96 protein-coding genes (2 of these 96 only partly in view) are annotated in these 115,343 nt (G+C 54.1%); 48 read left to right on the forward strand and 48 right to left on the reverse strand.

Annotated features, from left to right (window positions below):
* Nucleotides 1–426: the 3' portion of a GNAT family N-acetyltransferase gene (locus DK507_RS10730; RefSeq protein WP_109356404.1), read on the forward strand. It extends 174 nt beyond the left edge of the window; only the last 426 of its 600 coding nucleotides appear in the window; its start codon lies off the left edge, out of view; its stop codon occupies nucleotides 424–426.
* Between the two features lie 21 nt (nucleotides 427–447).
* Here the strand turns inward: DK507_RS10730 and DK507_RS10735 are convergent, their stop codons facing one another.
* The 4 genes from DK507_RS10735 to DK507_RS10750 form a co-directional block, all read right to left on the reverse strand.
* A complete protein-coding gene (locus DK507_RS10735) occupies nucleotides 448–1,365 on the reverse strand; it encodes a DMT family transporter (protein ID WP_109356405.1) in 918 nt (305 codons plus the stop codon).
* The gene (locus DK507_RS10740; protein ID WP_109356406.1) at nucleotides 1,362–1,853 is read right to left on the reverse strand and encodes a hypothetical protein; all 492 of its coding nucleotides are present in this window, start codon (nucleotides 1,851–1,853) and stop codon (nucleotides 1,362–1,364) included. The genes DK507_RS10735 and DK507_RS10740 overlap by 4 nt, the downstream gene beginning before the upstream one ends.
* Nucleotides 1,854–2,078: 225 nt before the next feature.
* On the reverse strand, nucleotides 2,079–3,602 hold the full coding sequence (locus DK507_RS10745) for a fumarate hydratase (RefSeq protein WP_109356407.1): 1,524 nt from the start codon (nucleotides 3,600–3,602) through the stop codon (nucleotides 2,079–2,081).
* Nucleotides 3,603–3,706: 104 nt separating this feature from the next.
* Nucleotides 3,707–4,741: a rod shape-determining protein gene (locus tag DK507_RS10750; RefSeq protein ID WP_109357623.1), complete on the reverse strand. Its 1,035-nt coding sequence runs from the start codon at nucleotides 4,739–4,741 to the stop codon at nucleotides 3,707–3,709.
* 198 nt (nucleotides 4,742–4,939) lie between these two features.
* Between DK507_RS10750 and DK507_RS10755 the strand changes: the two genes are divergently transcribed.
* The 4 genes from DK507_RS10755 to DK507_RS10770 all read left to right on the forward strand — a co-directional run bounded on the left by DK507_RS10755 (nucleotide 4,940) and on the right by DK507_RS10770 (nucleotide 10,623).
* Nucleotides 4,940–5,896, forward strand: coding sequence for an NAD(P)-dependent oxidoreductase (locus DK507_RS10755; protein ID WP_109356408.1), 957 nt, complete (start codon nucleotides 4,940–4,942; stop codon nucleotides 5,894–5,896).
* A 581-nt stretch (nucleotides 5,897–6,477) separates the two neighbouring features.
* Nucleotides 6,478–8,568, forward strand: a complete 2,091-nt coding sequence (locus DK507_RS10760; RefSeq protein WP_254054346.1) for a ribonucleoside-diphosphate reductase subunit alpha — start codon at nucleotides 6,478–6,480, stop codon at nucleotides 8,566–8,568.
* A 167-nt stretch (nucleotides 8,569–8,735) separates the two neighbouring features.
* Nucleotides 8,736–9,794, forward strand: a complete 1,059-nt coding sequence (locus DK507_RS10765; RefSeq protein WP_109356409.1) for a ribonucleotide-diphosphate reductase subunit beta — start codon at nucleotides 8,736–8,738, stop codon at nucleotides 9,792–9,794.
* Nucleotides 9,795–9,831: 37 nt separating this feature from the next.
* Nucleotides 9,832–10,623 (forward strand): hypothetical protein, encoded by a 792-nt coding sequence (locus tag DK507_RS10770; protein ID WP_109356410.1) that lies wholly within the window; start codon nucleotides 9,832–9,834, stop codon nucleotides 10,621–10,623.
* Between the two features lie 309 nt (nucleotides 10,624–10,932).
* On the opposite strand, the gene DK507_RS10775 is transcribed toward DK507_RS10770, so the two are convergent.
* Nucleotides 10,933–11,238 carry a GIY-YIG nuclease family protein gene (locus DK507_RS10775; RefSeq protein WP_109356411.1) on the reverse strand — a complete coding sequence of 102 codons (306 nt, stop codon included), beginning with the start codon at nucleotides 11,236–11,238 and terminating at the stop codon, nucleotides 10,933–10,935.
* Nucleotides 11,239–11,475: 237 nt separating this feature from the next.
* Between DK507_RS10775 and DK507_RS10780 the strand changes: the two genes are divergently transcribed.
* From DK507_RS10780 to DK507_RS10805, 6 genes are all read left to right on the forward strand, one after another.
* Nucleotides 11,476–12,006: a hypothetical protein gene (locus DK507_RS10780; RefSeq protein WP_109356412.1), complete on the forward strand. Its 531-nt coding sequence runs from the start codon at nucleotides 11,476–11,478 to the stop codon at nucleotides 12,004–12,006.
* The gene (locus tag DK507_RS10785; RefSeq protein WP_216822382.1) at nucleotides 12,003–12,419 is read left to right on the forward strand and encodes a hypothetical protein; all 417 of its coding nucleotides are present in this window, start codon (nucleotides 12,003–12,005) and stop codon (nucleotides 12,417–12,419) included. The genes DK507_RS10780 and DK507_RS10785 overlap by 4 nt, the downstream gene beginning before the upstream one ends.
* Before the next feature lie 150 nt (nucleotides 12,420–12,569).
* Complete coding sequence (locus DK507_RS10790) at nucleotides 12,570–13,625, forward strand: VacJ family lipoprotein (protein ID WP_254054347.1); 1,056 nt, start codon at nucleotides 12,570–12,572, stop codon at nucleotides 13,623–13,625.
* Nucleotides 13,626–13,998: 373 nt separating this feature from the next.
* On the forward strand, nucleotides 13,999–14,613 hold the full coding sequence (locus DK507_RS10795; protein ID WP_109356413.1) for a hypothetical protein: 615 nt from the start codon (nucleotides 13,999–14,001) through the stop codon (nucleotides 14,611–14,613).
* A 232-nt stretch (nucleotides 14,614–14,845) separates the two neighbouring features.
* Entirely contained in the window at nucleotides 14,846–15,424 is a 579-nt protein-coding gene (locus DK507_RS10800; protein WP_109356414.1) for a hypothetical protein, read from the forward strand.
* A gap of 124 nt (nucleotides 15,425–15,548) precedes the next feature.
* Nucleotides 15,549–15,941, forward strand: coding sequence for a glycine zipper 2TM domain-containing protein (locus DK507_RS10805; protein WP_109356415.1), 393 nt, complete (start codon nucleotides 15,549–15,551; stop codon nucleotides 15,939–15,941).
* 413 nt (nucleotides 15,942–16,354) lie between these two features.
* Here DK507_RS10805 and DK507_RS10810 read toward each other — a convergent pair whose 3' ends face one another.
* Together DK507_RS10810 and DK507_RS10815 are read right to left on the reverse strand one after the other, a co-directional pair.
* Nucleotides 16,355–16,603, reverse strand: coding sequence for a hypothetical protein (locus DK507_RS10810; RefSeq protein ID WP_162559012.1), 249 nt, complete (start codon nucleotides 16,601–16,603; stop codon nucleotides 16,355–16,357).
* A gap of 224 nt (nucleotides 16,604–16,827) precedes the next feature.
* Nucleotides 16,828–17,604: an SDR family NAD(P)-dependent oxidoreductase gene (locus DK507_RS10815; RefSeq protein ID WP_109356417.1), complete on the reverse strand. Its 777-nt coding sequence runs from the start codon at nucleotides 17,602–17,604 to the stop codon at nucleotides 16,828–16,830.
* A gap of 260 nt (nucleotides 17,605–17,864) precedes the next feature.
* Here DK507_RS10815 and DK507_RS10820 point away from each other — a divergent pair, with 260 nt between their 5' ends.
* A complete protein-coding gene (locus DK507_RS10820) occupies nucleotides 17,865–18,293 on the forward strand; it encodes a glycine zipper 2TM domain-containing protein (RefSeq protein WP_109356418.1) in 429 nt (142 codons plus the stop codon).
* A gap of 144 nt (nucleotides 18,294–18,437) precedes the next feature.
* On the opposite strand, the gene DK507_RS10825 is transcribed toward DK507_RS10820, so the two are convergent.
* The 18 genes from DK507_RS10825 to DK507_RS10910 form a co-directional block, all read right to left on the reverse strand.
* Nucleotides 18,438–22,565: a hypothetical protein gene (locus tag DK507_RS10825; protein ID WP_109356419.1), complete on the reverse strand. Its 4,128-nt coding sequence runs from the start codon at nucleotides 22,563–22,565 to the stop codon at nucleotides 18,438–18,440.
* A 1-nt stretch (nucleotide 22,566) separates the two neighbouring features.
* Complete coding sequence (locus DK507_RS10830; RefSeq protein ID WP_216822383.1) at nucleotides 22,567–24,675, reverse strand: hypothetical protein; 2,109 nt, start codon at nucleotides 24,673–24,675, stop codon at nucleotides 22,567–22,569.
* A 5-nt stretch (nucleotides 24,676–24,680) separates the two neighbouring features.
* Complete coding sequence (locus DK507_RS10835; protein WP_109356420.1) at nucleotides 24,681–26,681, reverse strand: heme-binding protein; 2,001 nt, start codon at nucleotides 26,679–26,681, stop codon at nucleotides 24,681–24,683.
* Complete coding sequence (locus DK507_RS10840; protein ID WP_109357627.1) at nucleotides 26,681–28,081, reverse strand: multiheme c-type cytochrome; 1,401 nt, start codon at nucleotides 28,079–28,081, stop codon at nucleotides 26,681–26,683. Before DK507_RS10840 ends, DK507_RS10835 begins: the two co-directional genes overlap by 1 nt.
* A 258-nt stretch (nucleotides 28,082–28,339) precedes the next feature.
* Nucleotides 28,340–29,776, reverse strand: coding sequence for an aldehyde dehydrogenase family protein (locus DK507_RS10845; protein ID WP_109356421.1), 1,437 nt, complete (start codon nucleotides 29,774–29,776; stop codon nucleotides 28,340–28,342).
* Nucleotides 29,777–29,787: 11 nt separating this feature from the next.
* On the reverse strand, nucleotides 29,788–31,434 hold the full coding sequence (locus DK507_RS10850) for an acetolactate synthase large subunit (protein WP_109356422.1): 1,647 nt from the start codon (nucleotides 31,432–31,434) through the stop codon (nucleotides 29,788–29,790).
* A 167-nt stretch (nucleotides 31,435–31,601) separates the two neighbouring features.
* Nucleotides 31,602–32,564: a D-2-hydroxyacid dehydrogenase gene (locus DK507_RS10855; protein ID WP_109356423.1), complete on the reverse strand. Its 963-nt coding sequence runs from the start codon at nucleotides 32,562–32,564 to the stop codon at nucleotides 31,602–31,604.
* Nucleotides 32,561–34,024, reverse strand: coding sequence for a cysteine--tRNA ligase (gene cysS / locus DK507_RS10860; protein ID WP_109356424.1), 1,464 nt, complete (start codon nucleotides 34,022–34,024; stop codon nucleotides 32,561–32,563). Before cysS ends, DK507_RS10855 begins: the two co-directional genes overlap by 4 nt.
* A gap of 45 nt (nucleotides 34,025–34,069) precedes the next feature.
* The gene (locus tag DK507_RS10865; RefSeq protein ID WP_162559013.1) at nucleotides 34,070–42,307 is read right to left on the reverse strand and encodes a hypothetical protein; all 8,238 of its coding nucleotides are present in this window, start codon (nucleotides 42,305–42,307) and stop codon (nucleotides 34,070–34,072) included.
* Between the two features lie 79 nt (nucleotides 42,308–42,386).
* Complete coding sequence (locus DK507_RS10870; protein ID WP_109356426.1) at nucleotides 42,387–44,177, reverse strand: ShlB/FhaC/HecB family hemolysin secretion/activation protein; 1,791 nt, start codon at nucleotides 44,175–44,177, stop codon at nucleotides 42,387–42,389.
* A gap of 104 nt (nucleotides 44,178–44,281) precedes the next feature.
* Nucleotides 44,282–45,085: a hypothetical protein gene (locus tag DK507_RS10875; RefSeq protein WP_109356427.1), complete on the reverse strand. Its 804-nt coding sequence runs from the start codon at nucleotides 45,083–45,085 to the stop codon at nucleotides 44,282–44,284.
* Nucleotides 45,072–47,126, reverse strand: a complete 2,055-nt coding sequence (locus DK507_RS10880) for an adenylate/guanylate cyclase domain-containing protein (RefSeq protein ID WP_109356428.1) — start codon at nucleotides 47,124–47,126, stop codon at nucleotides 45,072–45,074. Before DK507_RS10880 ends, DK507_RS10875 begins: the two co-directional genes overlap by 14 nt.
* Nucleotides 47,126–50,251 carry a CHAT domain-containing protein gene (locus tag DK507_RS10885; protein ID WP_109356429.1) on the reverse strand — a complete coding sequence of 1,042 codons (3,126 nt, stop codon included), beginning with the start codon at nucleotides 50,249–50,251 and terminating at the stop codon, nucleotides 47,126–47,128. Before DK507_RS10885 ends, DK507_RS10880 begins: the two co-directional genes overlap by 1 nt.
* 206 nt (nucleotides 50,252–50,457) lie before the next feature.
* On the reverse strand, nucleotides 50,458–51,129 hold the full coding sequence (locus DK507_RS10890) for a nitroreductase (protein WP_109356430.1): 672 nt from the start codon (nucleotides 51,127–51,129) through the stop codon (nucleotides 50,458–50,460).
* Nucleotides 51,126–52,955, reverse strand: coding sequence for a cobaltochelatase subunit CobT (gene cobT, locus DK507_RS10895; RefSeq protein WP_109356431.1), 1,830 nt, complete (start codon nucleotides 52,953–52,955; stop codon nucleotides 51,126–51,128). The genes DK507_RS10890 and cobT overlap by 4 nt, the downstream gene beginning before the upstream one ends.
* Nucleotides 52,956–53,036: 81 nt before the next feature.
* Nucleotides 53,037–55,157 (reverse strand): transglycosylase domain-containing protein, encoded by a 2,121-nt coding sequence (locus DK507_RS10900; RefSeq protein ID WP_109356432.1) that lies wholly within the window; start codon nucleotides 55,155–55,157, stop codon nucleotides 53,037–53,039.
* A gap of 127 nt (nucleotides 55,158–55,284) precedes the next feature.
* Nucleotides 55,285–56,274: a cobaltochelatase subunit CobS gene (gene cobS / locus DK507_RS10905; RefSeq protein ID WP_108810773.1), complete on the reverse strand. Its 990-nt coding sequence runs from the start codon at nucleotides 56,272–56,274 to the stop codon at nucleotides 55,285–55,287.
* Between the two features lie 53 nt (nucleotides 56,275–56,327).
* Entirely contained in the window at nucleotides 56,328–56,930 is a 603-nt protein-coding gene (locus DK507_RS10910; protein WP_254054348.1) for a J domain-containing protein, read from the reverse strand.
* 67 nt (nucleotides 56,931–56,997) lie between these two features.
* On the opposite strand from DK507_RS10910, the gene DK507_RS10915 reads away from it, so the two are divergent.
* Together DK507_RS10915 and DK507_RS10920 are read left to right on the forward strand one after the other, a co-directional pair.
* Nucleotides 56,998–57,282, forward strand: coding sequence for a BolA family transcriptional regulator (locus tag DK507_RS10915; RefSeq protein ID WP_109356433.1), 285 nt, complete (start codon nucleotides 56,998–57,000; stop codon nucleotides 57,280–57,282).
* Nucleotides 57,279–57,659: a cupin domain-containing protein gene (locus DK507_RS10920; protein ID WP_109356434.1), complete on the forward strand. Its 381-nt coding sequence runs from the start codon at nucleotides 57,279–57,281 to the stop codon at nucleotides 57,657–57,659. The genes DK507_RS10915 and DK507_RS10920 overlap by 4 nt, the downstream gene beginning before the upstream one ends.
* 20 nt (nucleotides 57,660–57,679) lie before the next feature.
* Here the strand turns inward: DK507_RS10920 and DK507_RS10925 are convergent, their stop codons facing one another.
* Nucleotides 57,680–58,735 (reverse strand): DUF2332 domain-containing protein, encoded by a 1,056-nt coding sequence (locus tag DK507_RS10925; protein ID WP_109356435.1) that lies wholly within the window; start codon nucleotides 58,733–58,735, stop codon nucleotides 57,680–57,682.
* 40 nt (nucleotides 58,736–58,775) lie between these two features.
* Between DK507_RS10925 and hisG the strand changes: the two genes are divergently transcribed.
* From hisG to DK507_RS10965, 8 genes are all read left to right on the forward strand, one after another.
* A complete protein-coding gene (gene hisG / locus DK507_RS10930; RefSeq protein WP_109356436.1) occupies nucleotides 58,776–59,426 on the forward strand; it encodes an ATP phosphoribosyltransferase in 651 nt (216 codons plus the stop codon).
* Complete coding sequence (hisD, locus tag DK507_RS10935; protein WP_109356437.1) at nucleotides 59,426–60,724, forward strand: histidinol dehydrogenase; 1,299 nt, start codon at nucleotides 59,426–59,428, stop codon at nucleotides 60,722–60,724. The genes hisG and hisD overlap by 1 nt, the downstream gene beginning before the upstream one ends.
* Before the next feature lie 20 nt (nucleotides 60,725–60,744).
* On the forward strand, nucleotides 60,745–61,272 hold the full coding sequence (locus tag DK507_RS10940) for a DUF1993 family protein (RefSeq protein ID WP_109356438.1): 528 nt from the start codon (nucleotides 60,745–60,747) through the stop codon (nucleotides 61,270–61,272).
* On the forward strand, nucleotides 61,269–61,718 hold the full coding sequence (nusB, locus tag DK507_RS10945) for a transcription antitermination factor NusB (RefSeq protein ID WP_109356439.1): 450 nt from the start codon (nucleotides 61,269–61,271) through the stop codon (nucleotides 61,716–61,718). The genes DK507_RS10940 and nusB overlap by 4 nt, the downstream gene beginning before the upstream one ends.
* Nucleotides 61,719–61,809: 91 nt before the next feature.
* Nucleotides 61,810–62,745: a thiamine-phosphate kinase gene (gene thiL / locus DK507_RS10950; RefSeq protein WP_109356440.1), complete on the forward strand. Its 936-nt coding sequence runs from the start codon at nucleotides 61,810–61,812 to the stop codon at nucleotides 62,743–62,745.
* 159 nt (nucleotides 62,746–62,904) lie between these two features.
* Nucleotides 62,905–65,022 carry a sodium-translocating pyrophosphatase gene (locus tag DK507_RS10955; RefSeq protein ID WP_109356441.1) on the forward strand — a complete coding sequence of 706 codons (2,118 nt, stop codon included), beginning with the start codon at nucleotides 62,905–62,907 and terminating at the stop codon, nucleotides 65,020–65,022.
* A gap of 170 nt (nucleotides 65,023–65,192) precedes the next feature.
* Nucleotides 65,193–66,410, forward strand: coding sequence for a GNAT family N-acetyltransferase (locus tag DK507_RS10960; protein WP_109356442.1), 1,218 nt, complete (start codon nucleotides 65,193–65,195; stop codon nucleotides 66,408–66,410).
* Complete coding sequence (locus DK507_RS10965) at nucleotides 66,407–67,282, forward strand: cupin-like domain-containing protein (protein ID WP_174209038.1); 876 nt, start codon at nucleotides 66,407–66,409, stop codon at nucleotides 67,280–67,282. The genes DK507_RS10960 and DK507_RS10965 overlap by 4 nt, the downstream gene beginning before the upstream one ends.
* 547 nt (nucleotides 67,283–67,829) lie before the next feature.
* Here the strand turns inward: DK507_RS10965 and DK507_RS10975 are convergent.
* From DK507_RS10975 to DK507_RS10985, 3 genes are all read right to left on the reverse strand, one after another.
* On the reverse strand, nucleotides 67,830–68,273 hold the full coding sequence (locus DK507_RS10975) for a hypothetical protein (RefSeq protein WP_109356444.1): 444 nt from the start codon (nucleotides 68,271–68,273) through the stop codon (nucleotides 67,830–67,832).
* 124 nt (nucleotides 68,274–68,397) lie between these two features.
* The gene (locus tag DK507_RS10980; protein ID WP_162559014.1) at nucleotides 68,398–70,860 is read right to left on the reverse strand and encodes a hypothetical protein; all 2,463 of its coding nucleotides are present in this window, start codon (nucleotides 70,858–70,860) and stop codon (nucleotides 68,398–68,400) included.
* A 147-nt stretch (nucleotides 70,861–71,007) separates the two neighbouring features.
* Nucleotides 71,008–73,554, reverse strand: a complete 2,547-nt coding sequence (locus DK507_RS10985) for a TonB-dependent receptor plug domain-containing protein (RefSeq protein ID WP_109356446.1) — start codon at nucleotides 73,552–73,554, stop codon at nucleotides 71,008–71,010.
* Between the two features lie 220 nt (nucleotides 73,555–73,774).
* Here DK507_RS10985 and infA point away from each other — a divergent pair, with 220 nt between their 5' ends.
* The 6 genes from infA to DK507_RS11015 are packed head-to-tail and all read left to right on the forward strand — an operon-like array spanning nucleotide 73,775 to nucleotide 78,871.
* Nucleotides 73,775–73,993, forward strand: coding sequence for a translation initiation factor IF-1 (gene infA / locus DK507_RS10990; protein WP_108810762.1), 219 nt, complete (start codon nucleotides 73,775–73,777; stop codon nucleotides 73,991–73,993).
* 32 nt (nucleotides 73,994–74,025) lie between these two features.
* Complete coding sequence (locus DK507_RS10995) at nucleotides 74,026–74,607, forward strand: nucleoside triphosphate pyrophosphatase (RefSeq protein WP_109356447.1); 582 nt, start codon at nucleotides 74,026–74,028, stop codon at nucleotides 74,605–74,607.
* Nucleotides 74,597–75,610, forward strand: coding sequence for a ribonuclease E/G (locus DK507_RS11000; protein ID WP_109356448.1), 1,014 nt, complete (start codon nucleotides 74,597–74,599; stop codon nucleotides 75,608–75,610). Before DK507_RS10995 ends, DK507_RS11000 begins: the two co-directional genes overlap by 11 nt.
* Nucleotides 75,611–75,656: 46 nt before the next feature.
* A complete protein-coding gene (maiA, locus tag DK507_RS11005) occupies nucleotides 75,657–76,289 on the forward strand; it encodes a maleylacetoacetate isomerase (RefSeq protein ID WP_109356449.1) in 633 nt (210 codons plus the stop codon).
* On the forward strand, nucleotides 76,289–78,418 hold the full coding sequence (locus DK507_RS11010; RefSeq protein ID WP_174209039.1) for a TonB-dependent receptor: 2,130 nt from the start codon (nucleotides 76,289–76,291) through the stop codon (nucleotides 78,416–78,418). The genes maiA and DK507_RS11010 overlap by 1 nt, the downstream gene beginning before the upstream one ends.
* 9 nt (nucleotides 78,419–78,427) lie before the next feature.
* Nucleotides 78,428–78,871, forward strand: coding sequence for a MarR family winged helix-turn-helix transcriptional regulator (locus DK507_RS11015; protein WP_109356450.1), 444 nt, complete (start codon nucleotides 78,428–78,430; stop codon nucleotides 78,869–78,871).
* 83 nt (nucleotides 78,872–78,954) lie between these two features.
* On the opposite strand, the gene DK507_RS11020 is transcribed toward DK507_RS11015, so the two are convergent.
* From DK507_RS11020 to DK507_RS11050, 7 genes are all read right to left on the reverse strand, one after another.
* A complete protein-coding gene (locus DK507_RS11020) occupies nucleotides 78,955–79,941 on the reverse strand; it encodes a type II secretion system F family protein (protein ID WP_109356451.1) in 987 nt (328 codons plus the stop codon).
* Nucleotides 79,942–79,958: 17 nt separating this feature from the next.
* A complete protein-coding gene (locus DK507_RS11025; RefSeq protein WP_109356452.1) occupies nucleotides 79,959–80,930 on the reverse strand; it encodes a type II secretion system F family protein in 972 nt (323 codons plus the stop codon).
* Between the two features lie 40 nt (nucleotides 80,931–80,970).
* A complete protein-coding gene (locus DK507_RS11030; RefSeq protein ID WP_109356453.1) occupies nucleotides 80,971–82,260 on the reverse strand; it encodes a pilus assembly protein CpaE in 1,290 nt (429 codons plus the stop codon).
* Nucleotides 82,260–82,868 (reverse strand): CpaD family pilus assembly protein, encoded by a 609-nt coding sequence (locus DK507_RS11035; protein ID WP_109356454.1) that lies wholly within the window; start codon nucleotides 82,866–82,868, stop codon nucleotides 82,260–82,262. The genes DK507_RS11030 and DK507_RS11035 overlap by 1 nt, the downstream gene beginning before the upstream one ends.
* A 21-nt stretch (nucleotides 82,869–82,889) precedes the next feature.
* The gene (locus DK507_RS11040; RefSeq protein WP_109356455.1) at nucleotides 82,890–84,530 is read right to left on the reverse strand and encodes a type II and III secretion system protein family protein; all 1,641 of its coding nucleotides are present in this window, start codon (nucleotides 84,528–84,530) and stop codon (nucleotides 82,890–82,892) included.
* Nucleotides 84,530–85,489 carry a Flp pilus assembly protein CpaB gene (gene cpaB, locus DK507_RS11045; protein ID WP_109356456.1) on the reverse strand — a complete coding sequence of 320 codons (960 nt, stop codon included), beginning with the start codon at nucleotides 85,487–85,489 and terminating at the stop codon, nucleotides 84,530–84,532. Before cpaB ends, DK507_RS11040 begins: the two co-directional genes overlap by 1 nt.
* A 73-nt stretch (nucleotides 85,490–85,562) precedes the next feature.
* On the reverse strand, nucleotides 85,563–85,997 hold the full coding sequence (locus tag DK507_RS11050; RefSeq protein ID WP_254054349.1) for a prepilin peptidase: 435 nt from the start codon (nucleotides 85,995–85,997) through the stop codon (nucleotides 85,563–85,565).
* A gap of 100 nt (nucleotides 85,998–86,097) precedes the next feature.
* Between DK507_RS11050 and DK507_RS11055 the strand changes: the two genes are divergently transcribed.
* From DK507_RS11055 to DK507_RS11065, 3 genes are all read left to right on the forward strand, one after another.
* Nucleotides 86,098–87,060 carry an alpha/beta hydrolase gene (locus tag DK507_RS11055; RefSeq protein ID WP_254054350.1) on the forward strand — a complete coding sequence of 321 codons (963 nt, stop codon included), beginning with the start codon at nucleotides 86,098–86,100 and terminating at the stop codon, nucleotides 87,058–87,060.
* A gap of 12 nt (nucleotides 87,061–87,072) precedes the next feature.
* Nucleotides 87,073–88,200 (forward strand): FAD-binding oxidoreductase, encoded by a 1,128-nt coding sequence (locus DK507_RS11060; protein WP_109356458.1) that lies wholly within the window; start codon nucleotides 87,073–87,075, stop codon nucleotides 88,198–88,200.
* Nucleotides 88,201–88,299: 99 nt separating this feature from the next.
* Nucleotides 88,300–88,476: a DUF1508 domain-containing protein gene (locus DK507_RS11065; RefSeq protein WP_109356459.1), complete on the forward strand. Its 177-nt coding sequence runs from the start codon at nucleotides 88,300–88,302 to the stop codon at nucleotides 88,474–88,476.
* A gap of 58 nt (nucleotides 88,477–88,534) precedes the next feature.
* Here DK507_RS11065 and rnhA read toward each other — a convergent pair whose 3' ends face one another.
* Genes rnhA through ispH form a run of 3 tightly spaced genes read right to left on the reverse strand, consistent with a single transcriptional unit; the run spans nucleotide 88,535 to nucleotide 90,902 of the window.
* Nucleotides 88,535–88,987, reverse strand: a complete 453-nt coding sequence (gene rnhA / locus DK507_RS11070; RefSeq protein ID WP_109356460.1) for a ribonuclease HI — start codon at nucleotides 88,985–88,987, stop codon at nucleotides 88,535–88,537.
* A complete protein-coding gene (gene thrB / locus DK507_RS11075) occupies nucleotides 88,984–89,943 on the reverse strand; it encodes a homoserine kinase (RefSeq protein WP_109356461.1) in 960 nt (319 codons plus the stop codon). The genes rnhA and thrB overlap by 4 nt, the downstream gene beginning before the upstream one ends.
* The gene (gene ispH, locus DK507_RS11080; RefSeq protein WP_109356462.1) at nucleotides 89,943–90,902 is read right to left on the reverse strand and encodes a 4-hydroxy-3-methylbut-2-enyl diphosphate reductase; all 960 of its coding nucleotides are present in this window, start codon (nucleotides 90,900–90,902) and stop codon (nucleotides 89,943–89,945) included. The genes thrB and ispH overlap by 1 nt, the downstream gene beginning before the upstream one ends.
* A 157-nt stretch (nucleotides 90,903–91,059) precedes the next feature.
* Between ispH and DK507_RS11085 the strand changes: the two genes are divergently transcribed.
* The 9 genes from DK507_RS11085 to tatC all read left to right on the forward strand — a co-directional run bounded on the left by DK507_RS11085 (nucleotide 91,060) and on the right by tatC (nucleotide 98,335).
* Nucleotides 91,060–91,719 carry a hypothetical protein gene (locus DK507_RS11085; RefSeq protein ID WP_109357631.1) on the forward strand — a complete coding sequence of 220 codons (660 nt, stop codon included), beginning with the start codon at nucleotides 91,060–91,062 and terminating at the stop codon, nucleotides 91,717–91,719.
* A gap of 104 nt (nucleotides 91,720–91,823) precedes the next feature.
* Nucleotides 91,824–93,548 carry an arginine--tRNA ligase gene (argS, locus tag DK507_RS11090; protein WP_109356463.1) on the forward strand — a complete coding sequence of 575 codons (1,725 nt, stop codon included), beginning with the start codon at nucleotides 91,824–91,826 and terminating at the stop codon, nucleotides 93,546–93,548.
* Nucleotides 93,549–93,578: 30 nt separating this feature from the next.
* Complete coding sequence (locus DK507_RS11095; protein WP_109356464.1) at nucleotides 93,579–94,217, forward strand: SPOR domain-containing protein; 639 nt, start codon at nucleotides 93,579–93,581, stop codon at nucleotides 94,215–94,217.
* Nucleotides 94,218–94,381: 164 nt separating this feature from the next.
* A complete protein-coding gene (gene nagZ, locus DK507_RS11100; RefSeq protein WP_109356465.1) occupies nucleotides 94,382–95,389 on the forward strand; it encodes a beta-N-acetylhexosaminidase in 1,008 nt (335 codons plus the stop codon).
* Nucleotides 95,389–96,189 carry a ScpA family protein gene (locus tag DK507_RS11105; RefSeq protein WP_109356466.1) on the forward strand — a complete coding sequence of 267 codons (801 nt, stop codon included), beginning with the start codon at nucleotides 95,389–95,391 and terminating at the stop codon, nucleotides 96,187–96,189. The genes nagZ and DK507_RS11105 overlap by 1 nt, the downstream gene beginning before the upstream one ends.
* Before the next feature lie 34 nt (nucleotides 96,190–96,223).
* Nucleotides 96,224–96,889 (forward strand): SMC-Scp complex subunit ScpB, encoded by a 666-nt coding sequence (gene scpB, locus DK507_RS11110; RefSeq protein WP_109357632.1) that lies wholly within the window; start codon nucleotides 96,224–96,226, stop codon nucleotides 96,887–96,889.
* A gap of 28 nt (nucleotides 96,890–96,917) precedes the next feature.
* The gene (locus DK507_RS11115) at nucleotides 96,918–97,145 is read left to right on the forward strand and encodes a twin-arginine translocase TatA/TatE family subunit (RefSeq protein ID WP_109356467.1); all 228 of its coding nucleotides are present in this window, start codon (nucleotides 96,918–96,920) and stop codon (nucleotides 97,143–97,145) included.
* Nucleotides 97,146–97,187: 42 nt separating this feature from the next.
* On the forward strand, nucleotides 97,188–97,559 hold the full coding sequence (gene tatB, locus DK507_RS11120; protein WP_109356468.1) for a Sec-independent protein translocase protein TatB: 372 nt from the start codon (nucleotides 97,188–97,190) through the stop codon (nucleotides 97,557–97,559).
* Nucleotides 97,556–98,335 carry a twin-arginine translocase subunit TatC gene (tatC, locus tag DK507_RS11125; RefSeq protein ID WP_109356469.1) on the forward strand — a complete coding sequence of 260 codons (780 nt, stop codon included), beginning with the start codon at nucleotides 97,556–97,558 and terminating at the stop codon, nucleotides 98,333–98,335. Before tatB ends, tatC begins: the two co-directional genes overlap by 4 nt.
* A 1-nt stretch (nucleotide 98,336) precedes the next feature.
* On the opposite strand, the gene DK507_RS11130 is transcribed toward tatC, so the two are convergent.
* From DK507_RS11130 to DK507_RS11140, 3 genes are read right to left on the reverse strand one after another with little or no spacing between them, the layout of a single operon-like run.
* Nucleotides 98,337–98,462 (reverse strand): entericidin A/B family lipoprotein, encoded by a 126-nt coding sequence (locus DK507_RS11130; protein WP_109356470.1) that lies wholly within the window; start codon nucleotides 98,460–98,462, stop codon nucleotides 98,337–98,339.
* 23 nt (nucleotides 98,463–98,485) lie between these two features.
* Complete coding sequence (locus DK507_RS11135; RefSeq protein ID WP_109356471.1) at nucleotides 98,486–98,611, reverse strand: entericidin A/B family lipoprotein; 126 nt, start codon at nucleotides 98,609–98,611, stop codon at nucleotides 98,486–98,488.
* A gap of 55 nt (nucleotides 98,612–98,666) precedes the next feature.
* Nucleotides 98,667–100,799, reverse strand: a complete 2,133-nt coding sequence (locus tag DK507_RS11140) for a TonB-dependent receptor (RefSeq protein ID WP_109356472.1) — start codon at nucleotides 100,797–100,799, stop codon at nucleotides 98,667–98,669.
* Between the two features lie 138 nt (nucleotides 100,800–100,937).
* Between DK507_RS11140 and DK507_RS11145 the strand changes: the two genes are divergently transcribed.
* From DK507_RS11145 to DK507_RS11175, 7 genes are all read left to right on the forward strand, one after another.
* The gene (locus DK507_RS11145) at nucleotides 100,938–101,399 is read left to right on the forward strand and encodes a VOC family protein (protein ID WP_109356473.1); all 462 of its coding nucleotides are present in this window, start codon (nucleotides 100,938–100,940) and stop codon (nucleotides 101,397–101,399) included.
* Nucleotides 101,400–101,452: 53 nt separating this feature from the next.
* Nucleotides 101,453–102,637, forward strand: coding sequence for a formate-dependent phosphoribosylglycinamide formyltransferase (gene purT / locus DK507_RS11150; protein WP_109356474.1), 1,185 nt, complete (start codon nucleotides 101,453–101,455; stop codon nucleotides 102,635–102,637).
* Nucleotides 102,638–102,731: 94 nt separating this feature from the next.
* Entirely contained in the window at nucleotides 102,732–103,433 is a 702-nt protein-coding gene (locus DK507_RS11155) for a glutathione S-transferase family protein (protein WP_109356475.1), read from the forward strand.
* Between the two features lie 175 nt (nucleotides 103,434–103,608).
* Complete coding sequence (locus DK507_RS11160) at nucleotides 103,609–105,852, forward strand: M3 family metallopeptidase (protein WP_254054351.1); 2,244 nt, start codon at nucleotides 103,609–103,611, stop codon at nucleotides 105,850–105,852.
* Between the two features lie 148 nt (nucleotides 105,853–106,000).
* The gene (locus DK507_RS11165; protein WP_109356476.1) at nucleotides 106,001–106,909 is read left to right on the forward strand and encodes a haloalkane dehalogenase; all 909 of its coding nucleotides are present in this window, start codon (nucleotides 106,001–106,003) and stop codon (nucleotides 106,907–106,909) included.
* Nucleotides 106,910–106,967: 58 nt separating this feature from the next.
* Nucleotides 106,968–107,651 (forward strand): LytTR family DNA-binding domain-containing protein, encoded by a 684-nt coding sequence (locus DK507_RS11170; RefSeq protein WP_109356477.1) that lies wholly within the window; start codon nucleotides 106,968–106,970, stop codon nucleotides 107,649–107,651.
* Nucleotides 107,652–107,754: 103 nt separating this feature from the next.
* Nucleotides 107,755–108,864 carry a S9 family peptidase gene (locus DK507_RS11175; protein ID WP_109356478.1) on the forward strand — a complete coding sequence of 370 codons (1,110 nt, stop codon included), beginning with the start codon at nucleotides 107,755–107,757 and terminating at the stop codon, nucleotides 108,862–108,864.
* A gap of 13 nt (nucleotides 108,865–108,877) precedes the next feature.
* Here DK507_RS11175 and DK507_RS18090 read toward each other — a convergent pair whose 3' ends face one another.
* The 3 genes from DK507_RS18090 to DK507_RS11190 form a co-directional block, all read right to left on the reverse strand.
* Nucleotides 108,878–109,159, reverse strand: coding sequence for a hypothetical protein (locus DK507_RS18090; protein ID WP_254054352.1), 282 nt, complete (start codon nucleotides 109,157–109,159; stop codon nucleotides 108,878–108,880).
* A gap of 259 nt (nucleotides 109,160–109,418) precedes the next feature.
* On the reverse strand, nucleotides 109,419–110,312 hold the full coding sequence (locus DK507_RS11185; RefSeq protein ID WP_254054353.1) for a S1/P1 nuclease: 894 nt from the start codon (nucleotides 110,310–110,312) through the stop codon (nucleotides 109,419–109,421).
* A 14-nt stretch (nucleotides 110,313–110,326) separates the two neighbouring features.
* Nucleotides 110,327–111,049: a hypothetical protein gene (locus DK507_RS11190; protein WP_254054354.1), complete on the reverse strand. Its 723-nt coding sequence runs from the start codon at nucleotides 111,047–111,049 to the stop codon at nucleotides 110,327–110,329.
* Between the two features lie 193 nt (nucleotides 111,050–111,242).
* Between DK507_RS11190 and DK507_RS11195 the strand changes: the two genes are divergently transcribed.
* Complete coding sequence (locus tag DK507_RS11195) at nucleotides 111,243–112,313, forward strand: hypothetical protein (protein ID WP_109356479.1); 1,071 nt, start codon at nucleotides 111,243–111,245, stop codon at nucleotides 112,311–112,313.
* Nucleotides 112,314–112,324: 11 nt separating this feature from the next.
* On the opposite strand, the gene DK507_RS11200 is transcribed toward DK507_RS11195, so the two are convergent.
* The 3 genes in view from DK507_RS11200 to DK507_RS11210 are tightly spaced (at most 40 nt apart) and all read right to left on the reverse strand, a layout consistent with a single transcriptional unit that may run on beyond the window.
* On the reverse strand, nucleotides 112,325–113,911 hold the full coding sequence (locus DK507_RS11200) for a GMC family oxidoreductase (RefSeq protein ID WP_109356480.1): 1,587 nt from the start codon (nucleotides 113,909–113,911) through the stop codon (nucleotides 112,325–112,327).
* A gap of 23 nt (nucleotides 113,912–113,934) precedes the next feature.
* On the reverse strand, nucleotides 113,935–114,876 hold the full coding sequence (locus DK507_RS11205; RefSeq protein ID WP_109356481.1) for a sterol desaturase family protein: 942 nt from the start codon (nucleotides 114,874–114,876) through the stop codon (nucleotides 113,935–113,937).
* A 40-nt stretch (nucleotides 114,877–114,916) separates the two neighbouring features.
* Nucleotides 114,917–115,343, reverse strand: the 3' portion of a protein-coding gene (locus DK507_RS11210) for a TIGR01244 family sulfur transferase (RefSeq protein WP_109357636.1). 5 nt of this gene lie beyond the right edge of the window; the window shows 427 of its 432 coding nt (coding positions 6–432); the start codon falls outside the window, past its right edge; the stop codon is at nucleotides 114,917–114,919.

The raw sequence follows: 115,343 nt of genomic DNA on the forward strand, positions 1-115,343 counted from the left end.
AATGGATTTTGCCACCTTGCGGGTAATGAGGGGGCAACCATGTGGCTTGCGCCGGATCAATCGGGGAATATGGGCATGCTCGCAATGGTCCGTTTTGCGGTTGGGCAGTTGATTCACGGCAGCGCCGGCGGCCTCAAACGGGCCATGGCAGCGGGCGACATCATGGACAAGCATCATCCCCGCGAGCCCCATTGTTACCTGTTCACTATCGGAACACGAAAAACGGCGCGCGGTACCGGGCTAGGCAAAGCTTTATTGGCGCCGGTTCTCCAGGCTTGCGATGCCCAAGCCATTCCTTGCTATCTGGAAAACAGCAACCCGGACAATCATGGTTTCTACTCCCATCATGGATTTGAGCGGCGAGAGATTTTTGCCTGTGGGGAGGGCGGTCCGCCGCTTGAAGCCATGTGGCGGGAGCCAAGATAAACGGAACAGTCGGGCAGATGCCTAAAGGGTTGAAGCCAGCGCCATGGTGACGCCGATCCCGACAAGCAAAATGCCGGTAAGTTCGCGCCTGCTCAGGGGTTCCTTCAAATAGAAACGTCCAAAGCCGAGCGTATATAATATCTGCGTCTGGCCAACGATCCCGACCAGTGCAACAGGCGCATGGGCATAGGCGATGAACCAGCCTGCTGACGCGGTGGCGGCGAGCACACCCACTTGTGCCGTCACACGCCAGCGTTTCAGCATTGCGCGGAACTGGTCCGGTTCGCGGATGATAACATAGAGTCCTTGCATCAATGCCTGAAAGCCAAGCACGGCAGTGAGAACGATCAGGCCGGCATAGGTGCGCTCGACATCGGGGACTGCGTTGGCTGATTGTTTGATGAAAATGGCGGTCAGCGCGAATAGGAACCCCGCGCTCAGACCAGTGAGTGCCGCCGGTTGCTTAAGACCGCGGAGCCATTGCAGCAGGCCGCGCGCTCCGCCCTCGACGGAGACGGACAAGATACCCAGAAACGCGATGCCGATGCCCAGCCAGGCCAGCGGTGCCAATGTTTCGCCAAGGATCAGCCACCCGAGAAAGGCCACGATCAGGGTTTCGACCTTCATATAGGCGGTGCCGCTGACCAGATTACGGAAGCCAAAGGACATGATGATCAGGTTGGTCGCCAGCATCTGGGCAAAGCCGGCTGCCCATGCGAACCACCAGAAGGACGTGTCCAGCGGGGGCAGGGCGCTACGACCTGTCGCGGCCATATAGCTGGTGAGCATGGCGCAGGCGATCGGCCAGCCAAAGAAGAAGCGCGACAGCGCCGCCGCATTGACCGACATTTCCGCGCGAATGCGCTGCTGCACCGCCATTCGCCACGCGAGAAACAGGGCGGCCAGCAGGGCCGCAGGTATCCAGATAGGAAAGGTCAAAGGGGCCGCGCGTCCACGGTTTCGGCAAGAAAATCCAGTATATTCTGGGGCGTGCCGGGGTCTTCCGGCGGATCATTGCGGGTCTTGTAGGCGGCGGTCAGGCCAATAGCGAGCATCACCGCCGGTATGCCCGAAAAGATCAGATTAAAAAATATCGGTGCATCATCGACGAACCATAAAAAGAGCGAGAACAGAAAAAATAAGCCGACAAAGCCATTCCAGAACAGGAAGAAAGGCATGGCCTTGCCCTGACGCATCGTGCCTTCAATCAAAGTGCCGCCGTCATGTTCACGCATCTTGGCCTTTAAATAAGGCTCCCCTCCATTTTTGAATCCCGGACGCCGATAGGTAAGGAACATCTTGCGCTCGGTTCCGCCGCCAAAGACATGATGGTCCTTGCGCTTCTTTCGCTTCTTCATTTCCGCCTTCAGCTCCTTGGCGAGCGGAATTGGCTTCATGGGAGAATAGAGTTTGATATCTTCTTTCATTATAGGGAGTAATCGTTGTGGCTTATTTTCTCATTTTTGACCGTGGGACGCTTCTTATGGCGATACCTGTTTGCGCAAGGAGAGAGACCATTGTTTTCTGATGAGCTGATCTTTGGACGGAACCATTTCTCTCTGATTGCTCTGCTCTTATAGGACATTTTACGTCTCCAAAATTAGTGGAGCCACCTATTGAGAGCATGGTTTGGGAGACTACAATCTTGGTTTCTAGACCCCTTCCAACAACCCCTCTTTCTTGATCTTTTCCTGCCAGACCAAAGGCGCGAGATGGTGAACGCTTTGCCCCTCCGCATCGACGGCAACCGTCACCGGCATATCCTGCACCTCAAACTCGTAAATCGCTTCCATGCCCAGGTCTTCAAAGCCGACGACTTTTGATCCCTTGATCGCGCGGCTGACGAGATAGGCGCTGCCGCCCACGGCCATCAGATAGGCGCTTTTATGTTTCTTGATCGAGCCGATTGTATCCAGTCCGCGTTCGGCCTTGCCGACCATCGCGAGCAGGCCCTGTTCCAGCATCATGTCGGTAAACTTGTCCATGCGCGTCGCGGTGGTGGGGCCTGCGGGGCCGACCACTTCCTCGCCAACCGGATCAACGGGACCGACATAATATATGACGCGCCCCTTGAACTCGACCGGCAGCTCTTCGCCCTTGTCGAGCATGTCCTTGATCCGTTTGTGCGCCGCGTCGCGGCCGGTGAGCATCTTGCCGTTGAGCAGCAGACGGTCGCCATGTTTCCAGCTGGCCACTTCCGCTTCGTCGAGCTGGTCGAGATGAACGCGCTTCGCTTCTGACGACGGCGCCCAGTTGACGTCCGGCCATTCATCCAGCTTGGGTGCTTCCAGATAAGCTGGCCCACTGCCGTCCAGTGTGAAATGCGCATGGCGGGTTGCGGCGCAATTGGGGATCATCGCCACCGGTTTACCCGCCGCATGGCAGGGCCAGTCATTGATCTTGACGTCGAGGATCGTGGACAGTCCGCCCAAGCCTTGCGCACCGATTCCAAGTGCGTTGACCTTGTCGAATATCGTGATGCGCAGTTCTTCGATGTCATTGCGCGGCCCGCGTTCTTTCAGCTGTCCCATGTCAATCGGGTCCATCAGTGATTGTTTGGCGAGCAGCACCGCGCGCTCTGCCGTCCCGCCGATGCCGATGCCGAGCATGCCCGGTGGGCACCAGCCCGCGCCCATTTGCGGCACCATGTCGAGAACCCAGTCGACGATATTGTCGCTCGGGTTCATCATCTTGAATTTCGACTTATTTTCTGACCCGCCACCTTTGGCAGCGACATCAACGCTAACCTTGTCGCCGGGCACCATTTCTACATGGAGCACGGACGGCGTATTATCCTTGGTATTGCGCCGCGTGAAAGCGGGGTCGGTCAGGATCGAAGCGCGCAGCTTGTTTTCCGGATGGAGATAGGCCTTGCGCACACCTTCATCGACAATTTCCTGCATTGATTGCGATGTCTCGTCGAGACGGCAGTCCATGCCCCATTTGACGAAGACGTTTACAATGCCGGTATCCTGACAAATTGGCCGGTGACCCTCGGCGCACATGCGTGAATTTGTGAGAATCTGCGCAATCGCGTCCTTCGCTGCGGGCGATTTCTCTGCCTTATAGGCTTCGCCCAGCGCCCGGATATAATCCATCGGGTGGTAGTAAGAGATGAACTGCAGCGCGTCGGCAACGCTTTCAATCAAGTCGGCGGTTTTTATCGTGACGGTCATCAGGGCTCCGGAATTGGTCTAAAGATGCGATCCGGATGCCTTTTGGCGGATATGTTGAAAGTCGGCAAGTTTTGTATGTGTTACGAGTATGTTGTCCGGTGTCTTTATGCAGATATCAGCACGCCGCGATACAAGGGATCTTCAAACGCCTGGCCAGCGCCTTTGGCAACACAGGTCAGCGGATCATCAGCAATCGTCACGGCCAGACCCGTCTGCTCGGCAATATGTTCATCAATGCGTCCGAGCAGTGCGCCGCCGCCGGTCAGGACAATGCCTTGATCGACAATATCGGCGGCCAGTTCTGGCGCGGTGTTTTCAAGGGCGTTGCGGACGCTGTCGGTTATCTGGCCGACTGGCTCTGCAATCGCATAAGCAATTTCGGCTTCGGTAATGATGATCTTTCGCGGCATGCCCCTGACCAGATCACGACCTTTTATGTGCATCGTGCGTCCGTTATCGACAGGGCTGACGGCGCTTGCCATTTCATGCTTGATTGTTTCCGCCGTCGTTTCACCAATCGCCAGATTGTGTTTGCGGCGGATATGCGAGGCTATGGCATCGTCAATCTTGTCACCACCCATGCGGCCGGACGTACTATAGGCAAGCCCCTGCAGAGATAGTACGGCGACTTCGGTCGTGCCGCCGCCAATATCGACCACCATCGCGCCAATGGGTTCCGCCACGGGTATTCCGGCACCAATGGCCGCCGCCATCGGTTCTTCGACAAAGAAGATGCGCGATCCGCCGGCGTTGGACGCAGCGTCGCGAATGGCCCGGCGCTGCACATTGGTTGAACCGGACGGGATACACACGGCGATATCGAAGCGCCTGAGCAGTCCGGTTTTTTTGTCATGCACTTTATGGATGAAATGCTTGATCATCTGTTCCGCCACATCAAGATCGGCGATCACGCCATCTTTCAGTGGGCGAATGACCTTAATATTGTCAGGCGTCTTGCCCATCATCAGCTTGGCATCAGCGCCCACGGCCCGCACTTTGGCGACGCCGTCATTGGTTTCCAGCGCGACCACCGACGGTTCATTGAGCACGATTCCCTGATCACGCAGGTAGACCAGTGTATTGGCAGTGCCGAGGTCGATCGCAATATCATGCGACTGAAGTTTGAAGAAACTACGCATATATAATAGGTTACTTTTGAAAAGGGGGATCACATCTAATGATGTGACATATTCGTCGACCGAATAGTGGCTTGGCGCGAATGAACCTATGCTGTCTAGTCGAGCTGTGCCGAAAATAGGTTTGTTCCTGGCCATCTGCTAATGGGTGAGACCGGTTCGCAAAAAAAGCGAGCGGCATAATGATGTGGGAGAGGACATATGCGTATCTTTATTACCGGCGCATCCGGTTTTGTCGGTGGGGCGGCCACCAAGGCATTCGTTGAGGCCGGGCATCGGGTCACCGCCATGTCACGCAGCGGGGCATCAGATGCAGTGATCCGCGACCTGGGAGCTCAGCCGGTGCGCTGCGATCTGGAAACGATCACTGCTGAACATATTGGCGATGCCGAGATTGTACTGCACAGCGCCGCCTTTGTCGAAGCCTGGGGCCCAAAGGATGCCTGGCATAAATATAATGTGCTCGGAACGCAGGCGATGCTGGATGCGGCGCAAGCTGCCGGTGTGCAGCGGTTCGTCCATATCGGGACAGAGGCGGGCATCTGTCATGGCCAGCATGTGCGCAATGCGGATGAGACGGTTCCGCTGGCTCCGGATTCGCCCTATCCCTATTGCGCAACGAAGGCGCAGGCAGAACAGCGCGTCCGCGATGCCAATCGCGATGGGGCGTTTGAAACCATTATTTTGCGACCGCGTTTCATCTGGGGGCCGGGTGACACAACTTTGCTTCCCATGGTCGAAGCCATGGCCAGGAGCGGCAAGTGGATGTGGATCAATGATGGCAAGGCAATGACATCAACCACCCATATCGATAATCTGGTTCACGCCATAAATCTTGCTCTCACCAAAGGCGGTGGCGGAGAGGCTTATTTCATATTGGATGACGGGACCGTCAGCATGAAGGATATGATCGAAGGGATGGCGCAGGCAAGACAGCTGACATTGGCGGACAAGTCCATTTCATCGGGCATGGCTGATTTTGCCGGAAGCGCATCGGAAAAAATATGGCGGCTATTGGGTTTGAAAAGCGACCCACCGTTGACCGCTCATGCCGCGATGGTCATGTCGCGCGATTGTACATTGGATGGGTCAAAGGCGCAGGCTGATCTCGGCTATCATCCCGTCACGACCCGGGCGGAAGGATTAGCCGCTTTGTGACAGAGCTGTCCGATTCAAAATCGGAAGCTTTGAAATAAAATTTCCGTCCGCTGAATCATTCAAACACCATATCTGGTGTCACAAATGAGTCATTCACACCTGTGCATGAACTGTGGATATTTTTTTTGTAAAATTTGACCCACCCTATTGCGTTCCGGTCAAGGCTTAGAAGGTCCACGCGTCGCTGCGCTGCAGCATGAATCGGCCGTCGACGAAGCGATTCATTTATACGACGAACAGAGTCGTTAAAATGTCATTTACCCTCTTGCATATAATTCTGATTCAGCCACTATAGGTTGTGGTTAAGCCAAGGGGGCACACCAACGTATAGTATTACTCGCCAGTAACGCCGACTCGGTGGATGGCTCCCTTTGGCCTGAATCGCAAGCGATTTATTCGGGTTTTTGGGCAAAAATAAATGCCCGCCCAGGCTGTAAAAATGTTATGTTAAACGGCTCGGCCGCAAGAGATTGTCCGAGTCGAACAATACAGGAACAAATGGCCCGGTATTAAACCCACCTTAAGGCTGGTCAAAGAGCCAGCGAGACGATTGGTTTGGTAGTTTGATTAAGGGGGCTTTGATGGATTTTAGAGATAACCGGGAAGATGCCGGGAATAGTGGTAGAGATATGAGTGAGAGTGACATGGGCGCCGAAGTTTTAGACACGCCAAAAGACAAATCCGAAGACAAAGCAGAAAGCACAGCCAAGAAAGCACCGGTGAAAGAACCGGAGATCAGCAAAAAGGCGGAAGCCGAAGCGGCGGCGACAAAGAAAAATGACGAGAAAGAACTGAAGGCTGAACGGGACAGCCATAGCGTCGAAAAACGCCGGTTCAAAATCGTGCAGGATGACGCGCGCGATGATTTGCTGACCGATTTTGGCAAAGAGACGCTGAAAGACCGTTACCTGCTTCCGGACGAGAGTTTCCAGGACCTCTTTTCCCGCGTGGCCGATGCCTATGCGGATGATCAGGATCATGCCCAGCGGCTCTATGACTATATTTCCAAGCTCTGGTTCATGCCGGCAACGCCTGTGCTGTCCAATGGCGGCACCGGTCGCGGCCTGCCGATCTCCTGTTATCTCAACAGCGTTGACGACAGCCTCGGCGGGATCGTCAACACCTGGAACGAGAATGTCTGGCTGGCCTCAAAGGGCGGCGGCATTGGCACCTATTGGGGCAGTGTCCGCGGCATTGGGGAGCCGGTTGGCCTGAATGGCAAGACGTCCGGCATCATTCCGTTCGTGCGGGTGATGGACAGCTTGACGCTTGCCATTTCACAGGGATCATTGCGGCGTGGTTCGGCGGCTTGCTATCTTGATATCAACCATCCGGAAATTGAAGAATTTCTTGAAATCAGAAAGCCTTCCGGTGACTTTAACCGGAAAGCTCTCAACCTCCACCACGGCGTATTGCTGACCGACGAATTCATGGAAGCGGTTCGCGACGGCACCGAGATGGATCTGAAATCACCCAAGACCGGCGAAGTGCGCGGCACAGTTGATGCGCGCTCGCTGTTCCAGAAACTGGTCGAGACGCGTCTCGCCACGGGTGAGCCCTATATCATCTTCAACGACACGGTGAACCGGATGATGCCAAAACATCACCGCGATCTGGGCCTGAAAGTGTCCACGTCCAATCTGTGTTCCGAAATTACACTGCCGACGGGTCGTGATCATTTGGGTGAGGACAGGACGGCAGTGTGTTGCCTGTCTTCACTCAACCTTGAAAAATGGGACGAATGGTCAGTCGACAAGGACTTTATCGAGGACGTGATGCGCTTCCTCGACAATGTGCTTCAGGATTATATTGACCGTGCGCCCGATGAAATGGCGCGCGCCAAATATAGCGCCAGCCGCGAACGCAGTGTTGGTCTGGGCGTCATGGGCTTCCACAGCTTCTTGCAGGCCCGCGGCCTCGGCTTTGAAAGCGCGCTGGCAAAATCGTGGAATATGAAGATCTTCAAGCATGTTTCGGCCAAGGCGTCCGAAGCCAGCATGATGCTTGCCAAGGAACGCGGTCCATGTCCCGATGCAGCCGATCAGGGCGTGATGGAGCGTTTCTCCTGCAAGATGGCAATCGCACCAACCGCGTCCATCTCGATCATCTGCGGCGGAGCATCAGCCTGTATCGAACCGATCCCGGCGAATATCTACACGCATAAAACGCTGTCCGGCAGCTTCGTGGTCAAGAACCCGCATCTCGAAAAGCTGCTCGCTGAGAAATCCAAAGACAGCACCAATGTCTGGAATTCGATCCTTGAGCAGGGCGGCAGCGTCCAGCATCTCGACTTCCTCTCGGCGGAAGAGAAAGACGCGTATAAAACCAGCTTCGAGATTGACCAGCGCTGGCTGCTTGAACTCGCGGCCGACCGCACGCCCTATATTGATCAGGCGCAGTCGCTGAACCTGTTCATTCCGGCGGATGTCGACAAATGGGATCTGCTGATGCTGCACTTCCGCGCATGGGAGCTGGGCATCAAGTCGCTCTATTATCTGCGTTCGAAATCGATCCAGCGCGCTGGCTTTGCCGGACAGGAAGAAGCGTCCGACAGCAAAGGTGCCAATGTCGGCGGGGGCGTAGAGGCGGACAATACGCTCGATCCGAAAAAGGTCGAGCTGATGACCACGCAAGGCAGCACCGATTATGACGAGTGTCTCGCCTGCCAATGATCAGGCGCCAATAATAGGCAGTTTGCCCACTGCCCCCTCCCGTTTGCTCCTTTAGGGAGGGGGCTGTTTTCTTCAAGACTATAAAGGACGCGCGGCCTATGGTGGCCAGATGATGTACGCCCATATGATAATATGATGAAAAGTACGAAAGCGGAGTAACGGAAAAAATGTCACTTTTGGAAGCACGTAAAACCTACAAGCCCTTTGAATATCCATGGGCCTATGACTTCTGGAAGCGGCAGCAGCAGATTCACTGGATGCCGGAAGAAGTGCCATTGGGCGAGGATTGCCGCGACTGGGCGCAGAAGCTGACCGACCATGAGCGCAACCTGCTGACGCAGATTTTCCGCTTCTTCACGCAGGCCGATGTCGAGGTGCAGGATTGCTATCACGATAAATATGGGCGCGTCTTTAAACCGACCGAAGTCAAGATGATGCTCACGGCGTTCAGCAATATGGAAACCGTCCACATCGCCGCTTATTCCCACTTGCTCGACACCATTGGTATGCCTGAATCCGAGTACAGCATGTTCCTCGAATATGAGGAGATGAAGGACAAGCATGACTATCTCGGCACATTCGGCGTCGACACGGATGAAGATATTGCCAAGACGCTGGCGATGTTCGGCGGCTTTACCGAAGGCCTGCAGCTGTTCGCCAGCTTCGCGATGCTGATGAACTTCCCGCGCTTCAACAAGATGAAGGGCATGGGGCAGATTGTGAGCTGGTCGGTGCGCGATGAATCGCTCCACTGCGAAGGCATTGTCAAAATGTTCCACACGTTTGTGAACGAGCGCGACTGCCTGACCAAGCAGGTCAAGGAAGATATTATCGACTGCTGCCAAAAGACAGTCCGCCTGGAAGATGCGTTTATCGATCTGGCGTTCAGCGACGGTCCGGTGACCGGCATGACCGCGAAAGAGATTAAGCGCTATATCCGCTACATTGCCGACTGGCGTCTGGGCCAGCTGGGCTTTGATCCCATTTACATGATCGAAGACCACCCGCTGCCATGGCTCGCGCCATTGCTCAACGGTGTCGAGCACGCCAATTTCTTCGAAACCCGCGCCACCGAATATTCCAAAGGCGCCACCCGCGGCAATTGGAACGAAGTGTGGGATTCATTCGACCAGCGCAAAGGCGGCAAGATTATCGGTATCGAAGAAACCGATAATGATGATGATGGCGAAGATATGTTTGAGCAGGCGGGAGTTGCTGCGGAGTAGGGCATATCATTTAGTTTGTTTGCTGAGATGATATAGAATGACAGGCGTTACCCTAGATAAATTGAAAGATTTATCGATATTGATTCCAGCCATTCATATTGTGATGTGCTTCAGCTATTTGCTTTTTTATTATATGAGTTTTGGATACGGGATTCACATTTTCTCTAGTCCCGTAGATGTTTTTGCCATTTCTCTTGGCGAATTGCTGCCCATTTACATATTTTTGGCTCTGGGAAGCGTAATTGGAATTGGGCAAGGCAAGTTATTTATCTCATTCGCAAGAGATCTTACGGATGATGAAATTGAGTCTATCGGCGAGAGTAAGTTGTCGCGATTTCTCGCAGTTTCAAAAGGCAACCCACATATGTTTATCGCATTGGTTGGGGGTTCAGTATTCGTATTACTTGCTCTACTTTCTGTGATAATTTTTTATGCAAGAACAGGTTTCCTGCACTTCACTTTTGCCAATATAGTTTTGATCTTCGGATGGGTGGTCATAGACCAATTTTTTGTGCGTCGCAGCGGACTAAATAAAATACAGCGTGAGCTGATATTTTACGGTGGATTTGCTCTTATTATGACTGTGAGCGCGGGGCTTCACCAAGGGCAAATGGATCGCCATCTGGCATATAGTCAACTTGAAAGCAATAATCCCAAATGTGAAGAATTGATTGTTCTGCGATCACTGTCCGATAGGTTTCTGGCGGTGGACAAAGATAATACCCGATTAATTATCGATGAGGAATGCAAACCTGTTTTTACATTGTTTGACAGTTCCGGTTTTCAAAAGTTTCCAGCTATATCAGTTTATGATCTTATTCGTACATAACAAGTTCGGATTACGGCGAGGATTACGGTGACAGTTTACTAAATACACTTATTAGCAAACCGCTACCGGACCCAATTCACCGCCAATAATCATCTCACTCCGCTCCATCATGGCGACTGGAGCGTACGAGATACCGAAACAAGTTCGGTATGAAGAATGGTTGGGGCGGTGGGAGAGGACGATGTTTCGCTTTCCTGTTCCTCTCTTTCGTCATCCTGAACTTGTTTCAGGATCTCTTGCGGTTTTGTGCTTCCTTGATGAGATGCTGAAACGAGTTCAGCATGACGAACTGGGATGAAGAGGTCTTTTTTACCTTAATGGCTCGAATCCCAGATCCTCGGCGAGGTCGCGCCAGTCGGGGTTGGTGGCTTCGATCAAGTTGATCTTCCACGGGCGGTGCCAGTTTTTCAGCTGTTTTTCGCGGGCGATGGCTAGCTCCATGGTGCCGAATTGCTCGAAATGGACCAGCCGTTTGAGGCGGTATTTTTGGGTGAAACCGGGCACGATGCCTTCGCGGTGTTGGTGGATGCGCTGGATCAGGTTTGATGTGACACCGATATAGGGCAGGCCGCGGGCTTTGTTGGTGACGATATAGGTAGCGGGTTGGAAGGGCATGTTTTGAAGGTTGCGTTATTTGGATCCTGAAACAAGTTCAGGATGACGATTGGGGTTTGACAGTTTTGGACTCTCATTTCGTTATCCCGAACTACCCTATCATTTTGTCATCCTGAACTATCCCTTCATCTCGTCATCCCGGACTTGTTTCGGGATCTCATGCGGCAAAGATCAGGTTCAACAGCCTCCCAAAAAACCGCTTTCCTACACGCCCCCATCCATGGCTTAATCCGCGCCATGAAAAACCAACGCTCAACCTCCCCCAAACCCGACCCGCGCAGTGCGGCTGTGCAGAATCGCCGTATCTCGCGCATTCCCGCCTTTACGCCTGTGGAGCTGCGCGGACGGCATGACGGGTGGTCGCCGGTGCGGCAGGCGGAGTTTATTGGCTATCTGGCCGAAACGCGCTGCGTTAAACAGGCGGCGGCGCGGGTGGGGATGAGCCGGGAGAGCGCTTATCGCCTGCGCCGCAAGCCGGGGGCGAAGGGTTTTGCCGCCGCGTGGGATTTTATCCTCGAAGGACCGGAGACTTCGGACGGGCACGGCGGACGAAAACCAAAGGTCACACTAGAAAAGCTGTTTCAGCGTATCCGGGTAGGCCGCTATCGCCCGATGATGCGCGCCGGGCGCTATGTCGGGACATTGCAAAAGCCTGATGTTTCAGCGCTTCTGGCCGCTATATCGCGTCTTGACATGGTCGCGCCGCAGGAGGATCACTGGGATGATTTCCCGGCGGACCATGTCAACAAAAAGGGGGCTTCACTGTGAACTTGACCAGCGTGAACCTGAACGGCAAATCCATCGCCCGCATCCTCTTCGCGCTCGCTGCGCTTTATGGCATTCCGGTGCTGTTGCTCGGCCTGTTCGGGGAGGCACGGTTTAACGCCGCAACGCCGCCGGCGATCACCCATCCGGAATTCTACTATGGCTTTCATGGGCTCGCGCTGGTGTTCCAGCTGATCTTTGTCCTGATCGCCATCGACCCGTTACGCTATCGCCCGTTGATGCTGGTGGCGGTGCTGGAAAAGCTCGCCTTTTTCGGACCCGGGCTATGGCTCTATTCCAGCGGCCGCCTGGCCGAGGGCGGGGCGTTTTACGGCGCGATGATCGACGGTATCTGGGCGCTGCTGTTTCTGCTGGCATGGGCGTTGACCCGCCCGAAAGGCGGTGCAGGTACCTGACAGCGCTTCTGGCGCTCCCTGTTTTTGAACCGGTTGCCGACAGACCGTCTTGCCCCCGGGGCTCTCCTTCTGTACGCTCAGATTTTCGGGGCTAGACTGATGAAGGGTTTTCTGATCCGGAGACGGATCGCACAAAGATAGGTTATTGGATTGAGCTTTTCCGAAATTATGCTTGCCCTGGCGTTGACCCACGCACCGGCAACCCCCATACCCCCACCAACCATTGCGGATCACTCCTTTGATATAGACAGGATCGAAGTGCAGGATCTGCGCGCGCCGGCTGCATCGGCGTCGCTGTCACCGGCATCGTTATCGGCACAGGCGCAGCTATTCGGCGCGCTGGCCATCGCGCCGGGAGAAGCGGAGCCGTCAACCCAGCCCGGCCAGGTGCCATGGCCCGTGCCGCTGGAGCCGGCACCATTGGAGCCAGCGCCGCTGGAAACAGCGCCGCCTCCACCGGTGCTGGACGAACCGCTCTTGCCTGTCGATCCTTTAAGCCCCGATGCCGATCTTGCGGCTGACCCGGCCGATGGCAATGAAATCGTCGTCACGGCCCGTCCGCGCGCGCCAAAGATCGACCCGCTGCAGGAGCTGAATGCCGACAGTTTCGAAATCATTCAGGATGTTGACGATGCCGTGGTCGGCCCCGTCGCGCTGGCTTATGAAGATACCGTGCCGAGCCCGGTGCGCAGCGGCATCTCCAATTTTCTCAGCAATCTGGGCGAGCCGATTGTTTTCCTGAACTATCTGCTGCAGCTCAAACCCGGCAAGGCGATGGAAACACTGGGCCGCTTCACCATCAACTCGACCATCGGGATTGGCGGGCTGGTGGATGTTGCTAAAAAACCGCCGTTCAACCTGCCCAAGCGTAATAACGGCTTTGCCAATACGCTGGGCTATTATGGTGTGGAGCCGGGGCCGTTTCTTTTTCTGCCGCTGATCGGGCCGACGACGGTTCGCGATCTGTTTGGGCGTGTGGTCGATCTGTCGGTCCTGCCGGTCGGGGTCGGAAAGCCGTTTAACGAGCTGGTCTATACTCTCCCGGCGGGGATTATCACCTCGCTCGATACGCGCGCCGAGCAGGACGAGCAGTTCAGGAAGCTGCGCGAAGCCGACGATCCCTATATCGCGACAAGAGAGCTTTACCTGAAACAGCGGCAGGCCGAAATTGACGCGCTGCGCGGGAAAGAACCCGAAGACAAATAGGACGCCGATGGCCGGATCCTGCTGCGGGTCCGGCCGCTTTCCGAACAGTCTCCCGCCCGATATTTGACCTGGATCAAAGCGATCCCGGTGCGTCGCTGCCACCATGCTGTCCGACATGGAAGGAGATGCGATATGTCGGAGCATATGATGCAGTGGCCGGTGCTGCTATTCATCGGGATGGTGGCCTTTTTCGGTCTGGGTCTGATCTACGGGACCATCGCCGAAACGCTGAATGAACGAAGAGAATAGAAAACGGCCCCTGTCGAAATGGGGCTTTTTGAAATCGGTCAGGATGGGGCTTGTTCAAGCCAGCCTCCGGTAATTCGCGCCACGGCCCATTTACTTTTCACAAAACCGTCATGAAACTGTCTTGATGTTTACACTGAGACATGAACTGGCGATCTACACCGCTGCCGGGCTTGGGATCCTGGCGCTGGCCGCCGTGTCAGTGGACTTTCGTCACGGGCCCTTTTTCAAGGAGGATGGCGTTGTCGAAATGACGGCGGCGCTGCTGTTTCTGGCAGCCTTGGTGATCGGTGTTCATCGCCGACTGTTTCGCACCTGGATGGGGCTTGCCTTTTGCGCGCTCGCCTTGCTCGCCTGTTTGAGCGAGATCAGTTTCGGCGCCCGTTTTCTCGACTTCACCATGCCCGCAATGGCGGGCGGCGGCGAGCTGGACGGGGCGCAGGATCTGGTGATGCTCGCCTATCGGGCAGCCGCCGGGGAAGGTTTCCTGCTGCTGGCCGCGGGGCTGGCTGTGATCCTGTCGGTGCTGGTTTTGATACTGGCCTGGCGCAGCGGACATCTGGCGCAGGTAGTAGCATGGTTCAATGCTGATGATGGCCGGTCCACGCTGGCTATTGGCCTGGCTGTTATTGGTCTGGCGGTGATCCTCGATGTGATGGAGGCCGTTCGCTTCGCAGAAGAAACGCTGGAGCTTTTTGGTGCCGCACTGTTTGTCACAGCGGCTTTGCGTCTCGACCGATAATGTAATCAGGGTCTCGCCCTTACCAAACAGAAAAACAGAAATAGAACCAATATGAGTCTATTTCGGTTCGTCTTACAATCGGGTGTCGGCGCAAAACTGCCATTTGATCGGACTATAGCGATAGGGCCGTTCGTGCTTGCCAAACCAGACTTCTTGATCTTACGTGAATTTACCCCATTATGAGTCATTCCGGGGTTAACAAGGGGCAATCCACAATGCTAAATTATTGGTTATGTTAGAAAAATATTCTCGCTTCGTCACTCTGGCCACCGCAGTGCTGGCCATGACCGTCTCACCAGTTTTTGCACAGGCAACCAATCCGCCATCGGCAAAAGAAGAGCTCGTTCGACCGGATATTCCATCGCGCGAGCACTATCCCGATGCGGGGCAGGCTTTCGGGATGACCTGGTATTATAACAATGATTACGACAGCCCGTTTGTTGCCTTTCAGGTTCCGGAAACCGACAATCAGCTATGGACAATGTCTTGCCGCAAGCAAAAAGACGGAAGCGTGCGCATTGCCAATATGATTATCGCCACGCCGAAAGAGCTGGTCGCAGAAGATCGTTTTGGGTTCACGATCAGGGTTGATGATCGTCGGTCGATCGGCGTGCTGGCACGGATGTTGCCGGCCAATATTGAGGGCGAAGATTATCACATGCCGCAATTTTATCTGCCAGCCAGTCATGCGCTTTTTCCAGCGCTAGCCAAGGGCAATCGGGCCTATGTAAATCTGAATGGCAACAAGTTCAGCTTGCACCTTAATGGATCCGGTGATGCGCTGACCAAATTTCTAAAGGCGTGCCAATAATCAACCATTGGTCGCAGCTGAAAAACCGGCTGGCGACAATTGTAGAGGATGAATAGTCCTGTTGGGTTTTGTTCATATTTCTCCCGTTATTTCTGACAATCAGACATAACGAAGGGAGTTTGACATGAAAAAAACGATTCTAAGCCTAACCGCCGCGGCGCTGTTTTTGCCTGTTACACCAGCACTAGCTGATGCGGGTGGCTATACTGATCATGGTGGCCCTGTCGCCGGTTTCTATCGGGTCAGTGATGATGACTGGGACGATGATGATGACGATCGCTATTACAAGCCCCGCCGGTTGAAACGCGGGGATCGCTACTGGCGTGGCCGTGACGGGCGCTATTATTGCAAGCGCAAGGACGGCACGACAGGACTGATTATTGGTGGCGCCGTCGGGGCGCTACTTGGCCGGGAAATTGATGGTGGTCGGGACCGGACGGTTGGAACTGTGCTTGGTGCTGCCGGTGGTGCGCTTCTGGGCCGGGAGATTGATCGCGGAAAATTGCGCTGCCGTTAAATGATCGGGCTGTGGCATTTGCTTGAGCCCGTACATGAAATGAAGAACCCGGTCCTGATGGTCTTCAGGGCTGGGCTTTCATTTGGGGGAAAGGGAAGGGGGATTTAGATGATCAGGGATGCGGCATTTTGTGTGGCGGGGACAATGCTGGCGCCAACAAAAAGAGCAGAAGAGATGAGGGCGGCGATGGCGGCTGTGATTTGGGCAGTGAAATTACGGGGCATGATGAAGTCCTTTGGGGTTTGAGAGCCGGTCGCCTGATCAGATAATCAGGGACGTGGCATTTTGGGCGGCTGGACCGACGCTGGCGCTCATCATTACTGCTGCAGAGAATAGAGCGGCAAAGGCGGCGAGAACCTGGTTTTGAACGTTGGTGGTCATGATGAATTTTCCTTTTGAATTCCGGTTAGAGATTAAGCGATGAATGAAGCGGTGTTTTGAACGGCTGGGCCAACGCTGGCGCTGATCAGGACAGCTGCGGAGAACAGAGCGGCGAAAGCGGCAACAACTTGGTTTTGTATATTTACGTTCGACATTTTAAATTCCTTCTGGGCTAAATTTGGTTTTTCGCGGTTGTGTTTGCGAAGATGTCCATAGCATTGCATAGGGCGTGCCAGTTTTGATAAACTTATATAATACAATAGGTTATGCTTATTTTTCATTATTAAGAGTTTTCTTGAAAACCAATAAATGGGAAAATAAGCCAATAAATGGTTTTCTCTTTTGGGAAATGTCACCAATCAGCCTGTTCAGGATCTTGCTGTTGTTGCAAGCACAGGAACGGTCCGGATTTACTCGTGTAAAACCGGAGGATATTCCCACAGGATGGGTTTAAGGCAGTTTGCAGGTTTCGCCTGGCGGCTGGTGCTATGAAACTGCGATTGCTTTAGTAGGGCGCTGTTCCGCCGTCGACGCTCAGTGCTGCACCGGTAATCCCGGCACCAGCATCAGAGGCAAGCAGCAATGCCATCGCAGCGACTTCCTCCACCGTGTTCGGTCGTTTAAGCGCGCTTTCTTGAGAAAACATGTCGATCATTTCCTCGAATGTCATGCCGAGGCCTTCGGCAGTGGTCGGCCCGTTATCGAGAATGAGATCGGTCAGTACCAGGCCAGGACAGATAGAATTGACGGTAATGCCCATTGTGCCCACTTCCTGGGCCACCGCCTTGGTCATGCCGTTTATGCCGTGCTTGGCGATCGTATATGGCGCGAAAGTTGGCTTGCCCATCTTGCCTTCGGTCGAACTGATATTGATGACGCGACCGGATTGCTGAGCGATCATGGGCTTTAGCGCCCGGCGGGTTGCCCAGAATGTCGCGTAGATATTCCACTTCATCGCTTCATCAAAGGCCTCATCGGTCAGATCGACGAGCGGAGCAAGATCACCAGCACCGCCGGCATTGTTGACGAGAATATCGACCGTACCGAAATTTGCGACCGTCTGGTCCACAAAATCCTCAACTGACTCTTGCTGCATGACATCGCCAGCGATGAAAATGGCGCGATCACCGACGTTCAGTTCTTCGATAACCTTTGCGCCCTTTTCAGGATTACGGGCAAATAACGCGACATTTGCGCCCTCCGCCAGAAAGACCTCCGCTATGCCGCGTCCTATACCCGCAGTGCCGCCCGTAATAGCGGCAGTTTTGCCTTTCAGTTGCATGACCTTCTCCCAAAATTTCTTGCCATCTAGTTATCGGTGGAAGGCGGTAGCAGCAATCATTCAAAAGGTTAGGAGCGAAAAATAGGACACTCAAGACATTGGTAGATAAGCGAAACTTTTAATATGTTCATAAAAATCGCGTTGAATATGAACCTCAGATAAAACCAACATTCAGCAAGCGGTCAATCCACTTCACCTAGAACCAATCTCGTCGGGCATCAAACGAGTCGGATCACGACAATCCTTTTGGAGTAGAAGCAATGATCAACAAGGTTTTAGGAACACTCGCCATCACCACCGCTGCTATTTCGGCGATGGCCTTTGCAACGCCCGCTGAAGCGCGTGGTGGTTATTATCAAGGCTATAACGACGGCTATTATCAGCATGTTGGTGATGACCGCCGCTATTATCGTCGTGGCGATTATTACCGGGATGACCGTTATTATGACCGCCGGGATCGTCGTGCTTATCGTGAAAAGCGTCGTTATTATCGCGACAAGCGTCGTTATCGCAATGATCGTCGTCGTTATCGCGGATGTGATCGCGGCACGGGCGGCACCATAATCGGTGCTATTGCTGGCGGACTGCTGGGCAATGAAGTGGCTGGCCGCGGTAGCAAGACCGAAGGCACGATCATTGGCGGTGCAGTTGGTGCGCTTGCCGGTCGGGCGATTGATCGCAACTGCTGATGGGATCGCATGGAGATTGAAGATAAGCCCTCTGTATTCTGTCTTTGAATACAGAGGGCCTATATTCCTCGCGTCGCGTATCGAGGAAAGGGGACCGTGGTCGTAAGCTCCGGTCCCCGTTTCTTTGTCAGTCTATCCGATGTATCACCGGCGCGCCAGCATTGGCGGTACAGGGCCGATCCAGTCCGATAAATCAACCTCGTCCTTCACGAAATAGGGCTTGCCCTTGCTGTTGAGATAAAAGCGCTGCATTTCACTGCGGGTAAATGGCCGGGAGCCTAGCCGACCAAACACGGCCATCTGTCCACCGGTTTCATCCACTGCCCGGTCACGATCCAGTCCTTTGGACAAGGCCAATGCGGGTTTGGGGGTACGGGCAAAGGCAATTAGTTCCGGCATCGGCGGCGGTGAAAAACCATAATAGTTCGGCTGGCTGTCTGGAGAAGTCAGCTGAATGACTTTCAGACCATTGCGGCCGTCGGCGACATAGGCAAACAGAGTGGCATTGGTGGAACCGACAATGACGTCTTCTGCGTCATTCATCTGGCCGCCAAATGTTTCCTTGCGATAGATAACTGGTGCTTCCGGTTTGGTGATATTGGCAATCACCAAACCTTCGTCTTTTGCCGCGATGTAAGCATAGGTGCGGGCCAGATAGAGACGGCGTGCATTGTTGAGTGGGATTGTCCCGGACTCTACCGGAACCGGCTTTTCCATATCTGTCACATTGAACAGCTTCACACCATCAGCATCGGTTACCCAAAGATAGCGGAACTGCAAGGCTGACGCCCGGGCATCTGTCATCGGCATGGTGATGACATGGCGGGGTTTCAACGGATCGTTGAGGTCAATGACAACCAGCCCACTCGCGGCGGTGATGTAGACATAATGACCGGCCAATGTGATATGCTTGGCGCCGTTCAAGACCCCGTCCGCATTCCAGGTAACGGCGCGCTTGAAGAAATTGTTGCGGAACTCGCCGTCGGCCAGCGTATTGATGTCCACGAGAATTAAACCTTCTTCGCTGTCGGTAACAACGGCATAATTATAAATCGGATGGAACGCCTGTTCCTCATTAATCTCGCGGAGCTCGGCCGTGTTGCGTTCCGGTGCAACTGGCTGGTTGGTCGACAATGCCATGCAGGTCGCGTTTTTCGTGTCGACATGGGTGTCATGACCCAGGGAAGAGAAGGGGGCCTTGACGATCCGTTCGGAAAAACCCTTGTTGCCGATCGAGGCAACGTCATAGGCGCGGAACCCGCCTTTACCCTCTGCGACAAACATATATTCACCGCGCAGCTGCAAGCAGCGGACGCTGTCCCCGGTGCCCTGAACCACATTGGCAAATTCTTCCAGAGCTTTGGTCTCGCCAGACAGATTGGCATCGAGCCGCTCGCCGCGCACCCAGTTGATGAGTTCGCGCCCATTATCTTCCACATGCATCCGCCAATAATCGGGATACGCATATTTTTGCAGATAGGAACCGATGACTGCTTGGGGTTCATCCCATTCTGTCACACGTACCGCTTCAAAGCCCTTGTCCATGCCTACCCAGGCATGCAGGCCAACAAAGTTCACGAAGTTTGTACCCTGCAAAAGCAGCTGAGACATGATGGCATTATTGTCATTGGCTTCGCTCAAGTGACAATCGGAACATTGCTTGGTCTCGGTCTTGCGAACGGTGTGCGGGAAGTGTGGTGCAAAGGCTTGGCTGGAGAAACCGATGGCCGATATGGGCGGCTGCTGCACATAGATGCGTTCACGGTTGATATTGGTTGAGGAGAGCACCAGCGCCGAGGTTGACCGTACCGGTGCGATAATGCTCCCCTTGGTCGTCTGGTGACGGCCAAGCTGGAACATCTGATCACGGGCGACCTGCGGGTTATAGGTGGCGTAGTTACGTGTGGTGCCGCCTTCATATTTGTGGCTTTCCGTTTGCCAGTTGGCTTCAATCGGCAAATGGCAGCCGCCACAACTGGTCGTCCAGCTCAAGTGACAGGTGAAGCACACCATATTTTCATCTTTATGGGCCCGATCAGCAGCGGGTACGCCAGTACCAAAACTGTATTTCCCTGTCTCGGCGCCGGTCCTGGACATCAGCTTGGCGCGTGCCGATTTCAGGTTAAAGTCAGGATGCGAACGGTCAACGCTGTCTTTGACCAGACTGACCCGCCAGCTGAGGTCTGGGTCCACGATGGAACGCTGGATCAACACACGCTTGCCATTGGCATCCTGCATCCATTCAAAGCGGCGCTGACCATCCGCATTGCGCAGCAGGTTCAAGTTCTTGCCCTTCGGCCGCGCCGCCAGATTGGATGTCATCAATGTCGGATATTCATCGGCCGTACCATGGCAGTCTTTGCAGTTTATCTCCACCGCATTGGCGACCTCGCCATAGATCAGACCATTGCCATGGCTGTCCTGGGCGAAATGACAATCCGCGCATTGCATGCCGACTTCGGCATGGATACTCATCATGTGGACGGACTTGCCAGGGTTGATCCCGGGTTCGACGAATTTTTCTTCGTCCTCGCGGCGGAATTTTTCAGGATCATCATTGTCGACAATATCGCCATCTTCGTCGAGCAGATTGCCATCGCGATCGCGTTTCAATATGGCGCGGAAATTCCAGCCATGACCGTGATAGTCAGCAAATTGTGTGTCCTTGGCTTCGCTGTTGAGATCATAGACATTGCGCAGGAAATCAAGCTCGCCCCAAAGACCTTTGGGTGAAGCGGCTTCTGGATTGCGGTCGAGGATCTTGCGCACTTCTTCGGCATCAGGATATTTCTGCTGTTTATAAGTTTTCTGATATTCCTCATCACTCATGCCCTCGGGCCGCGGCGTGGTATTGTTCGGACCGGGCCACATCAGCGGGGCATCGGACTCATAGTCCCACATCGTATAGCCGAGGAAGCTGTTCAGGAAGATATTGGGCTGGTGCATGTGACAGTTCATGCACTGGGCAGTTGGAATGGCGCGGGTGAAGGCATGCTGGATAGGATGTCCTTTTTCCCGTTTCGCCGGGTCTATGTCGGTGCTGTGATCATTGCCATGTCCGTCATCATGGCCGCCCTTCTTGCTATAGGAAGCGTCATAGGTCCCAAATTTGCCGACGCGGTGCTCACCCTCTTTCAGGTTACGGATCGTTGGATCTTTGGTTTGCGTCTGTCCGTCGCGGCCATATTTGGCCCAGATCAGGCTGTGGCGCGGCTCGCGGTCATTGGCATAGACCACATGGCAACTGGCGCAGCCGGACTGGCGATAGTCACCGGGCTGGTCATTAGTGCCCATGAACCACGTGAACGGATCGTTCAGCCGGGTCTTGTGAATATTCAGAGCCGGAATGGCAACGCGCAGCCCTGTGCCGGGACCGCGGTTGGATTGTTTCAGGTCCGGACGGCCCGGTTCCTCCAGTCGCTGAATGATTCCGCCAATGTTTGGCAAGCCGATTTCAGGGAATTGCGTATTGATATTGCGTCCGCCGCGTTCAAACACGCGGAAAACATCACCGGGCGGTATCGTGTGCCAAGTGGGCAGGGGATAGAGAATGGGCAACGCGCCACGTTTCTTCTGTTCGTCCGTTACCGTGCCATGTGGATTTCCTGGGGACTTGATCGTCGCGGGCAGGCCTTTGCGGGTATAGGCTTCACCGAAGACATAATTTTTAAACGGCACGATACCGTTATTATAAGCCGCGCCGCCCCAGAGCATAGCTCCGGTTGCCATCAGGGATCGCTCAGACGCTTCGATAATTTCCATATGGCAAGCACCACAGGATTCCCGCGCGACGCGGTAATCTGACGGGTTGACGAAGCGGACAAATTCAGGGGATTCCTTATTCAGCAATGTGTAGCTGCGCTTCGGATTGGCGGACGAAGGCCAGTGCCAGCTCTCGGGATATTTGGGGAGGACATGCGCTTTTTTCAGCGCATGCATATATTGCGGGCTTTTCTTGCCCCATGCATTGTCGCCGGTAACGCTAGCGTCGCCGCCGTGACAGTCGACGCAGCCGAGCACCACAGCAGGCGTCTCGTGCATCGTTTTCTGGTCGCTGTCGGTATGGCAGGAAACACAGCCGGTGCTTTTTGTGTTTGCAGCATCCCATGTCTGGTTCTGCGGCGCTGGTGGTGTGAACGTATAGTCAATCTTCTGAGGTTTCTCTTTTCCTGCGGCAAGTAGCGCTGGTGTTCCTGCAACGCTCAGTCCAGCGATGCCGAGTCCAGCGATGAAGAAACGCTTATATCGGGAGAGAAGATTGAGAGACCGCATATCAGAAAGCCAGTATCGCGTTGAAGAGAATGGAATAATGGAAATCGCGCTTATCGGTTTGATCGAACAAGTCTTCAAAGCCTTTGCCGGGGAGCAGCGCCGCACCCGATAAGCGGAAAACTAAGTTCTGGTTGGCGTTGGGACGATAAATGGCTGCCGCTGACAAATCCCAGCCGATATCTTTAGGTATCGAGCCCTCGACACGCAGCGCTTCAAGGCTTTCCGTCTTGTGGAACCAAAGATGATTGGCATTGGCCGACAAACGAAAATCCGGCGTCAGGTCGGCATCAACGCCAACGCCCGCCAAAATCGTACCGGGGTTGTTGAAATTGCTCTGCCCCTGCTCCTTGGAAGACCGCAAGGAATTGAGGATACCGTTCCGGCCATTGATGCTGATTGCACGCCCGCCGCCTGCAAACGGGATGGTCTGCCGGATCCAGTAACTGGTATCAGCACCGGCAAAAATCGGGTTTTCAAAAATGGCATCAAACCCGGCTTCCGTATTATTATAGGGATTGCCGTCTCCACTGGCGAACAGGCCGGATGCCCGAAAGCGTAGGAAGTCGACATCATAGCTTGCTTCCGCCGCCGCGAAATAGGCAGCGATTTTGGCCGGTTCGCTGGTGAATATGCTGTTGCGATCTTCGCCGAAAGCACCATAAATCTGCCCGGTCACGTTAATTCGTCCGATCCGGCCATCCACCGCATAGCCGGGATAAACAACATCGTAGGCGCGGCCGCGCAAGTCGCCGATCAGGGCAGGGCGAACCGGAAAACCATTGTCGTCAATCTCGATATCGTTCTTTTCGCGGTTCATATTATAGGTGACGCTGAACTGGCTGGTCAGGCCGACAAAAGGTAAATCCTGACGATAGAGATTGGCGAAGAAAATATAGCTTTCGCGCGGCGTTTGGGTGATATCATTGAGGCCGCTGTTCGTGTCTTTTTCCAGCTGCACGAAGGCGCCAAGATTATATTGGATGCGGTTATTGTCACGCGTGCCGAACAGGCGGAAACCGAGTTGATTATCCTGAAACAGGAAGCCGCGGAAATCGGCCTGCATCGGCTGGATACCGATACGGAAGCTGTCAAAGTCATAACGCGCGGAAGTGTTACGGATATGATAGTCGAAAAACGCTTCCTGCACGCCGACAAACCAGTCGGTGCGGTTGGAGGTTTTTGAAGGTTCGACAAACAGCACGCGGCGTTCGGGAACATTCACATGGTTGATCTGCGTAGCAAGCGTCAGGCGGTACTCCACATCAGGTGGTTTGTAGGCAGTTGAGCCTTTGATCAGCGCGAAACCAGTGATGAAGGTTTGGGCGTAGACTTCGGAACCGGAGCGGCCGAAAACATCAATGCTATTGTCCCGCTCGGTTGTTTGCACACCGACCGGGATTGGGAAGCTGCGCGGCTCGATGACGGTGTCCGATATCGCGTTGACGACAAAGAACCAGTCATCGCCCTTCAGAAAGGACGGCTTTTTGTCCGCCGGGATCGGCTTGTCGCCTTTCAATACATTTTGCGCATATGGGTTGGACGTATTGCTGCAATTATTCTTCAGTGCGCCGAATACTTTATAGATCGACTGATCACCGCCTTTTTGCGGGCATAGGGTTTGCAATATCCGCCAGCGGTCGGGGACGGGAAATTCATCGGTCGGAAATGCTTCTGGCGGCGGCGCACTAACTGCGCCGGGATTATTCTGGGTAATGCGGTCTGGCAGTTCCTTGGGCACGCCGGGACGACGGCGACCATCGATTAACGCCTCATCGGCTTCCAAGCCGTCAAAATCCATTTCCAATTGTTCTGGCTGGGCGGCCTCGGGTTCTACGATTGCGGGATCTGTAGCTGGTGGTTCAGCCGTTTCGGCTGCGGCTTCTTCTTCGGGATCGGGTCCGCCGACGGCCATCAAGCCAGCGCCTGCATCTATTTCAGCAAGGTCAAAATCCGAATTCTCGACACGTATCCAATCAAACTGCTCGCTTGCCAGCAAAGCTGTGAGCGAGCTTTCCATTTCTTCAATGGAGAGGCGCTGAGCTTCCATCTGTTCGGCTTGACCCGACATCACCGTCATAATCGGCAGGAAAGAGGAGGATAATGCAGGCACTTTCTTTACAGTCCCTCGCAGACATTTTGGTCATCGGTGTCGAGAAACGGCGCAAACGGACAGTTTACATAGCGTAAACGGACCTGTGCATCGCCAAGATCAACCACGACATTGTCGGCGCGAATGGCTTTTGGCGCATTGCCAATGCCACCTACCCGCAGCCCGGCATTGTGCAGGCCAAGAAAGCTGATCATATCATCCTGGTCGATGCCATCTCCGGATACGCCGAGGCCGCCGACAAGCTGGTCACCACGATAGATCGGAACGCTGCCCGGGAAAATCTGGATGCCATTTTCAAGACGGTTCTGCCCTGCCGCGGCATCCGGCGTGTTGGTGCAGCGTTCCCCTGTGTCGGTTGCCGAAACGCCGGAAATGAAATTGAGATGGCCAGCAATATTACCGATGGTGAGCGCGACTTGCAGTCCGGTTGCAAATGGATTGAACTGGTCAATCGGTCGCGACAAGGGGCCATTGGGCCGCCCCAACTCGCCATCAGGGAAATAGGGGCGGGCCAGGTTGCCGCCGGACCGGTCGGCAAAGGCCACGGTTCCGGTGAGGGCGTTAGGATCATTTAAAAACGTACGCACGCGTCCAACAAAGGCAGCGACATCACCATCCGGATTACCCAAAAGGTCGGCCGCAGCAACACTGTTCGAAAAGAAGGACGCCGTTCGCGCTTTTTGTAACGATACATCGGTGCCGAAAATCGGTGCGTCGGGAGAACGGACAATGCCCAAAATCTCGCCATGAGTATCAACAATGGAAATTGAAACTTGTGCGCGGCTGTCCAATGGTTGCCGGATTTGCGCGCGAGCACGGCTCATGACGATAAAGGACTCTTCCAAAATTGCCCGGGTTTCTGCGGCCGTGAGCGGGGTTGCAACACTGGCACCGTCGGTTCCGGCTCGAATTGGAAAGCGATTGGTGCCGGTGCCGTCGGTCAAAACAAAGGCATCGCGGTTCTGAAACTCTGCGGCCGTTGATGCGCGGATGCCGGAACTTTCTGTGCCATAAGCCGAACCAGCGACGATGGTTCCATCGCTATAGCCAGTCACCGGGACCAGATTACCAGATGTACCGTTAATTGCGGCAAAATTACTTTGCAGCGGTGAGAGATCATCAACCACCATGTCACTGAAACGCAGCGACGTTCCGTCAACGGATATCCGGTTTGCAGTTATCGAAGCGGAGGGAGCAAAGCCCTGTATACCGGCCAGTGCTATTGCCTCTTCATCGTCGACATCGGTGTCGAGAATATTTGGGTCAAAGCCATAATCGCCATCGCCCATCACACCAATGGCACCGACCACGACACCGTTTTTGTAAAGTGGCAGGCCGCCCGGGTCCGCGGCAAGACCGATAGGAGAGCGTTTCGGGCCAATCAGCGCGCTGACTCCTCCGCCCGCACTGAAGCGCTGGTTCAGGTCGGAGCAGGGAAGTTGGCTGAATTGAACGCCAAACAACGGGCCACTTTCAAGGCCTGCGGTCGTTGGTGCTGGCGGAAAATGTTCCTGTACAATCTGGCTTGCTGTTCGGGTAGAAAAGGCATTTCCGGAACTCGACAGATAAGCGCCCGTGACGGCCTTGGCAATGGCCGCGGCTTCGGCCGGGAAAACCACACCCTGTGCGTCCATAGGTGTGGGATTGGGGCCTGTGGACGTCGATATGCTGGTAGTAGCCGTTGCGGCCGCGCCGTTCATACGAAAAACGGCCAGTACGTTGCCGACCCGATCGGTAACGGCGATAACCGAAGGCAGGTTGCGCGCAGTTGCTTCTCCGACGGCTTGCGCAATGATGGTTTGCACATCCGTAACGCTAAGCGATTCTTGGGCAGGAGGCGTAAATGCTCCACCGTTGCCATCAATTGGTGTTGGCGTTGGCGTGGGGGCAGGAGCTGGTGCAGGGGCTGGGTCTCCGCCAAAATCATTGCTGCCACCACCGCCACCGCAAGAGGTCAGGATCAAGGCAGCTGCCGAAATTGCAGTAGTGAAACGGATGTTCCGCATTATCGTAATGCCCTTATCGTTCTCACCGCACTGCCGAGCGCACGGCGGAATTGCAGCGGTTTATAGCTATTGGGATCATCGACAGCCTTATAGGCCACGTTGATCTGGCCGCGCAGGCTGGAGGCAGCAGACTCGCTGACCTGACCACCGTTCACCAATCCATTGAGCAACGTATCGATTGCCATCACGGCTTGTACGCTGCCTTCATAATCGGTGAAGCGCGGCGAGATTGCCTGTCCGGCGATGGTTTCCATGATCTGGAAGGTCTGATTTCGGCCAAAGCTGGCGCGAGAGAAGCGATCCGCCAAAGCCCGCGCGGTCTGACGCAGTCTGGCAGCAGCCTGGACAGCCGGTCCGCGGCCTTGGGTCATCGCCGCGTGGAAAGCCTTGGATCGGGATTCGAACTGCTCCGCCATATCCGGAGCTGCGACTTTAATGGCCGCACTCAGCATGATCATGTTTTCATCATTATAAGGCGGCATGCCCTCTGGAATGGGGCGACCGGGATTGTTGACGGACGTCGGACGTGCCGATGCTTCGTCATAGATGCGGCGGTGGCAGCTGTGACAATCGTAGAAATAGAATTCGGGGAAAATGCCTTCTTGTGCCAAGGCAGGTTTTGAAAAGAGGCTCAGTGAACGTTCTAATGCCATCGATTGTCCGACGGCCCAAAAACGCACTGCGTTAGTCTTTCCCTTGCGCCGGATGTAATCGACATCTTCGTCATGATGCTGCTGCAGGGTGGAGAAGAGGTCGAGTTCAAAGGAAATGCGGGGATGCCCCGCGGCCATGATCCGGTGATCGACAAACTGACCGCTTTTTGCGCTGCCAAAGTGACAATCAAGGCAATTGTCAGCGCGAACTTTGGGGTTGTCCAGCGGTTTCAATCCGAGCGAAACATTGCGGGCATGGTTGGCGCCAACGGCATAATGGGCCGAAAGCCAGCCGGAAGATGGGCCATGGCAGGCTTCACAGCCAACACCGTCGCTAAGCTGGAAGCGGGGGCCTTTTTTTGCTGCTGGTGTACTGTGACATCCAAGGCATTGCCGGGACGAGGATGCATCTTTTATCCCAAGCCGCTTGGCCATCGCAATGCTGCGGGGTTCGCGTAGCACACGAAAGGCGCGGCTATGGGCACCGCCCGGGGTGGACTCTTCCTGCCAGCGCATCAATTCGTCCTGCCGCACCACTTCGCCATCGGCTTCCTGGCGCCCATGGCATGTTGTGCCGCCGCAAGATGCGACACCCATGTGGGTCCCGCTCGCCAAATCCTGGGCAGCTTCAACCGGTGCCGGTGTTGCGATAGAAGATATGAACAGAGCTGCGCCAGCAAGCGCAAAACAGAATAGACTAGCGGCCAGCACGGACCAGCTACGTCTCCACGACAGATTCTTCCCCATTTGCATCGTTGCTTTTCCTGATCCGGAGATCAGGCCCCTCTGTAAGCTCGACGCGACCCAAGTCGTTAACTATGTAATACGCCCTCTATTATGCTTCATTGAAACCTCAATGCAACGGTAAAAAGCCTCGAATATGGCGGTATTTCTATGACTTGCATCACTTTTTTTGCTTTACCCACCATACAAACGTTGCCGATTTACCACTTTTGGTACTTTGATTGCCAGCCCGTCAATTCTGCTGCGATCTGATTCGATAGACTAGACTTTCCGCCGGATGACCAGATTGCGAATTTCCGTCATGTCCTCCATTGCGAACCTGATACCTTCCCGTCCAAGCCCGCTATCCTTGACACCGCCATAAGGCATATTGTCGACGCGATAGGATGATACGTCATTGATCACCACACCACCGACATCAAGCCGGTCCCAGGCATCTAGAGTCTTGAACAGATCACGGGTAAAGATACCTGCCTGCAGCCCGAATTTGCTGTCGTTCACTTCGTCCAGTGCTGCATTGAAATCGCTGAATTTTGAGAGCAGTGCCAATGGTCCAAAAGCTTCTTCGCGATTGGCCGCAGCATTGCGATCTACATTTTCCAGCAGAGTTGCCTCTAGCATATTGCCGGTTCGGTTGCCGCCGCAAAGTAACGTAGCACCGCCAGCAATGGCTTCATCAATCCAGCCGTGCAAACGTTTGGCTTCGCCTTCGGAAATCATCGGACCGATGAAGGTGTCACGGTCTTTGGGATCACCGGCAATAAGGGTTTTGGTTCTAGCGACAAGCATGTCCTTGAAAGTGTTGTAGACAGATTCATGGATTATGATCCGCTGCACACCGATGCAGCTTTGACCCGACTGATAGAACGCGCCGAAAATGATCCGCTCAAGGGCATCATCTAAGTCAGCATCATGATCGACAATGACCGCAGCATTGCCGCCCAGTTCTAGGATGACGGGTTTCTTGCCCGCCTTAGCTTTGAGATCCCAGCCCACACCAGGAGAGCCGGTAAAGGACAGCAGCTTCAGGCGTTCATCCACTGTGAACAGGTCTGCGCCGTCACGGCTAGCCGGCAAGATCGAAAAAGCGCCTTTGGGTAAATCGGTCTCGGCGAGAACCTCACCCATGATGATGGCACCCAGCGGCGTTTTTGATGCCGGCTTCATGACAAAAGGGCAGCCCACAGCAATAGCTGGTGCAATTTTATGTGCCGCCAAATTCAGCGGAAAGTTAAAAGGTGAAATAAAGCTGCACGGTCCAATCGGCACGCGCTTCCACATACCTTGATAGCCTTTGGCGCGCTCGGAAATGTCCAGCGGCTGGACTTCCCCATAGTTACGGACCGCCTCCTCGGCGGCTATCCGGAATGTATCGATCAGCCGACCGACTTCCCCTTCGGCATCCTTGATGGGTTTGCCTGCTTCAACACAAAGCGAATAAGCAAGTTCATCAAACCGTTCCTGAAAACGGGTGACGCAGTGCTGCAGCACATTTTGCCGTTCATAGCTCGCCATGCGCGCCATGGGTTCGGCGGCTTTGACTGCTCCGGCAATGGCTTCTTCAATAACATCCGGTGTCGCCAGCGCTGTCCGGAAAGCGACCTCGTTGGTAAACTTGTCCGTGACTTCCAGATCGGTATTCGGCTGGGCGGCTACGTTATTGAGATAAAGCGGATAAACGTCTTTGAGTTTTGTCATGGGCTATCCTCTTAAATCTTCGCGCTGAGTTCCTTGATCTCATTGTTGAGGATACGGTCATTATCCGAATAGTCCACCGGACAATCGATCAGATGCACGCCTTCGCTGTTCAGGCATTTGTCGATCGTTTCCTGCAAATTTTTCGCGCTGGTGATCCGGTGACCATGGGCGCCATAGCTTTCGGCATATTTAACAAAATCCGGATTGTCATAGGTCAGGCCCCAATCCTTGAAGCCCATATTGGCCTGCTTCCAGCGAATCATACCATAGCTGCTGTCATTCAGAATCAGCACGGTGATATTGAGCTTCAGCCGAACCGCTGTTTCCATCTCCTGACTGTTCATCATAAAGCCGCCATCGCCGCAAATTGCCATTACTTTGCGATCAGGATAGACCATCGCCGATGCCATGGCCGACGGCAGGCCGGCGCCCATGGTTGCCAGAGCGTTATCAAGCAACACGGTGTTCGCCTGACGAGCTTTGTAGTTGCGCGCAAACCAGATTTTATAAACGCCATTGTCGAGGCAGATTATACCATCGGCAGGCATTTGTTCGCGAATGACCTTCACAAGATGCGGTGGATAAATCGGGCAACGCATGTCGTCGTCCATCGTTGCCGTATGCTCTTCTTCAGCCGCCCGTGCTTTGTACATGTGATCAAAATTCCAAGAGCCGGAAGGAACAATATCTTCCTTCATCTGCCAAATGGCGTTGCCAATGTCGCCAATAACTTCGATTTGTGGGAAATAGACCGGGTCAACTTCCGCTGTGTTCATTGAGACGTGAATAACTTCGGTGCCGCCGTCTTTCATGAAGAAAGGCGGTTTCTCGATTACGTCATGGCCAACATTGATGATCAGGTCGGCGGATTCAATCGCGCTATGCACGAAATCATTTGCGGACAAAGCGGCACAGCCCATAAATTCCTTATTTGTTTCATCGACCACGCCTTTACCCAATTGCGTTGTGACAAAGGGAATGCCGGTTTTCTCGATAAACTGGGTCAGCATCCGGCCGGTGGTGGTGCGGTTGGCTCCGCCGCCAATAACGAGGATGGGAGACTTAGCGCTCTCAATCTTTTTGGTTGCTGCGCGCACCGCTTTGGCTTCGGCAATCGGACGGCGCGAGAGGCTGGGTTTGATCGGAACCGAATCGGTCTGCTCGTCCGCGACATCTTCTGGAAACTCGATATGGGACGCGCCGGGTTTTTCTTCCTCGGCCAAACGGATCGCTTCACGCACACGGCTAGGGATATTGTCGGCCGAGGCAAGTTGATGTGTGAACTTTGTAATCGGCCCCATCATGTCGACGACATCGAGAATCTGGAAACGGCCTTGCTTGGATTTCTTGATCGGTTTCTGGCCGGTTACCATCAGGATCGGCATGCCGCCAAGCTGTGCATAGGCGGCTGCGGTAACCAGATTGGTCGCACCGGGGCCGAGAGTTGCCATGCAAACCCCGGTTTTACCTGTATGCCGAGCATAGGTAGCAGCCATGAAGCCAGCGCCTTGTTCATGCCGGGTCAGGATCAATTCAATTTTCTTGGAGCGGGACAGGCTGTCCAGCATGTCGAGATTTTCTTCGCCGGGAACGCCGAAAAGATATTCTACGCCTTCATTTTCAAGACATTGGACGAATAAATCAGATGCTTTGGTCATGTGGGTCCTTCCCTGATCGGCATGATCAGTATTTGCTCAAGATTATGGCAACGACCCCGGAATGATTTTCCCCCTCCAGAAAAAGACTCATTCCTACCCCTATGCTGTTGGTTGATAAGTCAAATTTTTATGTAAGTCACGTATCAATCGAAAATTTAATAAACAGCTCAATAACCGCGATCAAGATCGGCCACTGCGATCATATCATCGCCCTCCCGATAGCGTACCAGATTTTCGACAAAACGGGCGGCAGCGCGTTGAAACATGCGGGTTTGGGCGACACCGGAAACGTGCATCGTGATGAAGCAGTTATCTGCTGTCCACAACGGATCACCTTTCGGCAGCGGTTCAGGATCGGTGACATCCAGCATCGCGCCACCGATGACCTTGTCGTTCAGCGCCTCTACCAGCGCCGGTTGATCTACCAGTGACCCGCGTGCGACATTGATTAGCCAGGCTGACGGTTTCATCGCGGCAAATTCATCCGCGCCTAGCAGTTTCTGCGTTTCTGTGGTCGCAGGCGCGGAGACGATTACCCAGTCAAACTCCCCGAGCCGAGCCTGCCAGTCACCGGTGCCGATAACTTCTGTTCCCAATCCGGCGGGATCATCACTGGCGGTTCTTCGGACGGCGGTGACATCCATTTCGAAACCAGACAGTTTTTTCGCAACCTGCTGGCCGATACCGCCATAACCGATGATCAGGGCTTTGCCGTCCGTCAGTTCAGCGGTGCCCGGTGCCTGTTCGGGCCATTCCTGCTGATCCTGAAGTTCCAGCAATTTGTCGGTCCGTTTGGCCGCGGACAACATGCCCATGACCACAAATTCGGCGATGGGGGAGCTGTTCAATCCTGCCCCGTTGGTAACAACCGTGCCCTGCTGTTTGAGTTGATCGAGCGGAAAATGCTCAACCCCGGCATAGATGCTGTTGAGCCATTTCAAGTTGGTCGCCGCACCTAGTACCTGCGCCATCTTTTCCTTGTCATACATGTCGAACCAGCCGATTTCGGCATGCGGTGCAATCTCCATGGCTTCCTCGGTACTGGTGAACCAGGTAACATCAAGATCACCACAATGAGGTTCGACCAGGGGACGAACGAGAGACGCCATAGCAGCTATTGGTTTGCTCATATCGAAATGCTCCATTCCCAGCGTAGCGGATCGCCATCCATCAGTTCCACACCCTGCGCCGTCAGTTCATCGCGGATTGCATCGGCTGCTGCAAAATCCTTTTCCGCCTTGGCCTGTTGTCGCAGGTCCAGTTGCCGTTCTATCTCTTCTTCAGAAATTGCCACCTGTTCCGGTTTAACACGCAAATTTTCTCGCGTTAGCGTTTCTAGTTGCAGACCAAATATAGCATCCATCTCTTTCAGCAGCTCAAACCGCTGGTGGGCGTTGATTTTTTTCAATCCCAAAAGTTCCTCGAGCAACGGAATAGCTTTGGCGCTGTTCAAATCATCTGCCATTGCAGCCCATAGTTGGTCACGCAGTTCCGTAACTTTTGGGTGCTCACGATCATTGGCGGCTGAGGCATCAGTTTTTTCAAGGCGAGTTTTTAGGTTCTCGACACCGATGATCATGCGTTTCAACCTTGTCAGTGCCGCAACCAGATTGTCCCAGGTAAATTCCAGCTCGCTACGATAATGGGCCTGCAAACACATCAAACGGTAGGCGAGGGGATGAATACCCTTGTCGATCAGGACCTGCAGTCGCAAGAAGTCGCCGCTTGATTTCGACATTTTCCCGGCACGGTCGATCAGGAAGTTGTTGTGCATCCAGATATTTGCGCCACTATGTTCGGAACAGTTGTGGGCCTGGTTCTGGGCAATTTCATTGGGATGGTGAATTTCACGGTGATCAATACCGCCGGTATGAATGTCAAAAGTCTCACCCAGATATTTCATGCTCATCTGCGAACATTCCAGATGCCATCCCGGAGCACCTTTGCCCCATGGACTATCCCATTCCATCTGACGGGTTTCTCCGGCGGGTGTCTTGCGCCAAATTGCAAAATCCTGTGGATGCCGTTTGCCTTCAACCGTTTCGATGCGACCTTCTACATCGTCGCTTTGAGTGCCCGCTAACCGACCATAGTCCGGCACAGTGCTGGTATCAAAATACAGACCGCTTTCCAGTTCGTAGCAGTGTTTGTCGGCAATGCCTTTTGCAAAGTCGATCATCTCTTCCACATGATCGGTGGCAATGGACCATTTAGCCGGCTGGCGAATGTTTAACCGTTCAATGTCCCACCAGTAAGCATCGGTGTAATATTTGGCGATATCCCATGCTGATTTTCCTGATGATGCAGCCGCCTTTTCCATCTTGTCATCACCGACATCAGCGTCGGAGGTCAAATGACCGACATCGGTGATGTTGATGATATGCGTCAGTTTTAGGCCGGTGGCGCTTAAGGTTCGGCCCAATAGATCCGCAAAAATATAGGCACGCATATTTCCGATATGCTGATAGTTGTAGACTGTCGGCCCACAGGTATAGACGCGGGCTTCGCCTTCATGAACCGGCGTAAACGGTTCGAGCTCGCGGGTGAGGCTGTTGAACAGCTTCAAGGTATGGTTGGTAGTGTCATTCATATCCACCGCCTAGTGGTTTGGGATATAAAAGGTCAACCGGTCAATTCACTCGGCAGGTTCAAGCGCGTTTTCTTCCTCCGGACCGCCCTGACCACAATTTTCATCACCTTCAGCGCATTCGGTATTTTCTTCTTCCCCGGCCGCTCCGTCGGTAACCCACAGATCGTCGTTGCCCGCTCCGGTTACCGGCTCATCAATCAACGGATCATCGATATATTCTTCATTTTCCTTGATCTCGATGAGATTGGTCTCAAACGGATCGCTGACAACCGAACCATCTTCCATTGGCGTTACCTCTTCTTCGATCACATCCCTTACAGGATCATCAATTTCTGGCTCTGGTGTTGGGGTCGGAGTAGGTGTGGGTGTCGGAGGTGGAGGGGCACCACAGCTAGCTGGATCAAGGATGACACAGCCATTTATGGTCGAAAAGTCATCAAAGGTGACGGCGACATCTGTCTCCAACAATCCGTCTATCCCGGTTCGTCCACTAACAATGCCATTGATCACGATATTGGCGTTACTCCCGGCGCTGAGGCCATTGATGGTGAGTGTATCCACCGTGAAACCACGGCGTTCATCAAAAGACACGCCAGGAACGGTATTTTGTATGAACAGGTCACCATCGACAACAAATTCTGCAATACCTCCACGGATCAGCCCGTCGTTGATGTTCAGGCCATCACTATTCTCCAGCCTCAGATCGACGGCACTAACATCCAGCCCGGCGATATCGGCAAAGGCCTGATCTGTCATGGCGTAGATATTCTGGGCGGTCAGGGTCATCAACCCGATCCCGCCGAAGCCACCATTGGCGTCGGTAATCTGAATCAGTCCGCCATTGGCGTTGATTCTCAGATCGTCCAACGACGTCATGTTCAGGGTTGTACCAGCGGATGCGTTGGTGACGTTGAGATTGCCATCAACCCGCGTCGATTGACCGGAATCAATGGTTAGCGTTCCGGAGAAACCGATATTGGCGTTCTGCGGCCCACTCACATTGCTACCGGTTTGGACGGTCAGATCCTGAATGATGAGATCGGGCGTCGTGTTGCCGGTTGCTCCGACAAAGATCGTCAGATCCTGATTGGACTGAATACGAGAGAATTCGAAATTATCGAGTGTGTAGCCGCCAAGATCGGTTGCGCCGCCCAAAAGCACTTGATTGATACCATTGCTCTCAATGAAAATATCATTGGTCTGTTCAAACTCACCCAATTGACCGGTGGAACCGATATTAATATCCGCGGACGAGACGTCGATTGTCGTCCCGGTGGCGAGAGCCTGAATGTCCACCAGATTGCCTGCGGTGATCGTCAGGGCGTTGGCAGCATTGACAGTATCATTAATCGCAACGTCGATGGCTGCCGTGATATCAATATTACCATTGGCACTAACAACCGCCTGACTACTGATCCCGGCAGGCGACGTTCCAGCACCGCTGGGGATGATGATTAACTCGTTCAATTCCGCACTACCCGCCAGGCTGGTGAGCAGAATGTTACCTGTTGCATTGGCATCATCGACTACGAGATTGCCTCTGGCAACAATGTCTATGTTCCCGGCATTAGCGGTAGCAATGACTCTCATCGCCCCGTCGGACCGGAGGAACACATTATTGCCGCTTGCTCTCAGAGTATTGTCAACCAGCGCGTTGTTTCGAACAGCAACATCGCCGTCGGAAGACAGCAGCACGGCCGAACCACCGATCAGCTCTCCAATTTCAACGCCCAAATCAGCATCAAAATTGCTGTTAAAGGCTTCTGCGCGTGTGACATCGATAAGCCCATCAACAAATACCCGGAGTGAACTGGCAGCGACGGTTTCAGCCGTAAAGTTACCATCGGCCCGGACACTGATAAAGGAATCGGATGTTACATTGCCAAACATAACGGAACCGAGCGCCCGCAAGTCCAGTCCAGAAGGTATTTTGCTGGTCACATCAACATCACCGAAAATGATGTCGCCCGAGGCGAAGAAATCCCCGGTGCGCGAAATATCCAGATCGCCGCCGATATTGATGTCGCCGTCCAGAGCGCGGATACGCAAACCTTCGGTAAACCGGATGTCACCATTGTCGCCCGTATCAGCACCGCCCAATGTAACCGAATTGCCCTCCAGGAATGTTTCGTTGCCCGAAATAACATTGCCAATAGATAGACTACCTGTGCCTACAACTCTGACGGTTGTACCGGCGGCCAGCACATCACCGGTAATATCGCTGCCGCTGAGATCGAGCATGTTACCGGCATCCACTGATCCGAAGTCAATGAAATCGCCAGAAGATAGTGTTATGTCGACACCAGCATCGATGTTTCCGACGGTTATATCGCCGCCATTGATATCAATATTCTGTGCACCAGATGTGGATCCCAGGAAGATCGATCCCGGCGCGTCCAAAATTATGTTGCTGTCAGGAACATTGATCTGATCAAAGCTGAAATCACCACCGGCGTCATAATTCACGTCACCGGCGCCGACAGTCAATATGCCAACATTCATGCTATCAGGAACGGAGTAAAACCCTTCCAGGACATCGCCGCGGTCCTCGACCGTGGTCAGTTCACCACCCGTGTCGATGGCGGCCGCCGAGATGCTGCCGCCGACAGTAATGCCAATATCGTTGCCGCTGTTAAGTGAACCCGAACCAAGCAGGCTACCTGCCGCATCAATGCCCAGAAAATCGCTGGTCAGTTCGGCATCGCGCAGGTCCACATCACCTTCGGTGCTGTTCACAAATATTACATCACTGGCAATGAAACGTGACGGAACGCCGTTGGCACCCATCACAATATCACGGCGGGTAGATACGAGTATGCTGTTGGCGATAATATCACCATTCTCGATGATCGCCTGGATTGGAACGCCAGCCTGACCGATTTGAACGATATTGTCAGCTGCCAGAGCGCCAAGGCATAAATTGCCCTCCACGCAGCCCGCGCTCAGCAGGCCATTATCATCAGACTGGCCATTAATGGCTATCATAGCGTTGGAAGGCGCATTGTTGATGTCAGCGCTGATCGAGCCTGCGGAAATCGTGCCGCCCAAGCCATCTATGGCATTTGCCGTCATCACAACTGCAAAATCATTGGCATTGATGTTACCGGCGGCAATGATCGAAGCAATCGGGGTTTGCGGTGTACTCAGCAGAGGAATTCCCATGCCAATATCACCAGCCAGCAATAGCAGGTTATTTTCGCTCAAAAACGGGATAGAGGGGTCCACCGTTTCCACAGGATCGTTGGCTGCGGCGATACTTGCACCGGATTGAACGATTATGTCGTCCCCGGTACGCACCAAAAGAAGATTGTCGGAAACAAGATTTGTGCCGGTCTGGAAGACTGCATTGCCCCCCGATTCAATCCGAACGGCACCGGATGACGAAATGTCTCCTGCGAATGTTGCGTTAAAGAGCGGATCAAATTGCGGGAAGCTTGGATCTTCGTTGCTTCCGGCCCGGACATAAATGCCATTCGAGACCAATATACCGGTACTGAAAACAGAAGTCTCTGCCGGCCCGGTTACAGAGGCATTGTTAAGCATAACATTTTGCCCGGCGGAAAGATCAATATTGTCGAAAGCCCTTAGGTCGGCGGCCGACGCATTGGCCTCTGCGCGAATGGTGATCGCTGCATCCGAATTAATAATGGACCCCGTCATGGCATCAAAGTCGCTTTGCGCCCGCGCGTCAAAGCTGTCGGCAACGTCAATAGATGTTGTTGCGGGCACTGTGTTATTTGTGTGGGAAACGAGAATGGACGCGCCGCTCAGAACATCCATCAAGCCGCCAACCACCAGTTGGCCGCTCCCATCATAAGCAAATTCAGCATTTCCGGCCACGTCGACAAAGACGTCACCTGTGACTGTGATTGGCCCGCTATTTCCAGACATGAAGAACCCACTGGCTGGGGCTGCTCCCGCCAGCGCTTCAGCGGTCAGGGACGCAAGGGTGATCAAACCGGCTGGATCGGTTGACGTGTCTATGATTTCAATACGGCCGCCAATACCACTTGGGAAGCCACTGTCACCGGAGTTAAACCCGTTTGCGACCATGTTGACATTGCCCAGAGTTATAATGCCCGGGCTGCCTTCTTGTACTTCTATTGCTGATGTACCGCCTGCACCCATACCGCCAATACCGGCTGCACCACCTGTACCGTTGAAAGTACCGCCGGCTGCACCGGCGTCGCCGCCAAAGCCAGCTGCGGTAATAGTAACGTCATTACCGGTCAGTGAGCCGCCTTGAGCGAGCAAGCGCGCAGTCCCGCCGGTTCCCTGGCCAGCATCACCACCATCTCCTGAAGCAGCGCTATAGGAGTAGCCACCAGTCCCGCCCTGTCCACCGGTCCCGGTGCTGGATAGCGTGAAGGGCGCACCGCCGTTGACCTCATAGTTGGCGCCGGTACGAACGGCAATTTCGACCGTGCCACCTGTGGCCGAGCCGCCGTTCCCACCATCGCCGCCATCGGCGAGAAATTCGTCAAAGCCGCCGCCTCCGGTGCCGCCGAAAGCATCGCTATTGGTGACTGGTGATCCGCCGATAGTGGTCAACATTCCGCCAGCGCCAACGATTTCCAACCGAGCGACGCCGCCTTGGGCATCGCCGCCATTTCCGCCATTTCCGCCAATACCGTCGCTTCTGCCGCCGGTTCCACCGGTTCCGTTGGACAAGATTGTCGGTTGGTTGAGCTGCACCGCCACATTATTGATATTCAGCGTGGAAACACCGCCGATACCATCGCCCGCGTTACCGCCGGTCAGACCTTCACCGCCATCACCACCTGTTCCGCTGCTGTCGATTATATAAACCGGATTGGTGGCGTCATCCTGATTCAGGTTTATGGTTGCAAGGCCACCGGTACCTGTACCGCCATCGCCGCCGCTTGCGGCTGCCTCTCCAACGGTAACTCCTCTGCTATCGCCGCCATCGCTGCCGATACCCAGCGACTGAACGGTCAACTGGTTGAAGCTGATGGTGCCGGTCGTGTTGTTGAATGTTGCGCTACCGCCTGTCCCGCTGCCGCCATTTCCGCCAGCACCGCCAGGGATATCCATTCCGTTAATGTTATCTGAGTCAGCCGAGCCGCCTTCGCCGCCATAGCCGTCGGTGCTGACAAGCACTTCCTGGGCATTGACGACTGAAGTGCCGTCCAGGTTGAAAGTTGCTGTCCCGCCGATGCCGGCACCGCCGTCGCCGCCGCCTGTGCCACGACCCCTGCCGCCATCGCCCCTGATCGACGTGAAGGAGGTGAAGCGAACCGCATTACCTAATGCATCCACCCTGATCTGGTTGACGTTCAGTGTTCCTGATGTGGCATTGAAGGTAGCATTGCCACCGATACCCATTCCGCCATTGCCGCCATTATTGCCATTGTCGCTATCGCCAAAGCCGCCGTCTCCGCCGAGCCCGCTTGCGGTAATCGTCAAGCTATTAACGGTGGCATTGCTGCCATCGAGGTTGACGATGACATCGCCACCCGTTCCGGTGCCACCTGATCCGGCAGTACTGCCGACATTGTCGCCACCCGGTCCGCCAGAGCCGTCGCTGCTGACTGAAATGTCATCGGCGACAAATGTACCGTTTAAAAGATCGATCGTTGTTGTTCCGCCTATACCGGAGCCACCATCGCCTTTGGGAAATCCTCCAAATCCCGCCTCCTCATCAAAAAAAACCCTGCCGTCAGTGCTGAATGAAAGATCAGTCAGTGTCATGGAGGCCGCATCACCGTCCACCAACAGTCTGATCGTTCCGCCAATTCCGTTTCCAAGATCTGCGTCGCCCAGACCATTTGCCGATGCGCTAAGGCGTCCAGTGAAGTTGATCGACGAATTATCTGCAGAGATCAGTATGTTGCCGCCGCGTCCGTTTACAGCAGTTGGCGAGGCGGGGCCAGAAAAGTCAAATATTTGGGCATTTGCAAAAAGGTCTCCATTTCGACCGGTCAGAACGCCGCTATTGCGAGAAATAACATTGATGTTCCCGCCGGACAGGGTTGTGCCGTCATCAAAGCTGCTCGTGGCGAATAACTGCAGGGTATCAAAACTGACCGTGCTGCCATCGGCAATCAGATCAATCGAGCCTTCAATATCGGCAAAGATTCCTCCAGCGACCAGCAGTCCGGTACCTGCACCCGTACCAGTGCCGACCGCCGATATGGTGGAAGAGGGGGTAGCAGCATCACCAACCTGTTTGTCGCTGGTGCCGGTGCTCAGGTTTATATTGTTATTAATCGTCAAAGACGTGCCGGCACCGCTGACCGAAATATTGGCCATTGGCCGATTGGCGATTCCATTTACAATTTCACCGGCCGCATTAACGGATTCCCTGCTTTCCGCAGAGGATGTGGAAGACAGCGAATTAAATGTGTGATCTCCCCCGGTGATGGCAATATTTACATTACCTGCAATGCCGTCATTACTCTGGCTTACGGTTCCGTCACTGCCACTCGTGGCGCGCGCGTCGGTATTGATGGAGATGTCGCCGGCAGCCATCGTCCCGCCTTGCAGATTGAGGGAAAAGTTACCCGCAATACCGTCGTTGCCGACGCTGCCCACGCCATTACCACCCATTTTTCCGCTGCCGGTACTTCTGGCTTCTGTATCGAATGTGACAGCACCTAAAAGGCTTATACTGCTGGTGTTATCAGCAAGATTCACGGTGATATTGCCGCCTTGGGAAAGACCGTTAAATTCTTCCCCTTTGCCGCCCTGTGCGTCGGTTAAGAACTCCGATGAACCGCCAACCTGTAAACGGCCACCGTTTGATACGTTGACGGAGATGTCGCCGCCAATCGCGTCCTCACCAATTCCGGTTCCTCCGTTGTTACGGACCGTAAAGAAATCGTCGGCCCCCATTGCACCTGTATCGACGATAAGATTTCCGCCTATATCAATCTCGCCGATACCGTCGGGGCTTGTCGGATCGTTAATGGCAACAAGGTTTATTGCCCCACCATTCGCCGCAGAACCGGCGCGCAGATTCGCATTGCCGGCAACACGGAAAACACCGCCTTCATCAGCCCCGATGTTAATTTCCGTGCCCGCAGTAAGATCGAGATCATAACGGTCACCGGATGCGGCGCTTTGAATATCGATGCCGGTACTTGTCGATATTCCATTAATGGCACCGCTTGCGGTCGCGGACACGTCTGCCGAAAAATCACCGCCTGTAAACTCTATATTGCCCGCTAAATTAGTGACCGGGTTGTCGGCGACCACCACTTGTGCGTTGCTGGTGGGCCCTTGCACAGAAACATCATATCCGGCGCTCAGGACGACCTGGCCATTGATTATACTCGCCGTTGCTGCGGGTCGATATCCGACTTGCCCGCCGACCAGCATTGTAATTGCGGCATTTTTGGGCACAGCAACCATGTAGATGGCCTGCGCATCACGGTTTGCCTCATTGACAAACATTGTGGTTGGATCGTCGTCTATGGGTATGGAGGAATCGCCGGTGGTCGTTCCTGTGTGAACAATACCGTTGCCATTGGTGGTCCCCACCGTGACGGTGATATCGAATAACCCATTGTTGATCGTCAGATCGGCTTGCTCGGCAGCGACATAGGCGGCTGAGCCAGCGACGTCGACAGTGCCGCCCTGAACGACACGAGGTGCGACAAGGGCCACATAGTCGCTAACATTTGAAAATGCGGTATTGGCATTGATGGTCGCTGAATCGGCGATGCTGACGACCGAGGAACTATTCGCGACTCCGTTGAAGCGGATTTCACCCGTGGGACCGAACAGACCGCCGGTGGTATCGATATCATTGGCGGTCAGAACCAGACTACCGACGTTAAAGGCGGATCCGGCACCAGCGATAATGCCGCCGGGGCTATAGAACCATGCACTGCCACCCTGAGTGCCGTTCACGCGAGTATTTACTGTGCCGTTAAACTGGATCGGACGAAATTCGCCTGCCAAGCTGGGTGTCGGCAAGATGCGGTTCAGGACCGTAAAATCTGTTGCATTGTTGAACGTAATGGACCTCATCGACGGGAGAATGTCGATTGGCGTGTTGGTCGTGTCCAACGTGGCGGTATCGAGAGGTGCCCAATTGATAATCGCTTCAGAGCCGGAAATAAAAACATTGTCGGTATTGGGCCCAGGTGACCAGCTGTCGCCAGGGTTAAAGGTGGGTGTGGCCTGAAAGGAACGATTGGGATCAAGGGCCTGAGCCTGGGCCGTTTGTCCCAAAGTTGCCAGGGCCACAGCGGCGGCGGTGAAAGATCCGCCAGCGAGCAGTTTGAGCTTGCTGATCGCGGATCTGTTTTTATCCATAGCGTTGCCGGTTTTCCGACTGTTTTTTGTCGTCTCTGTCATCATCTTGCCTCTGGTCATCATTCGCCGCCTCTATTGCCTATCGCGACCACGGTGCGAGCTGCACCGTCAGCGTCATCAACGCCCGGGCGCTGTCCCGCCGGGTTTCGAAAGGTCCGCTTTTCAGTGGCACCACGGCCATCACGTCCAGACTGGCCTGCCGACCAATGGTTGCGCGAATACCGCCGCCAGCGGAGTAAATTTTTTGGGGATCACCCGGGAGGTTTTTGTTCCACACTCCCATGAGATCGAAATAGACATAGGGTTGCCAGGCAATGCCATCCGGAGAATCGGGGATGAGCGAGCCATAGCTGACCTCCGTCTGCAGACCGTAACCGCTGTCGCCGATAATCGTTCCCGGATCATAGCCACGACCGGTTGTGTAATTGCCGCCCGAAATTTCTTCATAAGAAAACAGCGCATCGGGTGAATATTGGAACCGCGGCTTCAGCGTGAATGCCAATAACGGGGTAGGGCGATAATCCAGTTTTACCTGTCCTCTGACAACAAAAGCGGTTGGATCGCCATCAGCACGGGTGGGAATTACGGTTTCTCCGATACAACGAACAAAGGCTGGTCCGCAGCCCTTGCTGGCACCCAATATGCCAAGACCCTGGCGCAGCTCCAGAGAACCAGCCATGCCCCATTTGGGTTCAAAGGCCGAATAACCGCCGCGACCGGACAAGCTGCCGGGCTCAATCGCATTATAGTCCAGACGGGCATAAGCGATGCTCAGGTCATCTTCATTCGTTCGCGTACCCAGAATATCCGTCTTCTGGTCAATATGTTCAAAACCCACGGTCCCGAACAAATTATGGGATTGTTTGCGGATGAAGGGATAGGTCGCATAAATGCCAGCGACCAAAGTTTCCGATTCAATATCGAAATTGCCCGCCAGTTCCGGGTCCGTCCAAGCATAGGTGAAATTACCGCCAAAACGCAGACCTTCACCGCCGACACGAAATTCATGACCCACTTGCAGGACTTGCTGTTCACTGAAATCAGCGGTTGAAAAAGCGCTGATCGTTGTTTCATCGCCGAGTCCGGTAATCCCGTTAAACCGTGCGCGCAGCAATCCGCCAAACCGGCCGACCTGTTTCGATCCGAAATTCTGGATATTCGCATCCACATAAACCGGTGTGCGAACCACATTAAACTCGCCAATCACGTCTCCGGGGCGCCCGTCGGTGGCGGACGTTACCGGCCGTAAGGAAAGCCGCACATCCAGTCCCGGAATATCGCGCGCGAGCAGGAGATAGCGTTCCGCAACATCAATATTGAAAACCGGTTCGTTGGTCAGCCGGTCAATATATTGTTTCAGCAGTTTCTCTGAAGATCCGGCATCGCCGCGCACCTGCACTGATGTCATCCGTGCAAGCAGAACGTCAAATTTGACGGTGCCGCTTTCGATGGTCTGGGGAGGAACCTGTACAGCTGCTAGATAGCCGGCGCCGCGCAATATGGTTGCGGCCCGATCACGGATTTCACAGACCACGGCAACCGGTACTTCCTGACCTATATAGCCCGAATAAGCTGACTTCAATATTGAGCTATCGACAACGCCAAGGCCGTCAAATTCGACCGCCTGCAAGGAGAATTTGACATCGGCAAATTCAGGATTGGCAAGCGGACAGGCGGATCGCTCGACACCGCCTTCGACGGTCAGAGCTTGTGCCTGGCCTTTTTCGGCTTCTCCCAGCAGTCCACGCTGGATTTCTTCCCTTGTGGGCGCTGCGACTGCCGATTGCGCCCAGGCAGCACCATGGGTCGACAGAATTGCCGGTATTGAGATCAGCAAAGTCAGTTTTTTTGAAGCGCGCGCTCGCGACATATTTTTCCCCGTTTTTCAGTATTTCCTGCGCGACCCCCTTGGAAATACCGTATTTTCACCTCACGCCCTGACCCTCACCTCGGGGCGTAAGATGTTCTTCCCTGTTAACTTGCGTCCTGATTGTCCGAAGAACCGTCATCAAGTGTTTCGACCAGCAGATCGAGCTGGCTCTGACAACCATTGGCAATCAATGCCGCGGCCGCGTCGTCCAGATTTTGTGGTGCCTCGTTCAGCATCACAAAATTAACCTCAACCGATTTGTCGACATTGGACCCAATCAACCTGTAGCTGGCACCATTTTCCAGCGGCGCCTTGGCTCTTGGCCATCGTTTCAGCGGATTGCCCTTACGCCATGCCACTTCGGTCACCGTACCATTGGCTGGTTCAACAATGCTGGCAGTGGCGGACCCGGTATAGTCCGGGCGCCATAACACCAATGCTTCGGCATCGGCTACGCAAAATTTGCCGCCTTTGGTAACGTCCAGAAACCACAGATTCGGGTTTTTCGGTGCAACACTGGTTACACCGACGCCCGCGCTGCGGACCGCTCCGGTTCTGGCCCGGCTGCTTCCGCGATTATTGATGAAGCTGGCAAGGCGCGTCGAGCTGCTGGACTGCGTACGCGCCCTGTTGCCGAGCGAAAATGTTCCAGGGCCTTTCAGCACCCGGGTGCCGCCCTTGCCAAGTATGGTGACTCTATCCAGATCCTTCAGTGTGACTTTTGTACCGTTGGCAAGTTTTTTACCGGCGGGATAGGATTTGGCAGATGGCCCGGTTGAACGAACAACCATATTTTGTGCCACTGCAGCGCCGCTGACACCGACGAGCAATATTGCTCCCAATGCCGCCTTGCCCATGTTGCGTACGAGTTTGCCAGATTTAGCTGTTTTACATTCAACCGAGTGCATAGCTCTCTCCATTTTTCGTTTTTTCCAGTCGTTTCAGCAAATTGGCCAAGCCTAAATCTTCGCCATATCGCTTCATCATAGCATCAAGTGCCTGAATATAAGCATTATCACCTTTTTGATGGGCTCCTATGACGGCTGTCACTGCCGCCCGGTCTTTTTCTTCCCAATCGGGAACGGGTTCAAACACTTCTACGGGGGTGGACCGTCCGCGCAGGGTTATCTTGCCCATCGGCCGGTACCAGTCGAGCCCCGTGCGTTCCATCGCTTCCTTGCTGACCAGCACTTTGGTTTCCAGGGGCTTGTTGGCCGCTTCCAAACGTGCGGCGGTATTCATTGCATCGCCAAGTGCGGTGTACTGGATCCTGCCTTCACCGCCGAAATTTCCGACAATCGCATCGCCATAATGCATTCCGACGCGCGTACGGCCAATTGGAGGCACCCCCTCGGGCACGTTTTTCCTGAATTCTTCGCCGGCTTGATAAAGAGCATAGGCGGCCTTGGCAGCGCGCTCCCCATCGTCGGGCAGAGCAAGCGGTGCGCCCCAGAAACATACCAGCGCATCTCCGACAAACTTGTCGATCGTACCGCCATATTCCAGGGCGACATCGCTGAGCCGGTCGAGATAGTCATTCAGCAGCGTGGCGACCATTTCAGGCTCGATGGCGTGGCTGAGTTTGGTAAAACCTTCCAGATCCGTGAAAACCGCAAATATCTGACGTTTCTCACCATGAAGAGCCAGCTTCTCGGGATCGCGTAATATTTCTCCGGCGATCGATTTGGGCAGATACTTACCCAGCGCACTTTGCGCAAAAGCACGCTGTTTGGAATTGATCGTTCGCGCTGCCGCGCTGACGGAAGCATAGCCGAACAGCCAACCCAAACCCCAGCCAAAGGCCGGCAGGCTGAGCGTATCGACACCGATATTCTGCAGGACAAAAGGAAAAATCAGGAAGAACGCAAACTGGCCGATCAATATACCGGCAACTTTTCCCGCATTGCCCATGATCAGCGCAGAAAGCCCGCCACAGATCGCGACAATCAGGGCTGCCACCCACAGTGTCCAGGCCGGTATCGGGGCCGGGATATCGTCATTCAGCAGCTGTGCGAGCATATGAGCATGGACTTCCAGTCCGATCATTTTGCCATCCTCGCTTTGCAGATCCGTGATTGAACCAATTGGCGTTTCGAACCGATCACGATCAACAAAGTCACCACCGATCAACACATGTTTGCCCGCAATGAAAGATTGCAGCATTTCTGCCGTTGCCGGATCGGCAAAACTTTCTATCGGGAATTTGTCGAACACCGGCATGTCCGGACTTGCCGGAACAAGATAACGGATAGCCCCTTCATTCGCGGCAAATTTGGGATTTGGCCCGGTCAGAGCCATGGCCATAAACGGCGGGGCGTCGGCTTTCTGGGGTGTCCAGCGTCTCTGGACGCCGTCGCTGTCGGTGTTCAGCCGGATGCTGGTCGGTTTCAGGTTATCACCTTCGACCTCGCTCAGGAATGATTTGAGGAATTCATGTTCTGCAAAGCCAATTTCGGGATTATATTTGGGATCGGCATAAGCCAGAAATGTCGGGGTCCGGATTTGCTTGAACGTCGAGACTAGCAACGGGTCGTCATCCTGCGGCATGGTGAACAGAATATCGATGCCGATGGATTTGGGGTTGGCTGCGTCAATCGCTTCCAATGACTGTGCAAGAATTGTCCGGTCGACCGGGGAGCGCTGGCCCGTGAGTTTCAGGGTGTCCTCGTTGTACACGATCATTACGACCCGGTCTTCTTTCTCCACCTCTGGAGCGAAGACGGAAACCCGCATGTCATAGAGTGCGCGTTCGGCGTCCTGGATCAGCGGTGTCGTCCAGCTGAAGCGTGCCATCAAGAGGGCGAGTATCAGGAACAGGATCGTCGAGCCAAGGCGGATCGGACCCAGCTGGTCAAACAGGCGCCGTAACGATTGTAAAATCCCCCGGGCCTCTGCCTTGACATCGCGGTTGTTTGACACCGGGTCGTTATGGCTATCGGAACCCGTCATTATTTCAAGATGGAAGCCGATGATGTTGTGGTTGCTGCATTTGCGGTCTGATTATCCGGCAAAAACGGCCTTGATCCGTCACCGATAATGGCAAAGCCGGACCAGTAATAAGGATGCGACGTTATCGGATCATCCATGAGTTTTTTTTGTGAAACACGCAGTGCCGTCGCGATCGATTGTCCTTTGCCGTCCTCGAACAAGCCGCCAATCAGGCGCTCGGTTGCCTTGAAATCGTCAGGCGCGGGCCAATGACTGGCCAACACCGAACGGCTACCGGCACCAATGAATGACCGGACCAGACCATCCAGCGCGGTGCCTCCGCCACTGCTGACACCTGCTTCGCGTGTGGCGCGGATGCTGGCCTTGCCGGCTGTGTCGCAGGCTGAAAGAATGACAATGTCAGCATCCAGCTTCAGATCGAATATCTCGTCAAAAGCCAAGAGCCCGTCAGATCCCTTGCCACCAAAAGATGTCAGCAAAGCCGGTTTTGCCGGGCAAGATGGCCGCGGAGCGGTGACCAACCCGTGGGTAGCGAAGTGAAGAATGCGATATTCGGAAATATCGGGTTTTGCCAAAATTTGGTCATCGGAAAAAGCTGTGCCGGTAAGTACTTCGGAGCCATTCTGACCAATTATCGAGCGTGCCTGGTAAAGTTCCGCGTCCGAAATGGGCTTGTTCCATTCATCGAGAGCCCAGTTGCAACTGGCATCAAGGCCTTTAGCTGACGCTCGAACGCCGCCTATTCGGGTATTGGCCAGAACCGGCTGATTGCTGCCGAGGCCAAGATACTGCCGGGATGCACCGGAAATTGGGGCCTTGCGTGCTTCGGTAAAACCGCGTGCGGAAACCGCAGTGCTGACATTGATATCGCCGCCCAGCCACCGAACGCCGGTATAGTCGAACGGATCGCCATCTGGCTGCTCGATCCGCTCCAGATATTGTGAGACGGAATTGTCATCAGCGACCAGCAAATTGATCGGCAGGCGCAGCATCGCTCCATCTGGTTCAAAGATCAGATGACTTTTTGATGCCAGTCGCTGTGCCATGGGATCCAAAAGTGCTTTGTAGAGTTTTCGGGACGTTTCTATGTCAAATGGATAAGTGACATATTGTCCATTTTCAAAAACGGAGATGGAGGCACGCAAAAGGTCTACTTGCTGATCCAGTGCACTGGCACTCAAGGCCGATTTATAGGCGGTGGCAAACTCTTGATCTGCGTAGAGCATGAATATGTCATCGCCGACAATCGCCATGCGTAGATAGGCTTCAGAAGGTGTCATAGATGCCCGCAAATCGGTGAGGCTGATAGAGCTTCCCGCAACAGCACGATATTGTGGAAATTGCGACAGGCTGACAATGGTGAGCTGCTGGCTTCGCTCCAGTTCCTCTATCTCAGCAGCCAGATCGGCACGGCGTCGCCGTGTTCCTGCATTTTGTTCCACCTTGCCCAAAGCGGTGAAGCGCATGCGCAGTCTTTCGATGCTGCGGTCAAGATTGTTGGATTGCCGAAACAGACGCGCTGCTTCGTCGGTGCCGCCGCTAAGCTCTCGGGATAACGCCGCCTGAGTTTCGGCAACACCAGGCCGGACCAGAACCTGAGCGGCTTTGAAGAACTCTGCTGCAGAATCCGGATCATCGCTCATCAGCTTGAAATAGGGGCCAAGCTGATTGGCAATACCCGTGATCGCGCTGCGCTTGCCCAGCGAACTGTCGACGACTTCGCGATATAATTGCCGTGCTTCATCTTGTTTGTTGCGGCGCAATAAATAGCTGGCCAGCTTTGCTTTGGCGGCATTGACGGCGCGGGTCTCGGGATACTGCAGTTCCACCAGCTCCAGAGCATTGCGCAGAAGCTGCTCCGCATTGCCAAATTCGCCCTCTGCTTCGGAGATCAGGGCCAGTTCCGACAATATCTGTGTCCGCAGCCGCGTGATGGAGGTGACCCGTCCGTCGCGAACCGCAACGGCCCGGTTATAGGCGGTGGTCAGCGAACGCTGAGCGGTATCGGCATCTCCCTTGATGCGCTGGGCCGTGCCAATCAACTGCAGGGCCTGCGCATCAATAATCTCCGCGCGCTCCTGCTGGGTCAGTTTCAGATCATCATTGAAACCGAGTAAACTGGATGCCTTGCTGTCACTGTTCAACCGGGTTGCGATGGGCGCCGTGATGGTGAGGTTGGAAATCAGTGCATCTTGCTGCGTTTCCAACGCTTTGACGGGCAGATTTATGCGATCGACTGCCTCTTCATAACGCCCCTGATTCAGCAGATGTATACCTTCAAAATTACGCAGTAATTTCTGGTTCACGACATTGTCCGATATCACTGATCGGGCTTGTTCAAACAATTCGTCTGCTTCTGCAAATTCGCCAAGGTTCGATTTTTGCAGGGCGCGATTGATATAATATTCTTCGGGATTGATATCCTGATCATCCAAACCGGCGGTGCGCTGTTGCAAGGTCTCAAAAAACGCCGCAGCTTCGGCATAATTGCCGCTCAGATTACGGCGATAACCCTCTGCCAGGGCCAGTTCGGGCTTTAGTGTTAGCGCCTGTACCCTTGCAAACGCGAAAGGATCTTCGATAGAAGTCGATGCAACGTCGATCCGGCCTTTGATAATCTTGTCCGCCATGACAGATTTTAGCGTCAAAAGCGTTGCGCTGTCATAAACCGTCAGGCCCTCTGCGACATAAGTAACATTACCGCGCTCTTCCCGGAATATTGAATAGCTGACCGGTTCGTCGGAAAGTTTGCAGATATTCCGGCTGATGCCGTCGACGCTATCTTGCGCTGCGTCCTGGCCGCAGGTGATCGAATCTTTGCGAGATTTGGCGAGGCGGGTAAGGACATTGTCTTCCGGTGCACGAAAAGCATAGACGTTACCGACCGGACGCGCGGAATCGCGGCAGACGACCGCCCAAGTGCGGTCAAAAATGCTTCGCTTTGCTTTATTTTCAAGGCTTCTGTCCTGAACTTGGCAAAGTGTCCCGTCGCCTGAACCAATAGGGAAACTGTCGCGCAGTGCCACGGGCATGCCTTGCGCGTGAGCAACGGATGATGTTGCAGCCAGTGTCAATGCCGGAAGCAATGCCAGTATAGGCAAGCGAAAATCTCTCGGACGGATCATATATTCCCCACAATACCCCAAGAAGGCTTATCCATGAAGGCTAAGCTATTCTATTGCGACCCGAAAATTCCCTCATGAATATCCATAAGCGAATTTTCCGATTCTGGTATAGTAATTTATCGACACAGCCGGTCAGAAAGGGTGACGATCGTCACTTTCTGAGACAGTTTAGAAAATAATCTTTTTTATTCAGATGTTTAGATATTTTAAAATCCAACAAATTTTACATTTTCGGACAGGGGAACCCGCGGTACGTCGAAATTGTTAATGGGCGCATCCGGATCACGATATCCGATGGCCATTCCACAAAAGAAAATGTGGTCATCGTCAATGCCGAGCAGCTCGCGCATATAAGTTCCATACATCGCCCAGATTTCCTGCGGGCAACTGTCCAGACCTTCTTCGCGAAGGAGCAGCATCACGGTTTGCAGCCACATGCCCATATCTGACCATTGCGGCGGCCCCATATATTTGCGGGTATAGGTGAACAGCTGCACTGGTGCGCCAAAACTGTCCCAGTTGGCCATCATCTGCTTGATCCGCGCGCCACCATCTTCGCGGGGAATTTTCAGAGAGTCGAACATCGCCTTGCCGATGCCCTTGCGCTGATCTTCGTAGCGCCCTTCCAGATCTTTGGGGTAGATGTCATATTCCATATTCTCACCGGCTGGCGCCGTCGGAACTTTGGCCTTGATGGCATCTGCAATCCGCGTCAGCTCATCGCCACCGACAACAATGGCATTCCATGGCTGGGTGTTGCCGCCTGATGGTGAGCGGGCTGCGGTTTCCAGGATTTTCTGGAGTGTTTTCTGATCAACGGGCTTGTCGAGAAACTGGCGGACGGAACGGCGGGATTTAACAGCTTCGGTTACGTTCATTTTGTTTCCTCGTCAAAAAGTCCGGCCAGTTGTTCGACCATAGTGCCGCCCAGCTGCTCCGCATCCATGATGGTGACAGCGCGCTTGTAATAGCGGGTCACGTCGTGGCCGATGCCGATCGCAACTAGCTGCACCGGCGAGCGGCTCTCAATCCAGTCGATGACTTTGCGAAGATGATTTTCCAGATAGGCACCATGGTTCACTGAAAGGGTTGAATCATCCACCGGCGCGCCATCGGAAATGACCATCAATATCCGACGTTCTTCGGGCCGTCCGATCAGGCGATTATGCGCCCAGAGCAATGCCTCGCCGTCGATATTTTCTTTGAGTAACCCTTCGCGCATCATCAGGCCAAGATTTTTGCGGGCCCGCCGCCACGGTTCATCTGCCTGTTTGTAGATGATGTGGCGCAGGTCGTTGAGCCTACCGGGATTGGCCGGACGATCCGCCGCCAGCCAGCTTTCGCGGCACTGACCGCCTTTCCATGCACGAGTGGTGAAGCCGAGAATCTCGGTTTTGACTCCGCAACGTTCGAGTGTGCGGGCCATGATATCGGCGCTAATCGCGGCGATGCTGATCGGCCGGCCGCGCATCGAACCGCTATTGTCGATCAGCAGCGTGACGACGGTATCGCGGAAATCGGTCTCGCGTTCGACCTTGTAGGACAGGCTGTGCGCCGGATTGCTGACCACGCGGGCGAGGCGGGCGGCATCCAGCATGCCTTCTTCCTGATCAAAATCCCAGCTGCGGTTCTGCTGCGCCATCAGACGGCGTTGCAAGCGATTGGCAAGCTTGGTGACCGCGCCCTGTAAATTGGTCAGTTGCTGGTCAAGAAACGCGCGCAGTCGGGTAAGCTCTTCTTCATCGCACAATTCGGTTGCGCTGATGATCTCGTCATATTTTTCGGTCCACGGCGCATAGTCAAAGCCGGGCGGCAGGTCGGACATCGGGCGATTGGGGCGGACCGGCATCATGCCATCATCACCGGCATCGCCCATTTCCTCTTCCGAGCCTTCTTCCATTTCTTCGGCGTTTAGCTCGCTTTCGCTATCCTGCGCATCATCCTCGGACTGTTCGGAGCGCATGTCCTGCTGCCCCTGATCGCCAGTGGCTTCATCATCGGCGCCATCATCGTCCTGATCATCGCTGTCTTCATCAGAATCGTCGTCATTGTCGTCGGCGTCTGAAGTTTCATCGTCGCTGTTGATGAGGTCGAGATGTTCCAGTAACTGCGTGGAAAGTTTGGCAAAGCTCTCCTGATCATCGAGCGTGAGATTTAGACCATCGAGATCGGCACCTGCGCCTTCCTCAATCCACTCGCGCAGCATCTCGACACCCTTCAACGTCGATTCCGGCGGCGCTTCGCCGGTCAGCTTTTCGCGGGCAAGCAAGGCGAGTGCCGTCGAGATCGGCACTTCATCGCGATTCTGCGCGCGGGAGATCGGATCCGAGCGCATGCGCATTTCCAGCGCCGCATCAAGGTTCCCGTTCACGCCCTTCATATTACGCGATCCCAGCGCATCGGTCCGCACCTGTTCCAGAGCATCAAAACATGCCCGGGCAACGGCCTCTTGCGGCGCATTTTTGCGGTGACGGCCTTCGTCATGATAGCGCAGTTTCAGCGCGAAGCTGTCGGCAAAACCGCGTGCCTGGGCGACCTGATCGGGTGGAAGATCGCGTGCCGGCATCGGCACCTTGAGATGTTGCCCGGATTGCGAAGGTGCTTCTGCGGTGTAAGCCAACTCCACTTCCGGTTCATGCGACATGGCGCGCGCAGCACCGCCGAGCACGTCTTTCAGATCATCAAGTTTGGAACGGTCAGCCATAGAAGACAACAGCCATAAGCGGAAACTTAAGGGGAATCAAAGGTCTAAATTCCACCTTTTTGGTAGGGATAGCGTTGCTTCTTAACGATCCGTAGCGGCAGGTGTCTCTTCGCGCCGACTTTCGATGGCCATACCATCATTATCAAGACGCAGATCAAGGGGAATACCGCCAACCTCGGTGGAGATTGAAACGCCGTCTTCACCGTTGATCCGGATTTCGGAGTCGCCAAGATCGATCGGCACATCCTGCAAATCGTCAATATCTGGCAAATCCAATGGTTTGATCGGTCCATCAGGATCCGGTTTGCGGACCGGTTTCGGATATCTCGCCGGACCAACGCCTTGTACTGCCTGGCGCATGAAGTCACGCCAGATGCGTGCGGGAACACCGCCGCCGCTTACGCCTTTAAGCGGGGTATTGTCGTCATTGCCAACCCACACGCCGACGACCAGATCGCCTGCATAACCGACAAACAGGGCATCGCGATTTTTCTGACTGGTACCGGTTTTGCCGTAATTGGGAATGGACAGCTGGGCATTGCGGCCTGTGCCTTCGTTGACCGCCGTGCGCAACATGTCTTCCATCCGCTCATGGGTGTTATTGCCATAACGCCCCGGCCAGTCGAACAGCCATTCTGCCCAGCTTTGTTCCTTCTTTTCGAAGGCATAAGGTTTGATCGGCCAACTGTTGCTGGCCACGCCGGCATATGCGGCGGTCAACTCCAAAAGCGTCATCGTTGATGTGCCGAGCGCCAGACTGGGATCATCCTCCGCCAGTTTTGACGTGACGCCGAGATTTCTGGCTTCGCGAATAACCGCTTTGTCGCCAACTTGGCCGAATAGGCGCACCGCCGCGACATTGCTGGACTTGGCAAACGCCTCTTTCAGCGTAATTTCGCCGCGATATTTATCTCCGGCATTTTTTGGCAAATAGCCGCCTTTAGTGATCGGACTGTCATCGACCATGTCATCTGGCCGTATATCGGCGCGCAATGCCGCAAGCCAGACGAACAGCTTGAAGGTCGACCCCGGCTGGCGTTTCGCCTGTGTCACCCGGTTAAAGGCGGATTCCTTATAGTCACGCCCACCAATCATCGCTACCACCTCACCGTCTGGCCGCATCGCCACCAGCGCAACCTGCGCTTTGCCGAGCGGCGCGCGGCTAACGACATTGTTGGCAATTTTCTGCAGCCGGGAGTCCAGCGTCGTGGTCAGCGTCAGCTTGCTATAGCTCATTTCCGACAGTGCTCTGGCCCGTGGCATCGCCCAGTCGGCAAAATAAGTGCCCGTGGGAACGGTGTTTTTGGCCCGCACATCCAGCACCGGATTGGGTAGGCTATCGGCCTCTTTCTGGTGCAGAAAACCGGCCGCCACCATCGCTGATTTAACCAGCTTCGCCCGCTTGGCAGCAAGGTCGGGGTTGCGGGTCGGCGCAAGGCGGGAAGGGGCCTGCACCAGCCCGGCCAGCATGATCGCCTGTTCCGGTTTCAGGTTTTCCGGCTTGCGATAATAGTAATGCAGCGAAGCGGCGCGCAGACCGTAGACATTGTCACCAAAATAGACGTTGGACAGATAACGCTCAAGGATTTCATCTTTCGACAAGCGTGCTTCCATCCAGAAAGCGATCAGCATTTCGCGAGCCTTGCGGGTCAGGCTGCGCTCTGGTGTGAGGAAGGTAAGCTTGGCGAGCTGCTGCGTAATCGTGCTGCCGCCCTGTGTCATGCCGCTGCCAGTGGCATTGCTCCATGCCGCACGCGCAAGGCCGCGCGGGTCGACGCCCCAATGAGAATAGAACCGCCGGTCTTCGATCGCGAGAAAGGCATTGACGACATGATCGGGCAGTTCTGCGACCTGTACCGGCTCATCTACAATGGCGCCGTTGCGCGCAATCGGCTGGCCATCAGAGGTGAGCAGGGTAATCTGCGGCGGTGCGATCGGTTGCAGGGATTTTGACAATGGTGCCGTAATCGCTAGCCAGGCAATCAGCAATATGAAGAGAAACAGAACCGCCGCCAGCCCGCGACTGAACCACCACCATTTGCCGCGCGGTTTTTTAAGCGGGGCAAGCGGTTCGTCCTGCAAATGCGGGGGCAGGGCATCGCCATAAGGTTCGTAAAAGACGGTTTCCACGGCCGCTTTGCGGCCAAAAGGCCAATACCATCGCCGGCGTGGCGCATCAGGGTGGGATGTCTTATCCAGCATTACTTACTGTATTACACTAGTAACACACAAAATGCGAGAAACAATTTCGGACAACCATGATCAGCCCTCCTCGTGAACCGAAGAGACCTATATGTTCATCAGTGAGTGAACCCGAAATGAAGCGGATTTACGCTCCAACCACACTTTCCGGCAGATCTTCACCAAAGACGCGCTGATAATATTCCGCGACCAGCATCCGTTCTGCTTCGTCGCATTTGTTGAGGAAGCTCAGGCGGAAGGCGAAGCCGACATTGTTGAATATCGCCGCATTCTGGGCCCAGCTGATCACGGTCCGCGGGCTCATCACGGTGGATATATCTCCGTTGACGAAACCCTGACGCGACAGGTCGGCGACCTTGATCATATTCTCAACGGTTTTGTCATCCGTGTCGGGAACCTTGGACAGGATGACCTGCGCCTCGGTCGCGGCTGGCAGATAGTTGAGCGTCACAACAATGTTCCAGCGGTCCATCTGACCCTGGTTGATCTGCTGCGTGCCATGATAAAGCCCGCTGGTATCGCCGAGACCTACCGTGTTGGCCGTGGCGAACAGGCGGAAATTCGGGTTCGGGCGAATGACACGGTTCTGATCGAGCAGGGTCAATTTACCCTCGGCCTCCAGCACGCGCTGGATCACGAACATCACGTCGGGACGACCGGCATCATATTCGTCAAAAACCAGAGCGGTTGGCGTCTGCAACGCCCATGGCAGCAGACCTTCACGGAATTCGGTAACCTGCTGACCATCTTTCAGAACAATCGCGTCACGGCCGACAAGATCGATACGGCTGATATGCGCGTCGAGGTTGATGCGGATACACGGCCAGTTGAGCCGCGCTGCGACCTGTTCAATATGCGTCGATTTACCCGTGCCGTGGAAACCCTGAACCATCACCCGGCGGTTAAAGGCAAAGCCAGCGAGGATCGCGGCAGTTGTGTCCTGATCAAACACATAGGATGGATCAAGGTCAGGAACGCGCTCGTCCTTTTCGCTAAAGGCCGGGATTTGCATGTCCAGATCAATGCCAAACATCTCCCGTGCATCAACGGTCTGATCCGGAGCCGCCAAAACAGTTTCGCCGCTGCCGCTGGGATGGGTATTTGGTATATCAGTCATGTCTGTCCTTTGAAAACTCGGGCCTCAATATGAAATGCAAAAAGCCAGAGCCACTATCTAAAATCCGGTGATTCCTTAAGCTGCGTATAGGCCGCGATCACATTTGCCAACTGTTTCTCATGACTTCTGTTGCCGCCATTGCGGTCGGGATGATATTTGCGGACCAGCTCCGAATAGCGTCTGCGAATTTCGCCGCGCTCTGCATCCTCGCCAAGCCCTAGCGTCTTTAGTGCCTTGCGGTCGCCAGCGCTGATCGCGCGTCCTGGTGTTTGGGGCCTTGAAACACTGGCAGCAAATCTTGCACCAATTGCATCCAGTGGATCGGTAAAATCACTCCATGCCGGTGCATCGCTTGGTCCGGTTTGATAGATTCGCCGGCTGCTATCCCAACCGCGGATCGGATGCTGCGCCTCAAAAATCTGTTCCTGATCCATGCCATCGAAATAATCATAGCCCTGATTAAATTCACGGACATGATCAAGGCACAGCCAGCGATATTCGCCGGGGCCGTCATAACTGTGCCGGGCGCCGTAAACAGAGGGTGCACGAAACTCGCCATCTTCTTCACACCCTTCAATCGCGCAGGTCCGCCCTTCGCTTTCCACACGACCATGAAAACGATTGGGTTTCTTTTTTTGAGGATCGGAGGAAGGCAAAAGGTTATCCGGTTGTTGAGGCGAGAAGGCGGTTCGCAAATGCTGGTAAGCCTTCTATATAGGCACGATGGAAACAGAATCAAAAGGGCCAGTGGCCGCAGAAATTGAAAAGCGGCTGATGGAAGCGCTTGCGCCCACTTCGCTGAATGTCATCAACGACAGCGCGATCCACCGCGGTCACGCCGGTGATGACGGCAGCGGAGAGTCGCATTTCACGGTGGAAATCACTTGCGAGGCCTTTGAAGGGCAGTCGCGGCTCAACCGGCAGCGGATGGTGAACAAGGCGCTGGGCGATCTGATGCACGACAAGGTGCATGCCATGGCGATCAAGGCAAAGGCGCCGGGCGAGTGAGTGACAAAGCCACTCCGAGCAAGGTTAATCTGAAAAAAGCTTTTGCAAGTTTCTCCGATCACTGGTCGCCGAAGATCGCCGGCGATATCAACGACGCGCAAGTGAAACTGGCAAAGTTTGAAGGCAAGTTTGACTGGCATCATCATGACAATGAAGACGAGCTGTTTCTCGTCATCGCCGGAACCATGCGCATGGGCTTGCGCACCGGCGATGTCGATGTCGGGCCGGGTGAGTTCATCATCATCCCGCGCGGGGTGGAGCATCGTCCCGAGGGTCTGGATGGCGAATGCCATGTGTTATTGCTCGAACCCAAGACGATAGTGAATACGGGCAACGTCGTGACCGAGAAGACCGTGACAGAGTTGGATCGGTTATAGGCAGCGGAAATGGTCGGATTCTAAGAGGCTCCCAACCATTTGACCCATGCGCCATGCGCATGGGCTTCCCCAAGCTTGACCGGCTCGCTGCCATCAGGCCAGTGCCGAACGATTAATTCATGGCGATAGGTTTCGCGATTGGCTTCCAATGACAGCCAGGCCAGCGGTCGCTCTGCGGTGGCTCGGGTTCCGGCTTCTTCCATCGCCTGCTTGATCCGATCACGCCCTGCTTTGGGGATATATTGCCAGACGATGGAATGGACCAGCACCCGCGTAACGCCCGCTGTCTGCGGTCTGGCCAGCTGTTCGATCATCCAGTCGTCGGCGCTTGCGCCTTCCAGGTTGGGTGGCCGATCGTTGACCATCTCTATGGCGGTCTTCATCCGTTCGAAGCGCACGGTATGTTCGGGCCAGATATAGGCCGTAAGCCGGCGGGCTTGCGCCGGATCAGCGAGATCAACCGGGGCAATGTCACAGCCGCGAAGCGACTCAAAGGTAAAGGGTGCGTCGGGTGGCGGCGCTCCTTCCCAATCGGGCATAAAGGAAAGGGATGCATCCTCAGGACCAACAGAAACCCCACCTAGTGTATAGTGATAGCGATCGATCATCAGATTGAGGCCGGCACTGGACCCTATTTCCAGCAGTTCATAGCGCGGGGGCAATCCTTGATCGGTCAGCCAAAGCAGGCCGGCGATGTAAGAGGAAGACCGCCCCGCCTCATTGGTCTGTGGGGGAGAGTCGAGCCACGGCAGCAAGGCCGCCTCGTCTGTCTCTATCGTGGCGGCAATGATCTGCTCGGCATCCTTGGCGGCTTGTTCGGCGCCCTCGTAAATGGCGGAGAGCTGGCCATGCTGACCTGCCAGATGCAGTGCGTGAAAGCCGCCAGCGACCCGCAAGGGCAGGGCGTCGGCCAGCGGATTGCCTTCCCATCCAAGCACTTGGCGGCCCAATTCGGTGCTTTCGTCCAGAGCCCCGATAATCGCCTCTACCATGCGGCCGGTAATCGGTGCGCCATTGGAACGGCAATATTCAATCTGGTTTGTGAAGGCGTCCTGTATCTTTTGCTGGTTAGACATATTGCCCTTTCCGGTATGAGGCCCTAATGCGTCGGCTTCTATGACCACACCCCTTATCTTTGCAATCCCCAAGGGACGAATTCTCGACGAGGCCTTGCCGATGCTGGCCAAGGTCGGCATCGAACCTGCACCGGAATTTTTCGACAAGGCTAACCGCAGCCTGATGTTCGGCACCAATCAGGCGCATGTCTCGATCATCCGGGTGCGCGCCTTTGATGTGGCGACTTTTGTCGCCCATGGCGCGGCGCAAATCGGTATTGTCGGATCGGATGTGGTTGAGGAATTCAACTATAGCGAGCTTTATGCGCCGGTTGATCTCGGCATTGGTCGCTGCCGCCTCTCGGTAGCGCAACCGAAGGACGATGCCGATCAGATCGGCAATATCTCGCATATCCGGGTCGCCACCAAATATCCGAATCTGACCAGCCGCCATTTTGAGGCGCAGGGCATTCAGGCGGAATGCGTCAAGCTGAACGGGGCGATGGAATTGGCGCCATCGCTTGGCCTGTCGCGACATATTGTCGATCTGGTCGAATCCGGTAGCACTCTGAAAGCCAATAATCTTGTCGAGACCGACAGGATTATTGATATCTCTGCGCGGTTGGTGGTCAATCGAGCCGCTTTCAAGATGCGCAGCGAAGAGTTGACAGGACTGGTCCAGAAATTCCGCGAGCTGGTGGGGCAGGTCTGATGGCTTTGCGGCTTTCGACATCCGATAGCGGCTTTGCTGAAGCGTTTGACGCACTCGTTAATGCCCGGCGTGAAGCAGATGCTGATGTGTCAGCGGACGTCGTTGCGATCATCAAAGACGTGCGGGCCCATGGCGACGAAGCGCTATCCCGGCTGACACAGAAATTTGACGGGCATGACTTGGACTTTACTGGCTGGCAAATATCTCAGCTGGAATGTGAAGCAGCGCTGGAAGGTCTTGATCCCAACTTGCGGATCGCACTGGAACTGGCCGCCATACGGATCCGTGATTATCACGAGGGGCAAAAGCCCGATAACCGCGACTATCGCGATGATGCCGGAGTCCGCATCGGTGCGCGCTGGAATGCCGTTGAGCGGGCGGGTATCTATATCCCCGGCGGTCGAGCGGCCTATCCGTCTTCGGTTTTGATGAACGCCATACCGGCCAAGGTGGCCGGCGCGGATCGCGTCATCATGGTTACGCCAACGCCGGGTGGTGAGATAAATCCACTGGTTCTAGCCGCCGCCCAAATTGCCGGCGTCGATGAGATATGGAGAATCGGCGGCGCGCAGGCGGTTGCGGCGTTGGCCTTTGGTACCGACAAGATCGCTCCTGTCGATGTCATCACCGGTCCCGGCAATGCGTGGGTCGCAGAGGCTAAACGTCAGGTCTATGGCGTGGTTGGCATTGATATGGTCGCGGGGCCATCGGAAATCTTAGTGGTGGCCGATGGTAAGAACGACCCGGACTGGATTGCGGCTGACTTGCTGTCACAGGCAGAGCATGATCCAACCAGCCAATCGATCTTGTTTACCGATGATGCTGCGTTTGCCGATGCCGTTGCCGCGCGTATCGATGCGCAGCTAACAGAACTGGCGACAAGCAAAACAGCGACACAAAGCTGGGCTGATAATGGCGCGATCATCCTGGTCGATCGGTTGGAGAAAGCCATGCCGCTGGTTGATCGTCTCGCTGCCGAGCATCTCGAGCTGGCGTGCGATGATCCGCAGGCGCTATTCAACAAGGTCCGTCATGCGGGTTCCGTATTCTTGGGCCGCCATACACCGGAAGCGGTTGGCGACTATGTTGCCGGTCCCAACCATGTGCTACCAACCGGACGACGTGCGCGTTTCTCATCCGGGCTGTCCGTGACCGATTTCATGAAACGGACCAGCTTTCTGGAATGCGATGAGGCGGCGCTTGGAAAAATTGGCCCGGCGGCCGTTGCCCTCGCCGAAGCAGAAGGTTTGCCTGCCCATGCCGCCAGCGTGCAAAAGCGGCTGGACAGGCGTCGATAATCAACAGAAAGACCGAGCCTATGAACATTTCATTATATGACGCCGTTATTCCGTCACAGCTTCAGATTATTGCGGCCGTTCGCGGGCTGGTCGATAAGGCAAAAGCACATTGTGAAGAGGGCGGTACTGCTGCCGAAGACATTATCGGTGCCCGGCTGATTGAAGACATGCAGCCCTTTTCCTATCAGGTGAAATGTTGTCGCGAGCATTCGCTAGGCGCAATAGAGGCCGCGCGGGAAGGCGTGTTTACACCGAGCTTGGCGCCACCGCCGGACAGCTGGGAGGGGCTTTACGAAAAGCTCGATGAAGCGAAGGCCGGGCTTGAAAAGGTTGACGAAGCAGAGATGGCCGGTTTTGTTGGGCAACCAATGGAATTTCGTTTCAGGGAAACCGTCATGCCATTCACTGTCGAAAATTTCCTGCTCAGTTTCGCGCAGCCCAATTTTTACTTCCACGCAACCACGGCCTATGATCTACTCCGTGAACGTGGCTTCAAGATTGGCAAAATGGATTTCGTGGGTATGCCGCGAATGAAGCGGCCAGCATGACCGCAAAATCAAACACCCGATCCACTGCCCGCCTTGCTGCGGTCCAGGCTTTGTTCCAGCATGAAATGGAAAAGACACCCGTACCGCGCCTGCTGAAAGAATTTCATGATCACCGGCTTGGCGCTGAAATTGAGGATGCCCAATATCGCCCGGTAGAGGTCGATTTTTTTGATGATCTCGTCGTTGGAGTGTCCGAAAAACGCGATGAAATTGATGCGCTCATCGCTGAAAAACTGGCATCCGGCTGGTCTATGGGGCGGCTCGACAAAACTATGTTGCAAATTCTGCGCGCCGGGGCCTTTGAATTGATGGCACGGGACGATGTCCCGACGGGGACGGTAATCAGTGAATATGTGGACGTCGCACATGCCTTTTTTGACAAAAAGGACAGCGGGTTCATCAATGGATTGCTGGACGCAATAGCGAAGCAGGTTCGGGGCGGCTGAGGGGCTGACATCAACGCGATTCTGCTTGGCAGGGGAGTGTGAGTGTTGGTAATAGATGTGGGGCACATCTTCTTTTTGAAGGGGGCCTCGATTGACCGAATTAGATTTTATTGACCAGTTGAAAGCACTGGCGACCCATCCCGCGGCTCGCGGTCTGGCTGATGATGCGGCGGTATTGCCTTTTGGTCGGCACAAGCTCGTCATAACCCATGACATGATGGTCGAGGATGTCCATTTTTTGCCAAATGCCGATCCTACCGATATCGCGTGGAAGCTCGTGGCCGTGAACTTGTCTGATCTGGCCGCCAAAGGCGCGAAGCCGCTGGGCATATTGATGGGATATTGCCAGACGGGTGACGACGCATGGGATGCCGCTTTCGTTCGCGGACTGAAAGAGGCGATTGGCCATTTCTGTGTGCCGTTACTGGGTGGTGATACCGTGTCGGCGGGACCGAATGGCAAGCGGACCCTCGGCCTGACCGCTTTGGGCGAAGCAAAAGGGCATATCATTCCCGCTCGCTGCGGTGCCGCGCCGGGGCACAGCATCTATGTCACAGGTGAAATCGGGGATGCATGGGCAGGGCTGCAGATAGCTCTTGGCAAGGCACATGCTGCGGACATAGAGACCTCTGCTGCTCTGTTGAAGGCGCATAACCGCCCGCAACCAAAACTGGATGATGGCAGGGCGTTGTCGTCTTTGGTCAGTACAATGATGGATGTTTCAGATGGTTTGCTGCTGGATGCCTCGCGGATAGCCAAGGCCAGCGGTGTCAATCTGGAGATTGATCTCGACCAGGTTCCTTTGTCGGTGCCGTTCAAGACCCTGTTTGGTGAAGGGGAAGATGCCAGAATGAGTGCCGCCACCGGCGGTGATGATTATCAATTGCTGCTAACCGCCAGTCCGGAAACTGTTTTGCCGATAAATGTAACCCGTATTGGCCAGTGTCGACCCGGATCCGGTGTGTCTCTGGTGCAGAAAGGGGAACGGATTGGTTTGCCGGAACCACTTGGGTTCGTACACGCCTGATCGTTTGCAATATCGATCAATGGAAGGCCTATCTGAAATACCAAGGAATGCCCGCAAAATCAGGGGTTGCGCCATGCGCTTCACGCTTTATAAGTTGCCGCGATCTCGCCCCAATTCAGGGGCGTTTCACGATAAAGGTCTAGGGGGAGAAGAACAGCAATGACTGTTGTCACCATTTCAATAATATGCGGTTTAATTGCCGTTTTATATGGGTTTATTACAAGCCGCCAGGTGCTGAGTGCACCGGCTGGCAATGAAAAGATGCAGGACATTGCTGCGGCCATTCAGGAAGGTGCGCAAGCCTATCTGAACCGTCAATATCGCGCGATCGGTATTGTGGGGGTTGTGGTTGCGGTTATCGTCTTCCTGTTCCTTGGTCCGATTTCGACGGTCGGTTTCCTGGTTGGTGCCATTCTTTCTGGCGTAGCGGGCTATATTGGTATGAACATCTCCGTTCGCGCCAATGTCCGCACGGCGCAGGGCGCTAGCGAAAGCCTGCAAACTGGTCTGACCGTTGCGTTCCGCGCTGGCGCGGTTACCGGTATGCTGGTTGCTGGACTCGCGCTTCTTGCTATTTCGATCTTCTTCTGGGTGCTCACCACGCAGATGGGCCTCGAAGCCAAGAGCCGGACAGTGATTGATTCTCTTGTGGCTCTGGCTTTTGGCGCTTCGCTGATTTCGATCTTCGCACGTCTGGGCGGGGGTATCTTTACTAAAGCTGCTGATGTTGGTGCCGATCTGGTCGGTAAGGTTGAAGCCGGTATCCCGGAAGATGATCCACGTAATCCAGCTACTATCGCTGATAATGTTGGCGACAATGTCGGTGACTGTGCAGGCATGGCAGCTGACCTGTTTGAAACCTATGTTGTGACCGTTGGCGCGACTATGGTTCTGCTGGCTCTTCTGTTTGGCGATCTGGTTGGCGACACAATGCTCAACAGCCTTATGGCGCTGCCGCTCATTGTTGGCGGTGTTTGCATCATCACATCCATTATCGGTACCTATATGGTCCGTTTGGGCAATGGCACCAATATCATGGGCGCTTTGTATAAAGGCTTCATCACCACTGCTGTCCTGTCTATCCCGGCCATCTATTATGTGACGATGCGCACCGTGGGTGACATGAATGCCATTATCGGTCAGGGCCTTGATGGCACTGGCGGATTCACTGGCATGGCCCTGTTCTGGTCGATGATGGTTGGTCTGGCTGTAACCGGTTTGATCATCTGGATCACCGAATATTATACCGGTACAGAATATCGTCCGGTGCGTTCGATCGCCAAGTCTTCGGAAACAGGTCACGGTACCAACGTGATCCAGGGGCTTGCCATTTCGATGGAAGCAACCGCATTGCCGACGCTGGTCATCGTGGTTGGTATCGTCGTGGCGTTCCAGCTGGCGGGGCTTATTGGTCTTGCCTTTGCTGCTACATCTATGCTGGCACTGGCGGGTATGGTTGTCGCTCTGGACGCTTATGGCCCGGTAACCGATAATGCTGGCGGTATCGCCGAAATGTCCGGTCTGGATGAAAGCGTTCGGGACAAGACCGATGCTCTGGATGCTGTGGGTAACACCACCAAGGCTGTCACCAAAGGCTACGCCATTGGTTCTGCCGGTCTGGCGGCACTGGTCCTGTTCTCGGCATACACGGCTGACCTCAAGGAGTTCTTCCCGGATCTGCAAGTCAGCTTCAGTCTCGAAAATCCATATGTGATTGTCGGTTTGTTGCTCGGCGCGCTATTGCCTTATCTCTTCGGAGCCATGGGCATGACCGCTGTGGGCCGTGCTGCCGGTGACGTTGTTGTCGATGTCCGCGATCAGTTCGCTAATGACAAAGGCATCATGGATGGCACATCGCGTCCAAACTATGCCCGTACGGTTGACCTTGTAACCAAGGCGGCGATCAAGGAAATGATCCTGCCATCGCTGCTTCCGGTGCTGGCACCGATTGTGGTTTATTTCGTGGTGACTGCAGTATCAGATCAGGCCAACGGCTTTGCGGCGCTTGGCGCATTGCTCCTCGGGGTGATCGTCTCCGGTTTGTTCGTTGCCCTGTCAATGACAGCAGGCGGCGGCGCATGGGATAATGCAAAGAAGTATATCGAAGACGGCAATCATGGCGGCAAGGGCAGTGAAGCCCATAAAGCGGCTGTGACGGGCGATACGGTGGGTGATCCATATAAGGATACCGCGGGCCCAGCCGTGAACCCGATGATCAAAATCACCAATATTGTTGCCCTGTTGCTGCTCGCAGCACTGGCGCATGGAATGGCGTAAAGCCTACCTCAATATTGGCCGACATATTGGTCTAAAAGACCCCGCTGGAAGCAATTTCGGCGGGGTTTTTCTTTGACCGCTTTTCGACGGAGTTACCAAAATGCTGTCGTTAATCGGTTATTACCCTATTTTTGCTACTAAATTGTCCAAGTTATTGAGGGCAATTCAATATGGATGCAGGCGGGTTTCAGACCCAAAATGATGAAGCGGTTCACTTCGAAACCGCGGACCGTGTGTGTCTGACCAGTTCGGCTTCGACCGAGCTTGTTTCGATTGCGACGATCGACGAGCGTCTATTGAATTCCTGGCAGAAGCTAGCCCGCAATGCGGCCGAACCCAACAGCTTTTACGAACCCTGGTTGCTCGGACCGGCCGTCCAGCATTTCAACACCCATCCGGAGCTCAGTTTGTTCCTTTTCTGGGCTGGCCTGCCGCATAAGTCCGATCTGCTTGGATTGTTGCCGGTGGGACCTTGTCGGCAACTTGGCCGCTGGCCCGTACCTTTTGTCCAGAACTGGACCCATCATAACAGCTTTCTCGGCACGCCACTGGTGCGCAGCGGGTTTGAAAACCAGTTCTGGACCGCGTTGTTCAAGGATCTGGATGACAAGAACTGGCCGGGCTTTCTGCATATCAGAGATCTGACTGTGGGCGGACCGCTTGATCAGGCCTTGCGCGCTGTTTGCGCGCGGCAGCAGCGACGCTGCGATCTCGTGCATAGCGAAGCGCGGGCATTTCTGAAGAGCGACCTGGAAGCCGAGACCTATTATACCGAAACGGTCAGATCGAAGAAGCGCAAGGAATTGCGCCGCCAGGCCAAGCGGTTGAGCGAGATGGGTGATCTGTCATTTACGCATCATGCGGATGATGCCGGGCTAGAGATATGGATTGCAGATTTCCTCAAGCTGGAGCGGGAAAGCTGGAAGGGGCAAGAGGGGTCTGCCCTCGATTGTTCGGACGATACACGCGGTTTCTTTACCGACACCCTGACCGGCGCAGCCAGTGCCGGCCAACTCGAACGTCACGACCTGCGATTGAACGGAAAGCCGCTGGCGATGCTGGTGAACTTCTGTTCCGCACCGGGCAGCTTTTCCTTCAAGACTGCCTTTGATGACGCCTATGCCCGCTTTTCCCCCGGCGTGTTGCTACAACGGGAGAATCTGAATATCCTCGAAAGACCGGATATCGACTGGATGGATAGCTGCGCGGCGCAGGACCATCCAATGATCGACAGTTTGTGGTCGGGACGCCGCCATATCGGGCGCTTTTCCATCGAACTGAAGGGGCTTTCCCGAAACGCCATATTTCGGGGTGTGCGTTTTGGAGAGGACTTGATGGCCCAGATAAAAGGCCGTGAAATTGTCGATATCATGCAGGTGCAACAATGAACCAGATTTTGGGAAAAGACGCTTTCAGCAAACCTGTTTTTGGCGAGAAAATGCGTCAGCAATTTGCGGATTGTTATCCTGAACAGCCGCAGTTGCTCGATCACGACATGTCAACAAATGCTCTGCTTTCACTGGACGCCCTGGCCAAACTGGGAACGGCGCTTCCCAAAGCCAGCGTCGAGTATAATCCCGGCGACCTGCCGGTGGGCATAGATCCGAACGATGTTCCTGATAACGGCATGTCAATTGCGGATACGATTTTGATGATTGAGAACTCGGCAAGCTGGGCGGTTCTTAAAAATATCGAGCAAGTGCCGGAATATGAGGCGCTGCTGCTTTCCTTGCTGGCCGAGATCAAGCCGATCCTGGAGAGTAAAACCGGCAAGATGTTGCGGCCGCAAGGTTTCATCTTTGTCTCGTCTCCGAACGCCATGACACCGTATCATTTCGATCCGGAGCATAACATCCTGCTGCAATTGCGCGGCGAGAAGACAATGACTGTCTATCCGGCCGGTGATGAGAGATTTGCTCCGGCAACGGCTCACGAATCCTATCACACCGGCGGGCCCCGTAATCTGGTGTGGGAAGAGCAGTTTACAGAGGCAGGTAAAGCCTTTCATTTGGCACCTGGCAAAGCTATTTTCGTACCGGTGATGGCGCCGCATTTCGTCAGAAACGGATCGCGGCCTAGCATATCCCTGTCGATCACTTGGCGTTCCGACTGGAGCTTTGCCGAGGCTGATGCCCATGCATTCAACCATATGTTGCGCGGTTGGGGTCTGAACCCGAAAGCCCCCGGCCGGTTCCCTGAACGGAACAGCGCGAAGGCCATAAGCTGGCGTGCCTTGCGAAAACTGCATCTGGTGAAATAAGCCACTGCCGGTGGCAGACTTGCTGCGAAGTTGACAGTAGTTACACGGTCCCTTGGGGTGGCTTCCCCCGAGAAGTATTTTTCAAAGTTCACACAGATCACGGGCCTCCATATAAGCAGGAGATCGAACGAAGTTAACAAAGTGCACACGGTCTATTGCGGTGGTTTTCCCGTGAGGCTTTTCTTGAAGTTCACACAGATCACACCATTGCTAGTGGGATGGTTTTCAAGGAATAGTTCTACGAACAACCTGGATATGTGCGCTCCGCACTTGATGCGGAGCCTGGGATGGCTGTTACGTTCGTCTACTCTGGACTCCGCATCAAGTGCGGAGCACAAGTCTCGGGTAAACTCCGCTATCGCTATAATTCAAAGTTCACACAATTCTCACCCTGTTGCGATCAGGTGCAAAACGCCGTCATATCAATATTCAAATCTGAGAAAGAGCCTTGGAAATATTACCACAGGCCCACGGCTGTAGGAAAGCGCCCCGCCAAATCTGCTTTGCGGGACGCTCTCGATAAATACATAAGAAGCCAGAGTTTGACCTAGGCCTCTTCCTCGTCGTCTTTCTTGCCGAAGAGAGTTGAATATATTCCAAGTAAAACCAGCAAGCCGGCTGGGAATATGCCCCACATATGTTTCCATCTGGAAAAGCTATACCCTTCGGTCGGATCCGAACCCAATGTTTCCTTTAACCGGGACAATTCCGCTTCATCGAGCGGCAGATATGAATAGCCGTCTTCGGTTTCAGTGTAGAGCACGAACGTCTCGGTTGTTTCCTTCGCCCATAGCGGAATGAACAACAGGCTTGTTTCTTCATACATATAGCCGACATCGACATAGCTGCCTTCAATTTGATACTCGGCTGTATCCGGCAGATTTTCGACCAGCGCTATTTCTTGACTCGTCGTTCCACGCTTCCGTGCTTCAGCTGGTTGCGAGACCGCCGCCATCACCAAAATCCCAATAATAACAGTAAGATATCGCATATTTCCCCCCTTTTGAAGCGGCGACGATAGCTCGTACATTGCCTGTGTAAGTGATGTACATCACAGGGCAGATTTTTTTATTTCGGGATCACGACACGATGCCATGTTCGGCCAGATCGCTAAGCTAAAACCGCTTGCGAAAGCTCACTTCTATATAGCGCCCAATCGGATCAACGAAGCCGGGTTGATAGCGTAGCGGGACCAATCCGTCGTTATTGCGAACATCCTGAATATCATCGAAGATGTTATCGATCCGAAAAGTGATCCGGCTGTCTTTGAGGAATTTGAATTTGTTGGTGAGGTTGCCAAGACTATCCAGGTTCATGAATGCCCGAAGGTTGACCTTGGTCAGACCGGAAAAGCGCAAGTCGGAATCATCATTGCCACCAATTGCACGTGTAGCGGTTTGATGTTCGCCCTTTATGCGAAACCCGATCCCGTTTTTGAACCAGCCGCCGTTAAGCTCAAAAGCATGGCGCGCGGTGCCGCCAGAGGTGCTGGTTGCCGAACCATCTAGTAAATCCAGTTCTGGCACGCCCGGTCTTATCAATATCCGGTCTTTCAGCCGGACAGAATGATACACAGACAGGTCCCAAGTTCCTAGCAGCGGTTGGCCAGCGCCGCCGCGGCTTTGGTTCGCTGGACGTTTTGCTTTTGCCCCTGGTTTGGCCGCGCCTTGTGTTCCTCTCGCCCCGCCAATGCGGAGCCGTTTGCCGAACCGGAAACCATAGCGCAGGTTTTCGCTGCGGATGTCACTATAGGTAATCGTGCGTTGATCAATGCCAATCAGGCGCCCGCTATTGTCGCGCGTCACACGGTCTGGAAAAGCGGCTTCAATCTCCGGTGTGAGCAACGGAAAATTTGCCGCAACATCCCGGTTACTATTGCGGAAATATTCGACAAGAAAGCGCATGCCCTTAAACCAGCCAGGCCGATAGTTGACCGTCAGTTTGATGTCTCTGCGCCGAGATGCCGGAAGGACAGAATTACCTCCGGTGATGATATCGGCCAGGACAGTTTCGTTATTGATAAAATCAAAAACCGTCACGCCCGGCGTCACAATCACGGGATTGACGAGTTGGCCTGCGGAGGGAGCCTTCTCATCACCGGTCACTGACGCAATAATTGCCAGACTATTAAATGGTCGCCAGTTGAGACCGAAGCCAAATTCTACCAATCCGCCAAAATCCGAGACTTCACTATAACCAAGATCACCGTTGATCGATAGTTTGCCGATGGCTTCTGTTACCGCGATGTTGTCGCCGGCCAGAGGTATCTGAAGATTGATACTGGTGTTCAAATTGCTGCGACCGAGTGTGCTGAGCGTTGTGACATCTCCAATGACGTTGCGACTATTTTGGCTCCGATCCCTGAATCCGCCGCGCCACGTAGCTCTAACCGGACCGGAGGGCAGATATAGCAAAGTACCGGAAAGTGTTGCGATATTGGTGAATGATTGACTGACGGCGCGGGCCTGATTGGTGACGGGGGAAGAGAGTAATGGGCCGAAATCGCTGGCAAATGGGTCCGCAGTGCCACTATCAATCGCGGCCTGAAGTCCGGTCACATCTCCTGTAACGTCAGTCGCGGTGTTTGTCAGTATGCGGGAATAGTCAGCAGTGACCGACCAGTTCCAGCTCGATAGCGTTCCGTTCAACGATAGGCTGGCTTTAAGACTATCGGACGTCGTCTTGCTTTCGAGCGCGTCGAATTGCGTGAAATAACGGAACAGGCTTTCGTCATTCGGGGATACCGAGAAGGGGCTAGTCGCCGGTACATTCAATGTGGCGCTCGGTAGGCCCAGCAGCCGGTGTGTTTCATTGCGAGTATAGCTGCCGTTCAGCGAGACTGATATGTTTTGCCCGACGATAAAACTGTAATTTGTATTGAGTTCAATGGTCTCGGACGGTGCGGTTAACGAGCGGAAATCGCCCAAGTTTACGGCTTGGCCGGCCGCGTCCTGAATAATATCGCGCTCGCTTTCCGTAATGCCGGTTTTGTTCTGGTATTTCAGATTGATACCAAGTCGCGTTCTTTTGTTGATCCGCGTAACATTCGCTTCCAGTTCGGTTTCAGCCTGATCTCCACGGACAGGAGTGCCATATTCTCCTTTTGTGATGAACCCGGTGAATTTCTCTTTCATGATGAAATTGATGACGCGTTGATCGGGGCGATAGCCATATTGCACAGCCAGTTCTTCGGGAAAGACCTGCATCCTTTCAAGTGCTTCAGGCGGGTAGCTAAGAATATCACGCATTCCGGATACGCGCTCTCCATTGATCAGGACAATCGGTCCGCTATCGCCTCTTCCCCCACCGGATTCTGTTTCAGAGGACAAGCTATCGAGCAATTCCCGTATCGATGATGCGCCATAGCCCTCGATATCTTCAGCCGTTAGCTCCACAATTGGTGGTACATCGGTAATGACCGAACCGGGAAGCCGTTCGGCGTTGACGATTATATCGTCATTTTCGGCATGATTACCTGTCTTAGGTTCTTCAGAGTTTTGGGCCAGCAAAGCACTGTGATTGCAAATTGCCGCAACAATAATAACCCTGGCGACAAGATTGGGGGAAGCTCTGACCATTGTAAGGCGGCTATCAGCGTCTGTGCCAGGATGATAGAAACTTGAGATGAAGCGATTTGACATTTTCGGCACCCAAAATGTCTGCGATCATCCGATGACAACGCATTTAGCAGGAGCCCGAATAGTCACGAAGCTCAATTGGTAGCATCAAAATCGCTTGCGAAAGCTAACCTCTATATAGCGGCCGACAGGATCGACGAAGCCGGGCTGATAGCTGAGTGGGACCAGTCCGTCGCTGTCCCGAACGTCCTGAATATCGTCGAAGACATTATCGATGCGAAGGGCGATCCGGCTGCCCGTGAGGAATTTGAACCGCTCGGTCAGAGTGCCGCGATCATCGAGATTGATGAAAGCGCGCAGGTTAAGCGTTGTCAGATCCGAGAACCGCAGATCGGAACTGGTAAGCCCACCATCCACGCGCGTGGCGGTCTGATGCTCAGCCTGGACCCGAAAACCTATGCCGTTGTTAAACCAGCGTCCTTGCAGTTCAAACTCGTGACGGGGCTGGCCGCCGGTCGATCCGATCGCAGAACCGCCGAGCAAGTCGAGTTCCTCAACGCCGGGCCGGATCAATATGCGCTCGTCGAGATGAACAGTGTGATAGGCCGATACGCGCCAACGACCGCCTCCACGCCTGCCGGGACGACCGCCGCGTGGCGGTCGGCTGGCCCTGTCGCCAGATTGCCCGGCTTCCGGTCGGCCCGCTTTGGGTCGTCCGTTGCCGGCTCTACTTTCTGGTGGCGGTCTATCGCCAGGAGGACTTCCATCACCGGCCTTTGGCCCACTGCCTGGGCCACGAGGTCCGCGCGCCCCGCGTCGCTGGCCAAAGCGTTTGGAAAACTCTAGGCCATATCGAATGCTTTCGCTGCGGACATTACTGTAATTGACCGGTCGCCGGTCGATGGCGATCAGGCGGCCGGTTTCATCACGTGTAACGCGATCAGGGAAAGCCGCTTCGATTTCTTCGGTCAGCAACGGAAAGTCAGAGGCAACATTCTCGCTATTGTTGCGGATATATTCACCCAGAAACGTCATGTCATCCAACCATTCGGGACTGTAATTGACGGCCAGCTTGATATCCCGCCGTTTCTCGGCCGGCAGGTTCAGATTGCCACCAGTCGTAATGCTGGTCAGCACGGTTTCGCCATTGGTAAAATCAAAGGTGGTGACATTGGGTGTGATGATGACCGGATTACCGAGCTGCTGGATGGTCGGGGCGGCTTCTTCGCCAATGGCCGATGCTGTGAACACCAGCCCGTCAAAAGGTTCCCAGTTCAGGCCAAAACCGAATTCGACCAGGCCGCCGAAATCGGAAAGCTCGCTATAGCCCAAATTACCATTGATCGACAGTTCGCCAATGACTTCGGTCACGTCGATATTCTCGTTGGCAAGCGGGATATCGATATTAATACCGGCATTGAAATTATCGCGCCCAAGACTGCTGAGCGTGGTCACGCTGTCGGTGGTATCCCGGCTGTCGAGATCCTGCCGGCTGTAACCGCCGCGCAAGGTCGTGATGGCCGAACCGGAAGGCAGGTTGATCAGCGTTCCGGACAGCGTGGCCAAGGACTCAAGTGTGTTGCTGACTGATCGTGCTTCATCGGTGGCCGGAGCGGACAGTAATGCGCCGAAGTCTGCGGCAAAAGGGTCTGCTGTGCCTGCGTCGGTAGCCGCCTGCAGTGCGCTGATATCGCCGCTATTGTCGGTCGTGGTTTCGGTTTCCTCTCGCGCATAGTCAGCGGTCAAGGACCAGCGCCAACCGGACGACGTACCGTTCAGTACCGCACCGCCCTGAAACGTGTTGGTCTCTACCGTTTTGCGTAGCGGCCCAAATTGGGTGAAATAGCGGAACAGGGTCTCGTCCGTGACTGACTGTGCAAACGGGCTTGTCGCCGGGATATCCAGCGTGCCACTGGCCAGCCCCAAAAGGGCGCGGGACTTGTCGTAAACATAGCCGCCGTTGAACGCCAATGACATGCCATTGGAAAAGGTATGGCTGTAATTGCCATTGAATTCGAGCGTATCTGTTGGTGCGCTTAATGTGCGGAAACGGCCAAGATTGACCAAATCACCGGCTTCGTCCTGAATGATGCCGCGCTCTGCCTCGGTAATTGCGGTCTGCGTTTCATATTCGATATTCAGGTTCAACCGGCTGTTTTTGCCAATGCGGGTAAAAGTGGCCTCCAGCTCTGTCTTGCCCTGATCCCCACGGGTCGGCACACCATATTCGGTCTCCGCGCCGAGCCCGGTATAGTCATCTTGCAGGATGAAGTTGATCACGCGTTCATCCGGTGCATAGCCATATTGCAGGGCCAGCTCTTCCGGAAATACCTGAACGCTCTTTATCGCTTCCGGCGGCAAATCGCGGATATCACGGAAACCCGAGGTGCGCTGGCCATTTATCAGGACTATCGGCCGCCCGCTGCCGCGTCCGCGGTTGGAACTGGTTTGCGAGCTTAGCTCACCAAGCAGATCTTCAACAGAGGATACGCCATAGCTGGCAATATCGTCGGCATTGAGCTCCACAATCGGCGGAACTTCGGTCATTACTGACCCGCGGAGACGTTCGGCAGTGACGACAATATCCTCGTTGTAGCTATCCTCGTCGTTTGTTTGGGCATGGACGGGAAAGGCATTCATGATGGAAAGGACCAATATGCTGGCCCCGAAAAACCGGAGGGAGTTTTGTATCATGTGAAAGGCTCTAATAATGTCAGGCGTTGGGGAAACATGTCCAAAATGCCGTGGCACGGGGTCATGCTCAACCGAATGTTTGTAATAATTTGTCGCAAGCGCAGGGCGTCGCCAAATTTTACATTGCGCAGCAAATCCTTCCCTTTTGCGGTAATTGGGGTTATGGCGCACCGCAACACATCGAAAAACCCACGAATCAACAGGGATGAAGTAAAGCCGAATGGCAAAAGAAGAACTATTAGAAATGAAGGGGATGATCCGCGAATTACTCCCCAACGCGATGTTCCGGGTCGAACTGGAAAATGGTCATGAGGTTCTTGGCCATACCGCCGGCAAGATGCGCAAAAACCGCATCCGTGTGCTGGTGGGCGATGAAGTGCTCGTTGAACTCACGCCTTATGACCTGACCAAAGGTCGTATCACCTATCGCTTCAAATAAGCGCGGGATGCTGCCGTGACGCGGCCACATAAATGAAGTTGGTTCTGGCATCATCCAGCCCGCGCAGGCTGGAACTGCTCGGCCGTTTGGGCGTTAAGCCTGACCGGATCGCTTCTCCTGATATTGATGAAACGCCGTTAAAGGGTGAGCTGCCGCGTGACTATGTGCTGCGCATGGCTCGGGAAAAGGCGGCTGCCGTGGAACGCACGGACGATGAAGTCCTGATCGCTGGTGATACCATCGTTGCGGTGGGTCGGCGGATTTTGGGTAAAGCCGAGAACGAGGCTGAGCAGCGGCAATTTATGGAGCTTTTGGGCGGGCGGCGGCACCATACAATGTCAGCGGTCTGCGTGATTGCGGCGGACGGCACTGCCCGGACGAAATTGTCGGACAGCATCATCAAATTCAAGCGTTTCGAGAACAGCGAGATCAACGCCTATATCCAGTCCGGCGAAGGGCAGGGCAAAGCCGGCGGTTATGCCATTCAGGGCCTTGCCGAAGCCTTTGTGATTTCAATCAGCGGCAGTTTCAGCGGGATCATGGGCTTGCCGCTTTACGAGACACGCAATCTGCTGATTTCCTCGGGCTATCCGCTCAATCAAGATGACGCCTGATTTCCAGAATGGCTGGCTCTATGAAGCCGGTATCGGTGAAAACCGCGCTGCCCGAATCGTAGACGGCGAGCTAGTCGCGGTCCGGATCGAGCGTGAGCGGGCGGGTGCACGACGGGGCTCTGTGGTCGATGCGCAGTTTACAGAGCAATGGGTCGCTGGACGATCGGGTATTGTGTCGCTGGAAAGCGGCGAGCAATGCCTGTTGCAACCGCTGCCCAAAGGTCTGACCGAAGGTGCGACTATACGGATCGAAATTGTCCGGGAGGCGCTGGATGAGAAAGGCGGACAATCGAAACGGGCGAAGGCGAGACCGGCAGATGCTGGTAGCGCTCTAACGCAGGGTCCAAACCTCTTGGATATCATCGAAGCAACCGGTGAGGCGATCCGAAAGATTCAAGCGCACGAACCGGATATGCTGGCCAGCTTGGATTGGAACGAAGCGATGGAACAGGCAGAAACCGGCCGCATAGATTTTGACGGCGGCAGTCTGCTGATCTCCTTAACACCAGCGCTGACGGTCATTGACGTAGACGGTCCGCTCGTACCGCTTGAGTTAGCAAAACGCGCGGCCAAGCAGGTTGCGCTAGCGCTTACGCGGTTTGATATTGGTGGTTCAACCGGCGTCGATTTTCCGACCTTGCAAGCAAAAGCAGAGCGAACAGAAGTCTGCGCTATATTCGATCAGCATATGACGGGCAATTGCGAACGGACGGCGATTAACGGTTTTGGCTTCATGCAAGTGGTCAGCCGCAAGACGGGCCCTTCGGTGCTGGAAATAGTGCAGGCGGATAAGGTGCTGAGTGCGACCCTCTCGCTATTGCGCCATGCGGAACGGACTCCGGGAACCGGTGCCATGCGGCTTGACGTACATCCGGCGGTCGCGGCGAAGCTCAAGCACAGGCAGGCGTGGCTGGATATGCTGTCACAACGCACCGGTCGTGGCGTTTCAATTGCGACAAAAGGCGATATCACCATAGCGGGCGGGCAAATCGCATCGGTTTAGTCCGCTGCACTTGCATTTTCATGGCTCGCTCTGCACAAGCCGTTCCATGACAGATATCATTCTCTATGACTATTGGCGCAGCTCCGCCAGCTACCGCGTGCGTATCGCGCTCAACCTAAAGGGCATTGCCTATAAATCGGTCACAAAAAATCTGCTCGACGACAGCACCAAACAGGCGGATTATATTGCGCGCAATCCGCAGGGTTTCATTCCGATGCTGCATATTGACGGCCACGATCTGACCCAGTCGCTGGCGATTATCGATTATCTTGATGCGACAGTTCCGGAACCACCCATGGTATCGAGCGACCCGCTGGAACGCAGCCGGACGCTGGCGCAAGCGCTGGTAGTCGCGGCGGATATTCATCCGGTGAACAATCTTCGGATCATGAAATATCTAAAAAACGAAATGGGTCAGGATAAGGAAGCGATCAACATCTGGTATCGCAATTGGGTGAGTGAGGGCTTTAAGGCGCTGGAAGTCATGGCACCGGAAAGCGGGTTTTTTGGCGGCGATGCACCCAATCTTGCCGATGTCTGTCTGGTCCCGCAAATGTATAATGGCCGCCGGTTTGAAACCGATATGACGGCCTTTCCAAAACTCGTGCGGATTGATGCTGCATGCAATGAGCTGGCGGCGTTTCATAACGCAGCGCCCGAACAGGTGAAAACAGTCTAATGAAAAAAACTATTTTGGCGTTGCCGCTTCTGGCGACAATGGCGTTCGTGAGCTTTCCTGCTTGGGGGCAAGAGGCTGCAGATTCGACTGGAGCAGACGATCCTCTTTGTTGTGTGATCTTTGGAGCGGATGCCTTTGTAATTACAGTTGATGGGTTAGCAGAACCTCAAGGAAACAATGTCTATTCAACGGTAACCGTCAAAGCTGCTGATCGATCCAGCATCGAGAACACACTGCGCACGGTTCCCGGTTTGCAGCAATTCCGCCGGTCCGATGCGCGCTCTGCCAATCCGACCAGCCAGGGGATTACGATACGTGGGTTGGGCGGTAACGCCTCGTCGCGCGCTGTCCTGTTGCTTGACGGTGTCCCGCAAGCCGATCCCTTTGGCGGTTGGGTAGCTTGGCCAGGCTATGACGCGCTCGCACTTGGTTCAGCCCGAATAACACGCGGTGGTGGCAGCGGCAGCGAGGGATCAGGTGCCATTGCAGGAACCGTTGAATTGTTTAGCCAGGATGTCGGCAATCTGATCGAATTGGGTGCAGCTTATGGCAGCCGTAATAGCGTTGATGCGGACCTGCTCTTTGGCCGTGAACTGGGGCAGGGACAGCTCACTATCTCGGCCAACTACGCACGTGGTGACGGCTTTACGCCGATTATTGAAAGCCAGCGCGGCGATGTTGACCGTCAGGCGGAATATGAGCAGGCCGGTATTGCAGTACGCTATGTCGCGCCGCTGACCGACAATACCGAACTGCAGGCCAACGTTCGCGCGTTCACCGATGATCGCGAACGCGGCTTTGCGTTTAGCGAAAATCACAATGACGGCGCTGATGCCAGCATCCGGCTGGTCAACCGGTCCGATACCGGTTGGCAATGGTCGGCCTTGGGGTATGTTCAGATCCGCAATTTTGACGTGAGCTTTGGCGGTGTCGCGGCGGATCGCAACAGTGTCCGGCGAGTGTTTGAACAGTTTAATGTGCCGTCAACCGGGCTTGGTGCAAGGTTTGAAGTGCGGCCACCGGTTGGCGACAATGTCGAACTGCGCGTTGGCGGAGACTGGCGGCGGACGGAAGGCGAGACAAACGAGAATTTCTTCTTCCTCGACGATGACACCCCGCGCCGCAGCCGCAACGCGGGCGGCTCGACCGCCACTTATGGCGCCTTTGTCGAGGCCAGCGTGCAGGCCACGGAGGCACTAACCCTGACAGGCGGTGGCCGCATTGATTTTTGGACCATCGATGATGGCTTCCGCAGAGAGATTGAATTGATCAACCCATTCCCGGGTTCCGTGCGCACGGACGCTCAATTTGATAATCGCGACGGAACCGAGTTCACGGCACGCGGCGGCTTTGCATATGATGCGACCGATCAATTGGCGTTGCGCGGTGCAGCCTATCTGGGCTGGCGTTTGCCGACGTTGAACGAACTGTTCCGGCCCTTCCGCGTTGGTCCAGATGCCACTGCGGCGAATGAACTGCTCGAGCCAGAGCGAGTGAAAGGCGCGGAACTGGGGCTGGACTGGGATAGCGAATCTGTCTCTATCGGGATCACGGCTTTCTACAACGAACTGGATGATGCGGTTGCCAATGTAACACTGGACACGGGGCCAGGACTATTCCCAGGTGTCGGCTTCGTCTCAGGGGCAGGCGTCTTCCGTCAGCGCCAAAATCTGGATTCCATTGAATCCAAAGGCATTGAAATCGACACCGAATTTGATCTTGGCAGCCTGGTGAATAATTTATCCGCTCGTGCCGCCTATTCCTATGTTGATGCGGAAGTAAACGCCTCTGGAGATGCTGCTGCGGTTGATGGATTACGTCCGGCACAGATTCCTGAGCATAATGCTTCTGCCAGCCTGCTTTGGGAGCAGGAAAATGGCACCGGTGCGTCTGTGTCACTACGATATATTGGCAATCAGTTCGAAGATGATCAGAATAGCCGCCGACTGGATGATGCATTCACCATTGATGGCCGTCTCGCTTTTGCAGTGAATGATCGTTTGTTGGTCGAAGGGCGGGTTGAAAATCTGTTTGATGCGCGGGTAGAGACGGCCGTTAGTAGTAGCAATATTATCGAACGTGCTTTTCCGAGGACATTTTGGATTGGACTTCGAACCAAAATTGAATAAATATTACTTATGACCGCTAACCTTGACGATTTTATCCCGTACCAACTGTCCACCGCATCCAATGCGGTGAGCGATCTGATTTCAAGCGAGTACAAGAGCCGCTTCGGGCTGAAAATCCCGGAATGGCGGGTTATGGCTGTTCTCGGCAATCGCGGTGCATCGACGCAGCGGCAGCTTGTCGAAGCGACCCTGATGGACAAAGTGACAGTAAACCGGGCTGTTAAAACTCTGGTGGATCGCCAGTTGTTGGGCCGCAGTCCAAATAATGCCGACGGTCGTTCTCATCATTTGATGCTCAGCCAGAATGGCCGCGACCTTTATGACCAGATCATGCCCGCAGCAGAAGCAATGGAAAAGAAGGTGATGACTGTCCTGACAGACGATGATCAGCGGCATCTGTCGGAAATGCTGGCTAAGATAAAACAGTCTGCTGATGATATCGCGGCCGGTTGAACAGCCGGTTTGACAGTATCCCGAACAAAAAAAGAGCGGTTTTGAAGACCGCTCTTTTTCATTTTTTGTTTTGATGCCTTTAGCTACATCATCGTATCGGAGATCGAACAGGCTGCCGGCCCAAGGATCACGATAAATAGCGTCGGCAGAATGAACAGGATCAGCGGAATTGTCATAATCGCTGGCAGACGCGCGGCTTTTTCTTCAGCCCGCATCATCCGATCATTCCGGAACTCTGCTGAGAGAACGCGCAAGGCTGATGCTAGCGGCGTACCATATTTCTCGGTCTGGATCATCGTTGTGACCATGCCTTTGACATGCTCCAACGCCACACGATAGGCGAGATTCTCAAAAGCCTGACGGCGTTCTGTGAGGAAGCCCAACTCAATGGATGTCAGTGAAAACTCATCCGCCAGTTCGGGATAGGCATCGCCCAGTTCCTTTGCCACACGGGCAAAAGCGGCGTCGACGGTCAGTCCAGCCTCGGCACAGATGACCAAAAGGTCAATCGCGTCTGGCAGGCCTTTGCGGACCAGATCGGTTCGCTTGGCAATCAGGTTGTTCAGATAAACATCAGCGCCCTTATAACCCGCGATGCAGGCACCGGCGAAAGCACCGAACTTCTTGATCGGTGTCCAGTCGGGCATGTAATCAAAGCCATAAAGGGCGAGGGCAGCAGCGCCGCCGAGAACAATCGGCAAGACCAGACGGCTGAAGATAACCGCGTAAGCGAGGTCTTTCGAGCGGATACCGGCCTGGGCCAGTTTCTGCTGCGATTCTTTTAGCTGATCGTCCTGCAAAACTTTGAGAGACGACAGCATGCCGCGCATACGATCAGTTGTATCGTTCTGCTGGATCAGCTTAGCGCGCTTCTTGGTTGTTGAGGCGGTGATACCGGCCTTTAACTGTTCACGCCGTTCGTTCAGCGATTTGACACGCTTCGCCATGGGATCTCGGACGGTTACGGCCGTATAGATTGCAAACACAACAGCGAGCGTTGCTACGGCAGCCAATATGGTTGCCACCCAGAGGACGTCTATTCCCAGTAAAGTTGGACCACTATCGGGCATTGCCTTACACCTTCCTCTTAGATTTCAAAGTTAACCATTTTGGCCATGATGAACACACCGATGCTCATCCAGGTCAGCCCGCCGAGGCCAGCGATGATCAAGCGTTCTTCGTAAAAGAATCCAGCGAGATAAGTCGGGTTAACCGACCATACCAAGGCGAAAACGATGAATGGCAATGAACCAACAATGTAGGCGGATGCCTTTGATTCCGACGACATGGCTTTGATTTTCAGTTTCATCTGGCCACGTTTACGCAGCACATCTGCCAGGTTGGCCAGCGTTTCGGCCAGGTTACCACCTGTCTCACGTTGAATGGCGAGCGTGATGCAGAAAAATTTGAATTCTGGTGTATCGAGCCGTTTGGCGCTTTCCTGCAAAGCATCTTCCATTGTCCGGCCAATTTTGATCCGGTCAACAACCTTGGCAAATTCTTCGCCTACAGGTCCGTCAATTTCCTTTGCAACCACACCGATGGTTTCCGTTACCGGTAGACCCGAACGCAGACCACGAACCAAAAGTTCGATCGCATCAGGGAATGAAGCGGTAAACTTGCTGACTCTCATGCTGATCAGGATGCCGACAATCATATGCGGTAGGCCAAATCCAACCGCCAGTCCCCCAAATATGCAAAGGAGCAAGGGCGCTCCCTGAAAGATCAGGCCGGCACAGACGAGAACAGCGATTCCGAGGCAAACCGAAAAAAACTGCTTGATGGTCCATTCGCGCCCGGTTCGGTCGAGCCGGATGGCGAGCATATCCATTCTCGACAGCGTTTCGCCAGTGGGCCGATGGTTTTTCCGGCGGGCACTGACCGCCTTTTTCATCTGTTCTTCCATTTTGGCATTGGTGCTTTCCGAATGACGGAAGCGCACTTTGTCCAGACGCTTTGCCTTTGCCGTAGCCTCTGAAGGGCCGGCAAAAGCAAACACGATGAGCATAAGGACTAGCAATATTCCTCCACCCAGAATGGCTGTCTGCATCATATCCATTACGTGCATCCTTGCATGTTAGAAAGAAACGGGTTGGGCATCACGATTCGGATGTCTCGCCTTCTTTCTTCTTCTTTGATGGCAGGAGTGATTTCATCCCTCCAAATTTGTCCATCAGCGATGTTTTTGCTTTGCCTTCGCCTTCTTCACCTTCGTCTTCGACGGTGCCAAGAATATGTTCGGACAGCGCAATAATCTTGCCGGTCGCCTTGCTTGATTTACCAGCTTCTACAAAGGCTTGCCCCAATTTCGCTGCATGCGCGGCTGCTTTGGGGTCGGCCGGGATCATGATATCGATTTTGCGTTCGATCGAATTCTCAAAATCCTGTCTGGAGATTTCCAGACCACCGGATTGCACTTTGTTGGCAACAACAATCACTTTGCTCTGCGCTGCATGCGATTTCAGCCATGACAGCAATCGAATAGCATCGCGGGCAGAAGCCAATGTCAGTTCCGTGACAATGACGGTCGCGTTCACATCGCCCAGGAGATGCGGATAGTTGATCAGCATGTCGCGTGGCAGGTCGATAACCGTGCATTCGAAGGCGGCACGAAATTCTTCCTGCAATTGGAAAAAGGCTGTTCCGTCTGTCATCATCGGCGAGTTGATCGGTGCCTCAGCCGACAGCAGAGACAGCTTCTCGTTCGCCTTGATCATCGCCCGTTCAATGAACAGACCGTCGATCCGGCTGGGATTATCGATGGCATCGGTAAGTCCGCGGCCTGGCTCAAGGTCCAACGCCAGAGCGCCAGTACCGAAATGAACATCAAGATCGAGAAGCGCGGTCAAACGCTCTTTCTCGTTGCTGAGTAACCATGCAAGCGATGTTGCAATCGTCGATGCGCCGACGCCTCCACGGGTCCCGATGACTGCCGTGGAAACATGTGGCTTCTCACTAGCTTGTTCATCGGTTTTCGGTGCGTTGAGCACGGCTTGTGCCTGACTCAGTACATCGCGCAATTGTTCGGGGCTGAACGGTTTCAGGAGATAGTCCTGCAGACCGCTAACGATCAGGTCGCGGTAAAGACGGACGTCGTTTACCTGACCCATGGCAATAACCACAGTTCCAGGTTCGCAGACTTCAGCCAAAGAATTGATGTCGGCCAATGGATCGCCAGATTCGGACAGATCAACCATCAGAATATTTGGGCTCGCCGCAACAGAAAGCGACTGCACCGCGTTGCGAAGTCCACCTTTGTGGCACTTGTCTACCGGCCAGCCCATCTCTTCTACGACAGGACGCAGCAGGTCCAGCGTATCTTCATCACATACGAAAGCGGAGAACGGATCACGTCCGTTTACGGCACCGGGTTTCCAGGGAGCGTTCATTATAGGCCTCCAGCTTGTTTGGCTTTGTCACGATAGGCACGAATGGCTTTTGATGCTTCCGACTGATCTTCGCCATCGCGGGCCTGGCCGCGCACGAGATCTTCAGGATCGGCAATCATTGCCGCCATTGTGCTGTTAACTCCGCATCCATAATTTTCGCTCGTACGAGCCTGAAAATCGGTATGGCTGCGGTTGCTCCAATCCGGGCAACCAGGAACGGTTGCGGTTGAGCGTGAAACAACAACGCGCATTGCGCCGCTTGGAACATTGCCTTCGGTTACCGGGGCAATGTCGCTGATCAATAATCCTTTTTGAGCGGCCAGGGCTTCAACTGCACCGCGAGCCGAGGCTCCGGCGTTGTAACCCGGGTCGTCAATGGCAACGCGATCTCCATATCCCAGATCCAAGGCATCAAACCAGCCCGCAAGGCGGCGAAACTCGGCATCGGGGAGTGATCCCGATCCTGCCGTGTTGACGTCCAGCACGAAGTGGGACCGGGTAACAACCGGTTGCCGTTCGCTGTACACGGTACGGTTGGCTGTCGTGCTACCGCATGCTGCGACAGATAGTCCGAGAGCGGTTACAAGTGCTATAGAAACAAAACGCATGATGTCTTCTCCTGAAACGGACTATTTATCGAAGCTGAAACCGGGGGCAGCGCCACCAGATTTCTTCGGCTTTTTGGCGGTTTTACTGCTGCCTGGTGCGGACATGCTGCTGAGTGCAGGGCCCGATGCGACCGGTGGAGCAACCTTTGGTTTTGGGCGATCACCGGTACCGGTTGAACTGTGCCGGTTCATAATCAGCCGTTCAAAATCATTGGCTTGCTTGAAGCCATCGGTGGGCAGGACGATATCGCTGTCGCTGACCGGTTTGACGAGATATGGTGTCACAACGATCATCAACTCGGTTTCGTTCTTTCGATATCCGTCCGATTTGAAGAGGTTACCAAGCACTGGTATATCGGCCAATCCCGGTGTTTTATCAATGGATGAGCTGTAGCTATTCTGCATCAACCCAGCAATCATGAAGCTTTCGCCGGAACCCAGTTCAATTGTGGTTTCCGCCTCTCTTGTAGAGATAGCCGGAATCTCAAATCCGTTGAGACGAACGGCCCCTTGTGAGGATATTTCCGATACGCTTGGTTTTACGCGAATCGAGATACGCCCGTTTGAAAGAACGGTCGGTGTGTAAGAAAGGCTAACACCAAAATTCTGGTAGGTAACACTAACTTCACCAAAGCCCGAGGATTGCGGTATCGGGAATCGGCCACCCGCGAGGAAGGTTGCGGTTTCACCTGAAATGGTGGTTAAATTGGGCGATGCCAATGTTGTCGATAGACCAATCCGTTCAGATACATCGAGAGCCGTCGCAATATCCAATCCAAACAGACGCCCTGCCGCAGTGACGGCATCCAATCCACTTGCTTGATTGAAGTTAAATGCCGTACCGCCTTGCGTAACAAATTGACCGGTGGCCGTGTTAAATGGCAGGGAAATTGATCCTGCCGGTAATCCGAACAAGCTGGAAGCATCCAGCGTGGGGAATCCACTTGTATCGAAATCAGTAATCGCCCCGAAGTTACGACCCCTGTTAACTCCAAATTGAAAACCATTGGTAGTATCGCGTGTCGTCACGTTGCCATTGATATTCTTGGCAAGCGAGCGAGCTACTTCTGCAAAACGGACCCGTAAATTGACCTGCAAAGGGGTCGCTGTTTTTAGTCTGCTAACAACACGCGTGTCATCGCCAACATAGGCCTGAACCAGATTTTCTGCTTCTTCAGCATCATCCGGATTAGCGATTGTTCCTGTTAAAAGCACAAAGTTGTTTGTTGTGCTCACCGAAATTTTTGCGTCTGGCATGGCTAAGCCCAGCATCTGGTCAATCGATGAAATCTCAGCACCAACAGAAACTTCCGCAGAATATACGACCTTGCCTGAACGGCTAGTTGCATAGAAGCTGGTTTGTCCGCCTGACTTCCCAAAGATGTATAGCTGGCGTTGGGAGCGAACCTGCACGTCGGCAATATCATCTTCAGCAATGAAAACGTCTTGGATCGGCGCCGGCAGTGTAATCAGCTTGCCACGACCAACAGCAACCGAAACACGGGATTGTGGTGCGGTAATCTTGACCGATTGAGCGTTAAGTGGTGTCGCGCTGTTGACGGACACGGTTAGAGCCAGGACGGAAGTAACAGCCGCGCCCATCACCTTTTTTGCTGATATTTTGTTTGTTTGGCGGTTATGCTTTGCATATTGAATGGCCATTATTTGTCTCCAAACTTAACTTCATTGACGGCATTACCGCGTGCTATCCGGACTTTTGGTCCTTCTGGCTTTTGTTCTTTGGTCAACTGCGGTGGGGTGCGTGCTTCAAAGCGTGACACTTCACCGCCGGTTGAGAAGGTTGATTTCTTGGAATCCGGCCGTGTTGCGAGAGACTTGATCATAGCCGCTTCCTGGGCTGGATCATCGGTTTTAGGCAGTTTGATCTCACCAGAGGCAATCGCTTCTTCAAGCTCTGCGGTGCTATCAGCCAGCGAACGAAGGGACAGGCTCAGCGTACCCAAAGTTTGGGCAACAGCTACTTTTTCAGCAATTTTCGGCGTGGCTTCAAGCGTAACCAACTTGGTTTTGACCGGTACGGCCTGACCTGCCTCATTTGTTGTTTGGGTAACGCGGTTATCGGTAGCGAGAACCCGAATATTACGGATAACCGTTTCCGATACTTTGAATTCCGGTCCTTGACCTTTAATTGTCTGTGTTAGCACCAGGTCAACTCGGTCTCCCGGGAACACGAAACCGGCAACACCGGTCAAGCCAGAAACAGGAATAGTAACGGCACGCATGCCGGGGCCGAGTGCTGCTGCCAGGAAGCCGCGGTCACCCGGGCTAACAATAGCGCCTTTGGTGAGTGGCTGTCCGGCAGTAATAGCGTTACGAACGACTGTACCGTTCAGAGATTCAATACTCGTACCTTCTTTTTGGAAATAAGCTTCCTCAACAAGGTCTTCCGGCCAAGGCTGGAAGCTGAAGGCATCAGGCGTAATGATAGTGCCAACGGGCAAGGCGCGCGAAGCGACGAGAACTTCGTCCCCCAGTACTTCGACCTTTTTCGCTTCCACTTGTGGTGCAGCAGCACCCGCGAACATACTTCTGGCGAGCAATGCTGTGACCGCAGCCACTACCAATGCGCCGATAAGCAAAATTAGTTTCTTCTTGTCCATGACGTCTTACGCCTCCTGAATGCCCCACCGGAATCGATCACCCTGAATGATCCGTTGGCGGTAGATTTCTCTTTCAAGTAAAATGGTTAAAATATCGTTCGTTAATTATCCAAAGCCCTGCAAATGATATGGCAACTCCATATGGGACCTTTACTGGACCCTCAGTTTTTTGGATTTTCTTAGCTGTTATCATTAACAGCGTGAGGACTCCGCCAGCGATGGACATGATCACCAACATCTGAATTAGCGTGAGCCAATGGAGCCACAACGCAATGGCTGTAAGGAGTTTTACGTCCCCGCCGCCCATCGCACCGATCGCGAACATTCCGGCAAATATGGTAAACACGACCGTAGCGATGCCAATTTGCCACACCATGTCTGGCCAGAAAGCCATGTCGCTGGCGATCCAGAATACGGGTGCGCCCAATGCAATGGCCAGATTCAGCTTGTTGGATATGTGACGGCTCTTGATATCAGTGATCGCGGCCACGATCAGCGCAATTGCCAAGCCGCCCCAGAGCAAGTAAATGAGTTGTTCCCCGTTCATGGGAAACAGCTTTAAGAAAAATGCCTTACCAAATAGTAACCATCATGGCCGGAGCCCATTTTTGAGTCGATTAAACCCGCCTGTATTTGATCGACGCTCCATCCCTGAAGACGCGCAAGAGCTGATCTGGCACGCCCCGGATGGTTGGGCGTTGCGGCAATTTGAATGGCCGCAGCCCAGGAGTAATGCTCGCGGTTCGATATTGTTCATGACCGGTCGAGCAGATTTCTATGAAAAATATCTCGAGACATTCAACGATTTTCACGCTGCTGGATGGAATGTTACTTCGCCCGATTGGCGAGGGCAGGGCGGTTCGGGCCGATGTGGTCCGCATCCACATGTCGGGCACATCGATGACTTTGCGACATGGGTTGATGATCTGAGTGCTTTTTACGAACAATGGCGGGGCGGGCATAGTGGACCTCATGTAGTCATCGGTCACAGCATGGGTGGTCATCTTGTTACCCGTGCGCTGGCTGAACAGCGCATTCATCCCGATGCCGCGATATTATGTGCGCCAATGTTGGCACCAGCGGGCGGGGGTATGCCTGAATGGACTGCGCATCTACTGTCCAAAATGATCTGCGCCTTTGGGAGGGAGAAGCGTCGCGCCTGGAAGGTCAGTGAAAAACCATTGGAACCGGAAATATTGCGGCAGGGTTTGCTGACTCACGACGCTGATCGCTATTCTGATGAATTTTTCTGGTTTAGGGAACGCCCGGATGTGCGTTTGGGGCCAGCAAGCTGGCGCTGGGTAGAGCGGGCTTATTCTTCCACCCGCGGGCTTAGAAACCGTAGGCACCTTGAAGCAGTGGATATCCCGGTATTTTTTCTGGCAACGGAAGTGGACGAACTGGTTGACCATCCGACCATAGAACGTGCTGTACACTTGCTGCCCCATGCCGAGATTAAACTATTCGGCAAAGAATGTGCTCACGAGATCTACCGCGAGGCTGACCCTGTACGGGATGCTGCCTTGCAAGCCAGTTTTGAGTTTCTAGATAGGGTAGCACCGCAGCAATGAGTAAGTTTACCCATGAACCAATATGATGTTGCCATTATCGGGGCCGGAATTGCGGGCGCAAGTATTGCGTCAGAAATAGCCGGGCATTGCTCTGTCATCATATTGGAAGCGGAAGACCAACCGGGATATCACAGCACCGGCCGGTCAGCGGCATTTTGGACGGAGAGCTATGGCGGGCCGCAGGTGCAGCCGCTGACCACTGCTTCTTACGATTTTCTCCATCATCCGCCCGCCAGGTTTTCCGAGGCCAGTTTTTTGAAGAAGCGCAGGGCCATCAATATCGGACGTGCCGGTGACCAGCATCTGCTGGAGGATTTCGTCTCTGAGTTCAAAGATAGCGGGATATCTATGGTTCGATGGGACCGGGATGATATTACGGCTGTCGTGCCTCATCTGAAGCAAGGATGGGATCGAGCGGTTTATGAGCCTGATTGCTGCGATATCGATGTGGCCGGGTTACACATGGCTTATATACGTGATGCGAAACGCAAAGGTGTCGCCTTATCCTGTAACACCCGGGTCGAGGAAATTGCGCATGACGAGAGCGGATGGGTGATCAATAGTGGCGATAATGCCATTGGCGCGAAGTTGATAATCAATGCCGCTGGCGCATGGGCAAGCGAAATCGCCAGTCTTGCAGGCGCGTTGCCAATCGAAATTCAACCGATGCGCCGAACGATGGTGCAGTTACACACCGATCCGCCGTCCGCACCAGATATGCCGTTGGTCGTGGCACTGGACGGCAGTTTCTATTTCAAGCCCGAAGCCGGCGGTAGTTTCTGGCTCAGTCCGCATGACGAAACACCGGTTGTTGCCAGTGATGTAGCGCCGGAAGAATGGGATGTCGCGGTGGCGATAGATCGCTTTCAATCGATACTGGACGTCGAAATCAAAAGCGTAAACCGCAAATGGGCGGGGCTGCGCAGCTTTACGCCTGATCGACTGCCGGTTTATGGATATGATCCCCAGCAGCCCGATTTTTTCTGGTTTGCTGGGCAAGGAGGCTTTGGCATTCAGACAGCACCGGCCGCAGCGAAACTGGGGAAATCGATTTTACTGGGTATGGAAAAAGACGCTGCCGTAAAGGGACTGGATTTCGATCTATACGATCCTTCGCGTTTCGCCGTTATGATGGCTTGATAAATTCATCATTGCGTTCAGCGCCTTAAGACGCAATAAATCTCCTGTCCGATACGGACCGACAAAGGCCAGTATAGGCCTAAAATGGAGACAGATAATATGGCGCACAAATTTGAAATTTATAAGGACAAAAAGGGCGAGTTCCGGGTTCGCTTTAAACATAATAGCGAGATCATGTTCTCAACCGAAGGTTATAAGAGCAAATCCAGCGCCAAAAATGCAATTGCTTCCATCATTAAAAACGGCCCCGGCGCTGAGGTTGAAGATAACAGCTAAGTTAATAGCTATCTAAACAATTACCGTCATCCCGGTCAGCGCCGGGATGACATTTGCGTCAATGGCCGGCAGCCACGTTCATCGCGGCATTGCTGGCCAGCATATCGGCGCGCTCGTTGTCCGCGTCTCCGGCATGACCCTTGACCCAATGCCATTCGATATCATGGCGTTTCACCGCTTCGATGAGGTCTTGCCATAGATCGGCATTTTTGACCGGCTTTTTTCCTGCGGTGCGCCAACCATTTTTCTGCCAGTTAAACACCCATTTGGTGATACCGTCCTTCACGTAGGTGCTGTCAATCGACAGTTTGACCCTGCACGGCCGCTTTAACGCATTGAGCGCTTCAATAGCAGCGCGCAATTCCATTCGGTTGTTGGTCGTCTCCGGTTCGCCGCCGGAAATTTCCTTTTCTGTTTTGCCATGCCGGATTAATGCTCCCCAGCCGCCCGGACCGGGATTGCCCTTGCACGCGCCGTCTGTTGCGATTTCGACAAAAGAGAGATCACTCATGCGACGAAGACCCCTGGATTGGCCTGATAATATTTCAGACGATTGAGAAATGCGGTCGGGTCTTTGCGAGTCACCAGAGCGTCGGCGGGCGTGTTGATCCAGTCATACGCACGGGTCAATAAAAAGCGTAGTGACGCTCCCCGTGCCAAAACTGGCAGGGCCGCGCGTTCTTCTGCGCTGAGATCAAATGCATCGCTATAGCCCTCCAGAAGCGCGGCCGAGATCGCTTCGTCAAACTGTTCGCCATCTTCGGAAAAACACCAAGCCGCATGGGTCACAGCCACGTCATGGGCGCGAACATCTGTGCAGGAAAAATAAAAGTCAATCAGGCCGGTAACCGCATCATCAAGCATCAGCACATTGTCCGGGAACAAATCGGCATGGATGACAGATTGTGGCAATGTGACTGGCCAATGTGCATCAAGATAATCGAGTTCGGCCACCACGATATCATTGAGATCAGGTGCAATTTCATTCAGTCCGCCGGGACCGCAATCAGCGGCGAGCTCGCGCCATGTGTCGTGATCCATGCTATTGGCGCGCTGCATGTTGAAGTCTTGTAGAGCATCATGCATGCCGCCTAGCGCTTGGCCCGTGGCTCGGGCTTGTGCCGCAGTCGGCATCGTCACGGAAATACCGGGAAGAAATTTGATCAGACAAGCATGTCGGCCGCACAAATTTTGTATTTTCGTACCAGTGCGGTCTGCGATCATCGGCGGTACCGGTTGTTTTTTCTCGGCCAAATGGTCGAGCATCGCAATGAAGAAGGGTAAATCGTCCGGGTCGACGCGCTTCTCGTAAAGCGTCAAAATGAACCGATCTTGCGTCGTTTCAATCAGGTAATTACTGTTCTCTACGCCCTCGGCTATGCCTTTGGCAGATACTAATGTGCCAACATCAAACCGGCCCAAGAAGGTTTCAATCTCTTCAGCACTGACCTTGGTATAAACAGCCATCAGGCGGCTTCGAGTCCACGCGGTAGCTTGAAAACCATGCGCTCGTCAGCCGTTTTTATCTTTTGTTCGTCGACGATGTAACGTTCTTCAAGATGGGATACGACTTCGCGCACCAATATTTCCGGAGCAGAGGCGCCGGCGGTCAGGCCAAGCGTTTCAACACCTTCGACCCAGCCAAAATCAATGTCATCGGCGCGCTGGATGAGATAGGCATCTGTTCCTTCACGCTCGGCAACTTCTACAAGGCGCAAGCTGTTGGAGCTGTTTGGCGCACCGATAACCAGAACCAGATCGCAAGACTTCGCTATGCGTTTTACCGCGTCCTGACGGTTTGACGTTGCATAGCAGATATCTTCGCCTTTTGGTCCGACGATATTGGGGAAACGTTCCTGCAGCGCTTCGACAATCGCTCTGGTATCATCGACCGAGAGGGTGGTCTGAGTAAGGAATGAAAGCTTCTCCGGGTCCGCTGGCTTTAGCGCGGCAACATCATCCAGAGTCTCGACCAGAGTCATCATGCCTTCGTCGACCTGGCCGAAAGTGCCTATGACTTCAGGATGATTTTCGTGTCCGACGAAGATAATATGGCGCCCTGCCTCAACCTGTCGTTCCGCCTGACGATGTACCTTTGACACCAGAGGGCAAGTAGCATCGACATATTCCAGGCCGCGTTCTTCTGCTTTGTGCGGTACGGCTTTGGGCACTCCGTGTGCTGAAAAGACCACCGGAACACCGTCCGGTACCTCGTCAAGTTCCTCGACGAATACGGCACCAAGTTTTTTCAATTCATCCACAACATAGCGGTTATGGACAATTTCGTGGCGTACATAGACAGGAGCTCCATATTTTTCGATCGCCAGTTCCACGATTTTTATGGCCCGATCAACGCCCGCGCAAAAACCGCGAGGGGCTGCTACAAGCAAGCTAATACGGGGTTTTCCTGATTCTGCATGATTCATAATCAAAGCCTTAATGAAAAACGGAGGCGGCGAAAAGCCTGTCTGTTCATCCTATGGATGGTTGCGTGCTCTTAAAGGCATAGATAAGGGTTTCCAAACCCTGAACAAGGACGCAGGTCAAATCTGCGCGAAATGGGACAAAAGGCAAGGAATAAGCATGATACTCAAACGGCGTTTCGATAAGTTGCTATTGACCGGTGGAACGGTTTTGGCATTGGCGGGTTGCGCGCAAGACGGCGCCATCGATGTCAGCTCCGGTGTTGGCGTTAGCGTAACCCGAAGTGGTTGTCCTGCGGTTGCCGTTCCCGACTATACAGGCGATGTCACCATTTTTGATCCCGTGAACAGCACAGATGCGAGTGCGATTGATGTTGTGGCCAATATCACCAACGTCCGTTCAACTTGTAACAGCGAGGGTGCGCGGATTTATTCTGAGGCTACGTTTGATGTTTATGCGGTCCGCTCTCGCCCCCAGGGTTCGCGAACGGTTACCGTACCATATTTTTCGACGGTCGTGCAGGGCGGGACCGCCGTAGTTGCCAAGCGCGTTAAAAATGTAACGCTGACTTTCGCTGATGGCGAATATCGCGCTTCAGCTTCCGGTAAAGCGGGCTCCTATGTTGATGCGGCTGCTGCGCGGCTTCCAGAAGATGTAATCGAACGCATTACACGCAAAAGAAAACCTGGAGACCCTGATGCCGCACTGGATCCGCTGGCGGACCCAGCGGTGCGAGCTGCGGTAGCAAGGTCAACTTTTGAGCTTTTGATCGGTTTTCAGCTGACCCCGGAACAGCTGCAATATAACGCGACCCGATAAACCTCTTGGTCAACAAAGCTCTGGGCCGATAAGGTTCCGGGCGCAAATTCTGTTTGGCTCGGCGGGTCCGGGCTCTATAATCTATTGAAAATTGGGGTGAAGCGATGCTGTTTCATATTTTCCAGCAACATATTGATAAAGCACTAGATGATCTGGTGTCAGATGGCGATCTACCGGCTGACCTTGATCGCAAAAATGTGACGCTGGAGCCACCGCGCGATCCGTCACATGGTGATTTGTCAACCAATGCTGCAATGGTCCTGTCAAAGGCAGCAGGAGAGAAACCACGCGATCTGGCGGAGAAGATTGTCGGCAAACTCGAAGCTCTTGATGATATCAAAACGGCAGAAATGGCCGGACCGGGATTTATAAACCTGCGCGTCAGTGATGCTGTTTTGATCGCGGAACTGAAAGAAATCGAGGCATTGGGCGCGGACTATGGCCGCTCTGACAAGGGGCAGGGCGTCACCGTCAATGTTGAATATGTATCAGCCAATCCAACTGGCCCCATGCATATGGGGCATTGCCGCGGCGCAGTCGTAGGCGATGCGCTGGCTGATTTGCTCGAGTTTATCGGGCACAAGGTGATCCGCGAATATTATGTCAATGACGCCGGTGCGCAGGTCGATATTCTCGCTGAATCTGTCCATATCCGTTATCGCGAGGCACTAGGCGAGACGATTTTGGCAATTCCTGAGGGGCTTTATCCCGGAGACTATCTCAAGCCAGTAGGCTGGGCCTTGGCGCAGCAACATGGCGATAAATATGTTGATGCGCCGATTGATGAATGGTTACCGATGTTCCGCAAGGCCGCCGTAGCCGGCATGATGGACATGATCCGGGCCGATCTCGCACTATTGGGCATCGAGCATGATGTTTTCTCGTCTGAAGCGGAGTTACATGAAGCCGGCAAAGCAGATGCCGCCGAAGCCGAATTGCGGTCCCGCGATCTGGTCTATGACGGTGTCCTTGAAAAACCCAAGGGCAAGACCATTGACGATTGGGAACCAGTAGAGCTGCCGTTGTTCCGTTCTACCCAATTTGGAGATGATCAGGACCGGCCGATCAAGAAGTCCAATGGCCGCTGGACCTATTTTGGTGGCGATCTCGCTTATCATTTTCAGAAAGCCCAAAAGGCTGATGAGCTGATTGATATTTGGGGTGCCGATCATTCCGGCACGGTCAAGCGGATCAAGGCTGCCGTGGCGGCGCTGACCGAGGGCAAAACCAAATTTGACGTGAAGCTGATCCAGATGGTGCGGTTGCTGCGTGATGGCGAGCCGGAGAAGATGTCGAAACGTTCGGGCAATTTTGTCACTATCGCCGACATGGTCGAAGAAGTGGGCAAGGATGCGGTGCGTTTCACGATGCTGACCCGCAAGGCCGATGCGCAGATGGACTTTGATTTTGCCAAGGTAGCCGAGGCGTCACGGGACAATCCGGTATTCTATGTGCAATATGCCCATGCCCGGATTCAATCCACCTTGCGCAAAGCGGCGGACGAGGAAAACATCCTTCCCTCAGCCGATCATCTCGACAAGCTTGGCGCCGAAGAGCTCGACCTTATCAAACAGGCAGCTCAATTCCCGAGAATCGTCGAATCGGCCGCGATGAGTCGTGAACCGCACCGGATTGCTTTCTACCTCAACGACCTCGCAGCGGCGTTTCACGCCTTCTGGAATATGGGCAATGATCGGCCGGAAATGCGGATCATCATGGTTAACGACCCTGCCATGACGTCTGCTAGGCTTTTCTTAGCTAAATATTTAGGGCAAGTAATTAAGAACGGTCTCGCGCTGATGGGGGTCAGTGCCGCTGACAAGATGTGAGCGTTCGAGAATTGCTGTGGGGTTTGAGTAATGTCTGATGTGAATAGTGATAGTCTGGATCTGGACGATGACAATCGTCTACCTTGGCTGGAATCTGCCGAAGACTATGATGGAGAGGATGAATATTCTCCCCTTCGTGTCGCCTTGTTTGTAGGTTTGGCCATAGCGCTGCTGGCAGCAATTGTCGGCGGCATCTATTGGATGCAGAACCGCGATGCAGGTGGACTGAGCGGCGACGGCACATTGATCGCGGCACAGGAAGGCGATTATAAAATACGCCCTGATGATCCGCAGGCCAAGCAGTTCGAAGGCGAAGGCGACGCCAGTTTTGCGGCTTCCGAAGGACAAGGCACAGCAGGTAAACTTGGCACAGCGCCGCCTGTAGAGGCTCCGATCAAGAAAGCTGCAACTGTTGCTCCATCAGCTCCCGGCAGTGCAATGATTCAGCTTGGTGCATTCAGTTCCGCCGGGCAGGCCGATAGCGCCTGGTCCGGTTTCAGCCGACGCTTTGCTGACATTGGCGCCTTGCCGAAGAAAATTGTGCAAGGCACGGTTGAAGGTGGAACTATCTATCGCCTCAATGCGGTGGCTCCGAACGTTCAGGCAGCGCAACAGGTGTGCAACGGTTTGAAAGCAGCAGGTGAAAGCTGCCTCGTCGTTCCACAATAAGCTTTAAAGATATCGGTTTCCTCTCGCGCTTCGGGTGAGCGCGGCAAGGTGCCTGCGTCGAAAATCGGGGACGCGCTGTGGATAACGGCGCTTTCCGCTTTACCGGTCCGCCAATTTTCCGCATGATGAGTCATATTATGCGCGGGATTGGGTAGAGTTAAGTCATGAAGCCGGTCATTTTTGGTATGTCGGGATTAAGCCTGACGGCGGATGAAAAGGCGTTTTTCAAGGAAAGCGACCCAGCGGGCTATATTATTTTCGGCCGCAATGTTGAAACCAAGGACCAGTTACGGGCGCTGACCGATGAACTGCGTATTATACATGGCCGCGATGATCTGGCGATATTGATCGATCAGGAAGGCGGTCGGGTTGCGCGGATGCAGGAACCGGTCTGGCCGAAATTCCCGCCCGGCGAAACTTTTGACAAGCTCTACGACATTGCGCCCGCAACCGCGATAGAGGCGGCGCGGCTGAATGCACAGGCGATTGCCGAAAGCCTTCGTGAAGTCGGCATTACGGTCAATTGCCTGCCGCTGCTCGATGTTCGTCAGCCGGACACTGTGGATGCCATTGGCAACCGTGCGATGGGCAGCGATCCGATGCAGGTGGCGGCCTTGGGTCGTGCGGTGATCGACGGCCAGACCAAGGGCGGCGCGGTGAGCGTCGTCAAACATATGCCGGGCCACGGCCGCGCTGTGGTTGATAGCCATATGGAATTGCCGAAAGTAAGCGCTTCTGCCGAAGAACTGGAAACCGATATCGCTCCGTTTCGTTCGCTTTCGGATGCACCGATGGGGATGACCGCACATATTGTCTATACCGCCTGGGATGCAGAGCGCTGCGCAAGTCTGTCACCAACGGTGATCGACAATATCATTCGCGAGGCCATCGGCTTTGACGGGCTGCTGTTCTCGGACGATCTCGACATGAAAGCATTGAAAGGCGAAGTGCCCGAACGCGCACGTGATGTGGTCGCGGCGGGTTGTGATATTGCGCTTAATTGCTGGGGCCGGATGGATGAGATGGTCGGCATTGCTGACCTGCTGGGTGAGATTAGCGACAAATCCCGCGAACGGCTGGACAAAGCCATGGCCACATTGGGTCAGGCTGGTGAACAGGTGGAATTGGTCGAGCTGTTATCCCGCCGAGACGCATTGCTGGCGGCGGCCTAATGACAGACAAGCCGGAAATTATCGAAGAGTCGGACGAAGAGGGGTTTTTCTTTACCCAAGCTGCTAGCGAGGAAGAGGCAGCGCTCACGCTAAATATCGATGGCTGGGAAGGCCCGCTTGATTTGCTTCTGGCCTTGGCGCGCAACCAGAAAGTGGATTTGCGGGAAATCTCGATCCTGGAGCTGGTCCAGCAATATCTGAAATATATCGCCGACGCACAAAGTCTGAAGCTGGAGTTAGCGGCAGATTATCTGGTGATGGCGGCATGGTTGACCTATCTCAAATCCGGCTTGCTGCTGCCCAAGGATCCGGAGGTGGATCCTTCGCCGGAAGAACTGGCTCTGCGTCTGCAAATGCGGCTGGAACGGCTCAACGCCATGCGGGAGGCCGGCGCGCGATTGCTGGCCCGTGACCGGATTGGCCGTGATGTTTTTGCTCGCGGGGCACCGGAAGGTCTGCGCGTTGTAAAAAACCGGCATTGGCAGGCAGAATATTATGACCTGATCTCCGCCTATGGCCGGGTCAAATTGCGCAATATTCCGCCAGTGCACATCGTCAAACAGCGGATGGTAATGACGCTGGAAGACGCGTTGGCGCGAGTGTCGTTGATGCTTGGTGAAGCGATCGACTGGACGGATATCAGGGATTTTCTCCCGCCAGGCGCGCCGCCGCAGCTACGAAAGTCGGCTTTGGCATCTAGTTTCGTTGCCGCATTGGAACTGGCACGTCAGGGAAAATTGGTGCTGAGTCAGGATGAGAGTTTTGCGCCCCTAAAATTGAAAGCAAGCAGTGATGGATAAGCCAGTGGATGATGATCGCAGTCTGATCATGGGAATGAATGTTGAAATGGATGAAGGCACGCGGGCTGTAGAGGCGACCTTGTTCGCGTCGGAAAACCCTATGACGATTGCGGATATCCAACTTTATGTCGGCGAAGAAATAGATATCCGCGCTGCGCTCAACGATCTGCAGAACGACTATTCTGGACGCGGCATATCGCTGATAAAAACCGGCGACCGCTGGCACTTTCAAACGGCGCATGACCTGTCACACCTGCTGCGTCGGGAGCGGGCGGAACTGCGCAAATTGAGCCGCGCGGGCATGGAAACGCTAGCAATCATCGCCTATCACGAACCGGTCAGTCGCGCGGAAATCGAAGCGATCAGGGGCGTTCAAGTGGCAAAAGGCACGCTTGATGTGCTGATGGAGGCAGGCTGGGTTCGCCCAACGGGGCGTCGCGAAGTACCGGGAAGGCCGCTTATCTACGCGACAACCGCTGAGTTTCTAACCCATTTCGGCCTGCAAAGCCGCAAGGAACTGCCGGGCATTGATGACCTGAAAGCCGCTGGTTTGCTGGACCCGGTCGATCTGGCGATGGAACGGCTGGAGATGGAGGCGGAAGAGGAATTGCCGCTGGAACAAGAGCTTAACGAAGATGGTGCACAAGAAAATGATGATGACACCGCCGATTCACTGGAAAATGAGGCGGAAAGCGCTTAAGTAGAGGGCATAGATCAGGAGATTTTCGATGCAACCGAGTATTTGGCAGATTTTAATTGTAGCAGCGTTGGTGCTGATCCTGTTCGGTCGCGGCCGGATTTCGGAAATGATGGGCGATGTCGGCAAAGGGATCCGTTCCTTCAAAAAAGGCATTACCGAAGAAGAGGAAAGCGCCAAGGCTTCGGCCCAGATTGACAGCAAACCAGCGGATGTCAGCGCAGACAAGGCGGCAACGTCCGACAAGACGGTCAGCTGAGAAGAGCCGACCGGATTCTGGTCCGGATAGCGGCGCACAGATATGTTTGACCTTTCCATATCCGAGATCGCGATTATCGTGATCATTGCCATTGTCGTGATCGGCCCGAAAGAGCTGCCCCGCGCATTGGCAACAGCTGGCCGCTGGATGGCAAAGGCACGCGGCGTCATGGGTAATTTCCGCACCGGCTTTGACGCAATGGTCCGCGAGGCGGAATTGCAGGAAATGGAAAAGAAATGGGCGGCGGAGAATGAGCGTATCATGCTCGAGCATCCGACGGTTTCTGACGATGAACCGGTTATGCAACCATTGGATGGCCCACCTGCGACAGAGGAAAAAAGCGACAGCGACCAGCCTGATCTGCCGTTGGGCGATGATACACCAGAAAAACCGCCAGAAAAACCGGGCGCATGAACGAGCAGTCCGCGCCCGATATCGATGAGAGCAAAGCGCCGCTGATCGAACATCTGATCGAGCTGCGCCAGCGGTTGGTCTGGTCGGTTGTGGCACTGGCTATCGCTTTTGCCGCTAGCTTCTATTTCGCCGATGAGATATTCGGAATGTTGGTTGTGCCGTTAACCGACGCTTTCCCGCCGGGTGAAGGGAAGCTGGTCTATACCAAGCTCTATGAAGCCTTTTTTGTCGAAATAAAGGTTGCAATGTTCGCTGCCTTTTTTATCGCCTTTCCGATCATCTCCAACCAGCTTTGGGCTTTTGTCGCGCCCGGCCTTTATGCCAACGAGAAAAAGGCGTTTCTGCCGTTTCTGTTTGCCACACCGATATTATTCACTGCCGGAGCAGCATTGGCCTATTATATTGTCATGCCCACGGCATTCCGTTTTTTCCTCGGCTTTGAAGGCGAAGTCGGCGGCATGACCCAAGAGGCCTTGCCTGCCATGGGGGACTATCTCGATCTGGTGATGCGGTTCATTCTGGCCTTTGGCGTATGTTTCCAGTTACCGGTGCTGTTGTTGCTCCTCAACCGTGCAGGATTGGTCACACGCGATCAACTGAAAGGCCTGCGCCGCTATATGGTCGTCGCAGCCTTTGTGTTGGCCGCGATCTTGACGCCGCCGGATGTGGTGTCGCAGTTCCTGCTCGGCCTGCCATTGATCATGCTTTACGAGGTATCGCTGGCAATCATGTGGTTTACCGAACGCAAAAGAGCGAAACTGGAAGCTACCGAATAGCTTAGTTTATCGCGTCTTCACCCGCACGGCCGACCGATTCAATATCCTGTCCGACGCCCTGAACCGTATTACAGGCCGCGAGCACGAGGGTTGATGAAATAAGCAATGATGCCAAAATCTTGCGCATGGTAATTCTCCTGATGATATGGATTAATCGATCGCCCGTTCGCCAGCCCGGCCAACGGATTTGATATCGTCCCCAACACCTTGCACAGTGTTGCAGGCGCCCAGCAAGAGTGCCGATGAGAGGGTAATAGAAGCGATTATTTTGCGCATAAGGTAACTCCTGATCCTGCGTTTTCAGCAGAATCAGGAGTTATCCCGATTCCGGCTAAAAACTAAATTTCGCGCTGATACGAATATCACGACCTGCCAGCGGTACAAAATCTTTCGTGAACGAGGCATGACGACGCGCATTCACATCAAAGATATTGTTGGCGGATGCGAGTAACGTTACACCGCCATCTTTGCCCAAAGGCCGCCATGCAGCGGAGGCATTGACCATCGTGAAACTATCGGTTGGGGTTTCAAAGGTCGAAACGCGATTTTGGCTGTCTGACCATTCCAGTTCTGCCCGCAGATCGAGAGAATCGCTCTGGGCTCCAATTCCGCCGAGCAGCCGCAAGGGCGGGATCCGTGGAACGGGGCCGCCGCCATCCTTGATTTTCGCGCGGACATAGTCGGCAACCCCGTCGGTGACGAAAGCAAATCCGCCTGCACGGGCGACAACGAAGGATGCGGAGGCTTCAAAGCCATAATAGGTCGCATCTTCTTGAAAGAATTGGAAAACCGGCAAGCCATCTTCTTCTGCACCGGTTTCCGTTTCAAAGATATAGTCATCGAAAAAATTGGCATAAACGGTTGCGCTGAGCTGGATATCTTCGGAACTCCAGCGGGCATAAAGCTCTCCGCCCCAGCTTTTTTCGGTGGTGAAATTGGGGTTACCAATTTCAAACGCCTGCGTGGCAATGTGCGGGCCATCGGACAGCAGTTCTTCCGCCGATGGTGCACGTTCCGAGCGGGAGAGATTGACGCCCAGTCTCAGACCATTGTCATCAGGGGCATAGGCAAAGCCCAATGCGCCAGAGAAGCTGTCGAAACTGCGATCAAAATTGACAATGCTGGACTCGATATCGGTATGATCGAACCGGGCTGCTGCCTCGACCTCGAAATTGCCGAGATCAATTTCCTGCACGGTAAACAAGGCCCAGCTTTCAATACTATTTTTGGGCACGAAGGCTTCGGCGCCAATCGCGTTGAAATCGCGAACCAAAAGCTGCGTGCCGATTACACCGCGCCAGCCATTACGTTCGTTCTGCACCAGTTCCGCACGGGCTTCGATGCCTTCCACTTCAAATACGGTGCCGACTTCATCGCCTTCAAATTCGGTATGTTCATAGTCAGAATAGCCGGCGCGCAGATTCAGTGATTCAAAGAAACCATCGCCCAGATTAACCCCGGCACGGAGATCAACACGGATCTGTTCGAGGCCGATGGTCACAGGACCTTCTTCCTCTTCTTCACCGGTGGGGTCAGCTGGATCCCCGTCTTCATGGGCATGTTCCGCGCCGGGGCGGGAGGGAACGCCATAATCTGTGTCATAATAGCTGACGGAAAAGCCGATATTGCCGCCTTCTGTAATATAGGCAAGGCCGGTAGAGGCATTGATGGTTTCGCTAGCGGTGTTGAACACCGTTCCCCGCTGATCGGCGGTTTCAGCCAATTCAGCGGCTTCATCAAGATTACCCTCTTCCGTCTCCTCAGCTACTTGTTCCAGCACTTCGCTGCGCAGTTCCGGAGCCAGAACAAAGCCGGAGATGTCGAGGTCATCGGTATTGCGATAGCTGCCGTTAATATGGAAAACCAGAGAGTCGGTCAGCGGCACGTCCAGAGATCCGCCAACGCTCCAGTCATCGGCCGCGCTGCCAAAGCCGCCGACGGCATCGAGGTGAAAGGCTTCATCAGGGACATCGCGGGGGATTCGCTTGTCGATAACGTTGACCGCGCCGCCGATTGCATCACCACCAAACAGCAGTACCGCCGGCCCGCGGAGTACTTCGACACTCTGAGCGGTCAGCGGATCAATGGTCACCGCATGGTCGACCGAGGTATTGGATGCATCCAGCGTGCCGATACCATCGGTCAGCACCCGGACCCGTGGCCCTTGAAAGCCGCGCAGGACTGGCCGAGAGGAGCCGGGGGCAAAGCTGGTAGATGAAACACCGGGTAATTTGGTCAGACTGTCACCAATCTGGCCGCGCAAATCCTGCGTCAACTGATCACCGGTCAACACGGATGTCCCCGCCAATATGTCAATCCGGTCGACATAGGGCGCGGTTACAACAATGGCATCGTCATTGTGAAAATCATCACCGGTTTCCGTCTGTTGAGCAGACTGGGCGAATGCCGGGGAGGCAGGCAATAATATAATAGCGGCGGAAGTCAGAAACTTGTGATGGGACACGGATTACTCTTCTCTAATTTTGGGAACTGGTGCTGACGCAGTTAGAAGAAATGATATGATATATCAATTCTAAAAAGGCGAATTCGCAAAAGTGATGTAAATTTGTTACATTATGACTTTCTGGTGAGGAGAGGAAATATGACCCAATGGAAAGAAGACGGCTATCATAGCGTCACCGCTTACCTGACCGTCGATGATGCGGCGGCGGCAATCGATTTTTACAAGGCGGCCTTTGGCGCCGAGGAAGTGATGCGCATGCCGATGGGCGACAAGATCGGTCATGCGGATATTTTGGTCGGCGATAGCCACATCATGCTGGCCGACGAGTTCCCCGATATGGACAAGCTTGGTCCCAAGGCGAGGGGCGGCGCCACCAGCAGCCTGATGATCTACGTCGAAAATGCTGATGTCGCTTTTGACCAGGCGGTTGCGGCGGGTGCGACCGCAATCCGACCGGTAGAAGATCAGTTTTACGGTGATCGTTCCGGTTGGGTGAAAGACCCGTTCGGCCATGAATGGACCTTGTCCACGCATATTGAAGATGTCAGTCCGGAAGAAATGAACCGCCGAATGACAGAGATGATGGCCGAGGGGGCTTGAAAGCATTCAACTACCGGATGACGAATAAATATTTCTAGTTTAGGTTATCTTTCATGACCTTCACTAAAAAAATCCTGTTGCTCGGCTCGGGTGAACTGGGCCGCGAATTCGTTATCTCGGCAAAGCGCCTCGGTGCTTATGTAATCGCCTGCGATGCCTATGCCGCTGCGCCGGCGATGCAGGTTGCTGATGCGCATGAAGTATTTTCCATGCTCGACGGTGACAAGTTGCGCGCCGCGATTGCAAAGCATCAGCCTGATCTGATCGTTCCAGAGGTTGAGGCCATTCGCACGGAAATTCTCGCTGAGGTGGAGGCGGACGGTTTCAATGTTGTGCCATCTGCCCGCGCGACGCAGCTGACCATGAACCGTGATGCCATTCGGGATGTTGCTGCACAGGAACTGGGCCTGACCACCTCTCGCTATCATTATGCTGAAAGCTTTGCCGAGGTGCAGGCTGCCGCTGATGATATTGGGTTGCCGCTGGTTATCAAGCCAGTCATGTCCTCTTCCGGCAAGGGGCAGAGCAAAGTTGACAGCGCCGATGCACTGGAAGCTGCCTGGAATTACGCTGTGGACAATATGCGCGGCGACCGGGCGCGGGTGATTGTCGAGCAGTTTATCGACTTCGACTATGAAATCACCCTGCTCACCATCCGTACACGGGACGGCATCCTGTTCTGTCCGCCCATCGGTCATCGCCAGGAACGCGGCGATTATCAGGAAAGCTGGCAACCCGCAGCGATGGCGGACGATGCCCTCGCCACCGCACAAGATATGGCGCGCAAGGTCGTCGATAATCTTGCTGGAGACGGAAAGGGATGGGGCCTGTTCGGCGTGGAATTTTTTGTCACCAAAACGGGCGAAGTCATTTTCTCCGAACTCAGTCCGCGTCCCCATGATACCGGAATGGTCACTTTGATCGGCCAGAATTTGAGCGAATTCGATCTTCATGCCCGCGCCATCATGGGTCTGCCCATCCCGCACATCGCCCTGACCGCACCAGCCAGCGCCAGCGCCGTGATTTTGGCGGAACGGGATAGTGATGACTTTGCCTTTACAGGCGTCGATGATGCCCTGGCCATGAGCGGCGAGGGCGCGGAGGTGGACGTGCGGATCTTCGGGAAACCGGTTACACGGCCCTATCGGCGGATGGCCGTTGCGCTGGCAACTGGAGCAGACTGCGATGCGGCGAGGGCATTGGCGAAACAGGCGGCCGATACAGTCGAAATTAGATAGTAAGCAAATGAAAATGCCGGTTGACATTGGATGCCGTTGACCGCTGATAAGTAGCCAGAAAATCAATGGCATCAATCAACAGAAAGCATCATTCATGACCGCTGAATATATCCTTTACGGATCCCCTCTGTCCCCATTCCAACGCAAGACGGAGGCGATACTCGCGCTCAAGGGGCTCGACTATGATTGTGTGGCGATCAATATCATGGCGATGCCGGACTGGTATCTTGAGATCAGCCCGCTGGCCCGGATTCCGGCCTTGCGCGACATGTCTATTGGCACTGAGGGAACGGCTGGTACCATTGCGGACAGCTCCGCCATGTGCGGCTATCTGGAAAAGAAATGTCCGCAGCCCGCCGCTTATCCCGATGATCCTTTCCTATATGGTCGCGCTTTGTGGCTGGAGGAATATGCCGACAGTGTTCTGGCGATGAACGGCGGCGGCGGCGTGTTCCGGCCGATTATTTTTTCCGCCATGTCGGGTAAGGAACCCGATCTGGAAACCGCGCGCAAGACATGGAATGAAAAACTGCCGCCGCTATGGGACTATCTTGAAGGCCAACTTGACGGCAGACAATATTTTCTGGGTGATCGGCTCTCGATCGCGGACATTGCCATTGCGGCGCAATTGATGCAGACCGATTTGATTGCCGGACCACCCGATGCCGGTAAATGGCCTGGCTTGGTTGCGTTTCTGGAGGCGATGAATGCGCAAGATGTTTTTCAGCGCAATCTGAGCGCTTGCCAAAAAATGTTGGCGAAGATGGTCCCGGAGAAATTTGATCTGGCAGCCTAGTGGACAGTTGTCGTCGTTCATCGACGGCTAAGTGCCTTTCGTCTAAAACATGATTTCAAACGCAACCTTTTTGCCTTTGGTGCAAGGTTATTATATTGGGGTATCAAGAGTAAGAAAGCGTGGCGTATTTTGTCCTGAACGGGGCGAAATAACCCGTCTATTGGAGAGACATATTATGCGATTTTCAGTTTCCAGCCGCAAATTTTTTCTGGGCGTGTCAACCGCTGCCTTGCTTGGTTTTGGCGGAAGCCCCGCTATGGCAGCGCAAACAACAGCAGAACTTAACAGGATGAGTGCCAATGGAAATAGCGGCATGAAAAAAACCGCTGATGATGCAGCTGAAAATACAATTTTGCAGGAATGGACTGGCCCTTATGACGGTGTCCCGCCATGGGATGAAGTGAAGGTGTCAGACTTCCCTAGCGCATTCCAGGCGCTGATGGACGAGGGCAAGAAGGAGGTCGACGCCATCTTGGCCAAGCCTGAACCAGCGACATTCGACAATTTCATGGTTCCCTGGGAGCTGGCCGGTTCAAAGGCCAACGAAGTGTTCGCACTTTGGGGTGTGCATTCCAGCAATCTCTCCAATGAAGAAGTCCGCAAGGTTCAAGGCGAGTGGTTGCCGAAGATTTCGGCCTTTTACAATAAGATTCAACTCGACCCGCGTCTCTTCCAGAAGACTAAGCAAGTCTATGACAATCTTGAAACCTCCGGTCTGGACGCGCAGCAGAAGCGACTGGTCACGCGGCAGTATGAATCGCTGGTCCGCAATGGCGCGGAACTGCAAGGCGAAGACAAGAAAGAGCTGATCCGCCTCAATACCGAATTGTCCAAGGCGTTTAATGAATTTTCGAACAAGGTCCTCGCGGATGAGGAAACCTATATTTACCTGACTGATGAGGCAGAGCTGGCAGGACTTCCTGACAGCTTCATTGCTTCCATCAAGGCCGCAGCCGAAGCGCAGGAAAAGGAAGGCTGGGCGTTGAAGAACACCCGTTCGGTGATGCAGCCCTTCCTGCAAAACTCGACTAACCGTGATCTTCGAAAGAAGGTTTACATGGCCTATATTAATCGCGGCGATAATGGTGACGCCAACGACACCAATATGACAATTGCCAAGGTCCTGAAGCTACGCGCTGACCGGGCCAAGCTGCTCGGTTTTGAAAGCCATGCTCACTATCGGATGGCCGACACCATGGCGCAGAATCCGGAAACCGCGATGGACCTGATGATGAAAGTCTGGCCAGCTGCAGTCGGCCGAGTGAAGGAAGAAGTGGCGGACATGCAGGCAGTTGCCGATGCCGAGGGCGCGGGCATCACCATTGAGCCCTGGGATTACCGTTTTTACGCAGAGAAGGTTCGCAAAGCGAAATATGATCTCGATGAAGCGGAGATCAAACCTTATTTCAAGCTCGACAACATGGTCGATGCGATGTTTGAAATGGCGAACAAACTCTACGGCATGACCTTCACCGAAAATACTGGCTCGGTGCCAGTCTTCGAGCCGCAAGTGCGCACTTTCGAAGTGAAGCGCGGCGACCGGGTTATCGGGTTGTTCTATCTCGACAATTTCGCACGAGAGGGTAAACGCTCCGGCGCCTGGATGACAACCTATCGCAGCCAGTATGAACTGGGCGGCCAGAACCGCTATATTTTTGCCTCGAACAACAATAATTTCGTTCCGGGCGGTGAAGGGAAGCCGACGCTGATCAGCCTCGACGATGCGTCGACGTTGTTCCACGAGTTCGGTCATGCGCTGCACTATTTCAATTATGATATCACCTATCCGGGCTTTGGCGGCACGCCGCGCGATTTCGTGGAGTATCCCAGCCAGGTTCATGAGAACTGGTTGTTGACCCGGCATATTCTCGACAATTATGCGAAGCATGTCGAAACCGGTGAGCCGATGCCGCAGGCACTGGTCGACAAGATCGAAAAGTCGAAAACTTTCAACGAAGGCTTTGCAACGGTGGAATATCTGTCCAGTGCGATCGTCGACATGAAACTGCATAATCGTGCGGAACCGGTCACTGATCCCGACGCGTTCGAGCGGGAAACGCTGGCTGAGATTGGCATGCCGCGAGAGATTGTCATGCGTCACCGCCTGCCGCAGTTTAATCACCTGTTCTCGTCAGACGCCTATTCAGCCGGCTATTACAGCTATCTCTGGTCGGAAACCATGGACGCAGACACTTGGGCTGCGTTTGAAGAAGCGGGCAACGTCTGGGATCCTGAAGTGGCCGAGCGTTATCGCTCGATCATATTGGCGACCGGCAATGAAACAGATCGCAAAGAAGCATACCGCAAATTCCGTGGCCGCGATCCTGAAGTTAAATATATCCTCAAGAAACGCGGCTTCCCGGTCCCCGGAGAAACGGTAGAAGCAAGTAGTGGCGGTGAGACCAGCGGTAACGACTAAATCGCATAGCCTTCAGTTAAAGATTGTACCGCGCCAGTCCGAAAGGGCTGGCGCGTTTTTCTTGTCCGTCGGTGCATCGCTGCGCCCTTGACGTTGCTGCACGTGCCTGACAAGTTTCCGATCAAAACATATAAGAGGATTTCAAATCATGACAATCAACGCTGTCCGTACCCCAGACGAGCGGTTTTCCGATATTCCCGACTTTGATTATCCGGTTCATTATGCGGAGGATTTGCCGGGCTATGAAGGGTTACGTGCTGCCTGGATTGATGAAGGTGCCAAAGATGCTGATCGCACTTTCCTGTGTTTGCATGGAGAGCCGAGCTGGTCCTTTCTCTATCGCCGGATGATCCCCGTTTTTCTTGAAAGTGGTGCCAGGGTCGTTGCACCCGATTTCTTTGGTTTCGGTCGTTCTGACAAACCAACAGAGTTGGACGACTATACGTTTGATTTTCACCGGAATCATATCCTCGCGTTGGTCGAGCGGTTGGACCTCAAGAATATCACATTGGTGGTCCAGGATTGGGGTGGATTGATCGGTCTTACCCTGCCGGTCGACGATGCGTTCAAAGCGCGATTGTCGCGTCTGATTGTCATGAATACCGGGCTTGGGTTGGGCCGTACACCCGGAGATGGCTTCAACGCCTGGAAAGAATTTGCGCTAAATACGCCAGAGTTTAAAACCGGCCAAATTATCGCCAGCGGCACGCCGCATCTCACGGAACAGGAAATCGCGGCCTATGATGCTCCATTTCCCGATCCCACTTATCAGGCCGGTGCACGCAAGTTCCCGGCGCTAGTGCCGGTGTCGCCGGACATGGATGGCGTCGAGGTTAGCACTCAAGCCGCTGTTTTCTGGAAAGACGAATGGCAAGGTGCCAGCTTCATGGCGATCGGTGACGCCGACCCTGTGCTGGGCCCGCCGGCGATGTTGAAGTTGCAAAAACTGATTAACGGTTGCCCCGACCCAATGATGATTGAAGGCGGCGGCCATTTCGTGCAAGAATGGGGAGAACCGATTGCCCGGTCTGCACTGGAGGCTTTTGGCGATATCTAGTCAACTACCGGCGATCCTGATACAGATAGCGCGTTAAAAGACAAAGGACGGAGCTTTGTTGAGCGATAGTTTGGACAGGATTTTTATTCACCCCCTGACGGCCTCGCAGGTGCTGCTAATTGCGGTCGCTCTCACCTTGGCTTCGTCTGTCTATTGCGTGATCTACACAACGCTGGCTGGTCGGGGAGAACCCTTGATCGAGGGAATTATCTGGGCGGGACTGAATATTGTCCCGTGGCTGATGTGCTTTGAATTGGCAAAGCGACTGGGGTCTTGGCCCGCACAACTGGGTGTTATCGTTGCCTTCGCGGTCGGAATGTCTTCTCTGGATACGTTGATATATGACAGCACCATCATGTTCGAGCTTACCAGACGGCTGCCCGGTGCGGCAATTATCGCCGGAATGCTGGTACTGTCCTGGATATTGAAGCGCCTTGCCTCTGATCATGCGGTAGCCAAAAAACTGGTCTCCACGAACGAACTTCCTCTGCTTGTCGATCAGATCGGATGGGTTGTAGCCGCCGGCAATTATGTTGAATTGCATGGATCGGGGCCGCCCGTACTGCACCGGATGTCCATATCCGCGATGGAAGAGCTTTTATCCGCGCATGATTTTGTCCGAATCCACCGATCCGTTCTGGTGCGGCGTCAGAATATCCAGGGCTTAGCGGGCAATATTCTCACCCTGGATAATGGCCAGACTTTCAAAATCGGCAATCGGTATCGCTGGGCATTGCAGTAAGAGAGTTTCCGCGCAGAAATTTCGTCCCTTCGTCACATCGCCCTTTCTGGGCCGCGTTGGGCGCCCTTATCATTCGCCCTTATCACGAACGAGCATGAAAGGGATGATGATGCGCCGAATGTTGACAGGGTTGATCCTCGCGGTAGCTATGGCCGGAGCCAATGCAGACAGTCTGAAAGCCGAAACGCGCGTGACCGGAGACTTGCCGGTGACATCAGATCTTGCGTTGGAACAGACGGACGGGCTGGAAACCGAATATGGCGTGATCACGACAAGCGAGGGGTTGCGGCTACGCAGCGTTGTGACGCGTCCAGAAGGGGCCACTGGACCGCTACCCGCCATATTTGTGACCCAATGGGTTTCTTGCGACAGCATAGTCTTTCCGGAAGGGCGCGATACGCAATTGCGATTGCTGGCCCGGCAGTCCGGAATGGTGATGATCCGGATCGAGCGCTCCGGAACCGGCGACAGCGAAGGGCCGGGATGTGACAGGCTCGACTATGATACGGAGGTTCGCCACTATCGCGAAGCACTGGTTCAGGCCAAGCAGCATCCCTGGGTTGACCCGCAGCGCGTGGCCGTTTTGGGCAGCAGCCTGGGATCAACCACTGCACCTCTGGTTGCGCAGAATAATAATGTCGCTGGCGTGATCGTACAAGGTGGTGGCGCGGTGACATATCTGGAACGCATGATCCATTTTGAACGTCTGTATGTGGAACGATCTGGTGCTGTAAAACCGGAAGATATCCACCCTGAAATGCTTCAGCGCATTAGTTTTTTGCAGCATTATCTGATTGGTCAGAAAACACCCGATCAGGTCGCTTCAGACCATCCCGAATTGGCGGGCGTCTGGCAGAAAATCCGCGGGACTGATCCCGAAAACCATTACGGTCGTCCATTTGCATGGCATTGGCAAGCGGCGGAAAAAAACTTCCTTGCAGCTTGGTTGTCGCTGGATGCACCTGCCATGGTTGTATTTGGTGAATACGAACAGTTTGAGAGCCGCCACGGCCACCGTATGATTGTCGATATGATCAACCGAAAATCTCCCGGTGCTGCACAATGGCTGGAAATCAAACAGGCCGATCATGGGCTGGCGCTATATCCAGACACCTATTCTGCTTATGCCTACGAAAACGGTGCCACAGCCCATCAACTCTATGTTGCCCCCGTCAGCCAATGGCTGCGGCGCGTCGTAGGTTTGTCAAAATAGAGCGCGCAACCGGTTAAGCGGCCATCGCGGTCTTGCTGAAGCTTTCGGTAAAGCGTGGTTCCATCGGTTGACTGGACACAATCGCTAGCGGCAGCGCCGTTTCGCAATGCGCGCATTCGGCGCTGAACCGGCCAACATGCCAGTGCGATTTACCGCAGCCAGGGCAGCGATTGACGATGTCCAGATGGTACATCGGTTGATATCCGCGCTGTAGCACGGCTGCTTCTTGCTGACTGCTGGTTTCGGCCAATACGTCTTGAGGACGGTTGACGAATGATCTCGGGGACAAATACATCGTTCTTCCTTCTCTTGGTTGCCAAAATTGATACGCACGAGACTAAGATTTGTTACTGAATTGACGGTGAACCGTTTCTTTCCGTCGATGAAAAGATAGGGATTCACAAAAATGTAGATAGTATTTTTCCGCCATTTTTAAGTGACCAGCCGCACACCAATCCGCAACTCGTTGAATCAGAGTGGAAAAAAAAGTTAAAAAAATATTACCAAAAACCGCCAAATATTGACAAATATCCTTAAGATCGGCCAAAAACTGGTTAACGCAGCGCCTCTTCGAGCAAGCGGGCGAGTCTTAAGCCGGACCTTTTGATCTGGAGTCGGGCGATTGGAATCAGAGTGCGAATTTCATCATTGTCCACTTTGCCCCGTGTTTTCAATTTTGAGCCACAGGATGGCTGATCTTCGGCCGTCGGATAACTGTAATCACGGGATATCTGCCACGCCTGTATTGCCCAGAAATCGGTGGTCCCCAATGATTTTTCGGATTTTTCTTCTGCGCTATAGTGGCGTACCATCTCTGGCCCATCGGTGATTGCCCGTTCTGCCAGCGGCCCATCCCATAGCCAATGCAAGTTCATGCGGCCCTCTATTATCCCATAGGCGGCACTGACATCATTTCCACCGCGATCGCTGCGGTCGCCGCTGTGGAGCGGCATATGCATATCACCTACGAAATGGACGAGGAAGGTTAACGCCTCCAGCCGGATATGGGCGGGCAGGGACTTGTCTTTGAGCAGTGCAGCATTGCGATCAACCTGTGCCGATACGCAGTTGCCATTGCGGCACGCGCTTTTCAGATCGAACGGCTTGCAGATATCGACATTTTGATAATGCCATGGGCTGGTATAGCCCCAGCGCAACCGGTCACGCCGCACGCAATCCGGCCAGACACTGGCATCGCTTATATTTTTGAGGTCGCATTTCGGTGTGCCGAGCAGGGCGGCTGACTGAAACAGATCGTTCATCCTCGCTTTGGTGGTGGAGTCGATATTGGTCTCTGCAATGCCGGCAATGGTGCGATGGGCATATTCAGCCCAAGCGAGAGCGGGCGAAGGAGAGAGAAGTAGAACGATGAGGAAAAGTTGTTTCAGCATATAATTCTGGTGCGCCATTTTGATGACAGTAATATGTATTTTTGACGGTCCAGCCATCAAATGGTTCGCCGCTATTCTACATTGGCAACATTATATTTGATCGCTTCCTCTCTGGTAAGGCACCGCCGTGTGGATTGGTCGGATCCTTCTGTTTTGACGGCCTTTTGTTTATACATGATATCCTTCAGCAGCTTGCGCGACACGCCCATGCGAATAAGGAAGTCATTATCTTCGGTGGCGAGCAAGGCGCTCTCCTGTTCCACTTCGCCGATCAACTCGACAGTGGAGTCAGTGCCCATTTCAATACTGTAGTTAATCGCGTTTCTGTCACCGGTCATGGTGAACATGTGAACCATGAAACCGCCATCTGCCTCAATGATCCGGGCGCGACCGCCCATGAAGACGAAATTACATGCGCTGAAACAGCTCCATCCAGCCGGAATACGAGTGATCATCAATCCGCCCTGTTCACGGATGATTCGGCCAGCTTCATTGCCAGCGCGAGCATGGCCGCCAGGGGACCTGAGCCATATTTCAGTGATATCAGGGTTATCCGACAAGGTTTTCTTGAGCCGATCCGGCAGGCCGATATCTACAACACCTTCGGCGAGTAGTACCTTGGTATCATTTTTCTTTATGGGCGTAAGCACCATTTCCTCGTTACTCGTCCAGTTCGGTTCAGCCGGGCAGGTTGGATTGTCGGGATCCATCTTCAGTTCATTTTTTGGCGCCGTGTTTCCCGGAACGGCCAGCATTGCTGCCAGCAATATCAGAGATTTGTAATATCTGTTCATGGCCATTTTCCCCGTTCGACGGACGATAACATAGTCTAACAATGTTTTTGTCACAAGAAGTGCGATATTTCACAGACAGCGTGTGAAAGGCAGCATATTTTCCAGTTTCATTACGTTATGCAACTCACGCCAGATCATGCGAAGGTTGCGATAATTCTTGTTTGAAGCTAGCAATTTTAGAGGGGACGATCTGATGGCATTATTAAAACCGAATATATTTCATGCGCTGGTCGCTGCGTCCTTTCTGGCCGGTATTGGATCGCCTGCCTTGTCCCAGGAGGAGGCTAGCTCGCCGGCGGATAGTCCGCCGCTGTCTGCAGCCGATCGTGCTTATGTCCCCCCCGCAACGGCCGAACCGGATTTACCGGCATTACCGCCAACACCGGTGTTGACCGATGAAGGCTATCCAGATTGCCGTGAGGATTTTCAGAAAATTGCCGCGCCTTTTGACAAGGCCGAGGATACCAATCGCTGTACTGTTTTGCTCGACCAATATTATGCTGAAGTGCTGACCCCGTTCCGGCAACGGATGATCGACCATCAGAATGAAATATCAGGTATTTATACGTCCAAGGTCGCTGGCAAGATGGAATATTCTGCAAAAAGCCGGGACGATTTTTACAAAGCGATGATGCAGGAACATGCTGCATCAGACCCTGACGGCGCCAATCTCGCCGACTATCGTACTTTGGAAGCACGTTATCAGCAGGATCGTGCCTATTTGCAGGACCGGTTTTGTTTCAACACCGGTTGTGGCGGATATCCGGTGCCGGAATATGTTGCCGCAGACGAGGAATCCGAAAGCGGCACAAAAGAGGGCAAGGGAAAAAGCGCCAAAAAATCCAAAGGGCCGCAAAAATGCAAGAAGGCCAAAAAACGCGGCGGTTTGTTGGGTGGCTTGCTTGGGGGCGTTGCGGGTAACGCCGCAGGCCTTGGAAAAATCGGAACACTGATTTCCAGCGCAGCGGGCGCGGTGTTGGTCAGCGAAATTGCTTGCCAACTGACCGAAGAGGAACAGAAGGAAGCCGTTGCAGCAACAGTGGAAGTTACTGAAAAGGAAGAAGTCGGCGCCACCGCCACCTGGAAAAGCCCGACGCGGGCTGGTGTCTCGGGATCGTCAACGGTTACCGCCCTAAATACTGAGCCCAATGGCCGTAAATGCCTGAACATAACCGACGTCGCGATAATCGACGGTCAGGAAACCCGTGTCTCCAAGCAAATGTGCCGTGGGCAGGGCGAAGAAGGATATACCATACTCGCCTAGCCAATGGACAGTTAGGCCAGATCAGCCTTGATAAAGTCGGCTGCCCGCTCGCCAATCATGATGCTGGGTGCATTGGTATTGCCGCTGATAATTTCCGGCATGATCGATGCGTCGGCTATATAGAGTCCATCCAAGCCTTTGAATTTCAAGCGGCTATCAACGACCGCATTGTCGTCACTGCCCATGCGGCAAGTGCCAACAGGATGATAAACGGTATCTGCGCGGTCCCGGATGAGAGCATCAAGCGTGTCATCATTGCTCATGTCGATGGGATGGCGGTTGGTGGGTTTGAAATCGGTTAGCGGCGGCGCTTCCATGATCCGCTGCATATGCCGGACACCAGCACGCAACGTTGCAATGTCGCGATCATCGTCGAGGAAATTGGGGTCAATGGCTGGCGGCGCCTTGGGATCGGTCGAACCCAGCCGGACTGTGCCCTTGCTATGGGGGCGCAGGACACAGGCGTGGCAGCTAAAGCCATGGCCTTTGACTTTCTCGCGACCATGATCCTCCAGCATGGCGGGCACGAAATGATATTGAATATCGGGCGCCGGTACGTCGGGGCTGGAACTCCAGAAGCCACCGGCTTCGGCATAGGGAGTGGTCATGATGCCGGTGCGCTTCATCCGATGCTCGATGATCGCCTTGCCCATGCGCACAGTGCCTTGCAGGGAATCGCCGATCAATTCCTTGGATTCGGTTTTATAACCCGAAACAAAATCGATATGGTCTTTCAGGTTTGCCCCGACCTCCGGTTTGTCGGCTACGACGTCCACGCCTTTTTCGTTGAGGTGTTCCGCAGGACCAATGCCCGATAGCTGCAGGATATGCGGTGACCCAAAGGCGCCCGCCGAAAGGACGACGGCTCCCTTGGCGGAAAGAGTTTCTCGCCCGAAACCGCGTTTAATCTGGACGCCTGTTACGCGGCCATTTTCAACGATCAGCTTCTCGACCAGCGATTTGGTTTTGATATCCAGATTCTGCCTTTGACGACCCGGTTCGACATAGGCGCGCGCAGCAGACCAACGCTCGCCGCCTTTCTGGGTGACCTGATAGATGCCCATGCCTTCCTGCTCGGCACCGTTAAAATCATCGCGGATCGGCAGCTGCAAATTGCGCGCGGCTTCGACAAAGGCGACGCTACCGGGGTTCAGCCATTTCTGATCGGATACGGATAACGGGCCATCACCGCCATGATAGTCATCGCCGCCCCGCTCGTTACCTTCCGATTTCCTGAAATAGGGCAGGACATCATCATAGCTCCAGCCATCGCATCCGAGCGCAGCCCAATTGTCATAATCCCACTTATTGCCGCGTATATAGACCATCGCGTTGATTGCACTGGAACCACCGAGACCGCGACCGCGCGGTTGATAGCCGATGCGGCCATTGAGCCCCTTTTGCGGGATGGTATCAAACCGCCAGTTTGCGTTTTTCAGCAGAAACGGCATCATTCCAGGCGTTTTGACGAGGAAATTATTGTTATTGCCGCCGGCTTCAATCAGGCAGACGGACCGTTTGCCATCTTCGCTCAGCCGTCCGGCAGCCGCGCTGCCCGCCGATCCGCCGCCAATGACGATGATGTCATATTCTGCCATGTTGTTCTCTCCATTTTACATTGTCATGCTGAACTTGTTTCAGCATCTCCCTGTTCTATTGCAGGGTGACTTGTTCTTTGTTCGGTCTGCGCGGCCAACCACCGCGCTCTGATCGTCTCGCTGCTGTCGCGACTGCCATCATGGCTCCAACCAGGCGGCTTGATCATATAGAATAGCTTGTAGCGCCACGGGGCAGTCCACAGATCCTTGGCCATACCAATCCATTCGTGAAACACCGCCCATAAGATATTGTAGCTTTTGAGATTTTTGATGATGCCATATTGGATTTGCTCATCACTACGCTCTTCTTCAAACGTGCCGAACATCTTGTCCCAGATGATGAAAATACCGGCGTAGTTTTTGTCAAGATAGCGCGGATTGGTGGCATGGTGGACCCGGTGATGAGACGGGGTGTTCATCACCGCCTCAAACCAGCGCGGCATCCGGTCAATCGCTTCGGTATGGATCCAATATTGATAGAGTAGGTTAACCCCTCCAACAAAGGCGATCATTGCGGGGTGGAAGCCGATCAGGAACATTGGGAGCGAGAATATCCAGGTCAGCGCAAAGGTGCTGGTCCACGGCTGACGCAATGCGGTTGAGAGATTATAATGCTCACTGCTATGATGATTGACATGAGCCGCCCAGACCCAGCGGATGCGATGTGCACCGCGGTGGAAGACATAATAGAAGAAATCATCAACGAATATCGCGAGGATCCAAGCCCACCAGGTGAATGGGACATCGAATAATCTAAACTGATAGACCCAATATATCGCCGCCACGGCAAGCCCGCCGGTCAATATTCCAGCAACAACGCTGCCTGTTCCCAGTGTCAGTGATGTCGCCATGTCTTTGACATCATATTTGATGTCATCGCGGTACCGGCTCATGAAAAATTCGATCGCCACCGTCACGACAAAAAACGGAATCGCATAAAGGGTCGGGTCGGGAAGATTGTCCATGCGTCCTATTTACAGCGCTGTCAGCAACTGTCCAGCAGGATTAGTTGGCTCCGCCCGCCAAAGCGTCGACCATTGCGCGTATCGGGGTGATGTCATATCCGGCATTTCCGGCAAGCCGTGCAATCTCGTCTGGTGAGACGCCCTGTTTGGCCTGTGCCAATGACCATAGCAAAGTGGAGCGTGTTCCCGACCGGCAATAGGCGAGCGTCTTGCCTTCGGCTCCGTCAAGAGCCGCGATCATTGCATCGACTTGCGGTCCGGAAAACCCGCTATGTGTAATCGGGATAGCGATATAGTCGATTCCAGCCGCCTTCGCGGCTGCTTCGATATCGGCGCTCTGGGGCGCTGCCGGTTCCTCGCCATCGGGGCGATTGTTAACGATCAAGCGTACGCCATCCGCCTTGGCGGCCGCAACATCTTCCAAGCTGATTTGCGGTGAGACACTTATTTTATCGTTTATTTTCCGG

Source organism: Sphingorhabdus sp. EL138 (genome assembly GCF_900258045.1).
Lineage (GTDB): Bacteria > Pseudomonadota > Alphaproteobacteria > Sphingomonadales > Sphingomonadaceae > Parasphingorhabdus.

Excerpts from the sequence above, each read along its gene's own strand:
- DK507_RS10740 (WP_109356406.1), bottom strand. The coding sequence starts at position 1,853 with ATGAAAGAAGATATCAAACTCTATTCTCCCATGAAGCCAATTCCGCTC.
- DK507_RS10745 (WP_109356407.1), bottom strand. The coding sequence starts at position 3,602 with ATGACCGTCACGATAAAAACCGCCGACTTGATTGAAAGCGTTGCCGAC.
- DK507_RS10750 (WP_109357623.1), bottom strand. The coding sequence starts at position 4,741 with ATGCGTAGTTTCTTCAAACTTCAGTCGCATGATATTGCGATCGACCTC.
- DK507_RS10755 (WP_109356408.1), top strand. The coding sequence starts at position 4,940 with ATGCGTATCTTTATTACCGGCGCATCCGGTTTTGTCGGTGGGGCGGCC.
- DK507_RS10760 (WP_254054346.1), top strand. The coding sequence starts at position 6,478 with ATGGATTTTAGAGATAACCGGGAAGATGCCGGGAATAGTGGTAGAGAT.
- DK507_RS10765 (WP_109356409.1), top strand. The coding sequence starts at position 8,736 with ATGTCACTTTTGGAAGCACGTAAAACCTACAAGCCCTTTGAATATCCA.
- DK507_RS10770 (WP_109356410.1), top strand. The coding sequence starts at position 9,832 with ATGACAGGCGTTACCCTAGATAAATTGAAAGATTTATCGATATTGATT.
- DK507_RS10775 (WP_109356411.1), bottom strand. The coding sequence starts at position 11,238 with ATGCCCTTCCAACCCGCTACCTATATCGTCACCAACAAAGCCCGCGGC.
- DK507_RS10780 (WP_109356412.1), top strand. The coding sequence starts at position 11,476 with ATGAAAAACCAACGCTCAACCTCCCCCAAACCCGACCCGCGCAGTGCG.
- DK507_RS10795 (WP_109356413.1), top strand. The coding sequence starts at position 13,999 with ATGTTTACACTGAGACATGAACTGGCGATCTACACCGCTGCCGGGCTT.
- DK507_RS10800 (WP_109356414.1), top strand. The coding sequence starts at position 14,846 with ATGTTAGAAAAATATTCTCGCTTCGTCACTCTGGCCACCGCAGTGCTG.
- DK507_RS10805 (WP_109356415.1), top strand. The coding sequence starts at position 15,549 with ATGAAAAAAACGATTCTAAGCCTAACCGCCGCGGCGCTGTTTTTGCCT.
- DK507_RS10810 (WP_162559012.1), bottom strand. The coding sequence starts at position 16,603 with ATGAAAAATAAGCATAACCTATTGTATTATATAAGTTTATCAAAACTG.
- DK507_RS10815 (WP_109356417.1), bottom strand. The coding sequence starts at position 17,604 with ATGCAACTGAAAGGCAAAACTGCCGCTATTACGGGCGGCACTGCGGGT.
- DK507_RS10820 (WP_109356418.1), top strand. The coding sequence starts at position 17,865 with ATGATCAACAAGGTTTTAGGAACACTCGCCATCACCACCGCTGCTATT.
- DK507_RS10825 (WP_109356419.1), bottom strand. The coding sequence starts at position 22,565 with ATGCGGTCTCTCAATCTTCTCTCCCGATATAAGCGTTTCTTCATCGCT.
- DK507_RS10835 (WP_109356420.1), bottom strand. The coding sequence starts at position 26,681 with ATGCGGAACATCCGTTTCACTACTGCAATTTCGGCAGCTGCCTTGATC.
- DK507_RS10840 (WP_109357627.1), bottom strand. The coding sequence starts at position 28,081 with ATGGGGAAGAATCTGTCGTGGAGACGTAGCTGGTCCGTGCTGGCCGCT.
- DK507_RS10845 (WP_109356421.1), bottom strand. The coding sequence starts at position 29,776 with ATGACAAAACTCAAAGACGTTTATCCGCTTTATCTCAATAACGTAGCC.
- DK507_RS10850 (WP_109356422.1), bottom strand. The coding sequence starts at position 31,434 with ATGACCAAAGCATCTGATTTATTCGTCCAATGTCTTGAAAATGAAGGC.
- DK507_RS10855 (WP_109356423.1), bottom strand. The coding sequence starts at position 32,564 with ATGAGCAAACCAATAGCTGCTATGGCGTCTCTCGTTCGTCCCCTGGTC.
- cysS (WP_109356424.1), bottom strand. The coding sequence starts at position 34,024 with ATGAATGACACTACCAACCATACCTTGAAGCTGTTCAACAGCCTCACC.
- DK507_RS10865 (WP_162559013.1), bottom strand. The coding sequence starts at position 42,307 with ATGGATAAAAACAGATCCGCGATCAGCAAGCTCAAACTGCTCGCTGGC.
- DK507_RS10870 (WP_109356426.1), bottom strand. The coding sequence starts at position 44,177 with ATGTCGCGAGCGCGCGCTTCAAAAAAACTGACTTTGCTGATCTCAATA.
- DK507_RS10875 (WP_109356427.1), bottom strand. The coding sequence starts at position 45,085 with ATGCACTCGGTTGAATGTAAAACAGCTAAATCTGGCAAACTCGTACGC.
- DK507_RS10880 (WP_109356428.1), bottom strand. The coding sequence starts at position 47,126 with ATGACGGGTTCCGATAGCCATAACGACCCGGTGTCAAACAACCGCGAT.
- DK507_RS10885 (WP_109356429.1), bottom strand. The coding sequence starts at position 50,251 with ATGATCCGTCCGAGAGATTTTCGCTTGCCTATACTGGCATTGCTTCCG.
- DK507_RS10890 (WP_109356430.1), bottom strand. The coding sequence starts at position 51,129 with ATGAACGTAACCGAAGCTGTTAAATCCCGCCGTTCCGTCCGCCAGTTT.
- cobT (WP_109356431.1), bottom strand. The coding sequence starts at position 52,955 with ATGGCTGACCGTTCCAAACTTGATGATCTGAAAGACGTGCTCGGCGGT.
- DK507_RS10900 (WP_109356432.1), bottom strand. The coding sequence starts at position 55,157 with ATGCTGGATAAGACATCCCACCCTGATGCGCCACGCCGGCGATGGTAT.
- cobS (WP_108810773.1), bottom strand. The coding sequence starts at position 56,274 with ATGACTGATATACCAAATACCCATCCCAGCGGCAGCGGCGAAACTGTT.
- DK507_RS10915 (WP_109356433.1), top strand. The coding sequence starts at position 56,998 with ATGGAAACAGAATCAAAAGGGCCAGTGGCCGCAGAAATTGAAAAGCGG.
- DK507_RS10925 (WP_109356435.1), bottom strand. The coding sequence starts at position 58,735 with ATGTCTAACCAGCAAAAGATACAGGACGCCTTCACAAACCAGATTGAA.
- hisG (WP_109356436.1), top strand. The coding sequence starts at position 58,776 with ATGACCACACCCCTTATCTTTGCAATCCCCAAGGGACGAATTCTCGAC.
- hisD (WP_109356437.1), top strand. The coding sequence starts at position 59,426 with ATGGCTTTGCGGCTTTCGACATCCGATAGCGGCTTTGCTGAAGCGTTT.
- DK507_RS10940 (WP_109356438.1), top strand. The coding sequence starts at position 60,745 with ATGAACATTTCATTATATGACGCCGTTATTCCGTCACAGCTTCAGATT.
- nusB (WP_109356439.1), top strand. The coding sequence starts at position 61,269 with ATGACCGCAAAATCAAACACCCGATCCACTGCCCGCCTTGCTGCGGTC.
- DK507_RS10955 (WP_109356441.1), top strand. The coding sequence starts at position 62,905 with ATGACTGTTGTCACCATTTCAATAATATGCGGTTTAATTGCCGTTTTA.
- DK507_RS10960 (WP_109356442.1), top strand. The coding sequence starts at position 65,193 with ATGGATGCAGGCGGGTTTCAGACCCAAAATGATGAAGCGGTTCACTTC.
- DK507_RS10965 (WP_174209038.1), top strand. The coding sequence starts at position 66,407 with ATGAACCAGATTTTGGGAAAAGACGCTTTCAGCAAACCTGTTTTTGGC.
- DK507_RS10975 (WP_109356444.1), bottom strand. The coding sequence starts at position 68,273 with ATGCGATATCTTACTGTTATTATTGGGATTTTGGTGATGGCGGCGGTC.
- DK507_RS10980 (WP_162559014.1), bottom strand. The coding sequence starts at position 70,860 with ATGGTCAGAGCTTCCCCCAATCTTGTCGCCAGGGTTATTATTGTTGCG.
- DK507_RS10985 (WP_109356446.1), bottom strand. The coding sequence starts at position 73,554 with ATGATACAAAACTCCCTCCGGTTTTTCGGGGCCAGCATATTGGTCCTT.
- infA (WP_108810762.1), top strand. The coding sequence starts at position 73,775 with ATGGCAAAAGAAGAACTATTAGAAATGAAGGGGATGATCCGCGAATTA.
- DK507_RS10995 (WP_109356447.1), top strand. The coding sequence starts at position 74,026 with ATGAAGTTGGTTCTGGCATCATCCAGCCCGCGCAGGCTGGAACTGCTC.
- DK507_RS11000 (WP_109356448.1), top strand. The coding sequence starts at position 74,597 with ATGACGCCTGATTTCCAGAATGGCTGGCTCTATGAAGCCGGTATCGGT.
- maiA (WP_109356449.1), top strand. The coding sequence starts at position 75,657 with ATGACAGATATCATTCTCTATGACTATTGGCGCAGCTCCGCCAGCTAC.
- DK507_RS11010 (WP_174209039.1), top strand. The coding sequence starts at position 76,289 with ATGAAAAAAACTATTTTGGCGTTGCCGCTTCTGGCGACAATGGCGTTC.
- DK507_RS11015 (WP_109356450.1), top strand. The coding sequence starts at position 78,428 with ATGACCGCTAACCTTGACGATTTTATCCCGTACCAACTGTCCACCGCA.
- DK507_RS11020 (WP_109356451.1), bottom strand. The coding sequence starts at position 79,941 with ATGCCCGATAGTGGTCCAACTTTACTGGGAATAGACGTCCTCTGGGTG.
- DK507_RS11025 (WP_109356452.1), bottom strand. The coding sequence starts at position 80,930 with ATGGATATGATGCAGACAGCCATTCTGGGTGGAGGAATATTGCTAGTC.
- DK507_RS11030 (WP_109356453.1), bottom strand. The coding sequence starts at position 82,260 with ATGAACGCTCCCTGGAAACCCGGTGCCGTAAACGGACGTGATCCGTTC.
- DK507_RS11035 (WP_109356454.1), bottom strand. The coding sequence starts at position 82,868 with ATGCGTTTTGTTTCTATAGCACTTGTAACCGCTCTCGGACTATCTGTC.
- DK507_RS11040 (WP_109356455.1), bottom strand. The coding sequence starts at position 84,530 with ATGGCCATTCAATATGCAAAGCATAACCGCCAAACAAACAAAATATCA.
- cpaB (WP_109356456.1), bottom strand. The coding sequence starts at position 85,489 with ATGGACAAGAAGAAACTAATTTTGCTTATCGGCGCATTGGTAGTGGCT.
- DK507_RS11060 (WP_109356458.1), top strand. The coding sequence starts at position 87,073 with ATGAACCAATATGATGTTGCCATTATCGGGGCCGGAATTGCGGGCGCA.
- DK507_RS11065 (WP_109356459.1), top strand. The coding sequence starts at position 88,300 with ATGGCGCACAAATTTGAAATTTATAAGGACAAAAAGGGCGAGTTCCGG.
- rnhA (WP_109356460.1), bottom strand. The coding sequence starts at position 88,987 with ATGAGTGATCTCTCTTTTGTCGAAATCGCAACAGACGGCGCGTGCAAG.
- thrB (WP_109356461.1), bottom strand. The coding sequence starts at position 89,943 with ATGGCTGTTTATACCAAGGTCAGTGCTGAAGAGATTGAAACCTTCTTG.
- ispH (WP_109356462.1), bottom strand. The coding sequence starts at position 90,902 with ATGAATCATGCAGAATCAGGAAAACCCCGTATTAGCTTGCTTGTAGCA.
- DK507_RS11085 (WP_109357631.1), top strand. The coding sequence starts at position 91,060 with ATGATACTCAAACGGCGTTTCGATAAGTTGCTATTGACCGGTGGAACG.
- argS (WP_109356463.1), top strand. The coding sequence starts at position 91,824 with ATGCTGTTTCATATTTTCCAGCAACATATTGATAAAGCACTAGATGAT.
- DK507_RS11095 (WP_109356464.1), top strand. The coding sequence starts at position 93,579 with ATGTCTGATGTGAATAGTGATAGTCTGGATCTGGACGATGACAATCGT.
- nagZ (WP_109356465.1), top strand. The coding sequence starts at position 94,382 with ATGAAGCCGGTCATTTTTGGTATGTCGGGATTAAGCCTGACGGCGGAT.
- DK507_RS11105 (WP_109356466.1), top strand. The coding sequence starts at position 95,389 with ATGACAGACAAGCCGGAAATTATCGAAGAGTCGGACGAAGAGGGGTTT.
- scpB (WP_109357632.1), top strand. The coding sequence starts at position 96,224 with ATGAATGTTGAAATGGATGAAGGCACGCGGGCTGTAGAGGCGACCTTG.
- DK507_RS11115 (WP_109356467.1), top strand. The coding sequence starts at position 96,918 with ATGCAACCGAGTATTTGGCAGATTTTAATTGTAGCAGCGTTGGTGCTG.
- tatB (WP_109356468.1), top strand. The coding sequence starts at position 97,188 with ATGTTTGACCTTTCCATATCCGAGATCGCGATTATCGTGATCATTGCC.
- tatC (WP_109356469.1), top strand. The coding sequence starts at position 97,556 with ATGAACGAGCAGTCCGCGCCCGATATCGATGAGAGCAAAGCGCCGCTG.
- DK507_RS11130 (WP_109356470.1), bottom strand. The coding sequence starts at position 98,462 with ATGCGCAAGATTTTGGCATCATTGCTTATTTCATCAACCCTCGTGCTC.
- DK507_RS11135 (WP_109356471.1), bottom strand. The coding sequence starts at position 98,611 with ATGCGCAAAATAATCGCTTCTATTACCCTCTCATCGGCACTCTTGCTG.
- DK507_RS11145 (WP_109356473.1), top strand. The coding sequence starts at position 100,938 with ATGACCCAATGGAAAGAAGACGGCTATCATAGCGTCACCGCTTACCTG.
- purT (WP_109356474.1), top strand. The coding sequence starts at position 101,453 with ATGACCTTCACTAAAAAAATCCTGTTGCTCGGCTCGGGTGAACTGGGC.
- DK507_RS11155 (WP_109356475.1), top strand. The coding sequence starts at position 102,732 with ATGACCGCTGAATATATCCTTTACGGATCCCCTCTGTCCCCATTCCAA.
- DK507_RS11160 (WP_254054351.1), top strand. The coding sequence starts at position 103,609 with ATGCGATTTTCAGTTTCCAGCCGCAAATTTTTTCTGGGCGTGTCAACC.
- DK507_RS11165 (WP_109356476.1), top strand. The coding sequence starts at position 106,001 with ATGACAATCAACGCTGTCCGTACCCCAGACGAGCGGTTTTCCGATATT.
- DK507_RS11175 (WP_109356478.1), top strand. The coding sequence starts at position 107,755 with ATGATGATGCGCCGAATGTTGACAGGGTTGATCCTCGCGGTAGCTATG.
- DK507_RS18090 (WP_254054352.1), bottom strand. The coding sequence starts at position 109,159 with ATGTATTTGTCCCCGAGATCATTCGTCAACCGTCCTCAAGACGTATTG.
- DK507_RS11185 (WP_254054353.1), bottom strand. The coding sequence starts at position 110,312 with ATGGCTGGACCGTCAAAAATACATATTACTGTCATCAAAATGGCGCAC.
- DK507_RS11190 (WP_254054354.1), bottom strand. The coding sequence starts at position 111,049 with ATGAACAGATATTACAAATCTCTGATATTGCTGGCAGCAATGCTGGCC.
- DK507_RS11195 (WP_109356479.1), top strand. The coding sequence starts at position 111,243 with ATGGCATTATTAAAACCGAATATATTTCATGCGCTGGTCGCTGCGTCC.
- DK507_RS11200 (WP_109356480.1), bottom strand. The coding sequence starts at position 113,911 with ATGGCAGAATATGACATCATCGTCATTGGCGGCGGATCGGCGGGCAGC.
- DK507_RS11205 (WP_109356481.1), bottom strand. The coding sequence starts at position 114,876 with ATGGACAATCTTCCCGACCCGACCCTTTATGCGATTCCGTTTTTTGTC.